100 protein-coding genes and 4 pseudogenes (2 of these 104 running past the window's edge) are annotated in these 113,534 nt (G+C 66.4%); 58 read left to right on the top strand and 46 right to left on the bottom strand.

The window, feature by feature from the left end; all coding sequences use genetic code 11:
• Positions 1 to 747 carry the 3' portion of an aldo/keto reductase gene (locus BAU06_RS10475; protein WP_066348338.1) on the top strand. 96 nt of this gene lie to the left of the window's left edge, so only the last 747 of its 843 coding nucleotides appear in the window; its start codon lies beyond the left edge, outside the window; the stop codon is at positions 745 to 747.
• An 81-nt stretch (positions 748 to 828) separates the two neighbouring features.
• On the opposite strand, the gene yddG is transcribed toward BAU06_RS10475, so the two are convergent.
• From yddG to BAU06_RS10460, 3 genes are all read right to left on the bottom strand, one after another.
• A complete protein-coding gene (gene yddG, locus BAU06_RS10470) occupies positions 829 to 1,731 on the bottom strand; it encodes an aromatic amino acid exporter YddG (protein ID WP_231934045.1) in 903 nt (300 codons plus the stop codon).
• A 275-nt stretch (positions 1,732 to 2,006) separates the two neighbouring features.
• Positions 2,007 to 3,170 (bottom strand): mandelate racemase/muconate lactonizing enzyme family protein, encoded by a 1,164-nt coding sequence (locus BAU06_RS10465; RefSeq protein ID WP_066348325.1) that lies wholly within the window; start codon positions 3,168 to 3,170, stop codon positions 2,007 to 2,009.
• A 46-nt stretch (positions 3,171 to 3,216) separates the two neighbouring features.
• A complete protein-coding gene (locus tag BAU06_RS10460; protein ID WP_066348322.1) occupies positions 3,217 to 4,224 on the bottom strand; it encodes a Bug family tripartite tricarboxylate transporter substrate binding protein in 1,008 nt (335 codons plus the stop codon).
• A gap of 139 nt (positions 4,225 to 4,363) precedes the next feature.
• Here BAU06_RS10460 and BAU06_RS10455 point away from each other — a divergent pair, with 139 nt between their 5' ends.
• The gene (locus tag BAU06_RS10455; RefSeq protein WP_066348320.1) at positions 4,364 to 5,290 is read left to right on the top strand and encodes a LysR family transcriptional regulator; all 927 of its coding nucleotides are present in this window, start codon (positions 4,364 to 4,366) and stop codon (positions 5,288 to 5,290) included.
• A gap of 76 nt (positions 5,291 to 5,366) precedes the next feature.
• Here BAU06_RS10455 and BAU06_RS10450 read toward each other — a convergent pair whose 3' ends face one another.
• The 4 genes from BAU06_RS10450 to BAU06_RS10435 all read right to left on the bottom strand — a co-directional run bounded on the left by BAU06_RS10450 (position 5,367) and on the right by BAU06_RS10435 (position 8,392).
• Positions 5,367 to 6,167 carry a transporter substrate-binding domain-containing protein gene (locus BAU06_RS10450; RefSeq protein WP_066348314.1) on the bottom strand — a complete coding sequence of 267 codons (801 nt, stop codon included), beginning with the start codon at positions 6,165 to 6,167 and terminating at the stop codon, positions 5,367 to 5,369.
• 113 nt (positions 6,168 to 6,280) lie between these two features.
• Complete coding sequence (locus BAU06_RS10445) at positions 6,281 to 7,009, bottom strand: amino acid ABC transporter ATP-binding protein (RefSeq protein WP_066348312.1); 729 nt, start codon at positions 7,007 to 7,009, stop codon at positions 6,281 to 6,283.
• Positions 6,993 to 7,643 (bottom strand): amino acid ABC transporter permease, encoded by a 651-nt coding sequence (locus BAU06_RS10440; RefSeq protein WP_066348309.1) that lies wholly within the window; start codon positions 7,641 to 7,643, stop codon positions 6,993 to 6,995. The genes BAU06_RS10445 and BAU06_RS10440 overlap by 17 nt, the downstream gene beginning before the upstream one ends.
• A complete protein-coding gene (locus BAU06_RS10435) occupies positions 7,643 to 8,392 on the bottom strand; it encodes an amino acid ABC transporter permease (RefSeq protein ID WP_066348299.1) in 750 nt (249 codons plus the stop codon). The genes BAU06_RS10440 and BAU06_RS10435 overlap by 1 nt, the downstream gene beginning before the upstream one ends.
• 220 nt (positions 8,393 to 8,612) lie before the next feature.
• On the opposite strand from BAU06_RS10435, the gene BAU06_RS10430 reads away from it, so the two are divergent.
• The 3 genes from BAU06_RS10430 (at position 8,613) to umoC (ending at position 10,608) form a co-directional block, all read left to right on the top strand.
• Positions 8,613 to 9,011 carry a nuclear transport factor 2 family protein gene (locus BAU06_RS10430; RefSeq protein ID WP_066348297.1) on the top strand — a complete coding sequence of 133 codons (399 nt, stop codon included), beginning with the start codon at positions 8,613 to 8,615 and terminating at the stop codon, positions 9,009 to 9,011.
• 102 nt (positions 9,012 to 9,113) lie between these two features.
• The gene (locus tag BAU06_RS10425) at positions 9,114 to 9,908 is read left to right on the top strand and encodes a 2OG-Fe(II) oxygenase (protein WP_231934044.1); all 795 of its coding nucleotides are present in this window, start codon (positions 9,114 to 9,116) and stop codon (positions 9,906 to 9,908) included.
• A 187-nt stretch (positions 9,909 to 10,095) separates the two neighbouring features.
• Positions 10,096 to 10,608, top strand: coding sequence for a lysozyme inhibitor LprI family protein (gene umoC / locus BAU06_RS26075; protein ID WP_197509485.1), 513 nt, complete (start codon positions 10,096 to 10,098; stop codon positions 10,606 to 10,608).
• Between the two features lie 56 nt (positions 10,609 to 10,664).
• Here the strand turns inward: umoC and BAU06_RS10415 are convergent, their stop codons facing one another.
• Complete coding sequence (locus BAU06_RS10415) at positions 10,665 to 11,561, bottom strand: LysR family transcriptional regulator (protein ID WP_066348294.1); 897 nt, start codon at positions 11,559 to 11,561, stop codon at positions 10,665 to 10,667.
• Positions 11,562 to 11,677: 116 nt separating this feature from the next.
• Between BAU06_RS10415 and BAU06_RS10410 the strand changes: the two genes are divergently transcribed.
• The 5 genes and pseudogenes from BAU06_RS10410 to BAU06_RS27030 all read left to right on the top strand — a co-directional run.
• Entirely contained in the window at positions 11,678 to 16,225 is a 4,548-nt protein-coding gene (locus tag BAU06_RS10410) for a DEAD/DEAH box helicase (protein ID WP_066348291.1), read from the top strand.
• 215 nt (positions 16,226 to 16,440) lie between these two features.
• On the top strand, positions 16,441 to 17,700 hold the full coding sequence (locus BAU06_RS10405) for an ABC transporter substrate-binding protein (protein ID WP_082993615.1): 1,260 nt from the start codon (positions 16,441 to 16,443) through the stop codon (positions 17,698 to 17,700).
• 217 nt (positions 17,701 to 17,917) lie between these two features.
• Positions 17,918 to 19,852 (top strand): ABC transporter permease, encoded by a 1,935-nt coding sequence (locus BAU06_RS10400; RefSeq protein WP_066358775.1) that lies wholly within the window; start codon positions 17,918 to 17,920, stop codon positions 19,850 to 19,852.
• Positions 19,849 to 20,598, top strand: a pseudogene (locus BAU06_RS27035) (ABC transporter ATP-binding protein); the annotation flags it as partial. The gene BAU06_RS10400 and the pseudogene BAU06_RS27035, both read left to right, overlap by 4 nt.
• A 9-nt stretch (positions 20,599 to 20,607) precedes the next feature.
• Positions 20,608 to 21,309 (top strand): annotated as a pseudogene (locus BAU06_RS27030) (ABC transporter ATP-binding protein); the annotation flags it as partial.
• 35 nt (positions 21,310 to 21,344) lie between these two features.
• On the opposite strand, the gene BAU06_RS10390 reads toward BAU06_RS27030, so the two are convergent.
• Positions 21,345 to 21,677, bottom strand: a complete 333-nt coding sequence (locus BAU06_RS10390; RefSeq protein WP_066348285.1) for a DUF3817 domain-containing protein — start codon at positions 21,675 to 21,677, stop codon at positions 21,345 to 21,347.
• A gap of 139 nt (positions 21,678 to 21,816) precedes the next feature.
• On the opposite strand from BAU06_RS10390, the gene BAU06_RS10385 reads away from it, so the two are divergent.
• Positions 21,817 to 22,815, top strand: coding sequence for a GlxA family transcriptional regulator (locus BAU06_RS10385; RefSeq protein ID WP_066348283.1), 999 nt, complete (start codon positions 21,817 to 21,819; stop codon positions 22,813 to 22,815).
• A gap of 51 nt (positions 22,816 to 22,866) precedes the next feature.
• Here BAU06_RS10385 and BAU06_RS10380 read toward each other — a convergent pair whose 3' ends face one another.
• The 7 genes from BAU06_RS10380 to BAU06_RS10350 are packed head-to-tail and all read right to left on the bottom strand — an operon-like array spanning position 22,867 to position 29,208.
• Positions 22,867 to 23,844, bottom strand: coding sequence for an SDR family NAD(P)-dependent oxidoreductase (locus BAU06_RS10380; protein ID WP_066348278.1), 978 nt, complete (start codon positions 23,842 to 23,844; stop codon positions 22,867 to 22,869).
• A gap of 7 nt (positions 23,845 to 23,851) precedes the next feature.
• The gene (locus tag BAU06_RS10375) at positions 23,852 to 24,925 is read right to left on the bottom strand and encodes an ABC transporter substrate-binding protein (RefSeq protein WP_066348276.1); all 1,074 of its coding nucleotides are present in this window, start codon (positions 24,923 to 24,925) and stop codon (positions 23,852 to 23,854) included.
• A 24-nt stretch (positions 24,926 to 24,949) separates the two neighbouring features.
• On the bottom strand, positions 24,950 to 25,798 hold the full coding sequence (locus BAU06_RS10370) for an ABC transporter permease (protein WP_066348274.1): 849 nt from the start codon (positions 25,796 to 25,798) through the stop codon (positions 24,950 to 24,952).
• On the bottom strand, positions 25,791 to 26,651 hold the full coding sequence (locus BAU06_RS10365; protein ID WP_231934043.1) for an ABC transporter ATP-binding protein: 861 nt from the start codon (positions 26,649 to 26,651) through the stop codon (positions 25,791 to 25,793). Before BAU06_RS10365 ends, BAU06_RS10370 begins: the two co-directional genes overlap by 8 nt.
• A gap of 39 nt (positions 26,652 to 26,690) precedes the next feature.
• Positions 26,691 to 27,368 carry an SDR family NAD(P)-dependent oxidoreductase gene (locus tag BAU06_RS10360; protein ID WP_066348271.1) on the bottom strand — a complete coding sequence of 226 codons (678 nt, stop codon included), beginning with the start codon at positions 27,366 to 27,368 and terminating at the stop codon, positions 26,691 to 26,693.
• Between the two features lie 4 nt (positions 27,369 to 27,372).
• Positions 27,373 to 28,314, bottom strand: a complete 942-nt coding sequence (locus tag BAU06_RS10355; RefSeq protein WP_066348268.1) for a dihydrodipicolinate synthase family protein — start codon at positions 28,312 to 28,314, stop codon at positions 27,373 to 27,375.
• 60 nt (positions 28,315 to 28,374) lie between these two features.
• The gene (locus tag BAU06_RS10350) at positions 28,375 to 29,208 is read right to left on the bottom strand and encodes an IclR family transcriptional regulator (RefSeq protein ID WP_231934042.1); all 834 of its coding nucleotides are present in this window, start codon (positions 29,206 to 29,208) and stop codon (positions 28,375 to 28,377) included.
• Positions 29,209 to 29,435: 227 nt separating this feature from the next.
• Between BAU06_RS10350 and BAU06_RS10345 the strand changes: the two are divergent.
• Positions 29,436 to 29,857 (top strand): annotated as a pseudogene (locus tag BAU06_RS10345) (cupin domain-containing protein).
• Positions 29,858 to 29,891: 34 nt separating this feature from the next.
• Here the strand turns inward: BAU06_RS10345 and BAU06_RS10340 are convergent.
• A complete protein-coding gene (locus BAU06_RS10340) occupies positions 29,892 to 30,785 on the bottom strand; it encodes a LysR family transcriptional regulator (RefSeq protein WP_231934041.1) in 894 nt (297 codons plus the stop codon).
• 119 nt (positions 30,786 to 30,904) lie between these two features.
• Here BAU06_RS10340 and BAU06_RS10335 point away from each other — a divergent pair, with 119 nt between their 5' ends.
• From BAU06_RS10335 to BAU06_RS10320, 4 genes are all read left to right on the top strand, one after another.
• Positions 30,905 to 31,870, top strand: a complete 966-nt coding sequence (locus BAU06_RS10335) for a tripartite tricarboxylate transporter substrate binding protein (protein ID WP_066348260.1) — start codon at positions 30,905 to 30,907, stop codon at positions 31,868 to 31,870.
• Between the two features lie 7 nt (positions 31,871 to 31,877).
• On the top strand, positions 31,878 to 33,122 hold the full coding sequence (locus tag BAU06_RS10330; RefSeq protein WP_066348256.1) for an NAD(P)/FAD-dependent oxidoreductase: 1,245 nt from the start codon (positions 31,878 to 31,880) through the stop codon (positions 33,120 to 33,122).
• 206 nt (positions 33,123 to 33,328) lie between these two features.
• On the top strand, positions 33,329 to 33,772 hold the full coding sequence (locus BAU06_RS10325) for a cupin domain-containing protein (protein WP_066348251.1): 444 nt from the start codon (positions 33,329 to 33,331) through the stop codon (positions 33,770 to 33,772).
• A gap of 553 nt (positions 33,773 to 34,325) precedes the next feature.
• Positions 34,326 to 35,441, top strand: coding sequence for a Bug family tripartite tricarboxylate transporter substrate binding protein (locus BAU06_RS10320; protein ID WP_082993612.1), 1,116 nt, complete (start codon positions 34,326 to 34,328; stop codon positions 35,439 to 35,441).
• Between the two features lie 217 nt (positions 35,442 to 35,658).
• Here BAU06_RS10320 and BAU06_RS10315 read toward each other — a convergent pair whose 3' ends face one another.
• Complete coding sequence (locus BAU06_RS10315; RefSeq protein WP_066348247.1) at positions 35,659 to 38,241, bottom strand: AAA family ATPase; 2,583 nt, start codon at positions 38,239 to 38,241, stop codon at positions 35,659 to 35,661.
• A 508-nt stretch (positions 38,242 to 38,749) separates the two neighbouring features.
• A complete protein-coding gene (locus tag BAU06_RS10310) occupies positions 38,750 to 39,148 on the bottom strand; it encodes a hypothetical protein (RefSeq protein WP_066348245.1) in 399 nt (132 codons plus the stop codon).
• A gap of 332 nt (positions 39,149 to 39,480) precedes the next feature.
• Here BAU06_RS10310 and BAU06_RS10305 point away from each other — a divergent pair, with 332 nt between their 5' ends.
• Positions 39,481 to 40,362 (top strand): alpha/beta fold hydrolase, encoded by an 882-nt coding sequence (locus BAU06_RS10305; protein WP_066348237.1) that lies wholly within the window; start codon positions 39,481 to 39,483, stop codon positions 40,360 to 40,362.
• 90 nt (positions 40,363 to 40,452) lie between these two features.
• Entirely contained in the window at positions 40,453 to 41,496 is a 1,044-nt protein-coding gene (locus tag BAU06_RS10300) for a 2,5-dihydroxypyridine 5,6-dioxygenase NicX family protein (protein ID WP_066348233.1), read from the top strand.
• Positions 41,497 to 41,569: 73 nt separating this feature from the next.
• Here the strand turns inward: BAU06_RS10300 and BAU06_RS10295 are convergent, their stop codons facing one another.
• Positions 41,570 to 42,337 carry an IclR family transcriptional regulator gene (locus tag BAU06_RS10295; protein ID WP_066348230.1) on the bottom strand — a complete coding sequence of 256 codons (768 nt, stop codon included), beginning with the start codon at positions 42,335 to 42,337 and terminating at the stop codon, positions 41,570 to 41,572.
• A 138-nt stretch (positions 42,338 to 42,475) separates the two neighbouring features.
• Here BAU06_RS10295 and BAU06_RS10290 point away from each other — a divergent pair, with 138 nt between their 5' ends.
• The 7 genes from BAU06_RS10290 to BAU06_RS10260 are packed head-to-tail and all read left to right on the top strand — an operon-like array spanning position 42,476 to position 49,898.
• Complete coding sequence (locus BAU06_RS10290; protein WP_066348227.1) at positions 42,476 to 43,450, top strand: Bug family tripartite tricarboxylate transporter substrate binding protein; 975 nt, start codon at positions 42,476 to 42,478, stop codon at positions 43,448 to 43,450.
• 15 nt (positions 43,451 to 43,465) lie between these two features.
• A complete protein-coding gene (locus tag BAU06_RS10285; protein ID WP_082993609.1) occupies positions 43,466 to 45,763 on the top strand; it encodes a xanthine dehydrogenase family protein molybdopterin-binding subunit in 2,298 nt (765 codons plus the stop codon).
• 10 nt (positions 45,764 to 45,773) lie between these two features.
• The gene (locus BAU06_RS10280) at positions 45,774 to 46,604 is read left to right on the top strand and encodes a CoxG family protein (RefSeq protein WP_066348215.1); all 831 of its coding nucleotides are present in this window, start codon (positions 45,774 to 45,776) and stop codon (positions 46,602 to 46,604) included.
• Positions 46,604 to 47,467, top strand: a complete 864-nt coding sequence (locus tag BAU06_RS10275; RefSeq protein WP_066348213.1) for an FAD binding domain-containing protein — start codon at positions 46,604 to 46,606, stop codon at positions 47,465 to 47,467. The genes BAU06_RS10280 and BAU06_RS10275 overlap by 1 nt, the downstream gene beginning before the upstream one ends.
• The gene (locus BAU06_RS10270) at positions 47,464 to 47,961 is read left to right on the top strand and encodes a (2Fe-2S)-binding protein (protein WP_082993608.1); all 498 of its coding nucleotides are present in this window, start codon (positions 47,464 to 47,466) and stop codon (positions 47,959 to 47,961) included. Before BAU06_RS10275 ends, BAU06_RS10270 begins: the two co-directional genes overlap by 4 nt.
• Positions 47,962 to 47,969: 8 nt before the next feature.
• A complete protein-coding gene (locus BAU06_RS10265) occupies positions 47,970 to 49,190 on the top strand; it encodes an FAD-dependent monooxygenase (RefSeq protein ID WP_066348211.1) in 1,221 nt (406 codons plus the stop codon).
• 3 nt (positions 49,191 to 49,193) lie between these two features.
• A complete protein-coding gene (locus BAU06_RS10260; protein ID WP_231934040.1) occupies positions 49,194 to 49,898 on the top strand; it encodes an isochorismatase family protein in 705 nt (234 codons plus the stop codon).
• Positions 49,899 to 50,115: 217 nt separating this feature from the next.
• Here BAU06_RS10260 and BAU06_RS10255 read toward each other — a convergent pair.
• The 10 genes and pseudogenes from BAU06_RS10255 to BAU06_RS10215 all read right to left on the bottom strand — a co-directional run.
• Positions 50,116 to 50,397 (bottom strand): annotated as a pseudogene (locus tag BAU06_RS10255) (ATP-binding cassette domain-containing protein); the annotation flags it as partial.
• A gap of 73 nt (positions 50,398 to 50,470) precedes the next feature.
• Complete coding sequence (locus tag BAU06_RS10250) at positions 50,471 to 51,718, bottom strand: IS256 family transposase (RefSeq protein WP_066348196.1); 1,248 nt, start codon at positions 51,716 to 51,718, stop codon at positions 50,471 to 50,473.
• Positions 51,719 to 51,746: 28 nt separating this feature from the next.
• Positions 51,747 to 53,510, bottom strand: coding sequence for a peptidase domain-containing ABC transporter (locus tag BAU06_RS10245; RefSeq protein WP_231934076.1), 1,764 nt, complete (start codon positions 53,508 to 53,510; stop codon positions 51,747 to 51,749).
• Between the two features lie 110 nt (positions 53,511 to 53,620).
• Positions 53,621 to 54,871: an HlyD family secretion protein gene (locus tag BAU06_RS10240; RefSeq protein ID WP_082988535.1), complete on the bottom strand. Its 1,251-nt coding sequence runs from the start codon at positions 54,869 to 54,871 to the stop codon at positions 53,621 to 53,623.
• A gap of 13 nt (positions 54,872 to 54,884) precedes the next feature.
• Entirely contained in the window at positions 54,885 to 55,730 is an 846-nt protein-coding gene (locus BAU06_RS26065) for a pepsin/retropepsin-like aspartic protease family protein (RefSeq protein WP_197509480.1), read from the bottom strand.
• A gap of 122 nt (positions 55,731 to 55,852) precedes the next feature.
• Entirely contained in the window at positions 55,853 to 57,028 is a 1,176-nt protein-coding gene (locus BAU06_RS10230) for a radical SAM protein (protein WP_082993604.1), read from the bottom strand.
• A 77-nt stretch (positions 57,029 to 57,105) separates the two neighbouring features.
• Positions 57,106 to 57,267 carry a hypothetical protein gene (locus BAU06_RS26595; RefSeq protein ID WP_156770205.1) on the bottom strand — a complete coding sequence of 54 codons (162 nt, stop codon included), beginning with the start codon at positions 57,265 to 57,267 and terminating at the stop codon, positions 57,106 to 57,108.
• A 470-nt stretch (positions 57,268 to 57,737) separates the two neighbouring features.
• Complete coding sequence (locus BAU06_RS10225; RefSeq protein ID WP_197509478.1) at positions 57,738 to 58,709, bottom strand: Bug family tripartite tricarboxylate transporter substrate binding protein; 972 nt, start codon at positions 58,707 to 58,709, stop codon at positions 57,738 to 57,740.
• Positions 58,710 to 58,765: 56 nt separating this feature from the next.
• Positions 58,766 to 59,518: a GntR family transcriptional regulator gene (locus tag BAU06_RS10220; RefSeq protein ID WP_066348184.1), complete on the bottom strand. Its 753-nt coding sequence runs from the start codon at positions 59,516 to 59,518 to the stop codon at positions 58,766 to 58,768.
• Entirely contained in the window at positions 59,515 to 61,056 is a 1,542-nt protein-coding gene (locus tag BAU06_RS10215) for a sulfatase (protein ID WP_066348182.1), read from the bottom strand. Before BAU06_RS10215 ends, BAU06_RS10220 begins: the two co-directional genes overlap by 4 nt.
• A 242-nt stretch (positions 61,057 to 61,298) precedes the next feature.
• Here BAU06_RS10215 and BAU06_RS10210 point away from each other — a divergent pair, with 242 nt between their 5' ends.
• Both BAU06_RS10210 and BAU06_RS10205 read left to right on the top strand, forming a co-directional pair.
• A complete protein-coding gene (locus BAU06_RS10210) occupies positions 61,299 to 62,687 on the top strand; it encodes an MFS transporter (RefSeq protein ID WP_066348178.1) in 1,389 nt (462 codons plus the stop codon).
• Positions 62,688 to 62,765: 78 nt separating this feature from the next.
• On the top strand, positions 62,766 to 63,044 hold the full coding sequence (locus BAU06_RS10205) for a BrnA antitoxin family protein (RefSeq protein WP_066348173.1): 279 nt from the start codon (positions 62,766 to 62,768) through the stop codon (positions 63,042 to 63,044).
• 44 nt (positions 63,045 to 63,088) lie between these two features.
• Here BAU06_RS10205 and BAU06_RS10200 read toward each other — a convergent pair whose 3' ends face one another.
• On the bottom strand, positions 63,089 to 63,784 hold the full coding sequence (locus tag BAU06_RS10200; protein WP_066348171.1) for a potassium channel family protein: 696 nt from the start codon (positions 63,782 to 63,784) through the stop codon (positions 63,089 to 63,091).
• Positions 63,785 to 63,841: 57 nt separating this feature from the next.
• A complete protein-coding gene (locus BAU06_RS10195; protein ID WP_066348168.1) occupies positions 63,842 to 64,174 on the bottom strand; it encodes a thioredoxin family protein in 333 nt (110 codons plus the stop codon).
• 265 nt (positions 64,175 to 64,439) lie between these two features.
• On the opposite strand from BAU06_RS10195, the gene BAU06_RS10190 reads away from it, so the two are divergent.
• A complete protein-coding gene (locus BAU06_RS10190; protein WP_082993603.1) occupies positions 64,440 to 65,441 on the top strand; it encodes a LysR family transcriptional regulator in 1,002 nt (333 codons plus the stop codon).
• On the opposite strand, the gene BAU06_RS10185 is transcribed toward BAU06_RS10190, so the two are convergent.
• The 3 genes from BAU06_RS10185 to BAU06_RS10175 form a co-directional block, all read right to left on the bottom strand.
• Positions 65,428 to 66,231: an SDR family NAD(P)-dependent oxidoreductase gene (locus BAU06_RS10185; RefSeq protein WP_066348162.1), complete on the bottom strand. Its 804-nt coding sequence runs from the start codon at positions 66,229 to 66,231 to the stop codon at positions 65,428 to 65,430. The two genes, BAU06_RS10190 and BAU06_RS10185, sit on opposite strands and share 14 nt — an antisense overlap.
• 160 nt (positions 66,232 to 66,391) lie before the next feature.
• Positions 66,392 to 67,378, bottom strand: coding sequence for a Bug family tripartite tricarboxylate transporter substrate binding protein (locus BAU06_RS10180; protein ID WP_066348155.1), 987 nt, complete (start codon positions 67,376 to 67,378; stop codon positions 66,392 to 66,394).
• Between the two features lie 111 nt (positions 67,379 to 67,489).
• Positions 67,490 to 69,571 (bottom strand): TonB-dependent siderophore receptor, encoded by a 2,082-nt coding sequence (locus BAU06_RS10175; RefSeq protein WP_066358743.1) that lies wholly within the window; start codon positions 69,569 to 69,571, stop codon positions 67,490 to 67,492.
• A gap of 343 nt (positions 69,572 to 69,914) precedes the next feature.
• Here BAU06_RS10175 and BAU06_RS10170 point away from each other — a divergent pair, with 343 nt between their 5' ends.
• Entirely contained in the window at positions 69,915 to 70,922 is a 1,008-nt protein-coding gene (locus BAU06_RS10170) for a Bug family tripartite tricarboxylate transporter substrate binding protein (RefSeq protein WP_197509477.1), read from the top strand.
• A 48-nt stretch (positions 70,923 to 70,970) separates the two neighbouring features.
• Here BAU06_RS10170 and BAU06_RS10165 read toward each other — a convergent pair whose 3' ends face one another.
• From BAU06_RS10165 to BAU06_RS10150, 4 genes are all read right to left on the bottom strand, one after another.
• The gene (locus tag BAU06_RS10165; RefSeq protein WP_066348154.1) at positions 70,971 to 71,699 is read right to left on the bottom strand and encodes a hypothetical protein; all 729 of its coding nucleotides are present in this window, start codon (positions 71,697 to 71,699) and stop codon (positions 70,971 to 70,973) included.
• A gap of 106 nt (positions 71,700 to 71,805) precedes the next feature.
• Positions 71,806 to 72,621: a siderophore-interacting protein gene (locus BAU06_RS10160; RefSeq protein WP_066348152.1), complete on the bottom strand. Its 816-nt coding sequence runs from the start codon at positions 72,619 to 72,621 to the stop codon at positions 71,806 to 71,808.
• A gap of 86 nt (positions 72,622 to 72,707) precedes the next feature.
• The gene (locus BAU06_RS10155; RefSeq protein WP_066358741.1) at positions 72,708 to 73,355 is read right to left on the bottom strand and encodes a PadR family transcriptional regulator; all 648 of its coding nucleotides are present in this window, start codon (positions 73,353 to 73,355) and stop codon (positions 72,708 to 72,710) included.
• A 312-nt stretch (positions 73,356 to 73,667) separates the two neighbouring features.
• Positions 73,668 to 74,630, bottom strand: a complete 963-nt coding sequence (locus tag BAU06_RS10150) for a tetratricopeptide repeat protein (protein ID WP_066348141.1) — start codon at positions 74,628 to 74,630, stop codon at positions 73,668 to 73,670.
• A 390-nt stretch (positions 74,631 to 75,020) separates the two neighbouring features.
• Between BAU06_RS10150 and imuA the strand changes: the two genes are divergently transcribed.
• The 3 genes from imuA to BAU06_RS10135 all read left to right on the top strand — a co-directional run bounded on the left by imuA (position 75,021) and on the right by BAU06_RS10135 (position 80,520).
• The gene (imuA, locus tag BAU06_RS10145) at positions 75,021 to 75,851 is read left to right on the top strand and encodes a translesion DNA synthesis-associated protein ImuA (RefSeq protein WP_066348139.1); all 831 of its coding nucleotides are present in this window, start codon (positions 75,021 to 75,023) and stop codon (positions 75,849 to 75,851) included.
• Positions 75,808 to 77,268, top strand: a complete 1,461-nt coding sequence (locus tag BAU06_RS10140) for a Y-family DNA polymerase (RefSeq protein ID WP_066358739.1) — start codon at positions 75,808 to 75,810, stop codon at positions 77,266 to 77,268. Before imuA ends, BAU06_RS10140 begins: the two co-directional genes overlap by 44 nt.
• Positions 77,269 to 77,400: 132 nt before the next feature.
• Positions 77,401 to 80,520: an error-prone DNA polymerase gene (locus BAU06_RS10135; protein WP_066358738.1), complete on the top strand. Its 3,120-nt coding sequence runs from the start codon at positions 77,401 to 77,403 to the stop codon at positions 80,518 to 80,520.
• A 139-nt stretch (positions 80,521 to 80,659) separates the two neighbouring features.
• Here BAU06_RS10135 and BAU06_RS10130 read toward each other — a convergent pair whose 3' ends face one another.
• Complete coding sequence (locus BAU06_RS10130) at positions 80,660 to 81,982, bottom strand: tetratricopeptide repeat protein (protein ID WP_066348138.1); 1,323 nt, start codon at positions 81,980 to 81,982, stop codon at positions 80,660 to 80,662.
• 270 nt (positions 81,983 to 82,252) lie between these two features.
• Here BAU06_RS10130 and BAU06_RS10125 point away from each other — a divergent pair, with 270 nt between their 5' ends.
• On the top strand, positions 82,253 to 82,453 hold the full coding sequence (locus tag BAU06_RS10125; protein ID WP_066348135.1) for a hypothetical protein: 201 nt from the start codon (positions 82,253 to 82,255) through the stop codon (positions 82,451 to 82,453).
• Between the two features lie 455 nt (positions 82,454 to 82,908).
• Here the strand turns inward: BAU06_RS10125 and BAU06_RS10120 are convergent, their stop codons facing one another.
• Positions 82,909 to 84,156 (bottom strand): D-amino acid dehydrogenase, encoded by a 1,248-nt coding sequence (locus BAU06_RS10120; RefSeq protein ID WP_066348132.1) that lies wholly within the window; start codon positions 84,154 to 84,156, stop codon positions 82,909 to 82,911.
• A gap of 268 nt (positions 84,157 to 84,424) precedes the next feature.
• Here BAU06_RS10120 and BAU06_RS10115 point away from each other — a divergent pair, with 268 nt between their 5' ends.
• Entirely contained in the window at positions 84,425 to 85,315 is an 891-nt protein-coding gene (locus tag BAU06_RS10115) for a LysR family transcriptional regulator (protein WP_066348130.1), read from the top strand.
• A gap of 38 nt (positions 85,316 to 85,353) precedes the next feature.
• Here the strand turns inward: BAU06_RS10115 and BAU06_RS10110 are convergent, their stop codons facing one another.
• Entirely contained in the window at positions 85,354 to 86,025 is a 672-nt protein-coding gene (locus BAU06_RS10110; RefSeq protein WP_066348113.1) for a 4'-phosphopantetheinyl transferase family protein, read from the bottom strand.
• 133 nt (positions 86,026 to 86,158) lie between these two features.
• Between BAU06_RS10110 and BAU06_RS10105 the strand changes: the two genes are divergently transcribed.
• The 19 genes from BAU06_RS10105 to BAU06_RS10015 all read left to right on the top strand — a co-directional run bounded on the left by BAU06_RS10105 (position 86,159) and on the right by BAU06_RS10015 (position 102,491).
• Complete coding sequence (locus tag BAU06_RS10105) at positions 86,159 to 86,980, top strand: beta-ketoacyl synthase chain length factor (protein WP_066348101.1); 822 nt, start codon at positions 86,159 to 86,161, stop codon at positions 86,978 to 86,980.
• The gene (locus BAU06_RS10100; RefSeq protein ID WP_231934039.1) at positions 86,929 to 87,786 is read left to right on the top strand and encodes a lysophospholipid acyltransferase family protein; all 858 of its coding nucleotides are present in this window, start codon (positions 86,929 to 86,931) and stop codon (positions 87,784 to 87,786) included. Before BAU06_RS10105 ends, BAU06_RS10100 begins: the two co-directional genes overlap by 52 nt.
• Positions 87,767 to 88,027 (top strand): phosphopantetheine-binding protein, encoded by a 261-nt coding sequence (locus tag BAU06_RS10095; RefSeq protein ID WP_066348091.1) that lies wholly within the window; start codon positions 87,767 to 87,769, stop codon positions 88,025 to 88,027. The genes BAU06_RS10100 and BAU06_RS10095 overlap by 20 nt, the downstream gene beginning before the upstream one ends.
• Before the next feature lie 18 nt (positions 88,028 to 88,045).
• Entirely contained in the window at positions 88,046 to 88,318 is a 273-nt protein-coding gene (locus tag BAU06_RS10090) for an acyl carrier protein (protein ID WP_066348088.1), read from the top strand.
• Complete coding sequence (locus BAU06_RS10085) at positions 88,315 to 88,986, top strand: COG4648 family protein (protein WP_066348083.1); 672 nt, start codon at positions 88,315 to 88,317, stop codon at positions 88,984 to 88,986. Before BAU06_RS10090 ends, BAU06_RS10085 begins: the two co-directional genes overlap by 4 nt.
• A gap of 11 nt (positions 88,987 to 88,997) precedes the next feature.
• Positions 88,998 to 90,728: an ApeI family dehydratase gene (locus BAU06_RS10080; protein ID WP_066348079.1), complete on the top strand. Its 1,731-nt coding sequence runs from the start codon at positions 88,998 to 89,000 to the stop codon at positions 90,726 to 90,728.
• Positions 90,725 to 91,474 (top strand): glycosyltransferase family 2 protein, encoded by a 750-nt coding sequence (locus BAU06_RS10075; RefSeq protein WP_066358728.1) that lies wholly within the window; start codon positions 90,725 to 90,727, stop codon positions 91,472 to 91,474. The genes BAU06_RS10080 and BAU06_RS10075 overlap by 4 nt, the downstream gene beginning before the upstream one ends.
• A complete protein-coding gene (locus BAU06_RS10070; protein ID WP_066348077.1) occupies positions 91,471 to 92,400 on the top strand; it encodes an LpxL/LpxP family acyltransferase in 930 nt (309 codons plus the stop codon). Before BAU06_RS10075 ends, BAU06_RS10070 begins: the two co-directional genes overlap by 4 nt.
• Entirely contained in the window at positions 92,393 to 92,818 is a 426-nt protein-coding gene (locus BAU06_RS10065; protein WP_066348075.1) for an acyl-CoA thioesterase, read from the top strand. Before BAU06_RS10070 ends, BAU06_RS10065 begins: the two co-directional genes overlap by 8 nt.
• On the top strand, positions 92,815 to 93,435 hold the full coding sequence (locus BAU06_RS10060; RefSeq protein ID WP_231934038.1) for a LolA family protein: 621 nt from the start codon (positions 92,815 to 92,817) through the stop codon (positions 93,433 to 93,435). Before BAU06_RS10065 ends, BAU06_RS10060 begins: the two co-directional genes overlap by 4 nt.
• Positions 93,419 to 95,788 (top strand): MMPL family transporter, encoded by a 2,370-nt coding sequence (locus BAU06_RS10055; protein WP_231934037.1) that lies wholly within the window; start codon positions 93,419 to 93,421, stop codon positions 95,786 to 95,788. The genes BAU06_RS10060 and BAU06_RS10055 overlap by 17 nt, the downstream gene beginning before the upstream one ends.
• Positions 95,789 to 95,798: 10 nt before the next feature.
• Positions 95,799 to 97,058, top strand: coding sequence for an NAD(P)/FAD-dependent oxidoreductase (locus BAU06_RS10050; RefSeq protein WP_066348055.1), 1,260 nt, complete (start codon positions 95,799 to 95,801; stop codon positions 97,056 to 97,058).
• Between the two features lie 86 nt (positions 97,059 to 97,144).
• On the top strand, positions 97,145 to 97,705 hold the full coding sequence (locus tag BAU06_RS10045; protein WP_231934036.1) for a hypothetical protein: 561 nt from the start codon (positions 97,145 to 97,147) through the stop codon (positions 97,703 to 97,705).
• Positions 97,702 to 98,901, top strand: a complete 1,200-nt coding sequence (locus tag BAU06_RS10040; RefSeq protein WP_066348053.1) for a beta-ketoacyl-ACP synthase — start codon at positions 97,702 to 97,704, stop codon at positions 98,899 to 98,901. Before BAU06_RS10045 ends, BAU06_RS10040 begins: the two co-directional genes overlap by 4 nt.
• On the top strand, positions 98,898 to 99,407 hold the full coding sequence (locus BAU06_RS10035) for a hotdog family protein (protein ID WP_066348052.1): 510 nt from the start codon (positions 98,898 to 98,900) through the stop codon (positions 99,405 to 99,407). Before BAU06_RS10040 ends, BAU06_RS10035 begins: the two co-directional genes overlap by 4 nt.
• Positions 99,404 to 100,183 carry a 3-oxoacyl-ACP reductase FabG gene (fabG, locus tag BAU06_RS10030; RefSeq protein WP_082993600.1) on the top strand — a complete coding sequence of 260 codons (780 nt, stop codon included), beginning with the start codon at positions 99,404 to 99,406 and terminating at the stop codon, positions 100,181 to 100,183. Before BAU06_RS10035 ends, fabG begins: the two co-directional genes overlap by 4 nt.
• Positions 100,183 to 101,409, top strand: a complete 1,227-nt coding sequence (locus BAU06_RS10025) for a beta-ketoacyl-ACP synthase (RefSeq protein ID WP_066358694.1) — start codon at positions 100,183 to 100,185, stop codon at positions 101,407 to 101,409. Before fabG ends, BAU06_RS10025 begins: the two co-directional genes overlap by 1 nt.
• Before the next feature lie 33 nt (positions 101,410 to 101,442).
• Complete coding sequence (locus BAU06_RS10020; RefSeq protein ID WP_066348050.1) at positions 101,443 to 101,883, top strand: excinuclease; 441 nt, start codon at positions 101,443 to 101,445, stop codon at positions 101,881 to 101,883.
• 146 nt (positions 101,884 to 102,029) lie between these two features.
• Entirely contained in the window at positions 102,030 to 102,491 is a 462-nt protein-coding gene (locus BAU06_RS10015; protein ID WP_066348034.1) for a GatB/YqeY domain-containing protein, read from the top strand.
• Between the two features lie 44 nt (positions 102,492 to 102,535).
• Here the strand turns inward: BAU06_RS10015 and dinB are convergent, their stop codons facing one another.
• Positions 102,536 to 103,612, bottom strand: a complete 1,077-nt coding sequence (dinB, locus tag BAU06_RS10010) for a DNA polymerase IV (protein WP_066358690.1) — start codon at positions 103,610 to 103,612, stop codon at positions 102,536 to 102,538.
• 77 nt (positions 103,613 to 103,689) lie between these two features.
• On the opposite strand from dinB, the gene BAU06_RS10005 reads away from it, so the two are divergent.
• A complete protein-coding gene (locus BAU06_RS10005) occupies positions 103,690 to 104,124 on the top strand; it encodes a PaaI family thioesterase (RefSeq protein WP_066358683.1) in 435 nt (144 codons plus the stop codon).
• A gap of 81 nt (positions 104,125 to 104,205) precedes the next feature.
• On the opposite strand, the gene BAU06_RS10000 is transcribed toward BAU06_RS10005, so the two are convergent.
• Positions 104,206 to 104,646: a BPTD_2524 family lipoprotein gene (locus BAU06_RS10000; protein ID WP_066348029.1), complete on the bottom strand. Its 441-nt coding sequence runs from the start codon at positions 104,644 to 104,646 to the stop codon at positions 104,206 to 104,208.
• 221 nt (positions 104,647 to 104,867) lie between these two features.
• Here BAU06_RS10000 and BAU06_RS09995 point away from each other — a divergent pair, with 221 nt between their 5' ends.
• A complete protein-coding gene (locus BAU06_RS09995; protein ID WP_415834925.1) occupies positions 104,868 to 106,769 on the top strand; it encodes an alpha/beta hydrolase family protein in 1,902 nt (633 codons plus the stop codon).
• Positions 106,770 to 107,503: 734 nt separating this feature from the next.
• On the opposite strand, the gene BAU06_RS09990 is transcribed toward BAU06_RS09995, so the two are convergent.
• Positions 107,504 to 108,790, bottom strand: a complete 1,287-nt coding sequence (locus BAU06_RS09990) for an MFS transporter (protein ID WP_066348011.1) — start codon at positions 108,788 to 108,790, stop codon at positions 107,504 to 107,506.
• 231 nt (positions 108,791 to 109,021) lie between these two features.
• Here BAU06_RS09990 and BAU06_RS09985 point away from each other — a divergent pair, with 231 nt between their 5' ends.
• Together BAU06_RS09985 and BAU06_RS09980 are read left to right on the top strand one after the other, a co-directional pair.
• Entirely contained in the window at positions 109,022 to 109,831 is an 810-nt protein-coding gene (locus BAU06_RS09985) for an AraC family transcriptional regulator (RefSeq protein ID WP_066358677.1), read from the top strand.
• A gap of 126 nt (positions 109,832 to 109,957) precedes the next feature.
• Positions 109,958 to 112,564 (top strand): PBP1A family penicillin-binding protein, encoded by a 2,607-nt coding sequence (locus tag BAU06_RS09980; protein ID WP_082993599.1) that lies wholly within the window; start codon positions 109,958 to 109,960, stop codon positions 112,562 to 112,564.
• A gap of 47 nt (positions 112,565 to 112,611) precedes the next feature.
• On the opposite strand, the gene BAU06_RS09975 is transcribed toward BAU06_RS09980, so the two are convergent.
• A complete protein-coding gene (locus BAU06_RS09975) occupies positions 112,612 to 113,325 on the bottom strand; it encodes a metallophosphoesterase (protein ID WP_066358665.1) in 714 nt (237 codons plus the stop codon).
• 177 nt (positions 113,326 to 113,502) lie between these two features.
• Here BAU06_RS09975 and BAU06_RS09970 point away from each other — a divergent pair, with 177 nt between their 5' ends.
• Positions 113,503 to 113,534, top strand: partial view of an NAD(P)-dependent oxidoreductase gene (locus BAU06_RS09970; RefSeq protein WP_066348000.1) — the 5' end (the start) only. It continues 853 nt past the right edge of the window; 32 of the gene's 885 nt are visible here — the first part of the coding sequence; it begins with the start codon at positions 113,503 to 113,505; its stop codon lies off the right edge, out of view.

Raw genomic sequence — 113,534 nt, 5'->3', positions numbered from 1 at the left:
GCGGCGGAAGTCCGCGCCCTGCAGGCCGGCATAGACGCCGGCCTGACCCTGGTCGACACGGCCGAGATGTACGCCAACGGCACTGCGGAAGAAATCGTCGGCCGCGCCATCCAGGGCCGGCGCGACCGGGTATTCCTGGTCAGCAAGGTCCTGCCGGGCAACGCGTCGCGGCGCGGCGTGGCGCGCGCCTGCGAAGCCAGCCTGCGCCGCCTGGGCGTGGACCGCATCGACCTGTACCTGCTGCATTGGCGCGGGCCGCATCCCCTGGCCGACACCATCGAGGCCTTCGAACAACTGGTCGACCAAGGCAAGATCGCCCGCTGGGGCGTCAGCAACCTGGACGCGAAGGAAATGCAGGAAGTGGCCGGCCTGCCCCATGGCGACCGCGTGCAGACCGATCAGGTACTGTACAACCTGGGCCGCCGCGGCATCGAATTCGACCTGCTGCCCTGGTGCCAGGAACGCGGCATTCCCATCATGGCCTACTCGCCCATCGAACAGGGCCGCCTGCTGCACGACCCCACGCTGAAGCAGATCGGCGAACGCCACGGGATCGCGCCGGCGGCGGTGGCGCTGGCCTGGGTGCTGCGCCAGCCGGGCGTCATCGCGATTCCCAAGACCGCCTCACCGGACCACTTGCGGCAGAACCTGGCCTGCCTGGACGTGCGCCTGGACGACCGGGACCTGGCCGAGCTGGACCAGGCGTTTCCCCCGCCCAAGCGGCGGCGGCCGCTGGAAATGCTTTGACGCCGGTTGGACGATAGGCGTCGCGCTCCAGCCTGCATCGCGGCCGGGTCCGCACCGCCTGGTGCGTCGCGCTCCCCGCCGTCAATCGCGCCGGCGGCGCGCGAAGGTCGCCACCACCGAGCCGCCGATGATCAGCAGCGCGGCCGCCAGCAGCGTCAGGCTGGCGGGGGTTTCCCCGGTCACGACCAGCAGCAGCGTCGACAACAGCGGAGCAAGATACGACAACGGTCCCAGCAAGGCCAGATGGCCGTGCTTGGTGGCGTAGTCCCACGCCAGGAAAGCCAGTCCGGTGGGCCCCAGGCCCAGCAGCACGATGGCGCCCCACTGTGCGCCGCTGACCGGCACGGTCGTTTCCAGCATGGCGTGGCACGCCGCGCCACCCAGCGCGACCAGGCCGCATACGCCCACCATCATGCTGCTGGGCGCGTTGGCGTACCGGCGGTTCAGCACCGAGTATCCCGACCAGATCAGCGCGCAGCCGAAGGCGGCGGCGATGCCGGCCACCGGCCAGGCCGCGTCGTCGCCGCCGGGACGGTCCATGGCGATCAAGGCGGTCCCGGCCAGGCCCAGCACCGCGCCCAGCACGTGGCGGGCATACAGGCGCCCGCCCGGCGCCATGGCCGAAAACAGCACGATGAACAGCGGCCACAAATAGGCGATCAGGCTGGCCTGCGCGGCCGGCGCGTGCGACAGCGCGTAGAAATACAGCGCGTGGTAGCAGAAGATGCCGCCCACGCTCAACAGCCAGGGCCGCAGCGGCTGGCGCATCTCGGCCAGCGCGGCGCGGCCGCGCGGCAACAGCACGCAAACGCCGCCCACGAAGGCCACGCCGAAACTCAGCGTCAGCAGCTGGAATGGCGGCAGGCCGCCCGCCCGCACGGTCAGCAAGGCCAGCGCGGCCCACAGCAGTATCGCGACCACGCCAAAGCTGGTGGCCCTGGCGGCACTGCCCGATCCCATCCCCGATCCCGTTATCGCAGGCACTGCGGCTCCTTTCCGGTTTCTGTTTGCGCGAGCGCCGCCCCACTACCGCATTCCCGGCAAAAGCCGGGCCTTCGGGTGGCGGTCCGAAGCGCCGCGCGTGGCGGCCCAAAACCGCCCAGCATAACGAAAAACCGGCGCGCACGTACAGGCGATGCCTGCCCGTGCGCGCCGGTCGCCCGGCACGTTGCACGCGGGTGTGCCGCGAACGGGAAGGGGCCGGCGTCGGCGTTCATCGACCCGACGAACGCCGCGCGGCCCCGCCCTGCTTGCCGGCTTTACTGGTCCACCACGAAGCCGTCGAAGTGCGGCCGCATGCTGATGGGCTTGGACAGCGGCGGCCGGATGCGTTGCGCGTCCGGCAACAGGCTCATGCCCAGGCCCGGCCGGGTCGGGATGGCGACGAAACCCTGGTCCGGCCGCGGCACTTCGTCGACGACGTTGCTGCCCAGGTGCTCCGGCCTGCTTTCGAAGATGCCCGCCTCGAAACCGGTGGCGTACTCCTGGATGGCGAAATTGGGAATCGCCGCCGCGAGTTGCAGGCAGGCCGCCAGCCCGATGGGCGACAGCGGATTGTGCGGCACCACCTGTACGTGATGGGCCTCGGCCATGGCCGCCACCTTGCGCCCGCCGGTAATGCCGCCGCACAGGCACAAGTCCACCCGCGCGAATTCCACCGCATTGCGCGCCAGCAGCGCCTGGAATTCGTAGAGGGTGGCAAAGCGCTCGCCGGTGGCGATGGGCACGCGCACCTTGTCGGCGACGCGCGCCATGGCGTCCGGGCCCTCTGGCCGGATGGGGTCTTCGACGAACATCGGGTGCGTGTGCTCGATGGCGTCGACAAAGGTGATCGCCTCGGCCGGCGTCAGGCGGCGGTGCAGCTCGATCAGCAGGTCCACGCGGTCGCCCACCACTTCGCGCATGCGCTCGACGTTGTCGATGGCGTCGCGCATCTTCTTGATATGGGTCTTGAACCACACCTGGTCGTTGCCTTCGTCCAGGAAGGGATTCAGGTGGCCGAAGGCATTGAAGCCGGCCTCCATCTTGGCCTGGCACTCCACCAGGATTTTGTCGATGGAGCTTTCGTAGACGTGGCCGTAGATGCGGGCCTTCTTGCGCACGGCGCCGCCCAGCAGCTCGTAGATCGGTACGCCCAGGGCCTGGCCCTTGATATCCCACAAGGCGATATCGATGGCCGAGATGGCGGCATTGATCGCCAGGCCCTGGAAATAGCTGAAGCGGTGCATCACGTTCCAGTGATGCTCGATATCGAAGGCCGGCTTGCCTTCCAGATACTCGGCGAAGCGCTTGATGGCGGCGCCGGCGGCCTCGATATGGCCCCAGGTCCCGGCCTCGCCGACACCGACCAGGCCGGAATCGGTTTCCACCCGGGCGTACATGAACTGCCCCACGTGCAGGGGCTGGACGTGCTTGATCTTCATAACTGTCCTCTGTGTGATGGTGGAATCGAAGCTTGGTGCATCGCGGTCATTGCTTGCTGGCCCGCGGGCCGCCGCTGGCATGCAGCATGGCGCTCCAGCGTTGCGTCTCGGCCCCCACGCGCTGGCGCGCCTGCGCCGACGTGCCGCCCAGCGGCACCCCGCCGGCCCCGTCCAGGCGGGCAAGAAACTCCGGATCCTTCAAGGCCTGGTTCACGCCCTTGGCAATGGCCTCGATGATGCCTTTCGGCGTGCCTTCCGGCGCCGCCAGGCCGAACCAGTTGCTGATTTCGAAGCCCGGCAGGCCGGCCTCGGTGGCGGTGGGCACCTGGGGCAAGGCGGGGATCCTTTCGTTGCGCGCCACGGCCAGGGCGCGCAGCCTGCCGTCCTTGATCATCGGCGCGACAGTGGGCGCGGCGGTGATCAGCATCTGTATCTGCCCACCCAGCAGGTCCTGCAAGGCGGGCCCGGATCCCCGATACGGCACGTGCAGGATCTCCGCGCCGGTCAGCTGACGGAACAATTCGCCCGCCAGGTGCGGCCCGCTGCCCACGCCGCCCGAGCCGTAGGTAATCTTGCCGGGATGGGACTGGGCGTAGGCGATGAATTCCTTCAGGTTCGTCGCCGGCACGTTGCTGTTGATCACCAGCACGAAGGGCGTCTCGGCCACCAGCACCGCCGGCTCCAGCGCCTGCACGGGATCGAAGGTCAAGCCGGGCACCAGTTCCTTCACCACCGTGGACGTGATCTCGTTCATGAACAGCATGTGTCCGTCCGGCCGGGCCCGCGCCACCGCCGACATGGCGATGGTGCCACTGGCGCCGGGCCGGTTCTCCACCACGAAGGTGCCACCCATGGTCTGCGCCAGCTTTACGCTGAGCAGCCGCGCCACCGCGTCGGTGGCGCCGCCCGGGGAATACGGCACTACGATGGATACGGGGCGGTCGCCCGGATAGGCGGCATCCGCGCGCGCCCCGAAAGGCGCCAGCGCCAGCCCCATGATGGCCAGGACGCGCAGCGCCCGCGCCGTCCCGCGTAAGAGTCGCTTCAATGACATGCCGGTCTCCTCGTTATTGCCATCGTCCTTGGCGCGGAGGGCCCGCGCGGCGATGGATGGTTTGAGGCATCGACTTTAGAGCGGCTAGAATCCGCGGGATCGCCGCGAAAGTTATTCCATTATTTCGTTTGAGTTAATGATGAGTTCGCCCGCCGTGCTTTCGGAAATGGCCTTCTTCAGCCAGGTCGCGCGCAGCCCCAGCCTGGCGGCCGCGGCGCGCGAAATGGGCCTGAGCGCGCCGGCCGTCACCAAGCGCCTGGCGCAGATGGAAGCCCGGCTGGAGGTCCAGCTGCTGACGCGCACCACGCGGCGCATGCAGCTAACCGAAGAAGGCGAGATCTACCTGATGCACGCGCGGCGCATCATGGCGGACATCGACGACATGGAACGCCATGTGTCCAATGCGCGCCGCATTCCCAAGGGCCTGCTGCGCGTGAACGCCACGCTGGGTTTCGGGCGCAACCACGTCGCCCCACTGCTGTCGGAATTCCGCAAGCGCTATCCGGGCGTGGACGTGCAGCTGCAGCTTACCGTCGCCCCGCCGCCCTTGACCGACGATTCCTACGACGTCTGCGTGCATTTCGGCGAACCGCCGGATGCGCGGGTCATCGCCCGCCCCATCGCGGGCAACCGCCGCATCCTGTGCGCCTCTCCCGGCTATCTGGACCGCCATGGAGAGCCTAAATCGCTGGCCGACCTGCCCGGGCATGCCTGCATCGACATCCGGCACGGCGACGAAACGCACGGGGTATGGCGGTTCCGGCAGGGCCGCAAGACCCTGACCGTCAAGGTAAACGTGCACATGAGCACCAACGACGGCGAGATCGCCGTGCACTGGGCGCTGGAAGGCCACGGCATCATCCTGCGGGCCGAGTGGGACGTCGCCAGGCACATCGCGGCCGGACGCCTGCGCCAGGTCCTGCCCAGGTATCGCACGTATCCGGCGGATATCTATGCGGTATATCCGCCGCGCCACCAGTATGCCGGTCGGGTCATCGCCTTCGTCGACTTCCTGCAGCAGGCTTTCGCCGGCCGGCTGCCGGGCGGGGCATGGCCGCCGGCGTGACCAAGAAAAACCGGCGTTGGCGCACATGGATCTGTACGCCAACGCCGGTGGCGGGCCATGGGCCCGATGCCCTCGATCAACCCTGCACTTGGGTGATGCGGGCCGGCAGGTCGCGGCCGTGATACTTCTTGTAGATCGCGTTCAGCTTGCCGTTCTTCAGGTTCTCGCGCACCCAGTTGTTGACCCAGTCCTTGAGCGCGGGCTGGCCCTGCTGCAGCGCGATACCCAGGTCGAAGTCCTTCTGCGCGAACTTCATCTCCACATTGCGCTGCGGCGCGCGTTTCTGGATTTCCGACAGGTTCGACGGCGTGCTGGAAAAGATATCGATCTGGCCGGTCACCATGGACGTGATCAGCGTGGCGTCGTCCTCGTAGCGCTTGATGTCGGCGCCCTTGGCCATTTCGGTCGTGATGCTGTCGTTGACCGTGGCGCGGGTCAGGCCGATGGTCTTGCCGTTCAGGTCCGGATATCCGCTGATCTTGATGTCCTTGGGCGCGCCCACGATCAGCGAGATCACCGCGTAGGGAATGGAAAAGTCCACCACCTTGGCACGTTCCGGCGTGATCGACAGGTCGGCCACGACCAGGTCCGCGCGCCTGGCCTGCAGCGTGGGGACGCGGGCGGCATTGGTTACCTGAACGATCTCCAGCTTCACGCCCAGGTCGTGGGCCAGCAGCGTGGCCGTATCCACGTCCGAGCCGGTCGGCTTCAGGTTGTCGTCCACATAGCTGTACAAGGGCGTGCCCATGGCGATGGCCACGCGGATCTTGCCGGCCTTCTTGATGTCGGCCAGTTCGTCGGCGGCCGCCACATGGGCGACGCCGGCCAGCAGCAGCGCGGCGGTGCAGCCGCGCAGGAACAGGTGTTTGAGTTTCAAGTGTGTCTCCTCGCTGAGAATGCGTTGACGGAACTGCGTTGGGATGAACCTTGGATACGTGTCGGCGTTATGCGCGAAAAGCCGGGCGCGCGGCGACGGGCGCCACCCTGCCCCTACAGCCCGTTGCTCAGGAAAGCGCGCAGTTCGGGGGTCCGTGGCGCGTCCAGCATGCCGCCATCGCCGACCTCCCAGACCTTGCCCTGGTGCATATAGATGATGCGGTCGGCCACGCGCTTGGCGAAGGCCATCTCATGGGTGACCAGGATCATGGTCATGCCGCCGGCGGCAAGGTCTTCCATGACGCGCAGCACTTCGCCGGTCAGCTGCGGGTCCAGGGCCGAGGTCACCTCGTCGAACAGCATGACCTTGGGCGACATGGCCAGCGAGCGCGCGATGGCCACGCGCTGCTGCTGGCCGCCGGAAAGCTGTTCGGGGTAGGCGCCGGCCTTCTGCGCCAGCCCCACCTGTTCCAGCACCGACAGCGCGATGCCGCGCGCTTCGCCGCGGGTTTTCTTCTTGACGTGCCGCAGCGCCAGCATGATGTTCTCTTCCACCGTCAGGTGGGCGAACAGGTTGTAGCTCTGGAACACGATGCCGACCTCCAGCCGCAGCTGGCGCAGGTCCACGGCGGGGCTGTCCACGCGTATCCCGCAGACCTCGATGCTGCCCTGGTCTATGGTTTCCAGGCGGTCGATGCAACGCAGCGCGGTGCTCTTGCCCGAACCGCTGGCGCCGATCACGGCGATCATCTCGCCCTTGGCGACCTCGAAGGAAACGCCCTGCAGTACCTGGTTCGAGCCGAAGCGCTTATAGACGTCGTCGAGCTTAACGATTGCCGACATTGAGCTTGTTCTCCATCGATTGGCTCCAGCGCGACAGCGGGTAGCACAGCACGAAATAGAAGGCGGCCACCAGGCCGAAAACCAGGAAAGGCTCGAAGATCGAGTTATTGATGATCTGGCCGGCGCGCGTCAGTTCGATGAAGCCGATCACCGATGCCAGCGACGTCATTTTGATCAGCTGTACCAGGAAGCCCACCGTCGACGGCAAGGCCAGGCGCACGGCCTGCGGGATGATCACCAGGCGCAGTGTCTGCCAGCGCGTCATCGCCAGGCATTCGGCAGCCTCCCATTGCGGCCTGGGCATGGCCTGCACGCAGCCGCGCCAGATATCGCCCAGGTAGGCGCTGGTGTAGACCATCAGGGCCAGGCCCGCCGCCACCAGCGACGGCACCTCGTAGCCATATACCGACAGGCCGAAATAGACGATGAACAGCAGGATCAGCAGCGGGATGCCCTGGATGATCTCGATATAGACCAGGGCTGCCGTGCGCAGCCAGCGGCGGGGCGAGATCCGCGCCAGCATCACGCCGAAACCGCCGATGCTGCCCAGCACGAAGGCCAGCGCCGACAGGGTCAGGGTCCAGCCGATGGACTGCACCAGGTACCACAGATGCGCCATGGAAAAGCCGTGCATCACGCCGCCCCCCGCTTGATGGCCGCCGCCACGCTGGCACGCTTGGGCGCCGCCTTGCCGGCCTGGGCGGCGGCGCGGCGGATGACGCGGCGACGCTTGAAGGCATACTCGCCCACGGCCCATGCCAGCAGCTTGATCATCAGCGACAGCAGCAGGTACAGCGCCGCGACGACGATATAGGTTTCCAGCGAGCGGAAGGTGTCGGACTGCACCGTGTTGGCAACGGCGGTCAACTCTTCCGCGGAGATCTGCGATGCCACCGCCGAGGCCTGCATCATCAGCAGGAACTGCCCGGTCAAGGAGGGATAAACCTTTTCGATGGACGGCTGCAGCATCACGTGCCAGCCGATGCGCCAGCGCGACAGCCCCAGGCACTCCGCGGCCTCGATCTGGCCGCGCGGCACCGACTCCAGCCCGGCGCGGATGATCTCCGCCGCATAGGCGCCGATGTTGACGATCATGGCCAGCACCGCGGCGGTGAAAGTAGGCAGGCGGATGCCCGCGCTGGCCAGGCCGAAGAACAGCAGGAAGATCTGCACCAGGAAAGGCGTATTGCGCACCGCTTCGATGTACACCGCGCAGGCGCGGGACAGCAGCCGGTAGCGGCTGCGCTTGGCGAAGGCCACCAGGGTGCCCAGGACCACGCCGAAGAAAATCGCCACGGCGGTCATCTTCAGGGTCAGCCACGCGCCTTTGAGAAACACCGGCCAGTACGGCCAGAGGCTGCTGAAATCCAGGGAAAAGCTCATCGCGCGCTCAGTCTCTATCTTTATGAGGGCCCGCTCTTGGCGTGGCCCTTTTTCTTGGAAGCGTGACGCCGGCGCTTGGATCCGGTGACCGCTTGCTGGCGCAGACTATATCATTGATGTACGACAACGTACATGGTAAAAGTACCTAGACAGCAGGGTGCTAGAGCTGTCATCCAGCTGAATCCATGGCAATCGTGCCCACCCACAGGAGACATGTCATATGACAACCGATGAGATTGCGCAGGACACGACCGCGCATGACGAGATCGCGGCTGCCGTGGAAAACCTGCGGCGCGCCATGCTCGATCCCACGCCGGCCGCGCTGGATGCGCTGGCCGCCGGCGCGCTCAGCTACGGGCATTCCAGCGGCATGGTCGAGGACAAAGCCGCCTTCATGGACGCGCTGGTGTCAGGGCGCTCCGACTTCCGCCGCATCGACCTGACGGACCAGGCCATCGCCGTCTCCGGCGACGTGGCGCTGGTGCGCCATACGCTGGACGCCGATACCTGCGACGGCGGGCGGCCGGGGCACGTCGCGCTGAAGATACTGCTGGTGTGGCAAAGGCAAGGGGACGGCTGGAAGTTGCTGGCTCGGCAGGCGGTGCGGACATCATCCTGAAGGCGGTTTCCCTGCGGCACGCAATATACGGAGTGCATCCGCACGGCCCCGGATCTAGACTGAAGGCGTCCATCCCCGATCGCGCCTGTACCTGGTCCGCCGATGATGCCTTCTCCTTCGCGCCAAGCCCCCCTGGATTTCGACGTCGCGGCCGGTGCCCCGACATCCGCTGCCGCCGCCGATGCGCTGCTGCAGCCGGCCGCCGGGCTGCACGATGCGCCATGGGAGTCCCTGGCAGCCGGCCTGGATGCCCAGGGCTGCGCCCTTCTCCCCCGACTGTTGTCCGATGCGCAATGCGACGCCCTGGCTGCCTGCTATGACGAGAGCGCGCGTTTCCGCAGCCGCATCGTGATGAGCCGCCACGGTTTCGGACGCGGCGAATACCAGTACTTCGCCTATCCCCTGCCGGCCATCATCCAGACGCTGCGCGAACAGGCCTATGCGCAGCTGGCCCCCATCGCCAACCGCTGGAATGCCGCCATGGGCAATCCCGTGCGCTATCCACCCACGCACGCGGGCTTCCTGCGCCGCTGCCACCAGGCGGGCCAGTCGCGGCCGACTCCCCTGCTGCTGCGATACGGGCCGGACGACTACAACTGCCTGCACCAGGACCTGTACGGCGAGCACGTCTTTCCCTTGCAGATCGCGATACTGCTTTCCCGCCCGGGCGTCGATTATGCCGGCGGCGAATTCGTCTTGACCGAACAGCGCCCGCGCATGCAGTCCCGCGTGGAAGTCGTGCACCTGGACAAGGGCGATGCCGTGGTGTTCGCGGTCAACGAGCGCCCGGTGCAAGGCACGCGTGGCGTCTATCGGGTCAAACTGCGCCATGGGGTAAGCCGCCTGCGGGAAGGACAGCGGCACGTGCTGGGCGTGATCTTCCACGACGCCGCATAGCCTTGTCCAATTTTCGACGCCGGTTGCCGCGATGCCTGCCGCGCCGGCGGTGTGGCGCGCATGCGCCGCTTTGTTTTGGAAGCGCGCCCTTGCAGGCGACATTCAACGCCCATTCATGCCCGCCGGGCATCCTGGCGGGATCATCCTGCCTACAATCGGCGCGGAGCATTCCACCAAGGAGCAGGCAATGAACCGTACCACCCCGCGCAATCGCATGGCGTGCATGTCCATCATGGCCGTCGCCATGTGGGCGCTGGCCGGCGGGACCGTGCTGGCGGCGGAACCCGCGCCGCCAAGGCCATCGATATCGACGCCGGACGTCCGGGCCGTGTCCCCCGGCGCCACGGTCTCCGCGCCGCGCACGGCGGCGGCAATCCTGGACCTTTGCCAGTCCGCCATCGGCGATAAGCCGCGCACCGCCATGCAAGCCTGCCTGAAGGCCGAACTGAAGAAGGCCAAGGACGTCATGCGGGCCGCATACGCGCAGGTGGAAGCCGGCCTCAAACAGATCGATTCCGCCGCCACGCCGGAGGCCCTGCACGCGCTGAAGCATTCCCAGGACAGCTTCAACAGTTTCCTGCACAAGGAATGCAAGCGGCAAGGCGCCGCCATGCTGGGCGGATCGGGCGCGGGCGATATGGACCTGGCCTGCCAGGTGGCGCTGACACAATGGCGCACCGCCCAATTGCGGCAGAACTGAGGCGCGCGGGTTTCAGGCTTCCCCGTTCACGGCCCGCGCCGCCACCGCCAGCGCCTTCAATCCCGCCCTTCGCGCATCCGTTCCGCTACATAGTCCAGGAAACATCCGATGCGCGAGGCCAGTTGCGTGTTGCGGTAGTACACGGCGTGCACGGGCTGGCGCACTTCCACGGTATCGCGCGCCAGGACCTGCACCAGGTCGCCGCGGCGGCGGTCCTCCCGCGTCATGAAATCCGCCAGGCACGCCAGGCCCTGCCCCGCCAGCGCCAGCTGGCGCAGCGTCTCGCCGCTGGACGCCGACAGCGTGGGCTCGATAGGCAGGCCATCCCCGGCCGCGTGCCGCAAGGGCCAGTTGTTCAGCGTCTCGGGCTGGGTAAAGCCCAGCAGGCTGTGGCGCGCCAGATCGTCCGGCGTGCGGGGCTTGCCGCGTTGCGCCAGATAGGCCGGGCTGGCCAATATGCGCAGCGCGTTGCTGCCCAGGGGCCGCGCATGCAGCGTCGAATCGCGCAGCGGCCCGATGCGGATGGCGATGTCGGTGCGCTGCTCCAGCAGATCGATGATCTGGTCGCTGGTATGCAGCTCCAGCGCGATCTCCGGATAGCGCTCGCGGAAGCCGCCCACCAGCGGCACGATGACGTGCAGCATGAAGGGCGACGCGGCGTTGACCCGCAGCAGGCCCGACGGCACGTGGCGCCGGACCGCCATCTGCTCTTCCATCGCATCCACCGACTCGACGATGCGGCGCGCGTCCGCCAGGAATAGCCTGCCCTCTTCGGTCAAGGCCAGGCGGCGGGTGGTCCGCTGCAGCAAGGTGGTGTCCAGCTTGCGCTCCAGGCGCGCCAGCGCGCGGCTGATGGCCGAAACGGTCTGGCCCAACTGCGCCGATGCCGCGGTGATGGAGCCGGTATCCACCACGGCGATGAAAGTCTGCATTTCGTCCAGGGTCGTTTTCATGGTCGCATCTTAGCCGGCCGCCCGGGCGCACGGTGGGCTGCGATCCGGCGGTCCGGCGGTCCGGCGGTCCGGCAGGCGCGGTTGACTTCGGCTCCTACGCCCCGATATAAGAAAGCATGACTTCCTCCCGCGCCGGCGCCGACGTGCTGGACGCCTTCCACCCCGCGGTCGCCGCCTGGTTCCGTCACGTTTTTCCCGCGCCCACGCCGGCGCAGGTCGCCGCGTGGCCCGTGATCCGGGAGCGCCGCCCTGTCCTGGTCGCCGCGCCCACCGGCTCCGGCAAGACCCTGACCGCTTTCCTGGCGGCCATCGACGACCTGGTACGCGACAGTATCGCCGCCGGCGGCGAGTTGCCCGACCGGACGACGGTGGTCTACGTATCGCCGCTCAAGGCCCTGTCCAATGACATCCAGGTCAACCTGGAAGCCCCGCTGGCCGGCATTGCCGACGAACTGCGCCGGCTGGGGCTGCCGCCGCACGGCATCCTTACGGCCGTGCGTACCGGCGACACCACGCAGCAGGACCGCGCGGCAATGCGCAAGCGCCCGCCGCATATCGTGGTGACCACGCCGGAATCGCTGTACGTGCTGCTGACATCCGCCAGCGGCCGCGCGATGCTGGCGACCACGCGTACCGTGATCGTCGACGAAATCCACGCGGTCGCCGGCACGAAGCGCGGCAGCCACCTGGCGTTGACGCTGGCCCGGCTGGACGCGCTGTGCGAGCGCCCTCCCGCCCGCATCGGCCTTTCGGCCACGCAAAAACCCCTGGATGCCGTGGCCCGCTTCCTGGCCGGCACGCCGCGCGCCGGGGAGTGCGCCATCGTGGACATCGGACACGGGCGCCAGCGCGACCTGGCGCTGGAACTGCCACCCGTGCCGCTGGAAGCGGTCATGGCCAACGACGTGTGGGAACTGCTCTACGACCGGATGGCAATGCTGGCGGCGCAACACCGCACCACCCTGGTCTTCGTCAACACGCGGCGCATGGCCGAACGGGCCGCGCGCCACCTGGCGGAGCGCCTGGGCGACGAAGCGGTCGCCGCGCACCACGGCAGCCTGTCCAAGGAACATCGCCTGCATGCCGAGCAGCGGCTCAAGCGCGGCGAACTGCAGGTCTTGGTGGCGACGGCGTCGCTGGAATTGGGCATCGACATCGGCGACGTGGACCTGGTGTGCCAGGTGGGATCGCCGCGCGGCATCTCGGCCCTGCTGCAGCGTGTCGGCCGCGCCGGCCACCACGTGGGCGGCATACCCAAGGGGCGCCTGTTCCCGACCTCGCGCGACGACCTGATCGAATGCGCGGCGCTGCTGGACTGCGTGCGCCGCGGCGAACTGGACCTGCTGCGCATCCCGCGCGCGCCGCTGGACGTCCTGGCGCAGCAGATCGCGGCCGACGTTTCCTGCCGCGAGTGGAACGAGGACGAACTGTACGCCATGGTGCGCCAGGCCGAGCCCTATGCCGACCTGCCGCGCGAGCGCTTCGACGCCGTGCTGCGCATGCTGGCCCAGGGCCACACCGGCCGCAACGGCCAGCGGGCCGCCTATGTGCACCGCGATGCGGTCGCCGGCACGGTGCGCGGCAAGCGCGGCAGCCTGCTCACGGCGGTGACATCCGGCGGCACCATCCCGGACAACGCGGATTACGCGGTCGTGCTGGAGCCGCAAGGTTTGAACATCGGCACGGTGAACGAGGACTTCGCCGTCGAGAGCCTGGCCGGCGATGTGTTCCAGCTGGGCAATACCTCGTACCGCATCCTGCGCGTGGAAACGGGACGGGTGCGCGTCGAGGACGCCCATGGCATGGCGCCGAATATTCCCTTCTGGCTGGGCGAAGCGCCCGGCCGCAGCGACGAGCTGTCCGCCGGGGTCGCGCGCTTGCGCGCGCGGGTGCATGCGCTGCTGGAGGTCGACGCGCGATCGGACGCGCTGGACCAGGCAAGGGAAAGGCTTGCGGAAGAGATCGGCATCGATGCCTCGGCCGCGCGCCAGATCGTCGACTATCTCGCCGGCGCGCGCGCGGCGCTCGGCGTCCTGCCCACCCAGGACACCCTGGTCCTGGAACGCTTCTTCGACGAATCGGGCGGCATGCAGCTGGTCCTGCACGCGCCCTTCGGCAGCCGGGTCAATCGCGCCTGGGGACTGGCGCTGCGCAAGCGCTTCTGCCGCCGTTTCAATTTCGAATTGCAGGCCGCCGCCACCGAGGACGCCATCGTCCTGTCGCTGACGGACGCGCACAGCTTCCCGCTGGAGGAAGTCTGGCGCTACCTGCGCCCGGCGACGGCGGAACAGGTATTGATCCAGGCCTTGCTGGACGCCCCGCTTTTCAATGTGCGGTGGCGCTGGAGCGCCGGCATCGCCCTGGCCTTGCCGCGCTTCTCCGGCGGGCGCAAGGTCGTGCCGCAGATCCAGCGCATGCGCAGCGACGACTTGCTGGCGGCGGTCTTCCCGGACCAGGCCGCCTGCCTGGAGAACATCCAGGGCGAACGCGACATCCCCGATCATCCCCTGGTCAGCCAGGCGCTGGACGACTGCCTGCATGAAGCCATGGACACCGTGCAATGGCTGGCCGTACTGCAACGCATCGAGCAAGGCCGATGCCGGCTCGTCGTGCGGGACCTGCCCACGCCCTCGCCGCTGGCCATGGAGATCCTGAGCGCCCAGCCCTACGCCTTCCTGGATGACGCGCCACTCGAAGAACGCCGCACGCGCGCCGTCATGGCTCGCCGCTGGACCGATCCCGCCAGCGCGGACGACCTGGGCGCGCTGGACGCGGACGCCATCGAGCGCGTGCGCCAGGAGGCCTGGCCCGATCCGCGCGACGCCGATGAAATGCACGAAGCGCTGAACGAACTGGCCTTCATTACCGAGGCCGAAGCCGATGCGCGTCCGGCCTGGAAGGCCTGGCTGCGGGACCTGGCGCAGTCGGGCCGCGCCTGCCGGCTGCGCGTGGATGCTTCGCAAGCCCCGTCGCCCCCATCGGCGCAGACAGCGCCAGTCCACGCAATAGCGGCCTCCGCGGCAAAGGCCACGGAGGCAGACGCATCGCGGGCATCGCCACAAGCCGCGGCCACCGCCACGATGCGGTTCTGGGTCGCCCTGGAACGCCTGGGTTGCGTGCAGGCCGCCTACCCCGGCGCCCGTCCGCCGGACAGCCGAGACCCCGCGCCCGCGCCGCTTCCCGGCGATACGGCCTGGGACACCGATAGTGCCCAGGCCGACATCCTGGGCGCGCGGCTGGCCGTCAGCGGCCCGGTCACGGACGAGGCCCTGGCAAGCCTGCTGGGCTGGCCCCTGTCCCGCGTCGCCATCCTGCTGGCGCGGCTGGAAAGCGAGGGCAGCGTCATGCGCGGCCGCTTCAGCCCCGGCGCCGCCCAGGAAGAATGGTGCGAACGCCATCTGCTGGCCCGCATCCATCGCTACACCATCAAGCGCCTGCGCGGCGAAGTCGAGCCGGTGTCGCGCCAGGACTTCATGCGCTTCCTGTTCGATTGGCAGCACCTGTCGCCGGACGCACGGCTGCGCGGTCCGCACGGCTTGCCCACCGTGCTGGACCAGCTGGAAGGCTATGAGGCCCCCGCCGGCGCCTGGGAAAGCGAACTGCTCGCCGCCCGCATCGCCGATTACGCCCCCGACTGGCTGGACGAGTTGTCGCGCGCCGGCAAGATCGCCTGGACGCGGCTATCCCATCCCGCGCGCGGGCCCGGTGCCCGTCCGGGCGCGGGGCCGGTGCGCGCCACGCCCATGGTCATCCTGCCGCGCCGCCACCTGCGCCTGTGGCACGCGCTGCCGCACCTGGAAAACCAGGCGGAGGTCTCCGGCCGCGCCCAGCTCGTGCTGGCGGCGCTGCTGGACGGCGGCGCCATGTTCTATGACGAACTGGCCGCGGAAACGCGGCTGCTGCCCGGGCAACTGGAAGAGGCGCTGGGGGAACTGGTGGCGGCGGGCCTGATCGCCGCGGACAGCTTCGCGGGACTGCGGGCCCTGCTGGTACCCGCCTCCAAGCGCACCGCGCACGCGGCGCGCCGGCGCCGGGGCGCCATGCCGGATCCGCTGGAGGCCGCCGGGCGCTGGGCGCCGGTGCGGCGTCCGCGGGAGTCGGCCACGGCCTCGATGAGCGCCGCGCTGGCGACGGCCGCCGGCCAGCGTCCCGCCGCCAAGCCAGTCCGCCGCCCGACCATTCCGCCGGAAACGCTGGAGCACATCGCGCGCGTGCTGCTGCGCCGCTATGGCGTGGTGTTCTGGCGCCTGCTGGACCGCGAACCCGCCTGGCTGCCGCCATGGCGCGAATGGCTGCCCGTCCTGCATCGCATGGAGGCCCGCGGCGAAGTCCGCGGCGGCCGCTTCGTGGCCGGCCTGGCGGGCGAACAGTTCGCCCTGCCCGAAGCCATCCCGCTCCTGCGCGAAGTCAGGCGCCGTCCCCACGACGGGTCGCTGGTGCGCATCTCCGCCGTCGATCCGCTGAATCTGTGCGGCACCCTCCTGCCCGGCGAAAAAGTCCCCGCCCTGGCCGGCAACCGCATCCTGTTCCGCGACGGCATCCCCATCGCCACCTGGATCGCCAGGAAGCCCCACTACGACCACACGCTGCAAGCCGCTGAACGGGAGCGCCTGCTACGGGTGCTGATCGCGGGGGAATCGCATCTGGCGGTCGAAGAGGGTTGACCCCTCGCGCCTGCCGGCGTGGTCCCATGGGAATTCCCCTTGCCGAAGTATCATCGATTCCCGTCAGTTTTTCCGGCGCCCCACCGGCTACGCCGACGCCTTCCGCATCAAAATCGATCAACTGGCACAATCCTGCACTCAGCCCGCCCGCGAAGCCGGCGGGCAAAGCCCTTTATATTGTTGGTCGTTACTCTGTATCGCTACGAGGGGAAGTCATGAACAATCAAAAGCCCGCGCGGACCTGCATCGCCGCCGGCCGCCTGGTACGCACCGTCGCGTTGGCCGGCGTCAGCGTCACGCTCGCTTGCCTGAGCCTGACCTTCCCCACCCACGCCGCCGCCCAGGGCACCATCAAGATCGGCGAGATCAACAGCTACAAATCCCAACCCGCCTTCCTGGAGCCCTACCGCAAGGGCATGGAATTGGCCGTGGAGCAGGTCAATGCCGCCGGCGGCATCGACGGCAAGAAGCTGGAGCTGATCACCCGCGACGACAACGCCAACCCGGGCGAGGCCGTGCGCGCCGCCGAAGAGCTGCTTTCGCGCGAACGCGTCGACGTGCTGATGGGTTCTTTCCTGTCCAATATCGGGCTGGCGCTGACCGACTTCGCGCGGCAGAAGAAAGTGTTTTTCCTGGCCAGCGAACCCCTGACCGACAAGATCGTCTGGCAGGATGGCAACCGCTACACCTTCCGCCTGCGCGTCTCCACCTATATGCAGACGGCCATGCTGGTCCCGCAGGCCGCCAAGCTCGATAAAAAGCGCTGGGCCATCGTCTACCCCAACTACGAATACGGCCAGTCGGCCGCCGCCACCTTCAAGGCCTTGATGAAAAAGGCCCAGCCCGACGTGGAGTTCGTTACCGAACAGGCCACGCCGCTGGGCAAGGTCGACGCCGGCAGCGTGGTCCAGGCCCTGGCCGACGCCAAGCCGGATGCCATTTTCAACGTCCTGTTCGCCGCCGACGTCGCCAAGCTGGTCCGCGAGGGCAATACCCGCGGCTTGTTCCCCAAGACGCCCGTGGTCAGCCTGCTGAGCGGCGAGCCGGAATACCTGGATCCCCTGAAGGACGAAACGCCCACCGGCTGGATCGTCACCGGCTATCCCTGGTATTCCATCCAGACGCCCGCGCACGTTGCCTTCCTGAAGGCCTACCAGGACCGCTACAAGGACTATCCGCGGCTGGGCTCCATCATCGGCTACAGCTCCGTCATGTCCATGGCGGCCGGCATGAAGAAAGCCGGCGGCGCCGATACGGAAAAACTCATCGCCGCCTTCGAGGGCCTGAAGGTCGACACGCCTTTCGGTCCCATCCAATATCGCGCCATCGACCACCAATCCACCATGGGCGCCTACGTCGGCAAGCTCGCGCTGAAAGACGGCAAGGGCGTGATGGTGGACTACCAATACATGGACGGCGCCGACTTCCTGCCCTCGGACGAGGAAGTACGCAAGCTGCGGCCGGCCGGGCGCTGAGCGCGGCCACCGGCCGGCGCGACTCCCGCGCGGGTCCACCCATCCTTCAACACAGGGACGCCCACCCGGGGCGGGAGCCGCGCACCGCCGATGCGGCTGCCACCGCAGGGCGCCCCCCCAGGCATGGCAAACCGCCATGGCGCAATACACCCTCGGTAATGCGGGAATACATGCAAGGCACCATTTGGACTGACCACATGTTCCCGGGATGCATGGCATGAGCTTGAACGCACTGATCGTCCAGCTGCTGAACGGCCTGGCGGAAGCTTCCACGCTGTTCCTGGTGGCCGCCGGCCTGTCGCTGATCTTCGGCGTGACGCGCATCGTCAATTTCGCGCATGGCTCGCTGTATATGGCGGGCCTGTATGTGGCCTATAGCCTGACGGAACGCTACGGATCGTCGGGCCTGGGCTTCTGGGGCTGCGTGTTGCTGACCGCCGTTGCGGTCGGCGTGCTCGGCGCGCTGATCGAGATCATCCTGCTGCGCCGCATTTACCGCGCGCCCGAACTGTTCCAGCTGCTGGCCACCTTCGCGCTGGTGCTCGTCATCAACGATGCGGTCCTGGCCGTTTGGGGCCCGGAAGACCTGCTGGGCCGGCGTGCCCCCGGACTGGCCGGGGCCGTCACCCTGCTGGGCCGGCAGTTTCCGGTCTACAGCCTGGTCCTGATCGCCATCGGCCCCATCGTGCTGGGCCTGCTCTGGCTGCTGCTGACGCGCACGCGCTGGGGCACGCTGGTGCGCGCCGCCACGCAGGACAGGGAAATGCTCGGCGCCCTGGGCGTGAACCAGGCATGGCTGTTCACCGGCGTATTCGCGCTGGGCGCGGCGCTGGCCGGCCTGGGCGGCGCCGTGCAGTTGCCGCGCGAACCCGCCAGCCTGGGCCTGGACCTGCGCACCATCGGCGATGCCTTCGTCGTGGTGGTCGTAGGCGGCATGGGCTCCATCCCCGGCGCCTATATCGCCGCCCTGCTCATCGCGGAAATCAAGGCGCTCTGCATCGCCATCGGGACCGTGAGCGTGGCGGGCCTGCAGTTCTCCCTGGCGCCGCTTACCCTGGTCGCCGAGTTCCTGGTCATGGCCATCGTGCTGGCGGTGCGCCCATGGGGCCTGCTGGGCCGCCCCGCCCCGGCCGTGCGCAGCGCCGCACCTGTCGAGGCGCCGCTGCGGCCGGCATCGCGCGGCCTGCGCTGGCTGGGCGCGGGCATACTGATCCTGCTCCTGCTGCTGCCCCTGGCAAGCGGGCGCTTTCCCTATGCCACCGTGCTGCTCACCGACATCCTTACGGCGGCGCTGTTCGCGGCCAGCCTGCACTTCATCATGGGTCCGGCGGGCATGCATTCCTTCGGTCATGCGGCGTACTTCGGGCTGGGCGCGTATGGCGCCGCCCTGCTCCTGAAAAGCCTGGCCCTGCCGATGGAGGCCGCCCTGCTGCTGGCGCCGGCGGTAGCGGCCCTGGGGGCGCTGGTCTTCGGCTGGTTCTGCGTACGGCTGTCCGGCGTCTACCTGGCCATGCTCACCCTGGCGTTCTCGCAGATCGTCTGGTCGGTCGTCTTCCAATGGGATGGGCTGACGGGGGGATCCAACGGCCTTACCGGCCTTTGGCCTTCCGCATGGCTGTCGGCGGGACAGACCTATTACTACCTGACGCTGGTCCTGGCCGTGGCGGGCGTACTGCTCCTGCGCCGCGTGCTGTTCTCGCCCTTCGGCCATGCCATGCGGGCCGGGCGGGATTCGGCGCTGCGCAGCGACGCCATCGGTATCGACGTGCGGCGCGTGCAATGGGCGGCGTTCGTCATCGCCGGCCTGTTCGCGGGTCTGGCAGGGGCCATGTACGCCTTTTCCAAGGGCAGCATCGCGCCCGACGTCATGTCGGTCGGCAAATCGGTGGACGGCCTGGTCATGGTGCTGCTGGGCGGCATCCAGACCCTGGCCGGCCCCGTCGTCGGCGCCGCCACCTTTACCTGGCTGCAGGACAACGTGATGCGCGCCACCGAGTACTGGCGCGCCATGCTGGGGGGCGTCATCCTGCTGCTGGTGCTGGCATTCCCGCAGGGCATCGCCGGCTTCATCCGCGATGTGGCGGACAGGCTGCACGCCCACCGCGCGGCATCCGGCGCACGGCATGCGGACTCGCCGGGGAGATCCGCATGAGCCTGCTGCAGGTCCGCAAGCTGAGCAAGCATTTCGGCGGCATCGCCGCCGTCGACGATGTCAGTTTCGACGTTGCGCCAGGCGAACTGGTCGCCCTGATCGGGCCCAACGGGGCCGGCAAGTCCACCACCTTCAACATGGTGGGCGGGCAGATCGAGCCCAGCGCCGGATCCGTGATCCTGGACGGCCGGGAGCTGACCGGCCTGCATCCGCGCGATATCTGGCGCCTGGGCGTCGGCCGTACCTTCCAGATCACCGAGACCTTCGCCTCCCTGTCGGTGGTGGAGAACGTGCAGATGACCTTGTTGTCGCATCATCGGCAGGTCTACTCGGCATGGCGGCCCGCCGCCACCCGGTACCGCTCCCAGGCGCTCGCACTGCTGGACCAGGTCGGCATGGCGGACCAGGCCCACCGCCCCTGCAGCGAACTCGCCTATGGCGACGTCAAGCGCGTGGAGCTGGCCATGGCGCTGGCCAATGCCCCCAAACTGCTGCTGATGGACGAACCGACGGCCGGCATGGCCAGCGGCGAACGCAACGAACTCATGTCGCTGACCAGGCGGCTGGTGACCGAACGCAAGATGGCCGTGCTGTTCACCGAACACAGCATGGACGTCGTCTTTGCCCATGCCGACCGCATCATCGTGCTGGGACGGGGAAAGATCATCGCGCAAGGCAGCGCCACGGAAGTCCGCGCCCACCCGGAAGTGCGGCAGGTGTACTTCGGATCGGGATCGACCTTCGAGGCAGACGCCATGCATGGCGGCCGCAAGCCCGCGATCGCCGGGCAGGCCGCGCAAAGCGATGTCCTGCTGCGTGTACGGAAGCTGAACGCCTGGTACGGCGCCGCCCACATCCTGTTCGACATCGACCTGGACGTCCGCCGCGGCGAGGTCGTCGCCCTGATGGGCCGCAATGGCGCCGGCAAATCCACGACCTTGAAAGCCATCATGGGGATGCTGGACAAGCGCCGCGGCCACGTGGAATTCATGGGCCAGGACATCTCGCACAAACGCCCGCACCAGATCGCCCGGATTGGCCTGGGCTTCGTGCCGGAGGACCGCCGCGTCTTCGCCGGCCTGACGGTCGAGGAAAACCTGCACGTCGGCCGCCAACCGCCGCGGCATTGGCCCGACGGCCGACCGGCGCCGCAATGGACCGCCGCGCAGCTCTACGCCCTATTCCCCAACCTGGCCACCATGCCAGGCCGCCCGGGCGGCCGCATGAGCGGCGGCGAACAGCAAATGCTGACCGTCGCGCGCACGCTGATGGGCAATCCCTATCTGGTGCTGCTGGACGAGCCCTCCGAAGGCGTCGCCCCGGTCATCGTCGAGCAAATGGCGCAAGCCATCATCGAATTGAAGAAGCAAGGTGCGAGCGTGCTCCTGTGCGAACAGAACGCGCGGTTCGCCGACATGGTCGCGGATCGCGAATATGTGCTTGAGAAAGGCGAGATGGCCGGGCGATAGACGCCCGGCCGGCGCCGCCATATTCATCCAGCCGCCTCCGGAAGGGTCTCGTTCAGCTTGCGGGCCATGAAGCGCGCATTGGCGAACGCGCCGAACGGAACAAAGGCAAGGGCAATCGCCCGGATCGCGTCTGCCCTGCGCCAGTTGGACTCGCTCGCCGTCTGCGCAACGATCCACACGTAGCACAGAAACGCCATGCCATGGACAGGCCCCATGACTTGCACGGCGTCGGGCCATCCAAAGGCATATTTCAGCGGCACGGCTATCGCCACGAGCAGGAGTAGCGTCGTGCCTTCGGCGAAGGATACGACTTTTATCGTTCGGATTTGGGTCGACAAGGCCGTTGTTTTGGACATCGCGGTAGGACTCCACTGAAACGGAAGGATTTATACCGCCGCCGACAACGCGGCCGTGAGTGGCAGAAACGACAAAGATCGATCTGATACTGCCATCCTTGGTAAGATCCACCGCGATGCATTGGAAACGGGCCAGGCAATGAAGAAATCCCCTCGCAAGAAAGTCGGTGTCCTGGCCCTGGATGGCGTGATCCCCTTCGATCTGGGGGTAGCCTGCGATGTGTTCTCGCGCACGCTGCTTGCGGACGGCCGGGCGGCGTATCAGGTACACGTCTGCGGAGAAGCCGCGCGTGTCAATGCCGGCGCGTTCACGCTGCAACCGCCCGCGCGCCTGGCGGCGCTCGACCGCGTCGACATCATCGTCGTTCCCGGCATCGAGGACATCGCCCAGCCGCCCTCTCGCGCCGTACAACGCGCCCTTCGATCCGCCCACGCACGGGGCGCGGCGATCGCGTCGATCTGTACCGGCGCCTTCGTGCTCGCGGCCTGCGGGCTTCTGGACGGCAAGCGCGCAACGACCCATTGGGCGGCGGCCGGCGAACTCGCGCGGCGATTCCCGCGCGTCACGGTCGACGCCAACGTCTTGTATGTCGACGAGGGGACCATCGTCACCTCCGCGGGTTCCTCCGCGGGCCTGGACATGTGCCTTTACCTGGTCGGCCGCGATCACGGCCAGGCCGTGGCGGCGCAATCGGCCCGGATGGCGGTCGCGCCGCTGCAACGGGACGGCGGCCAGGCTCCCTATATCCGGCAGGCGCCGCTCGCTTCCGCCGACAGCCTGTCCCCGCTGCTGGATTGGCTGTCGAAGAACCTCGACCAATCGGTGGATATCGACGCATTGGCGGCGCGGGCCGCGATGAGCCCCCGCACCTTCGCGCGCCGGTTCCGCGAGCAGACCGGAACGACGCCCATCCAATGGTTGATCGCCAACCGGGTGCGCCGCGCCCAGGAATTGCTGCAAAGCTGCGATCTGTCCGTGGACAGGATTGCGGCCGCCGCGGGCTTCGACTCGCCCGTCACGTTCCGCGCGCGCTTCCGGCGCCTGGTCGGTGTCACGCCTTCCGAATATCGCCGGCGCTTTGGGGGCCCGGGTTCAACCACGAGCGCAAGGTTTCATTCAGCACGCGCCCGGCGATAGACCTCCTGCGGGCCCCATGCCCCGCCACGACATATAGGACAGGCGCGGACATCAATCCGTGGATCCGGCTTTCACTCTACCGTTGAGCGTTGCGGGGCCTGTCATCACGGCACGAAGGCGATCGCCCGCATCGGACGCGTCCAGCGCCGACAGCCGCTCGTCGAACTCGCGGCGCACGTCGGGGACCGGCCCGGCCAAAGCCTGCTGGAAGGCACGCCGCATCCACGCGACCCCAGAGGTGCTCAGGCCGCCGTCGACGGCGACCTCCGTACCGGTCATGAATGTCGATAGCCTGGAAGCCAGGAACACGATGACCTGCGCGACCTCGCGGGCGGTCGCTTCCCGGCCCATGGGGATCGCATGGCGATTCGCCTCGATATGGCCGGGGGGCGCGGCGTCGGTCAAGGCGGTCGCGATCGTGGCGGGATGAACGGAATTCACCCGTATGCCGCGCGGGACCAATTCCAGGGAGACGGCTTTCGTCAAGCCGCGCAATGCCCATTTGCTGGTGGTATACGACGTGTCCGTATGGGATATCAGGCCCGCGGTCGACGACACGTTGACGATCGCACTGGTGCCACCGTCCGGCATCAGCGGCGACATGGCCTGGATGCCGAGAAACGCACCGGTCACATTGACCGCCATCACGCGATTCCAGGTGTCCAGGGGCGTCGCCAGACCGTCCCGCGCGATGATGCCGGCGTTGTTCACCAGCACATCCAGTTTCCCGTACAGCGACTTCACGCGGTCGGCCGCGGCCCGCCATTGCGCCACGCTGGACACGTCCAATCGCAGCGACACCGCGTCATGTCCCTGTTCCGACAAGGAACGGGCCTGCATGTCGAGCCCCGGCGCGATATCCGCCAGCAAGACACGCGCACCCTGTTCCGCGAAAAGCCGGGCCGTCGCGGCCCCAAGCCCCGAAGCCGCGCCGGTGACCAGCACGGCGCGGCCGCGCAAGCCGAAGATATCCGCATCGCAGTCCAAAGCCGGGGTGGTCCCGGCCTCTTTGTCGTCGCTCGCCATCATGCGCCTGTCATCCTTTATAGGCGCTTGCCATGGCCTTGATCTTGCCCACGTCGAAGTTGTTGATGTCGTCGATCAAGGCGTTCGTATAGAAGGCCTTGAAATCCTTGATATCCAGCTGGTTGAGCGCTGCCTCTTGCTGGAACTCGGTTTCGTTGATCGCGCCCATTTTAGTGTCGGGATACGGCGGGTTGTACAGCTTGATCCGGCGGCTGATGGCGTTCAGGATGGATTTGACGGCCTCCGCCTTGCCGCTGCCGCGCGGCGCCGTTTCCGGGTACATGGCCAGGAAGGCGCGCGCCCCGGCGTCCGGATCGGCCAGCACGAATTGCGACGCCTTGCACACCGACCGCCCATACCCGACCAGCATGTCGCGCTGCGACTGGAACGTTTCCTTGCGCGCCATCAGGAACTGCCCGCCCACCATGGGCAGTTTGTCGGGACGCGGCAGGAAGGATATGGCGATACCGGCCGCTTCGATCTGGCCGAAGCCCGTATCGTAATAAGACAGCGCGTCGATCGCGCCGCGTTCCAGCGCGACGCCCGCCGGCACGCCGTTGCCCACGGCAACGAACTTCACGTCTTTCTCCGGATCGATGCCCAGGCTTTTCAGCACATTCTTGGTCACCGGATAGTCCGTGGCCGCGAAATCCGACACGCCGATCTTCCTGCCTTTCAGGTCCTGGTAGGACTTGATCTCCGACCCCGGCTTGACGACGATGTCCCATTTGTACGGATAGGTGTACTCGTAGTAGTTCAGCGAGGAATTCCATTCCCCCTTGGCCAGCAAGGGCAGGCCGAAAGACGGCACGCCTATGCCGATGTCGACGTCCCCGCGGTCGACGGCTACCTGGACGTTGGAATTGCCGCCCAGCGCTTGGGGCCGCACGGTCAGGCCCTCTTGCTTGTTGAAGCCCAGCACCTCGCCGATGACGCAGTTGATGACATTGGGCGCCATCGCTTTCTGCCCGATGCCGAAGCGAACCGGCTTCAGGTCGGCGGCCAGCAGCCGCTTGGGCGCCAGGGCCAGGGCCGCGCCAAAGGCGCTCGTCGCCAGCATCCAGTCTCTACGTGATATCTGCATTTTTTGTCTCCTCCGTATGGATTCTTATCGACTGTTCCGGCGCGCCCAATGGACCACGCGACGCTCTATCCGGTTCACCGCGCCATGCAACAGCACGCCCGTCACCCCCAGGATGATCAGCAGGGCGAAGACGCCCGCCACATCCGATACCGATTGCGCCTGCGTGATCGCGACGCCCATGCCCTGCTGCGCGCCCAGGAACTCCGCCACGATCGCGCCCAGCAGCGCGTACACCACCGCCATGTCCAGGCCTGCGAAGATGAAGGGCGCGGCATTGGGCAGCTTGACGATGCGGTAGATCTCGAAGCGCGTCGCGGACAGCGAGCGCATCAGGTCGATACGTTCGGGTTCGGTGGCGCGCAGGCCGGTAAAGCTATTGATCAGCAGCGGAAAGAAAGCCAGCAGCGCCGCGATGGCGATCTTGCTGCTGTCGCCGAAGCCCAGCCAGATGACGATTAATGGCGCGATCGCCACCTTGGGCAGGCTTTGCAGCGCGAAGGCATAGGGCATTACCAGCTTCTCGACGACCTTGCTTTCCGCCATCAGGGAGCCCAGCACCAGGCCCAGCGCGGAGCCGATCGCGAACCCCAGGGCGGCATTGCTCAATGTGCTCCACAAGGGGCGGTAGAAACCCGTGCTGCTGGTCGGATCGACCGCGAGCCCCGCCCACAGCGCGTGCAGCACCTTCATCGGATCGGGCAGGATGTAGGACGGGATGTGCAGGAAACGCACGCTCAAGAACCATATCGCGATCAGCGCCACGAAGCCGGCCACCGCGATCGCCGATCCGTCCAGCGCACGCTTGCCGCGCCGGGCCGGCGACACGGCGCGCACCGCCTCCGCGGACACGGGTTGTAAGGCTGCATTACTCATGAGTGCTCTCCTGCTCGTTCAACAAGGCGCGGATCTCCCGCGCCAGCCGCGCGTACTCCGGATGGCTGACGATGGAGTCGAAGGTCCGCGGACGCGGGATGGGCACCTCGATCTCCCGCAAGACCCGGCCTGGCCGTGCCGACATCACCACCACGCGGTCGGCCAGGAAAATCGCCTCGGATATGCTGTGCGTGATCAGCACCACCGTCTTGGCATTGGCCTGCCAGATGCGCTGCAGCTCCGCGTTCATGCGTTCGCGGGTCAAGGCGTCCAAGGCGCCGAAGGGCTCGTCCATCAGCAGGATCTTCGGATCGCGCGCCAACGCACGGCAGATCCCGGCCCGCTGCTGCATCCCGCCCGACAGCTCATACGGATACCGGCCGCCGAAGTCCTTGAGCCCGGCCACCGCGAGCAGATCGGTGATGCGCTGTTCGGCCGACTCGCGCCTGCCGCCGACGCGCAAGGGCAAGGCGACGTTTTCCCGTACCGTGATCCAGGGCAGCAGATTGGCGGCCTGGAATACCACCCCCACTTCTCCCGAAGGTCCGGTCACCTCCACGCCGCCCAAGGTCAGCGTGCCGCCGTCGCAGGTATCCAGGCCGGCCAGCATGCGCAGCAAAGTGCTTTTGCCGCAGCCCGACGGACCGACGATGCACACGAACTCGCCGTCGCCGATGGACATATCCACGCTGTCGACGGCGTGCACCGTGTCGCCGGATGCGGTCACATAGGTCTTCGATACGTTCTGGATGCGGATCAGCTCGGTCCGCGGCACGGCGGCGCCGTCCACGACCTTCAGCGGCGGCGTGTCCGGTCCGGCCGTCGATGGCGCTATCGCCATTGCATTCCTCATGTCTGTACTCCTCCAAATTCCACCGTACCGGCGCCGGCGCTATAGCGAGGCGCCGGCGCACATCACGATGTTCTGACCTGTTATGGCGGCCGCCGCTGGCGAAAGCAGGAACGCCACCAGCCCCGCGACTTCCTCGGCCTGGATGAACCGGCCCATGGGCGGCCGGACCGGGGGCGCGGTCCCGCGCGCGGGATCGTCCAGCATGGCGGTCCGCGTCGCCGCGGGCGAAACGATATTGACGGCGATCCGCCGACTGACGACCTCCAGGGCCCAGGACCGCGCCATGCCCGTCATCGCGGACTTGCAGGCGGCATATTGGCTGCGTCCCGCGGCGCCACTGGCCGTGCGGCTGCCGATCAACACCACCCTGCCGCCATCCGGCATCCTGGGCATGAGCGCATCGGCCATGATCTGCGCAGCCAGGATGTGGACGCGCCACATCCCCAGGCCGTCTTCCGCGTCCAGGGCACCCAGCGGCGCGGTCTTCATATAGCCGGCGCAATGGATCATGGCGTCGGCGTCGTCCAGCGCCGCCACGGCCGCCTTCAATCGCGGCGCATCGCACAGGTCGCACGTGACGGCACGAAAGGCCGCGTGATCCAGCGCCGGCGGCGCCAGGTCCAGCCCCGTCACCGTCCAGCCATCGGCCAGCAAGCGACCGGCGGTCGCCAGGCCGATTCCCGAGCTCGTGCCGGAGACGACCGCATGCTTGCCCATGCGCTTACGCCGCCGACTTCTTCAGCAGGTTGGCGTGGCGCAAGGCGTCCTCGATCGCCTGCAATTCCTGTTTGCCGGGCGCGTGCGTCGGCGGGCGCACCGTACCGTCGGCGATGATGCCGGCCATGGCCATGGCCGCCTTCATCCGGCCGTGCGCCTCGCCGGTCGGCTCGCCGCTGCCATAGACGGCGTCCTTCAGCGGCGTAATCAGGCTCTGGACGTACATGGCTTCTTTCAGGTCGCCCTTCTTTACCGCCGTCAGCAGGTCATGGATCAAGCCGGGCACCAGCGACGCAAAGCCCACCAGCGCGCCATCGATGCCCTGCACCATGGAGGCCAGCAGGTACTCGTCGTGGCAGGTCAACAAGGCCTTGGTCGGATCGGCCTCGCGTATTGCCTTGATGTCGCGCGCGTACTTGTTCATCTCGCGCTCGCCCATTTTGAACGCGGCGACATGCGGCATGCGCGCCAGTTGTGCGAGCAGGTCGGTGGAATACGAGCCCCGCGTCCATGCGGGATAGATGTGCACGATCAGTGGCAGCCTGGTCGCTTCGCCGATGGCATTGAAGTAGTCCAGGCAATGCTCGGGCTTGAAGCCGAACCGCAGCCAGTGATGCGGCGGCATGATGTCCAGCGCGTCGGCGCCCGCCTCCTTCGCCCAGCCGGCCTGCTCGACCGCGTCGTTGATGCCCTCGCAGACCACCGACGAGACGACGGGGCAGATGCCTTTCACCGCTTCGGCGGTGATGCGCGTCACTTCCGCGCGTTCGCGCGGGGTCAGGGAAAACACCTCGCCGGTATGGCCGTTGGTCATCAATGCCGAGATGCCGGGCTGCCTGCCCAGCCACTGCGCGAACTGGCGCAGATTGGGCTCGTTGATGCTGTAGTCCTTGTTGAAAGGGACGGCAATGGCGGGAATGATGCCGTGATAGTCGATCGTTGCCAAAGTGCTCTCCTGCGGGGATAGGGCTGCGCCTGCGCGGCGCGGCGCCGAAGTGGTGAAGTCCTATTCGCCGGCCAGCCGGTGCGGCGCGAAACTTCCGGTGGTGGTCAGGGCTTTCGAGAGTTCGTTCGCAGCCTGTACGACGGGCTGCGCCGTGGACTGGACAAAATCCGCCAGCGTGGTGCGGATGGCCGGCGCCGCTACGCTCAGGGCCGCTACCGGCACGCCGTCCTGGTCGAACACGGGCGCGGCCACCACGTACAGGCCGGCCACGGTCTCCTGGTCCGAGACCGCGTACCCCAGTTCGCGGATCGCATCCAGGCGCGCGAGCAAGGTATCGATGTCGGTAATGGTGGTGGCGGTCAGCGCCTTCAGCGGGCGCGCCTGCAGGACCTCCATCCGCGTGTCGTCGTCCGACCATGCCAGGATGGCCTGCCCCACCGCGCTGGAATACGCCGGCACGCGGCTGCCGATACGGATCTCGACCGCCAGGCGCGTGAGACCCGCCTGTACCCGTTCGGCATACATCACGTCGGCGCCGTCGAGTACGCCGACCGATGCGGCTTCATTCACTTCACCGACCAGCCCGCGCAGGATGGGGCGCGCCCGTGCGCGCAGGTCGGATCGCGCGATGGCATGGAAACCCAGGTCCAGCACCTTCAAAGAAAGGCGGAACTTGCGCGTACCGGGAACCCGCTGCACGTAGCCGATGGCCACGAGGGTATTCAGAAAGCGAAAGGCCGTGGCGTTATCCACGCCCGCGCGCCTGGCCACGTCGGCCATGGTCAGCTCCGGCTCCTGGGAGGTAAACGCCTCCAGAATCCGGAAGCCTTTCGCCAGGGATTGCACGAGGTTCTTGGCCTCTGCGGGATCCGGCTTGTCCTGCGTCGCCATCATGTCTCCTGGATCGTGAGTTCGCGGTCCGTAGTTCGGAATACGAATTTTTATTTATTTCTGTCGCCATAAAAATCGAGCGGACGGCTCGACGGTTTCAGAAAATTCGGAATGCGAACTCTTATTTATATAGTTAAAAGTCTAGTGGGCAGGAATACGAGGCGACATAGGGACTAACCCCCGGTCGCCGGGAAAACACACGTCCCATTCCCTTAGCAACAGAAGTGACGATGAATCCGAATCCCCGACAGGCCACTGGCGCCCCGGCCTCCCGCGGCCAGGGCCGAACGATAGACCTTATCGAAAAGATCGCGCTGATCGACGGCCACTGGCAACCCCGTGTCGTCGCGGAGATGAACGACTACCAGTTCAAGGTCGTGAAACTCGCGGGCGACTTCATCTGGCACGCGCACGCCGATACCGACGAGACCTTCATCGTCTGGATGGCGAACTGCGGATCGAATTGCGTGGCGAATCCGGCCCTTCCCCCATCGTCTTGCGAGCCGGGCAGATGGCCGTCGTCCCCAAGGGCGTCGCACACAGGCCCCGCGCGATAGGCGAAGTGAAGCTGCTGATCGAGCCGCGCGGCGTGGTCAACACGGGCGATACGACGCCGAGCTCCTTGACCGTCGCCAACGACCAGTGGATCTAGCCGAACAGCAAGCCAACTGGATGCCTGCGTATCGTCAACGCCTGGCCTCTTGCCGCAATGCATCGGCGAACGCCTCGGCCAGCGACAGGCGTGCGCCCGGCGCCGGAAAGATAAGCGCGGCTTGCGAAGTCAGGGTTTCCTCCATGGGCTTCGCCACCACGCGCGGCCCGATAAAGGATTCGGCGGACCACTTCGAGACTATCGTCATGCCCGCCCCCGCCGCCACCAACGCGCAGGCCAGCAATGAGTTGGGCGTTTCCAGCACGACATGCGCCGCCGCGCCGCGCCTGGAGAACGCGTCATCGATCTGGAACCGCAGAAAACCATGCTGTGAAAGCAATATCAGCCGTTCGCCCACCAGATCCGCCACAGAGACCTTGCGCTTGCGCGCCAGCCTGTGTCCGACCGGCATAACCGCCATCGCGGGCGCCGGCGCCAGCGGCTCGATGGCAATCGCCGAGCGGGACAGCGGCTGCTCCACCAGCCCGACGTCATACTGGCGTGTGGCCACGGCCTCCGCCACCTGGCGGGACGGCATGCTCTGCACGAAGGCCGTCACGTGCGGACGCGGGGCCAGGAATGCGGCTATCGCCCGCGCGACCAGCCCATGGGACAGCGCCGGCATCGTCGCGATGCGGACAGCCCCGGCGCGCTGAAGCCGGATGTCTTCCGCGACCTCTGCGATCCGGTCCAGCCCGCCGTAGATCGGCTCGATCTCGCGATAGAGGACCTCCGCGTCCGGCGTCGGACTGAGCCGCCGGCCGTGGCGTTCGAAAAGCTTATAGCCCACCCGCATTTCGAGTAGCGCGATCGCCCGGCTCACCACAGGCTGGGTCACGTTCATCAAACGTGCCGCCGCGACGACCGTTCCCGTCTGCATGACCGAGTAGAACGCCTCGACCTGCCTTAAGTTCAGTGTGGCTCGCATATATAGCATTTGAACATAAGCAGGATGGCAAATTCGAATTGTCCGATCCCCGCGCTGCGCTCATGATCGCTGGAGGACGCCATCCGGCGCCGGGAAAATCCACGCACAAGGGGAATTCAATGATCAAAACCGCAATCGCGGCCTTAGGCATGTGCGCACTGGTCGGCAGCGCTAGCGCGCAAGCGCAGTCCTATCCCGACCGGCCGATAAAGCTTGTCGTCGGGTTTTCCCCAGGTGGGGGCTCCGACACCACCGCGCGCCTGCTCGCGACGGCCCTGGGCACCAGGCTGGGCCAGCCCATCGTGGTGGAGAACCGGCCCGGCGCCAACACCATCATCGCCACCCAATACGTCGCCAGCCAGCCGGCGGACGGCTACACCCTGCTGTTTACCTCCGCGTCCTTTGCCATCAATCCGTCCTTGCAGAAGCTCAGCTACGACTCCGACCGGGACTTCGCGCCCGTCGCCCTGGTCGACACCATCCCCTTGCTGCTGGTCTCCAACCTGGACGTGCCCGCCAAATCCGTCGGCGAACTCATCGACCTTGCCAAGAAGCAGCCGGGCAAACTCAGCTACGCCAGCTTCGGCCTGGGCAGCGCGGCACATCTGGCCTCGGAGCAGCTGCTTGCCATGACCGGCACCGAGATGGTCCACGTGCCGTACAAAGGCAGCGCCCCGGCCCTGGCCGATGTCATGGGCGGCCAGGTCACGATGATGATGCCGGGCATCGGCTCGGCCGCCAGCCTGGTCAAGGGCGGCAAGGTTCGCGCGCTGGCCGTATCGGGCAGCAAGCGGGCCACCGGCATGCCGGATGTCCCCACCATCGCCGAGGCCGGCGTGACCGGTTTCGACGTGGTGACCTGGGAAGCCATCCTGGCGCCCGCCGGCACGCCCGCGGCCATCGTGACCAAGCTGAATGGCGCGCTGCGCGAGGTCCTGGCGACCCCCGCCATACGCGACCAGATGATCCAGATGGGGATGGAGCCCGACGGCACCAAGTCGCCCAGCGAGGTCACGGCGTACATCAAGCGCGAGGAACAGAAGTTCTCCACGCTTATCCGCGAACGTCACATCGAGGCAAAGTGAGCAACGCATGACCTCCGGTCAGATCACCATCATTGGCGCGGGCATCGTCGGCGTCGCATCCGCGCTGTGGTTGCAGCGGTCAGGATTCTCCGTAACCCTGATCGACCGCGGCGCGGTCGGAGAGGGAGCGAGCTTCGGCAACGCCGGCAACATCAGCCCGGGGGCCGTCGTGCCCTACACCATCCCGGGCGTTATCCGGCAGGCGCCGGGCTGGCTGCTGGATCCGGAAGGCCCGCTCGTCGTGCGGGCCGGCTACTTTCCCAAAGTGGCGCCCTGGCTGATAAAGCTGGCGCGCCACAGCAGCACGGAAGAAGCACTGAAAACCTCGCGCGCCATGCGGGTGCTGCATGCAGGAACCTTCGAAGCCTACGACGCATTGACGCGCGGCACGCCGGCCGAAGGGCTGATCGAACGCTGTGGCCAGCTGTACGTCTCGGAACGGCCACACGGCGCTCAGGGATCTTTGCTGACCCAGTTCATGCGCGAGGCGGCAGGCGTCAAGACGGTCGTGCTAAGCAAGGACGAGATTCGCCAGGTGGAGCCGACGCTGGCGCCTATCTTCGCCAGCGGCATGCTCCTGCCCGACAACGGCCGCGTCCGTAATCCGCACCAGCTTGTACGGCTGCTGGCCGAGGAGGCCCAGCGCCACGGCGCGGTTATCGTGCGTGGCATGGTCACAGGATTCGAGCGAGACGCCGGGCGGGTCAGGGCCGTAATGGTCGACGGGCAGCCTCGCCCGGTGGAGCGCGTCCTGGTCGCCGCCGGCGCGACGTCCGGCCAGCTGGCGCGCATGTTGGACGCGCCGGTGCCGATCGAGCCCGAGCGCGGCTACCACATCACTATTTCAGAGCCGGAGAGCATGCCGCGCATCCCGGTGACGAACGTCGATGCCAAATTCGCCGTCGCGCCGATGAATATGGGCCTGCGATTGGCCGGCACCGTCGAATACGCCGGCTTCGATGCACCGCCCAACTGGAAGCGTACGGCGCTGCTTGAGAAACAGGCGCGCCGGATGTTTCCGACGTTGAGCATGGCGAGTGTCACCCGATGGGCTGGCGACCGCCCTACTTTGCCGGATGGCTTGCCGGTGCTGGGGCGGGCGCCGGGATACGGCAATGCGTATTTTGCGTTCGGGAACTCGCATTTCGGCATGACCGCCGGGCCGGTCATGGGGAAGACGATTGCCGAGATTATCCGGGGCGAAGCGCCGTCTATCGATATAGGCGGATTTTCGCCGACCCGCTTTTGCTGATCAGCGCGGGGCTATCCGGACCGGGCGGCCTTGTAATGCCGCCGCTCTGACGATGCCAGGGGGAGAATTCGCAAGATTCGGGGCGCCGACCGTCGTGGCGCTATGCATTCCCATGACGCTTGGCATATGCTCGCGGAAGGGATTTCGGCCGCTCGTCTCAAGCGTGACGGCCACTACTCTGTGCAGGCGAGTGCGGGGGATTCACCATGACTGATACCAACATGCCCACCGATGACGCGATCCACATCGGTCAATTGGCCATCCGATACCTGATCGACGGCACCGCCACCGGCGGCCTCGGCGTTTTCGAGCTGACCGTCGCGCCAGGCTCAAAAGTGCCGCCAGCCCACAGCCACACGCATAACGAAGAATGCGCGTATGTGCTGGAGGGCGTGCTCCGATACTCGGTAGATGGTGTCGAGCGCGATCTCAAACCAGGCGAATGGATGCATACGCCGCCCGGGTCGGTGCACCAGTTCAGCAACCCGCACGCCGAAACAGCGCGAGCATTGATCATATTGACACCCGACATCGGCCCCCAATACTTCCGCGATGTCCGCGACGTCGTGAGTGCCGGCGGCCCGCCGGATCGGGCGAAGCTGATGGAAGTGATGTCCCGATACGGACTAGTGCCGGCGGCGCCCAGGTGAGGGAAAGAAAACCGGCAATCCTCGTCGCGTGATCCCTTGGCGCCGGAATCATGTTTCGGCGCGGATGCCATCAGGGTCATATCCGTGGTAAGCCCCATCGGCGCATCGGAGCGGCCATCAGAAAAGTATTGGAACGCTTTCCCTTCTATTGCAAGCAATGCCGCGTGTGCGATTGCCACTTACCCGATCCTTTAGTCAGGCTCAGGAATAAAGAGGGCACCATGTCAGGATCCAAGCAAAGATGCGGTGAAGTGTGCGAAGAAAAGGACACGACAGGCGGTCCGCCTGCTGCAGTCGAACGGACGGGACAAGAAAGCGCCCCCGTGAATGGCCTGCCCCCATCCATATGGAATCGATCATCGGCAGAAATCATCACGCGCTGCCGCATCGAGGACAAACCTGTTCCCCTTGCGGTGAATAGCAGCGATGCGGCGGTTGCGCTCCGATTCCCACTCGGCAACCGGGTGCCGCGCCGCCCACGGCCAAGGTAGACGCCGATCCGGTCTGCCGAGGCGATTTCCATGGATCGTCGGGATATACATCTAGACGCTCCATGCCGCACGTCAGTATGCGAGGAACGGCTCCCATTGTTCCGCTACATAGCTCCGTTCTGTGTGCGCGTCATGTTACCGACTACGAGCATGACCCGCAGACGAAAATATCGAACGGAGGCAAGATGCAGTTCAGCAGGAAAAACATCGCGGCGCTCACCTTGGTCAGCGCTGCTTTGCCATGGGGTGCGACCGCATCCGACCAAGAGGCGGCATACCCGCAGCGCCCGGTTACGCTGGTGATCGGCTATCCACCCGGCGGCGGTGCCGATGCGCTGGCCCGCCTGCTCGCGCAATCCATGGGTGAATCCCTTGGGCAGAAAATGATTGTCCAGTACAAACCTGGTGCCGCTGGCAATATCGGTGCGGAGTATGTCGCGCGTACGCCGCCGGACGGCTACACGGTCTTCCTTGGCGGGCGACCAAACACCATTCACAAAACGATGTACGAACGCATGAAGTATGACTTCTCCCGCGACTTGGTTCCCGTGGGTTTGGTCGCAACGATGCCGTTCATCATGGTCTCTGGCACGCACGCCCCGATGGCAAGCGTACAGGATCTCGTGCGATTGGCCAAAACGTACCCAAGCGCTCTGACTTGCGCGTCCGATGGGGTGGGGACGACATCGCATCTGCTCTGCGAGTTGCTGCAACAGGACATGGACATCGACATGCAGCACGTCCCATATCATGGCGCCGCGTCCGCGTTAACCGACGTAATGGGCGGCCGGATAGACATAACCATCGTGGACGTTGCCTCGGCGGTATCGAACATCCAGGCTGGAAAACTCAGGCCGATCGCCGTTATGTCCGGTATGCGGGTACCGGAAGTGCCTTATGTACCGACCATGGAGGACGCGGGCATACCCGGGTTCGACCTTGGGGCTTGGTGCGGGCTTGTCGTGCCCGCCGGTACCCCGGCTCATGTAATCGTGAAACTGAACCAGGCGATCAACGAAGCGCTAGCGGATCCGGCGCTGCGCGATGCGATGGCGAAGATGTCCTTTGCTACACCGCCGCAACCCAACACGCCTACGGCATTCAAGGAATTGATTGCAGAAGAAACCGACCGGTGGACGGCAATATTACGTTCGCGGAATATCAAGCCGCTGCACTGAGCGCTATGTGGGTCTTGTCCGATTTGTCGGGGCGCGTGAGGGCGATATCAAGCTCGAGGCTCGCCGAAGAATGATCCATATGCCTGCCTTGAAGGACCTGCTCCCGCGGCTGGAGCCATCAATAGACAATCGCCGTACTCGTCACATAGTGGTCGTTCAGAGCGAACGTAAACAGAAAGTGCTTTCACGCGCAAAGCTACGCCATCGCGTGGCTGCTTTATCCGAGAGCAGCCTTGCGCCGCGCGAGGAAGTCCGTCCTCCACTGCACGAGGGTCTCAATGTCTGCCTTGAGCTCTGGCTCGTCAGGGATGAACGCCGGGGTCTCGGTCGACTGGCTGTGCTCGTAGCAAGAGTACTTGGTCATCAAGGTGTCGAGGTACACGCAGTCAGGAGCGGTGATTGCCGATAGTGCCTTCAACTTGCCGTCTGTCGTCACGCTCCGCCTATGCCGCTTAACGATAGTGTTCAGTAAGTCGTCTTCGACCGTACGCTCAAGGAGCTTGCGGAAGTCCGTGCAAATACCCTGGGCGTGGGCCTTATAAACGTGACTACCGCCTGCCTCACCAGCCTTCTTGGCTTCCCTTAACCGCTCGAGCAAGCTATTGCTGGCGGCATCCGTCTTCGAGTTCCATACCGCCTGGGCTACGGGGTGCCCGGCTGCGCCCAGGAATGTCTCAATGCAGCGTTGAACCAGATTGCTTTCTCGCCACTTATCACCGTTCTTGCGTGCCGTGTCTTCCAGGGCCCCGTAAAGGGACAGGCGGTGCGTGAACACCAGAACCTGGCGCGTCTTCGCCAGCTCCGCCAGCCTCCTGGCTACAGTCCACTCAAAGTCCTGGTCGAGCGACGAGATAGGGTCGTCGAACACGAAGGGAGCGATGTTGGGCTTGCCCGTAACGTCAGCGAGGAACGCCGCGAGGGAGATGATGCGACGCTCACCCTCGCTGAGGATCCCGGCCGGCTCTTCTTGCCCTCCCTTTACCCCGGTGAGTTTGACCTGATGCAGGGCTCGCCCTTTGTCGGTGCGGGTCTTGACTATCGCGACGCGGACTCGCTTGGCTCCGAGGGCCTCAAGCTCCGCATTGAAACGGTCCACGTAGCTCTCGGTAATGACCTTCTCGGCGACCTCGCTGGCCTTCATGGAAACTCGCCTTGGACTGGCAAGCCCCTTCCAAGTCTCAAAGTCGTTCCAGGCCTTGCGCCGTTCGACCTCTGTGATGACAGCGACCTTCTGCTGATAGACCCATAGCTGCGCTTCGAGCGCCAACTTGTCCTTGGCGGCCTTGGCGCGGTCGAAGAGCTTAGCGTCCTTGTCCAACTGCATCGCTTCCGCCTCAAGTGCCTGCGCACGTACCTCCAAGCGAGCAACGAGGTCGGTAACCGCGGGCGCGGGGAATGCAGGCCCGTTCACCTCCCTGACAACTAGCGCCTCACTGGCTAGACGAGCAGCGTGCCAGAAGGCTTTCAGACTCTCAAGCCACTCGGGTTCTTCGAGGGCAGCCGCTGCACATTGAGTCATCAACTGTTCCTCAGTGGGCACAACTGGCAACGCTGCGACAGCTTTTCTGTGTGTCTCTTCGGCAGCTTTCGCCTCCTCTTCGAGCTTGCTTCCAACAAACGCTTCGAAGTCTTGGAGGCGCTGCTGAGCATCAGGATGCAGCTCTTGATGGCAAAGGAGGCAGCGCGCGTTGTCGGTGACAGGGAATCTCCTCTCCGGGTAGGCCAGTTGCGAGTATTCGCGAGCGGCTCTCCACATCGCGTGCCAAGTCGGCTGGCCGACGCCGTCAAGGATCGCCGATTTGACCCTTGCGGCCTCCGTTGCTACGAGCCTCTTCTCCTTGGCAGCGGTCTGCAGCGCTCGAATGGCCTGAACTCCAGCCTCGCCCAGGGCAGCCTCTCCCTTACTCAGTGCAAAGGCAATCTGCTGAACCTGTGCCTTCCTGGCTCTGCGCTGGGTTGCCACGGCTGCAGGGTCGGCTACCTTGAGCCGCTCTGTCAGATCGTGCAATTGCTGGGCGTGCTCCTGCGTCCACGCAGTGAGCTGGTCGACATCCGCCGCCGTCATGTTGGGCTGTAGAGCGGCGTAGTGGCGAGCCGGCTCGGTGGCTGCGAACTCAGCAGGCATAGCCGGCAGGCCACTCACCAGCTTAGCTTGCTCGGTCTGGAGAGCTCCCTTGACGCTGTCACACGCTGCGGCAAGCTGCTCGAACATGAAGACAAGCGGCGGCACGTAGACCGCAGAGCTTTCCTTGGTCAGGTAATGCTGTGCCTCGTCGCTGTCAAAAATGTCTATCGCTCGAAGCGCGTCGAGCGCCTGGTCGTCAGCATTCCAGACCGACGCCATCGTGATCTGCCCATCTTTGAACTCAAGCTTGCACTGCCGGACCGCAGGCGCGTCCCCAAAGACATTCGCCTTCAGAGGCGCTGCCCGGGGCTTGCCGCCGGCTCTCTTTAGGATCCGTGTGTAGCCGGACTTGCCAGAACCGTTGTGCCCATAGACAACTACCAGATTGCCCGACCCAAAGTCGAGCGCCGCCTTGGGCGACAGGTTCTCGATGCCCTGCACATTCGAGATGCTAATCAATCGCAGCTCGCCCGGAATCGCGGGCGTCTTAATCAGCGAAGCGTAGGCTCGATGCTTGGTGACCGACTGGCCCTTGTCAGTTTTCAGCAGCGCTGCAACGGCAGCAATGTCCTCGTCATGCAACCGGCCCTGATTTAATAGCCTGTCTGCGGCCTCTTGTAGCCACTCTGGTTGCGTCAGCAGCCAAGCCTTTATCTCCTCGTGGACTTGACTCATTCTGTCTCCCTGGGTGCCTGATGTGAAAACAATGTCAGGAGTATGTCGTGAGCAGCCGCGTACCGCATACTCCATCGAAGCTTTCGGTCGGTGACTGGACAGCTCCACATCAACTACTCGTCATCTCCTGAGATAAGACTTCCTTCCGCTATCGGAATAACAAAAGGTCCCGCCTCGCGGACCGGTGCAGTATTGGCCGGAACGGCAACTGCATCCTCCATCGGAACTTGGTGCGAGCGATTTTGGCGCGACTGCGGCGCCGCTTTCGCCCGGTATAGAGCAAGTACGCTTTGACGCGCTGAACGAACCGTCCCGGCATAGAAACTTCCCATCCACGCAGTGGTCGACTCCGCCCTTGCTCCCGGAACAGGGGTAGTTCGATGAATATGCCGGTACCGCAAAGTACAGCGCCAGCAGTATCAGCAGAAGCGCACGCATCGTCATTTCCACACCAGATTGGCGAGGCGAGGGAAAGACGCCCAATGAACCGGACCTCGGTTTGCGCTCATTACTCGACTCTTCGCTGCTTCAAGAGCTTATTGATCTCATTGACCGCGTTACGCTCTTCGAGCTGGAAGGCATTGGGCTCGAACGTGAGCTTCAACGAGGACAATCCCAGATAGAGAGAACCGCCCCCCAGGAGAAACGATGCAAGGTCTGCCTTCCCGTTAAAGGTGGCCCAACCGGCGGCGGCGCAAAGTAGAAGGACGCTGAGCGTGTAGAAAGGCATCAGGCGCTTGACCTTTCTCGCTTGTTCCAGCTTTATGTTTTCCTGGCGAAACGGGCGATCGAGCAACAGGTGCTCACTTGAACAATGAATGAACAGTTTGTGATCGTTGGCGGCGTTGTCCGTGACGGTGAAGTCGCCCTGGACGGTGATGTGCCCGTCATTATTGAAATCGCGCAACAGTCGCCTCCTGCCTCTCTATGTGCGAGGATTCCTTCGCGGAGGAACGGGATTGGCGGCCCCTCTAGCCGATCCATCACCCCACCAAAGAGGAAATTGGTTACATCCTACGCACGAAGATACACAAGCTTCAATCCCGCGAACGCAGCCACGTGCGTTTTTCAAAACGAATCGCTGTACATGCGCAACGGCCATCCTGGCCGTTGACGCCGTCTTTCTGTCTGATAGAATTAAGTTCTGCTGAACGCACCAGCGGGGCCGCGCGCCGGCTCACATACGAATAAGGCTGGGGCGCCGTCTTCATCCACGACTTCTACGCCTCGGGAGGCAGCGTGAACCACGGCACCGGCGCACACATACGCGCCAACGGAATTCGCCAGCACTACCTGCACTTCCCGGGCGCCGGGCCGGCCATCCTGATCATCCCCGGCATCGTCAGTCCGGCCATCCTCTGGCGGCACGTCGGCGAATGGTTGTCCCGAACCCCAACCCAAACCCACACTCATACCCAAACCCCGGACTGCTACATCCTTGACGTCCGAGGCCGCGGCCTGAGCGAGGCTGGCCCGCATCTCGACTACGGCGTCGACGCCTGCGCCCAGGACGTAATCGCCTTCGCCAAGGCGAAGAACCTCCAGCATCCCATCCTGCTAGGCCACTCCATGGGCGGACGCATCGCCGTGCGCGCCGCGACGCTGGCGCCCAGTCTCTTCAGCCACCTGGTGCTCGTAGACCCACCCACCAGCGGCCCCGGAAGACGCCCCTACCCTGTCCCGAAAACCCGGACCGTCGACCTGCTACGCGCCGCCCACCGGGGCGAAGCGCTGGAAGCGATACGACGCAGTAGCGCCGCTCCCTGGCCCGAAGACCTGCAGCAGCTGCGCGCCGAATGGCTCTCCACCTGCGACGAGCGCGCCGTCCATGTCGCCTATGACGATTTCCACAATGAAGACATGTTCGCCGACCTCGCCCGGACCAAGGAGCCCATCTCCCTGCTATGCGCGGGCGAAGGCGGCGTCGTCTCCGACCACGACATCGCGGAAATGAAACAGCTGCGCGGCGATCTGCACGTCACGCGCCTTGCCGGCGTGGGCCATCAGATGCAGGCGGAGAATTTCGAAGCATTCAAACAGGCATTGGCCGGCATCCTCGAACCATCGCTGCCCGGGGTTCATGCCGCACATACAGACAGCTCCGGTGGCGTCTCCACCTGACATCCTGGCTCGGGTGGCGTATTCACCCGACATCCATAGACGCCGGGCGGCACGCCACCGGCACCGTCACACCATAAAGGGGAAGCGCGAGTGAAACTCGATGCGGAAGTACTGAATCTCTTCACCAAGGAACTGACGCTATGCCGAGTCCAGCCCGGCGAGACGGTCATCGTGTTGACCGCGGAGGACGAATGGCAGGAGAACGCCTACGCCTTCCTGGCGGCGGCGCAAAGCCTGGGCGCCAAGGCCTTCAACCTGAACGTCCGCCGCGAACAGCAGAACGCCGTGGGCGTGCAGGGCCGCCATCCATTGGTCGGCAACGAACTCGCCATGCGCACGCTGAAGTCCGCCGACATGGTGATCGACATGGTGGGCCTGCTGTTCTCCCGCGAACAGGCAGAGATCCAGGCCGCCGGCGTGCGCATTCTTCGCGTGATGGAGCCCTTCCACGTGCTGAAGCAGATGTTCCCCACCGAGGACCTGCGCCGCCGCGTGGAGTACGCGAAGGGCTTGCTGGAGCAGGCGAAGCAACTGCGCTTCACCTCCGCGGCCGGCACGGACGTGACCTATCAACTGGGCCAGTATCCGGTGATTTCCGAGTACGGCTACACCTACGAGCCGGGCCGCTGGGACCATTTCCCCTCGGGCTTCTCCTTTACGCAGGGCAACGATGGCGGCGTGAACGGCACCGTCGTGCTGCAGCCGGGCGACATCCTTTGCGCATTCAAGAAGTACGTGGAATCGCCGGTCACGCTGAGGATCGAGAATGGCTATGTCGTCGACATCTCCGGCTCGGGCATGGACGCGCATCTGATCGACAGCTACATCAAGAGCTTCCATGACGACCGCGCGTATGCGATCTCACACATCGGCTGGGGGCTGAACGAGAAAGCGCGCTGGTACCAGTTCGCGGTGACGCGCCAGCTGCCGACGGAGCATGTGATGAACGCCCTGTCCTTCTATGGCAACGTGCTTTTCTCGCTGGGGCCGAATCTGGAAGTCGGCGGGGACAACGATACCGCCTGCCACCTGGACCTGCCGATGCGGCTATGCAGCCTGTGGCTGGACGATACGCAGATCCTGAAGGATGGCGAGGTCATACACCCCGAAATGCGGGTCGACCGCCACGCTTGAGTGGAACCGCCAGCCTCTCTTGTAGAGGCTGGCGTAGGTCCGGCTGGCCTTGTGCCGGGCAACGGGCCCGTGCCTAACCCGCTGTCTCGCCCAACTCCGCCGACCGGCTCTTGGCGTGCCAGCTGTCGAATATCCCGGCATCGCCCCCCAGTCGCCGCGTCAAATCCGCCGCGGCGGCAAGCAGGCGCGTGGTCATGGAAGGCAGCAGCTCCGCCGAGAACCGGGCCGCGGGCCCGGACAGCGCCAGCGCGCCACGCAAATTCTTCTGCGGCCCGAACACAGGCGCCGCGATGGCCGCGATATCGGGCTCACGCTCGCCCACGGTGATGATGTAAGGCTGCTCCGGCGTACGCGACGGCGCCGTCATCGTCGGATCGAAGGCAGTCAGGACACGCCCCGCCGCCCCCTTGTCCAAGGGCACCAGGTCCCCCGTACGAATGTGGTCGCGTATCGACCGCGGCGAATCGACCCGGAAAAGACAGACCCGGTGATTCCCTTCGCGCGTGAAAAAGGACGCGCCCTCTTCCGTTTCCTGCACGAGCCGGCGCAGGATGGGCGGCACATGGTCGTCCAGCCGCAGGGCCGACTGATATAGCCCGCCCCAATGCAGCAGCATCGAGCCCAGCTGATAGCTGCCGTCGTCCAGGCGCACGATGCAGTGCTCCTGGACCAGCGTGGCCAGCAGACGAAGGATGGTGCTCTTGTACATCTTCGTCCGCCGCGCGAGCTCGTTCAGCGTGAGCGAGCTGTCGCCCGCGCGGAACGCGTTCAGGATCGCGATCGCACGCTCTACCGCGGCGACGCCACCGGCCTTGGTGTCGCTTTCCGGTTCTTCCGACATTTATTCGACTCGATTTAGTGCATGTCCTAGTTGACATTGTAGCGTACCGTTCCGCAGAATATGATTCTTCTAGACGGAACGAACCGGCAAAACCCGCCAGCGGGTACGCGGTCCGGCCACTTTCAAGGGGAGTTAACGATGCATAAGGCAGGTTGGAAAAAGGCTTTCGCGGCCCTGGCGTGCGGGCTGTGCGTGGTAAGCGCGGCACGCGCCGACACGTATCCCGGCAAACCCATTACCATCGTCGCGCCCTACCCGCCCGGCGGCGCCACGGATTTGTATGCGCGCTCGGTAGCGGGCGGGCTGCAGGAATTGGGGCAATCCGTCATCGTGGACAACCGGGCGGGCGCGTCCGGCATCATCGGCGCGGACTATGTTTCGCGCGCGGCTCCCGACGGCTACACCATGCTCATCGGTGCGTCGTCGATGTTCTCCGTGCTGCCACTGCTGAGCAAACGGATGGACAGCGTCTACCAGAAGATCGAGCCGATCTCCATCCTGGGCTTCAATCCCTCGTATGTGGTCGTGCCGGCCACGCTGCCGGTCAACACGATCCAGGAACTGGTCGCCTTCATCAAGCAGAACCCGGGCAAGTATGGCTACGGGTCCGCCGGCACCGGCACGTCGCAGCACGTGTTCATGGAGCTGTTCAAGCAGCGCGTGGGCCTGGACATCTTCCCGGTGCAGTACAAGGGCAGCGGCCCCATGGTCGTGGACCTGATCGCCGAGCGAGTCATCATGGCCATCGAGCAAGGCCCCGCGGTGCTGTCCAACATCAAGGCCGGCAAGCTGAAGGCGCTGGCCGTCACCACGACCAAGCGGTCGGAGGCCCTGCCCAACGTCCCCACCCTGGCCGAGACCGTGTCGCCGGGCTTCGAGGCGGTGACGTGGTTCGCGCTTTACGCGCCCAAGGGCGTGCCGAAGAACGTGATCGACAAGGTCGTGCCGCAGATCGCCAAGACGATGGCGTCGCCGGAGGTCAAGGAACGCCTGGGCGCCGTGGGCGTGGAGCCCGCCTCCAGCACGCCCGAGGCCGTCGTCAAGCGCCAGGCGGATGAAACCGCCCTGTGGAAGGACGTGATCGCGCGTTCCAAGATCTCGCTCGAAGACTAAGGCCCCGGACATTCCATGCACGCCAAGCCGTCGTTCTCTCTTGGTACCGAGCCGCGCTCCGACTATCTGGAAAAGGTCACGGGCACGGCGATCTACGCCAGCGATATCGCGCTGCCGGACATGCTGCACGGCAAGATACTGCGCAGCACGGTGCCGCATGCCCGCATCGCGAAGCTGGATGTCAGCGCGGCGCTGGCCATCCCCGGCGTGGTGGCCGTCCTGACGGGCGAGGACCTGAAGGACCTGCCCGGAACGGAGATCCGCTGGGGGCTGTCGCTGCGCGACCGTCCGATCATCGCGCTGGACAAGGTGCGCTACGTGGGCGATCCCGTGGCCGCGGTGGCCGCCATCGACGAGGCCACGGCGGAAGAAGCGCTCGACGCGATCTCGGTGGCCTACGAGACGCTGCCGCACGCGACGACGGCGCAAGAGGCCCTGGCGCAGGGCGCCCCGCTGGTCCACGACAGCATGGACGTGCTGCAGGACTATTACTTCCGCGGCTATTGCACACCGGTACCGGGGACCAACCAGTTCCAGCAGTGGTCCTATGAAAGCGGCGACGTGGACCGTGCCTTCCAGGGAGACGTCAAGGTGTTCGAGGACACCTTTACGTTTCCTATGGTGTTCCACTACGCCATGGAGCCCCACGTCTGCGTGGGCCATTGGAAGCCGAACTCGCTGGAACTATGGAGCGGCGGCCAGACGCCCACCGCCATCCAGCGCGTGTGTTCGGAGATCCTGGGCATCCCCCTGGCGTGCGTGCGCGTGCACTCGCCCTACGTCGGCGGCGGTTTCGGCGGCAAGGCATCGGTCAAGATCGATCCGCTGGTGGCGGCGCTTTCCTGGAAGGCGCGCGCGCCCGTGCGCGTGTGCCTGACCATCGCCGAATCCATGCTGACCTGCCGCCGCCTGGACGCCGAAGTCACGCTCAAGACGGCGGTCGATCCCCAGGGCAGGATCGTCGCCAAATCGGTACGCGCGCTGGTGAACGGCGGCGCCTATGCCGACACGGGCCCCGCCATCGCGGTCAAGGCGGCGATACGCGCGATCGGCCCGTATCACATCCCCAATCTGCGCCTCGAAGCGGTGGGCGTCTACACGAACACCGTGCCGGGCGCGGCCTTCCGTTCCATCGGTGGTCCGCAGGCCGTGTGGGCGACGGAGTCGCAGATGGACATCATCGCCCACGCCCTGGGCCGCGACCCGGTCGAGTTCCGCATGCTGAACCTGGCGGAGAAAGGCCAGACCATCAAGCACGACCTGCGGCCGCTGGACGTGGATATGCGGCGCTCGCTGCGCGCGGCGGTGGATACGCTGCGCAATCTGCCGGAGCCCGAACACAAGGGACGGCGCGGCGTCGGCGTGGCGGTGGGTGCGACCGACCCGGGCATCATGCCCATCGGCGGCGCCATTGTCAGGCTGCGCGCCGACGGCTCGGTGAATGTCTCGGCCAATACGGTGGAGATCGGCCAGGGCAGCCGCGGCGTGATGCGCATCATCGCCGCCAGGACGCTGAACCAGCCGCTACGCATGGTGGCCGTCGCGCAGCCGGACACCCTGCAGGCCCCGTATGACTGGGGCACGGGCGCCAGCCGCTCCACGGTGATCGTCGGCCTGGCCGTGCAGATGGCTTGCGAGGACATCGTGCGCCAGGTGCGCGAGATCGCCGCGCAAGTGCTGGGCGGCAACGTGGACGACTACCAGCTGGTGGAAGGCGCGATACAGGGACCGGACGGCGCCATCGCCTTCCTGGAGCTGCTGCGGCGCTTCAACGGCATGGCCGCGGGCGAATTCCTGGGCGTGGGCCGCGTGAACCCCAACACGAAAGACGGGGCGTTCAAGCTGCAGCCGCTGTTCTGGGAAACCGGCGCGGGCGCTTTCGAGATCGCGCTGGACGAAGGTACCGGCGCCATACGCATCCTGCGCGCGGGCGGTGCCGCCGACATGGGCCACGTCATCAATCCGAAGGCGGCAGAGGGCCAGGACGAAGGCGCCATGGTCATGGGCCTGGGGCATACGCTGTCCGAGGAATACATCTACGAAGACGGCCAGGTCGTGAACGGCACCTTGTTCGACTACAAGGTGCCGACCATCGACGAGGTCCCTCGCCACGTCGGCACGGCCCTGATAGAAAGCGGCGACGGCCCCGGCCCCTTCGGCGCCCGCGGCGGCGGCGAAGGCGCGATCCTGCCCGTGGCGCCTGCCGTGGCCAATGCCTTGTTCCAAGGCTGGGGCATCCGGCTGAAGGAGCTGCCGCTGACCCCGGAACGCGTCTGGCGCGCGTTGAAAGACAAGAACCCAACCGACAAATAACACCGACGCCATGGACTTCAGAATCGATGCACTCCTGCCCGCGACCGCCTCGCAATTGTGGGCCATCTTCTTCGACGTAAAGCGCGTCGCGACCCTGATCCCGGGCTGCGAGAACGTCGTGGAGGAAGAAGCACTGAAAACCTTCTCCGCCGTCATGCGGCAGAAGATCGGGCCGTTCAAGCTGGAAGTCCCCACCCGTATCGATATCGAGACCTACGAGATCGAGCGCCAGGTCGCCCTGAAGGCGGTCGGCACGGACAAGGCCACGGGCACGACCATCGATGTCAGGATGGTGGTCAACCTGGAAGAACAGCGCGACGACGGCCAGGCGCTGTGCAAACTGGATGTCGGCGCCAGCATGCAGGTCGCGGGCCGGCTGGCCTCGCTGGGTTATCCCATCGTGCGCAAGCGGTCGGAGCAGCTGTTCAGCGAGTTCGAGGCGCGCCTGCGCGCCGAGCTCGCCCATCTGGACGGCAGCCGGCCCGTGGCGTCGGATAGCGGCCCGGCCGTGGCGCCCGCGTCGCGGCCGACGGCGGATCGTGGCGCCAGCGCCGCCACGACGCGAGGTGCCGCCGGACTGTCCACGGCCACCGAAGCCCCGTCCGCACGCCCGTCCGTGGACCACGCCGGGCACGTACAGCCAGGACATGCCGCGCCGCCGCAAGCCGCGCCCGGGCGGCGGGAGATCGAACTCGTATTCCTGTGGCCCCGCCTGGGCATCAACGTTGCCGTGGCCCTTGGCGTGGCGCATGGCGCGGTGGCATTGGGACAATCTCCCTGGTGGTGGCTCGCAGCCCCCTTGCTGGGTGTCGCCGCCAGCCTGGGCAGGCGGGGTGGCTGATGCGCGCCAAGAGATTCTTCCTGCATCGGCCCAAGACCCTGGACGAGGCGATCGCGCTGAAGGCCAGGCATGGCGATGCGGCCACCTTCCACGCCGGCGGCACCGAGCTGCTGGTGGCGCTGAAAGCCCACGTCCTGCGCTACGAGCACGTGATCGACCTGAAGCAGATCGCGCCGCTGAAGGGTGTGCGGCTGCGGGACGACGGCACGATATCCATCGGGTCGCTGACCAGCCACGACACCATCGCCAACGACCCCATCGTCCGCGCGTCGCTGCCCGGCTACGCCGAGCTTAGCGAGCACGTGGCCAACATCCGTGTGCGGATCGCGGGCACGCTGGGCGGCGTGCTGTGCTTTGCCGAGCCGCATGCGGATGCCCCCACCATGCTCTGTGCCCTGGACGCCTGGGTGGTGCTGCGCGGGCCGCAGGGCGAGCGCGAAGTCCCCTCCCGCGACTTCCACCTGGGCGAGTTCGCGACCGCGCGCGAGGACGACGAGATCCTGGCCTCGATAGAAATCGCCCCGCAGTCGGCAGGCACGCGCTCCGCCTACCGGTCTTTCGGCCATACCGAGCGGCCCGCGGTGGGCGTGGCCGCCGTCTGGTCCACGGACAATCCGCAGCGCCTGGGCCTGTGGGCCGGCGCCCTGTCGCCCCGCCCTGTCCGCCTGGCGCGCGCGGAAGAAGCCGCGGCAGGCCTGGCCGGCGATCTGCCCGCCGACCAGGTATGGGATCGCCTGCGCGATGCCGTCGCGGCCGATGCACAGGCGGTGGAAGCCCATGACGACCTGCATGGCGGCGCCGACTACAAGCGCCACCTCGTATCCGTTCTTGCCGAACGAGCCATCAAGGCCTGCCTGCCATGAGCCAGACGAACGAATTTCCCATGATGCGCGTGGACTTCAAGCTGAACGGCGCGCGGACCTCCGTGGAGGTCGAGCCCTGCGAGATGCTGATCGACGTGCTGCGCGACCGCTTGCAGCTCAAGGGCACCAAGCGCTCGTGCGACGTGCAGGTGTGCGGCGCGTGCACCGTGCTGGTGGATGGCAATCCGACCTCCAGCTGCACGACGCTGTGCGCCGATGCCCATGAGCGCGAAGTCACCACCATAGAAGGCCTGGCCGAAGGCAAGCGCCTGGATCCCGTCCAGCGGGCGTTTATCGCCCACGGCGCGCTGCAATGCGGCTTCTGCACGCCGGGGATGATCCTGGCGGTCAAGGCCATGCTGGCGCGCCACGCGCAGCCCTCGGAGGAGACCGTGCGCCACTACCTGCGCGGCAACATCTGCCGATGCACGGGCTACGTCAAGATTCTCGAGGCCGTCATGGACCTTATCCAACACCCATCCCATTACCAATAGGAGAACCAATGTCTGACTTCAAGAACACTCGCCCTCGACCGCATGTGATCGTCGCGGGCGCCGGGATGGGCGGATTGACGCTGGCGCTCGCGCTCCTGCAAAAAGGCTATGACGTCGACATCTACGAGCAATCGCCGGAGCTGCGCGAAGTCGGCGCGGGATTGTGGATCTCGGCCAATGGCGCGCGCGTCATGGCGGCGCTGGGCCTGAAGGAAAAGCTGGAGGCCATCAATCTTCCGCCCCAGGACCGCCTGATCCGGTACTGGAAGACCGGCGAAGGAAAGTCCGTCTACAACCGCGGCGATACGCCATCCAAGGCGGACCATACGCTGATCCAGGTGCTGCGCGCGGAACTGCAGCGCGTGCTGTACGAAGCGGTGATCGCGCTCAAGCCGGACGCCGTGCACTTCGGGGTGCGGTCCATGGGCGCCGAGACGGTCGACGGCCGCGCCCGCCTGTTGCTCGATGGCGGCCGGCATGTGGAAGGCGACGTGGTCGTCGGCTGCGATGGCGCGCACTCCCGGGTGCGCCAGTCGATGTTCGGGCCCGCGCCGGCGCGCTACACCGGCGCGCTGGCATGGCGCGGCCTGGCGCCGATGCACAAGCTGAAACCGCAGCATCGCGAACCTTTGGCGTCGACATGGGTGGGGCCCACCGCGCACGTAACGACGTATCCGGTCCAGCGCAATGGCGAACTGTTCGTCAGCTTCTCCGCCCAGGTCGACAGCGATACCTGGCATACGGAATCCTGGTCCGAGAAAGGCGACCTGGCCGATGCGCTGAAGGATTTCGAGGGCTGGCACCAGGACATCATCGACCTGTTCGTGGGCTCGGAGAATCTGTTCCGCTGGGGCCTGTTCGTGCGCGATCCGCTGCCGGCCTGGTCCCAGGGCCAGGTCACGCTGGTGGGGGACGCCTGCCACTCCATGACGCCGTACCTGGGCATGGGCGTGAACCTGACCATGGAAGACGCCTATGTGCTGGCGCGCTGCCTGGACCGCGATGCCGGCAACATTCCCGCGGCGCTGCAGCGCTACGACCGCGCGCGCGTGGAACGCGCGAACCGAACCAAGGCGGAATCCCTGAACATGTTCGGCATCTTCCACAGCCCCGACCTGCGCGACAGCGAGACGGCGTGGCCCTATATCAACAAGAACTGGTCGGCCGAGGCCGTACGCGAACGCTACGACTGGCTGCTTCAGTACGACGCGACCACTGTGGAGATCTGAATAATGACCGAGGTTATGGAACAACGTGCGCGGCCCTGGGACGGGATCATCCCCGAGCGGGAACTGGCCATTTACCGCAAGGCCGGCTGGGGCGCGCCCACGGGAATCGGCCGGCGGCCCGCCTTGCTGGTGATCGACGTGCAGTACCGGTCCATGGGCTACGAGCCCATGCCCATCGAGCAGGCCATCGAGACCATGCCCACCAGTTGCGGCGAGTACGGCTGGCGCGCGGTGCCGCACATTGCCCGCCTGCTGGAAGTCTTCCGCAAGATAGGCGCCCCGGTCCTGTATCCGCACGTCGCCCCCAAGCGGTCGCATGACCGCGGCCAGTTCGAGGCCAAGGTTCCGGGCGTCATGGACGTTTCCGCGCCGGATTACGACTTCGTCAAGGAAGTGCGGCCGCGCGAAGGCGATATCGAGATTCCCAAGCACCAGGCCAGTGCCTTCCACGGCACCGCGCTGGCGAGCTATCTGGTGGGGCTGGGGGTCGACACGGTGGTGGTCACCGGGTGCACGACGAGCGGCTGCGTAAGGGCCACCGTGGTCGATGCCTGCGCGCTGAACTACAAGGTCGTCGTGCCGCAGGATGCCGTCTACGACCGGTCGCAGGTCTCCCACGCGGTGAACCTGTTCGACATGGCCAGCAAGTATGCGGATGTGATGCCCGCGGCGGAGCTGGCGCAGCTTTTGCAGGCGCTGCGCGCGTAGCGTTCAAGGGATTGGCTCTGTGCCGGCAAGGTTTGGCACAGAGCGGGGTCGTTCGCCAGATTCCGCGACGTCGCTTTCAACCTATTGTTGACCGGACACGCGTACCATCATTCGCTGAATCGTGGCCCCTTGCATGTCGAGCACGGGCTCTGGCTTTTGGCGCCGGCCTTGCGACATCAATCCATTTCCTTTGGTGTTTACGGTGCTTCGAAATCAGTCAGGAGATTGTGCCGCGTTCGAGGCAAAGCACGCGGTTCGCACTGGCTATCGTTTCAGGTCTATGAGCAATGATGATTCGTGTCATCGGCAGAGCTCGCACGGCGGCGTTCACCTGTCGCTCGCAGGCGATATCCAAGTTGCTCGTTGCCTCATCAAGCAGCAGGAAGGCGGGCCGCTTATAGAGGGCCCGCGCCAACAGGATGCGTTGCTTCTGGCCCCCGGACAGCGCGCTTCCCATATCGCCAACGAGCGTGTGGTAACGCATCGGCATTGCATTGATGGGGTGTGTCAGTATTTTTGTGCTTGAGGCATTAAAGGCCGGTCTATAAGAGCCCCAGCCCAGTGATGATATTTCAGCGATATGGATTGGTGAAGCGCTCTGCGTAGATGATCGCAAACTGGTTCATGGCTGCCTTCCACTCGTGAGTGGAACTGCCCCAGGTGCCGGTGATATTACGTAGCACCAGCCACAGCAGCTTGGTGGCCGCCTCGTCGGAGGGGAAGTGCCCGCGCGTTTTGACCGCCCGGCGCAGCTGGGCGTTGATGCTCTCGATGGCGTTGGTGGTATAGATGATCTTGCGGATCGCCGGCGGGAAGGTAAAAAACGGGATCACGCGGTCCCAGGCGCTGCGCCAAGCCTGCGCGATCGGCGCGTAGCGCTGTCCCCACAGGCCCTGTTCGAAGCGTGCCAGCTCGGCTTGCGCGGCCTCCACCGTTGGCGCACTGTAGATGGGCCTGAGCGCAGCAGCCACGGCACGGCGCTCCTTCCAGCTGGCATAGTCCAGGCTTGAGCGCATCAAATGCACGATGCAGGTCTGCAACGTCGTGGCAGGGAATACGGCGTTTAAGGCCTGCTCCATGCCCTTCAGGCCGTCGGTGACTGCAATCAGGATGTCCTGCGTGCCACGAGTCTTGAGCTCGTTGAAGACCTTCATCCAGAATTTGGCGCCTTCGGTCTGCTCGATCCATAAGCCCAACACGTCGCGTGTGCCGTCGGCCAGGATGGCCAGGGCCAGATACACGGCCTTGTTTCTGACCACGCCGTCCTCGCGGATCTTCACCCGCAGCGCATCGAAGAACACCACCGGGTACATCGTCTCCAGCGGGCGGGTTTGCCAGGCTGTAACCTCCTCGACCACCGCATCGGTCACCGAGCTGATGAACTCTGGCGATACCTCAGTGCCGTACTGCTCCAGAAGAAACGCCTGTATCTCGCGCACTGTCATGCCGCGCGCGTACATCGCGATGATCTTGTCATCGAACCCCGTGAAGCGCCGCTCATGCTTGGGAATCAGGATCGGGGCGAAGCTGCCGTCGCGATCGCGCGGCACATCTACCGAGATGGCCCCGTCGTCGGTCAGCACGGTCTTCGAGCTCGTGCCATTGCGTCGGTTCGTTGCCGTTTCAGACCGTTGGCCCGGTGCGTAACCTAGGTGATGACCCAGCTCCGCGCCCAGTGCCCGCTCGATTAACGCCTTCTTGAACGCCATCGACAGGTCCTGCACCGCCTCGGCCGTCATCGGTCCTTTGACCAATTGCTCGACCAACTCGGCAGGAATCGCCGGCAGCTCTCTAGGGGGATTCTTCTTTCGGGTTGCCATACATGCTCCGTTTTCGACATGTTAGGCCTCAAGCACAAAATTCCTGACACTCCCCATTGATGTCATCATGGATGCACGCCATCCTCGCACAGGCCACAACCCACTCCGGGTCGGCGGTGGCGTCAAAGAAACTGATGTTCTCGAACAGCGAGCCGGCCAGGAGGATGTCGTCCTGCATGACGGTACCGAATGCTCGACGCAGCGCACCAGCATCCGTGTGTCGTCTTGCCGCACTGCGCAAGACGACCGAACCACCCGTAGGAGTCAGAACGCCCAGCAGTAAGTGCGCCAGCGTGGACTTCCCGCTACCGGATGCTCCGGTTATAGCCAAGGACTCCCCAGGATAAACGGTGAAGGTTACATTCTCCAAAATAAGCGGTTCGTCGTCTCCATACCGGAAACTCAGCTGCGACACTTCCAACTGCAAGGCGTCCGCTTCGCCCATGGCGAGATCACAGCTAAACGATGTACGCGCGGGCTCTTCCGTCTGCGCCAACGCAATGTCCGACAGACGTTCCGCCTGCACAGAGAGCATTCGATACTCGGCGACCCTGTCTATGAGTGCACCCATCCGGCTCTGAAAGAGCGTTTTGTATGCAATAAACGCCATGAGCGCACCAACCGTCAAGTTGCCTTCGACCACGGAACACGCGCCCAACCATACGACCAGAATGTTCTCGAAGCCGGACAGGAGCGCATGGGAATGCTTATAAACGATCGTCAGCCGCTGCACACGAACGTCGGCGTTTATCTGATCAGCCATTAATGACAGCCAAGCCGCTTGGCGAACGGCTTCACCGGAAAATAGTTTAATCGCTCGTATGCCACGCAGCGTCTCCAGGAGATGGCTCTGTTGTTTAGCTACGTGGATTAGATGCGTTTGTACTGCAACACGCGTCGGACCAAGCAACGACACGCGGATTACGGCATAGGTCACGGCGCTCAGGAACGCGATGAATGCTAGTCTCGGGCTATACAAAAACAAAAGTGCGAGGGTCAGTAACGTCATCAGGCCATCGATGGTGCCTTCCAAGTAGGAAGCTGTCACAGATCGCTGAATCTCGTCCGCCGCTCCGACCTTGGACAGCAGATCTCCCAGGTGACGTTTGCTGAAGAAGTCTAGTGGCAGTTGAGTGAGGTGTGAAAATATTCTGGCACGCCAGCGGATATTCCAGACCGCTCCAAGATGCATCAAGAGCCAGGACCGCGTTAGACTTGTCACGCTCTGGCATATCACCAGCGCGGAGAACCCGACCGCCAATAGTGCCATAAGGTCGAAATCGGCGGAAGGGACGGCATGATCGACGGTCCACTGTACGTAGAAAGGCGCGGCAAGCACGAAAACTTCCAGCGCGGCTGACAACACCAACAGTTGCAAGAAGGTTCCCCGTAAACCTCTGAGAGAACCGATCAAGCGAGATACGCGGATGCCGTTGTTTTCGTTGACCTCTTCAAAGCCCTCGGCTGGCCAGATCTCCAACGCTACACCAGTGAACTTGCGCGATACCGCATCCATGGTGACCTTTACGAAGCCGTGCGCGGGATCATGAATATGTGCCATGCCCGACTTAATACGTTCGAGCACCACGAAGTGATTGAACTCCCAGTGCAGAATGCATGGCATTCTCAGGCCTCCTAGAGACGGGAGTTCGGCCCGCACAGCTCGGCTGGCTAGCCGCACCTGGCTCGCGATTTGGACAAGTCCCGCGAGACTGCTGCCTTTCCGAGAAATCGCGTACCGCCTGCGCAGTTCTGGCAGTCCGACACGATGTCCATAAAATTCGGCGATCATAGCCAGGCAGGCCAGACCACACTCGGTTGCTTCCACCTGAAGGATGGTCCGTATGCTGCGATGCTGACGGAACGAGAATAGCGCTCGCGCAGCGCCACGTGACCTGCGCGTCATAGTTTGTGCCTTAGTCGATATAGCGGGACGAATGCCCATTCGTACAAACGCCGCGTCTCACGAGCGATGGTCGCGTCCAGCAGCATTCCGGCGCGCAGAGGATGAACTGCTCCAAGCGGATCCTCCACCGATTGCCGCTCCAGACGAACCTTTACGAGATAGAAAGGCTCTTCGTCGCTGTGGTGGTACAGGTCAATATCGGAAATCTCCCTGAGCGGCGAAGATACTCGTGAAACGGATACGACATGCCCTAGAGGCATACCGTAGAGCTGATAGGGAAAAGCGTGGTAGCGCAACCGGACCGGCGCACCAGTCTTCAGGTGGCCCACTGCGTGACTTCGCACATACAGATGTGCTTCCATAACCTCATCATGCGGGATGACCGAAACGAGAGGATTTTTGTCACTCACATGTTGTCCGATATGTGCGACGACCGCCGTGGCGGTCCCACTGACCGGGGCGACGATGGCGAACTCGCGTGCCGCTTCGATCTCCGCCAACTCCTGCAACACCTCCGATAGAGCCCGTCTTAACCGCGAGCGTTCCTGGTGTTGCTTATATGGCATCGACACTAATGCAGCCTCGGTATCTTCGCGCGCGCGGCCAGCGATGAGTCGATCCAGCTCCAAGGTGTACAGCCTGCTCTGCTTCTCATGGAAATCCGCTTGCGCTTTATCTGCCTGTTCTGCGGAAACTGCCCTCATTCCTGCAAGCTCCCGATATCGGCTCGCATTTGCACGCGCCAGCGAAACCAGCTTTCGTTGGGCGACCACCAAGTCGTCCAACTTCGAAACCTCCCGGACTTGGCTTGCCAGGCGCTGCCGGCATTGCCCCAATTCAATGAGCTGAGACTTCTCCAGAACGGAAAGTTCATGCACAATCTGATTCCGCCGTACGGAAATATGCTCAATGACAGCCGCTAATGTTGGATTGCCATCGCGATTGGCCCGCTCACCTGAGATGACGTAAAGCACGTCCCCGGCCCTTACCGCTTGGCCATCCACAACACGCTTTTCTTTTATGGTTCCGGCAAAGGGGGATGAAAGTTTGGCGATCCCCCCTTGTGGCATGAGGCGACCGACCACGGGCGCCTGCTGTGTATAGCTTCCCACCGTAAAGATCACGAGCAGAGCCGCTGCGATGCAAGCAGAAGATACTGTGAGAGTCCCTGGGGAAGGAGGCGTCGCGATAATGACATCGCCCAACGCCCGTACTCGGTTCGCCTCTAGCGCGGCCTTTCTGAACATGGCCGTCTAAAGGTTATTTTGCGCGGCTTTCGCGCTCGCTTAAGGCGCTAACTACGGCGCGTCGCGTCAAAACATTGAACTCTCGGCGCGCGCCGTCGTAATAGATAACTTGTTCCTTCAACACGTCCATGCCGAGATATCCCACATTCTCTATGCCTTTATTGCTTACCGAGGGGGCTGGGATAACCGGGTGCGCCGTGAAAGGCCGCCCGTTCACCTTCAGGTCTACAAGGCGCATACGTCCGGCTTCCGGCAATTCCGCGCCAAACAAGTCCTTCATTCTTGGGCTTTCCGGTCCTTTCGGACTGAACGAGATCAGTGAGGAAAGGATGGTCGTATGGGTCGCACCAGAATCGACAAGAAGCGGCATATCGCGGCCGTTGATTTCCACTCGAATCGCCATCACATCATACGGATTCTGAATGGTCGTTCCTCGACGTATCTGTGCTTCTTTAACCGAACCGATGTCAAAAGGCGCACTTGTGAAGATACAATCCCTGTCGAAGTCCAAAACCACCGCGTGGTGAGCAGCTACGGCTTGCGGACTAAGAACACCTGAGTAACCGGCCGCCGCGAGCACAGAGTTACTAACGAGATAGAATTCTGTACGTTCCGAATTCCCATGATCATCCGTCAACGTTGCATTGACAATCCTTGCGTCGGCGGAGGCGACATGCGAATCAACACTTTCAGCCAGCGCACCGGGCTCTTCGTCCAGCAAAGCATCGTCCCATAGCAAGTTCTTGTTCGTGCCGGTGTCTAACATCATCTTCGACCGCTTACCATTGACCAGAACATATACAGTTGGATTCGCCTTGCTCTGTATGTCGTCGTACTGAATTTCGGTTTCGAATCGCACGACGTTAGTCGTGAGTCCTCCGGCACAATCACGCGAGCCCGCGCCGGCTTGTGGGGACGCACCGAGCCCTACCGAAATCAAGAAATAGGCGGGTATCTTGCAAACTTTCATTGCGCCTGTCGCTAATAGTCCGGGTTTAGATTCTTTGAAATTTCGCGGATTGGGAGGCCCCGCTTTGCCAGATACTCTGCACCGTTCCGGTAAGCGGTCTTCAAAGCCTCGCAATACACAGAGGGTTGATCGACACGCCCGTCTTTCATTCGGTGAAGAGGCGTATATGAACGCGTGACATGTTCACAGATATTGTTCCAGGCGCATGAGGCACACGGAGGGGCAAGGTCGCGAGGAAATAGTATCTTCGACACCCGGTTATGCCAGACGATAAATTCGGCGTAGTTGGCGTCCGAGACGTTCATGCCGGACTTGAACAATTCCGGCGCGACGTTGCGAAGCGTGTCGTCGTGGCCGATGTCTCCTGCGCTTGATACGGTAAAGACTACCCGCCCGACAGCCGGACTAATCCGACGACCGCCATCGATATACTGCTTATCCTGCAGAAAACCAAGGAGTGTCTGGTCGATGAGTTTTATATGGATATTGTCGTTCCCGTCACTTTGCCAAGACGCAAACAAGTCCTCAACGAACTTCGCGAACCCCTCCGCGAGGGCCGGATTAGTGGAGTCGTGCGTGTCATCCGGAAAGAGAAACTGCAGGTGAGCGAAGTGCAATTCTTTTGTCAGGCATATGTAGGTTGCCCGCCCATCGAGTGCTGGACTTACTACACTGATGGAGCCGAAACCGGGGATTCGCCGTTCAAGAGCTGCCTGCTTCAATGCCGCAATCTTCGGTACCATGCTGTCAAATGTCCCGCGGCCGCGCCGATCAATCCGGTTCGCATCGTGTTGGCCTTTGGGCCCATCCACGCTCACCCCCACAAATATCTTATGTTGTGCAAACACGTCGATCCACGCTTCGTTTATCAACACCGCATTGGTTTGCACGGTGAAGCGGACTTCCTTTGCGTCGCTCAAGCCGTTTTCGATGATCGACACGATTTCGGAGAAACGTTTCGGCCCCAACAATAGTGGCTCCCCTCCGTGTATATCGACTTGGAACACGGTCTCTGAGATTTGATGGGGCGATGTTCGGAGGAATCGGACCAGGTGACGAACAGTGTTTGGCGAGATAAGAGCGGGGTGGCCCTCGAAGTCCCTATTTTCTTTGTTAAAGAAATAGCAATACGTGCAGTTTAGATTACATCGCTCAGATACCTTCAGGATGATTTCGACGTAATGCATTCTTGCGCTCTCCCCCTTGAGGTAGCCATGGGTCTCGCCGGACCCATGGATCGCATCAAAGGATTATCAATGGACGATTAAAAGGACTTCGACCAAGTCGCATTGGCGAACCCTCCCACACCTCCCGCACCGCATATCTTTTCTAGTTCTTCCTGAGAAATTTCTTCCATCTGCTTTTCCTCTTGTGCTGCATTGCGCTGGACTTGCTCCAAGTGCTGAATGATCTCTTTGGTCGTCATAGCTGAGGCTCTTTATCCCGCGTTGAACCGTATCTCCGCAGCTGCGGGTCTCTGCGGGGCCTGGAGAAGGGTCGTTTATTTGCGACGCAACTGCACGGTAAGAACTGGAAGGGGGGCCTTCCGGAGGACGCTCCGCCGATGTAGGAATAGTTTGCGACGGCAGGGACCGATTCTGCGTTACGCGACAGAACCGCTGTGGGTCGCATGATCGTTATCAGACTGTTTTACGATGGTGGCCTTGCGAGCCACGTCAGGTGCAGGAGCCATCCCTCACCTCGCTCAGGAGGCCCATCTGGGCCTTACCAGCACTTATGCGGAGAGGACATGAAGACCGCTGACGACCGCATGCCGCCTCACGCGGTTACTACAGGCTGATATAAGAGCGCTGCCGGAGAGTGATCACGGCTGTAGGCATCGCCATTGTCAAGATGGTTATGCCGCTCATGGCGATACGCCGACGCACTCGTGGCCTATTCCACCTTGATATTCGCCGTCTGTATCACCTTCCCCCAACGTTCCTGTTCGGCGGCGATGTACTTCTGGAAATCCGCCGCGTTCTGGAACGCCGGGTCGGTGCCCTGGTCGGCCAGCCGCTTCGAGAGCGCGGGATCCTTCAGGGCTTTGTCGACCTCGTCGGTGAGGCGGTCCACGATGGGTTGCGGGGTGCCCGCCGGGACGAAAAGTCCCTGCCACCCGTAGATCGTCATGCCTGGATAGCCCGCCTCTTTCATGGTCGGGACATCCGGCAGGGACGGTGCGCGTTTTTCCCCGGTGACCGCCAGTGCCCGCGCCATGCCGCCCTTTACCTGGGGCAGCACGATATTGAACCCGTCGATGACCAATTGCACTTCATTCGCGACCAGCGCCGTCAAGGCCGGGGCGCTGCCTTTGTAAGGCACGTGGGTGATCTGCGCGCCGGTCTGCAGTTTCAGCAGTTCGACGGCAAGGTGGTTGATGTTGCCCGTCCCGCCCGAGCCGAAGAACATCTTTCCCGGCTCCTGCTTTGCCAGGGCCACAAACTGCTTCATGTCGGTGGCCGGCAGCCTCGCGGGCACCGCGGCCAGCAGCGGCGTCACGACCAGGCGCGCGACGGGCGCGAAGCTCTTCGACACATTGAAGTTCAGGTTGGGATACAGCAGCGGATTCGCGCTCAGCATGCCCAGGTTGCCCATCATCAAGGTGTAGCCATCCGGACGCGAGCGGGCGACGTAGTCCATGGCGATGTTGCCCGCCGCGCCGCCACGGTTTTCGACGATGACGGGCTGGCCCAGCTGCTTGGACAGGCGCTCCGCCAGAGGCCGCGCCACCAGATCGACACCCCCGCCGGGCGGGAAACCGACGACCAGCGTAATGGGGTGATCCGGATAGGCTTGCGCCATGGCCGGGGACATCGCGGCCATGACGCAAGCCAGGCCGGACAACATGGATTTCAGTCGGTACATGTCTCTCATCCCTCGTTTTCATGGCCGCTTGCCACCGCGGCTTGGTTGGTCCTGCCCTAGTCCTTATCGGCGGCGCCCAAGTCGTCCAAGGGCGGCTCGCCGCGCAGCGCGCGCCGGATGGAGCCCGATAGATGGGATAGCCGCGCGTCGCGTTCCAGGCTATCGACGATATGGTCGCGCAAGGCATCGGCCGCGGCGCGGCGGTCTCCGCGGCGCAGTCCCGCCAGCACGCGCTCGTGCTCCGCCACGACTTCCGCCTGGTTCGCTACCCCGCGCCCCAGGAAAATCCGCGAGAACTGCGGGGACGCGTAGAGACGCGCGTGCACCTCGGTAAGCATGTCGTTGCGGGCCAGTCCGATCAGGGCGGCATGAAAGCGCCAGTTCAGTTCGCTGAATTTCCGGATGCCGGCCGCCGTGGTGCCGAAGTCGGACGAGCGGATCTGCTCATTGATCCGCTGCGCCTCGTCCAGCAGCCGCGTGTCGATGGGGCCGAGGATGTACAGCAGCGCGTTGGACTCGACCACGACGCGCGCCACGGCCCAGTCGGTGTACTGCTTCATCGTGGGCGCTTCGGGCAGCCGGTAGCCGATATTGCGGGTGAAGACCAACTGCCCTTCCGCCGCCAGCCGTGCCAGGGCTTCGCGCACCGGTGTCTGGCTGACGCCGCAGCGCCGCGCCAGTTCCGCGATGCCGATGGACGTGCCGGGCTGGAAGGCGCCCGCCGCGATCAGCCGCTGGACTTCCGCGTGGATCTGGTCGGCCAGGCTTTTGGGCTGGACGATATTCAGTTCGGATCGGCGGCTGTTCACGGCTGCATATCCGTCAGGCCGTAGCGGCGAAACATTTCCGCGGGCGCATTGTTGGCGCGCAGTTGCGCGGCGACCGCCGCGCGCATGCGCTGTTCGATTTCGGGCGCGTCCAGCGGCCGTCGTTGCTCGGGATCGTTATCCAGGTCGTACAAGGCGGTCTTGGCTTCCAGCAGCGGATAGCGTCGCGTCATGTTCGCCTTGGCGTCGGCGCGCATGGGCAGTCTCATCACCGGATACCCCTGGGTGAACGGCAAGGGATCCACCAGCTGCGCGCCCTCGAATTCCTTGGCTTCGAAGAAGGTACGCATATGCGCCGGCATCAGCGTGTACTGGAACAGGTCGGTCTCGAAAGGAACGGCCGGGTACAGGAAGTAGGTATAGCGGCCATCGGTGTAGTTGATGGCGGCTCCGAATTGACCGTAGATCGCGCCGGGCACCGCGCCATCGGCGGGGCGCACCGCCCTGCCGTCGCGCATCAGCGGCAGCAGGCTATGGCCGGTGACTTCGGCCGGGATGGGCCGTCGGAAGATGTCCAGCATGGTGGGCATCAGGTCTATGGTCTGAGTCAGGGCCGCCTCGTGGCGCGGCTGGATGCCCGATGAAGGAGGCGCCGCGATCGTCAGCGGGATATGCGCCACCTCGTTGAAGAACGGCGGGCGATTCTTGCCCAGGTATTCCTTCTCGCCCAGCAGCAGGCCATGGTCGGTGGACATGACCAGCCACGTGTCCTTCCACATATCCAGGCGATCGAAGGTGTCCAGCAAGGTACCCAGGTAATGGTCGCAGGCCTGCACCAGCGCGTGGTAGTTGGCGCGCAGCGTCTTCAACAGCGCGGGATCGATATCGACGCGGCCGTAGGCGGGCCAGTCGAACACCTTGCCGCCCAGCGCCTCCGGAAAGTCCCGCAGGAACTGCTCCGGGGCGAAGAAAGGCTCGTGCGGATCGAAGCATTCCAGATGCAGCAGCCATGCGTCCTGCGCGTGATGCGCCTGCAGGAATTCGTTGGCCGAATCGAAGCACTGCGCCATCGGGAAGTCGCCCCGCGACTCCAGGTATTCCCGGTTCACGAAATACGGCAGCTTGGAATTGATGTCGTCCGAGAAGTCCTGCATGCGCTCGTGATAGCGCTCCGCGTAGGCCGCGGTGTTCGGGTTCAAGGCGGGCCGCCATTTGTCTTTTTCCTGGCCCCGGATGAATTCCCAGGACGAGTAGCGGCCATGAAAGCCCGCGCCGCCGTCCTCGAAATAGTGATAGTGGTCGGTGATCAGGTGGGTATAGACGCCGCTGTCGCGCAGCATGCCGGCCAGGGAATGGTCGAAGGGCTCCAGCGGCCCCCAGCCCCGGTGCAGGAAGTTGAGCCGGCCGGTCTGGATGTCGCGCCGCGCGGGCAGGCAAGGAAGGCTGCCGACGAAGTGCGAATCGAACGTGACGGAACGAGCGGCCAGGCGGTCGAAATTGGGCGTGGGGACGCCGGTCTTGCCGTAACAGGACAGGGCGTGGCGGTTAAGCGAGTCGAACAGCAGAAAAACGACCTTCATGCGACCTGCCTTATACACTATCGATCATATACGATATAGTATGGACTCGCGGCAGGCCGGTCAACCGCCGGGGGTGTCGGCACGTGGCCCTGGCCCGGCCGGTCGCACAGGCTAGATTCAGGAGCGCCGAATTAAGATCGATACCGTTCCACTTCCCTTCCACGGATGAGTACAGGGCCGCCGCTCGATGGCCGAGCGCGCGGCCCTTCCGCCGTGCCTTCCCTTCCCAGCCTAGAGACGCAATGCCACGATCCAACGCCCACGCCCCTTTACTCTGGATCGTTGCCTCCGGTTTTTTCATGCAGACGCTGGACACCACCATCGTCAACACCGCCTTGCCGGCCATCGCCAGGGACCTGGGGGTTCCCCCGCTGACGCTGAAGCCAGTGGTGGTCGCCTACATGATCACCATGGCGATGATCATGCCGGCCTCGGGCTGGCTGGCGGATCGCTATGGCAGCCGCAAGGTTTACTTCACCGCCATCCTGGCCTTCGTGCTGGGGTCCTTTCTTTGCGCCTGCTCCGCCACACCCACGCAACTTGTGATGGCGCGCGTGGTCCAGGGCGCGGGGGCATCCATGCTGCTGCCCGTCGGGCGGCTGACGGTGCTGCGTACGGTATCGCCTTCGGAGTTCATATCGGCCCTGGCGTTCATCGCCATAGGCGGGCAGATCGGGCCCATCTTCGGGCCCGTGCTGGGCGGCGTGTTCGTGGAAACGCTGAGCTGGCACTGGATCTTCCTGATCAACGTGCCGGTGGGACTGATCGGGATGTGGGCCGTCCGGCACCATATGCCGGCGGGTGTGCGGGAAGACACGCCGCCTTTCGACTTTGTCGGCTGTGTGCTGCTGGCGGCCTGCCTGGTGGCTTTCTCGACGGCGCTGGACCTTCCGGCCGAATCGCACAGGGGCGCCTGGGCGACTGCCCTGCTCGCGCTCAGCGCACTGTCGGCGCTGGGCTACTACCTGCACGCGCGCGGCCGCAGCAACCCGCTGTTCCCCTTGAGCCTGTTCCGCGAAACGAACTACGCCGTCGGCATCGCGGGCAACCTGGTCTGCCGGATCGGCGCGGCCGCGGTGCCGTTCCTGCTGCCGTTGATGATGCAGCTGGGCATGGGGTATACCCCCCTGCACTCGGGCTTGATGCTGGTCCCCGTGGCCGCCGCCGGCGCGGTCTCCAAATCCTGGGTAGCGCCCATGATCAAGCGCTATGGCTACCCGCGCTTTCTTATCTTCAATACCTTGTTCGTCGGCTTCTGGATCATTTCTTTCGCGCTGTTCTCGCGCGACTGGCCCCTGTGGCTGCAGATCGTCCAGCTGGCCGCCTTCGGCCTGGGCAACTCCATGCAGTACTCGGCCATGAACAGCGTCGCGCTGACGTCATTGACCCCGCAGCAGGCGGGCGCCGGCAACAGCCTTTTCGCGATGTTCCAGATGGTGGCGATGGGGCTGGGCGTAACCGTGGGCGGCGCGCTGGTCACGCTGCTGGCGGGGCCCGAACGGCACCTGGAGCCGGCCTTCGCATGGTCTTTCGTGTGCGTGGGGCTGATCACCTGGCTGTCGGCGCTGGTGTGGCGGCGGTTGGATGGGACGCGGCTGGCCGCCGTCCGGCAAGGCCCGAAGGCGGCTTGATGCCCCAGGACGCGAAGTGGCAGTATTCGTCACCACGAGAAGTCGCCGCGCCGAGCGAACTCCAGGAAGTGAAACGCTATGCCGAAACTTAAACCAGGGACCATTCTGCCCACCCCCGATGAAGACGCAACTATCCAGAGGGGAATCGACGCCGATCCGGACACGATGGAATTCGGTTCGGCCGAAGCGAAGCGGGCCAAGCGTATGGGACGCCCGCCATTGGAAACGGCGAAGATCTCAGTGACGATTCGCTATGACCAGGACATCGTGGATGCCTTCCGCAAAACCGGTGACGGCTGGCAGACACGAATGAACGCTGCTCTGCGTGAATGGCTACATGAACATGAGGCGGCATAGTTGCGGTGAACTATGCCGCGTCCGTGGCATCCTGTTGGCCCGCATCACGCATCATCCGACTTCGTGTCCTCCTCCTGCAAGGATACGAGCCGCGCCAGCACGATGGCGGGATACAGTTGGCCGATCAGCGCTTCCAGGTTGGACAGCGACCGCGCCACGCGCGCGACAGGACTGATATCGCCATACCCGACGGTGGTCAAGGTGGAGAAGCTGAAGTAGATCCATACCCACGGGTATCCCATGGCGCCCTGCTCGTCCATGCCCGCGAACGCGTGCGGCACGAGCAGGCCGACGATCTCGTATGCGGCGGCCCAGATCACGCCCAGCAGCATGTACAGGGCGATCGCGCCAAAAAGACGGTCGCGCACCTTCGCGCCCTTGCCGAACACCTTGACGCCGATGATGCACGCCAGCATCAGCAGCGCGAACAGCAAGGCGATGGCGCGCATTTCCGGGGTGAATCCGGCCGGCAGGAACCACCCCGCCCAGCGCACGGCGATGACGACCAGCGCCACCAGCACCAGCGGCACGAAGGCCAGCCGCCGGTCCGATACCGCGATGGCGCCGCTGATCAGAATCAGGGAAATGAGGATGTCCTCCACGATCTGGCCGATGCCCGAATCCGGCGGCACGGCGACCGGCGCGATGAACACGCTCAGCACCAGGACGAACAGCAATGTGGCCATACTGCCCAGGCGCACCATGGCGGCGCCTTCCAGCCATCGTCTCGAACGTGGCATGTTCTCCTCCCGCCCCGGCCCGGCGCGTAGTGTTCGATTCCCGGATGGCCGGGTCCCTCAGCCGCCGGCGTGCAGGCCGGAGACGGCGTCTTCGATGGCCCGCAGATTGTCCGGCCGCACCAGCCGCGCGATCTCCTGTCCATCCCGCAAAAAGATCAATGTGGGCCACAGCTTGACCTTGTAGGAACGGCCCAATGGCTTGCCCTTGCCGTCTTCCACCTTGATGTGCCGGACGTCGGCGTGCCGGGCCAGCGCTTGTTTGATGATGGGCTGCGCGCCTTGGCAGATGGGGCACCAGTTGGCGCCGAATTCGAGCACCGCGGCCCCCTTCATGGCGTCCACGGCGTCGCGGCTGGGTTCGGGACGGTCGGGATCGAAGTCCTGGAACATGGCGATATACCTCCGGCGGTGAGCGGGCCGCATCTTCCGCATCATGGCGACGGACGCGAAGCGGCCTGGTGTCCATCCATTATGGACCACTTTGCGACGGCCTTCCGCCGGGCGAGGACAAGGACATCGGGATCGGCGCCGGGCACCCGCCCGGCGATGCCCTGTCCTTACAATAGCGGCGCCGGGCATGCGCCGGAATCGGCCAATCGGCCATCGTGGCGGGCCGGCGCCACCCTCTTCCATCCTTCAGCGCTGTAGGCACGCCGTGGATATCCCCCTGCTCGAAATGTTCGTCGCCGCTGTCGAAGCCGGCAGCCTGTCGCGCGCCGCGGAAAGCGGCAACCTGGTTATCTCGGCCGTCAGCAAGCGCATCAGCGAGCTGGAACGCCAGACGGGCACGGTGCTGCTGCGCCGGCACGGCCGCGGCGTCGAGCCCACACCGGCCGGCGCGATGCTGTACCAGCGGGCCAAGGCCATCCTGCGCGGCGTGGCGCAGGCCCACGACGCCCTGGCGGCCTATTCCCGGCACGGCGTTCCCAAGATACGCCTGGCCGCCAACCCGTCGACCACGGTGCAATTCCTGCCCGGCGATATCAGCGCCTTTCTGCGGCGCCACCCGGATTCCCACGTGGATTTGATCGAGGCATACAGTCCGGATATCCCGCGGATGGTTTCCAACGGCGAGGCGGAGGTCGGCATCTATCACGCGGAAGCGCCCTCGCCCGGCCTGCATTCCGTCAAGTACCGCAGCGACCGCGTGGGACTGGTGGTGCCGCGCGGCCATCCGCTGGAGAAGAGGAAAACCCTGGCCCTGGAGGACGCACTGGACTATCAGTTCCTGGGCTACTTCCCGCGCCATGCGCTGGAGCGCTTCCTGGAGCTGGCGGGCAGCACGCTGTCGCGGCCGCCCATCGTGCGCAGCCAGGTTTCCAGTTACGAGGCGCGCTGCCGCATGGTGGCGGAAGGCCTGGGACTGGGTATCGTGCCGGAGATCATCGCCCGCAGTCATGTGGCGCAACTGAGCATCAGCTGGCTGCCGCTGTCCGATGCCTGGGCGAGCCGCGACATGTATATGTGCGTGCGCGACCTGAACGCGATGGAAGCCGGCGCCCGCGATCTGTTCGACCATCTGGCGCGCTGCGCCGCCAACCAGGCAGGCGATGCGCGCAAGGGACGCCCGGCGGGGAAAGGATCGCGGGGCCCGCTGCCGGCCGGGAAAGCCCCCGGTCCTTCTCGCAAGGTCTCCAGCCGCATCAGCCCCGCTTGACCAGCAGGCCGCCATCCACCGGCAGCAGCACGCCGGTGATATAGCTGGCCTCGTCCGACGCTAAAAACACGGCGGCGTTCGCCACGTCCCACGCCGAGCCCATATGTCCCAGCGGCACCAGCGCATCGCGCTCGGCCCGGACCTGTTCGCGCGGGACGCCGCGTTCGCGGGCGCGCCGCTCGATGGCCATGGGCGTGTCGATCAGGCCGGGCAGGATGGCGTTGGCGCGTATGCCATGCGCGGCGTTCTCCATGGCCAGGTGCTGGGTCATGGTGTTGACCGCGCCCTTGCTGGTCTTGTAGGTCAGCGTCGGACGCGCCGCCAGCGAGGAAGTCGACGAGATATTGATGATGCAGCCCGACTTGCGTTCGATCATGTGGGGAAGCACGTGCTTGCAGGTCATGAACATGCCCTTCAGGTTCATGGCCATGATGGAATCCCAGGTGTCCGCGTCCAGGTCCGTCGTCTTGCGGTCCCCGGTGGAGCGGCCGACGTTGTTGTGCAGGACGTCGATGCGGCCGTAGCGGTCGACGCAGGTACGGGCGATCGCCTGGCATTGGTCTTCCCGCGTGATGTCGGCCTGCAGCAGGGAAGCCTCTCCGCCGAATTTGCGCACGGCGTCCAGCGTGTCCCGCGCCCACTCGGAATTGATGTCCACCACCAGCAAGGTGGCGCCTTCCTCCGCGAAGCGCTCCGCCGTGGCGCGCCCATTGCCTATGGTGCCGCCGGGCTGCTGGCCGCCGCCCACGATGATGCAAACCTTGCCGTCCAGCCGTTTTTTCCTGTCCATACCTGTACCCATATCGTTCGACTCCGGAGTGTTCCGGCGGTGTTTCCCTGCGCTTGTCCTTTGCCGCGACGGCTTGCCGTGTCGCCGTGCGCGTCTTCCTTGCGCGGCTCCTGGCCCGCGGCGTGCCGCACCGCCCGGGAAGCGTGCGCCGCGAATGCCGTCAGCCGGCCGTGATGTGCCCGTCCTGGATGACCTTGCGCCAACGCAGGACCTCCTGGTGCACGTAGGCATCCAGCTGCGCCGGCGTGCTGGGCGGGCTGTCCAGTCCTTCGCTCGCCATGCGCTGTTTGTACAGGTCGGAGCGCACCGCCGCGTTCACGGCCTGGTTCAGTTTCTCGATGATGGGCGCCGGCGTGCCGGCGGCGGCGAACAAGCCGTACCAGACGTCGGCGACATAGCCGGGATAGCCCGATTCCGCGATGGTGGGGATGCCGGGCCATGCCGGCGAGGGCTTGGCGCTGGTCACCGCGATGGCGCGCAGCTTGCCGGCCTTGACCAGCGGCGACACGGCCCCGGACGTACCGAAGAACATATCGATCTGCCCGCCCAGCAGGTCCGTCATGGCGGGATTGGCGCCCTTGTACGGCACGTGGGTCAGGTCGATGTGCGCCGTGCTCTTGAACAGCTCCGCGGCCAGGTGCACGGCGGTGCCGGTGCCGGAAGACCCATAGGTCAGCTTGCCGGGATGCGCCTTGGCGTAGGCGACGATGTCCTGCACGGTCTTGAAGCGGCTATCCGGCCGCACGACCAGCACATTGGGCGCCTGGCCCACCAGCGCGATGGAGGCGAAGTTCTTCTCCACCGCATAGGGAAGCTTGGGAACCAGCGTCTGGTTGATCGCGTGCGCCGAAGTGGTCAGCAGCACCGTATAGCCGTCGGGATTGCTGCGCGCGACATAGTCGGAACCGACCACCGTGCCCGCGCCCGGCCGGTTTTCGGTGATGACGGTGGCGTGCAGGGACTCGCCCATCTGCTGCGCCAGCACGCGCGCCAGCGTATCGGTGCCGCCGCCAGGCGTAAACGGCACGATCAAATGGATGGGACGGGAGGGATAGGCATCGGCCCCCTGCGCGATCGCGGGGACCAGCCATTGCGCCGCGGACATCGCCGCGACGGCCAACACGGACTTCCAACGCAAAGCCAGCATATTTGTCTCCTGGGAAATGCTCCGGCCGCGGGATCGCGTCCCGCGGCCTTTATTCACGAGCATTCTAGGAAACCGTGGCTCCCGTGGTTTGAAAGTTGGGAAAACCTTCGTTCAAAAGCGCACGCTGGCGCTGACCAGGAAGCTGCGCGGGTCGCCGGCCTTTACGTAGTCCGAGGACTGGAACAGCCAGTACTTCTTGTTGGCGACGTTATTGATGCCCGCCCGGAAGGTCGTGTCGTAGCCGTTGATGCGGGTGTCGTAGATCGCGCCGATGTTGGCGATGGTGTAGTCGTCCACCTTGACGTCGTTGGACGCGCCCAGCATGGTGGCGCCCGTGTACTTGGCATCCGCGCGCAGCTTCAGGCCCGGCACCGCGGGGACGTTGTAGGTCACCTGCGCCGCGGCGACGAACTTGGGCGCGCCGGCGACGCGATTGCCGATGTAGGCGGAGCCCTTGCGGTATTCCGATTCCAGGAACATCAGGCTGGTGCCAATGTTCCAGTCACGCGCCACGCGCGCCGAACCGGCCAGCTCCACGCCCTGGAAGATCGACTTGCCGTTCTGCACGAGTTCGTTCTCGGCGTTGGCGTATTCCGCTTTCTTCTCGATGCGGAAGACGGCCGCGGTGGCGGCCCAGTCTTCTTGCTGGGTCTTGATGCCGACCTCGTACTGCTTGCTCTTCAGCGGGTCCAGCAGGTCGCCGAAATTGGTGTAGGTCGCGCCCACGGAGGAGCCCGGCTCCAGCGACTCCATATAGCTGGCATAGGCCATGGTCTGCGGCGCGAGCTTGTACATCAGGGCCACGGTGGGCGTGGGAACGCCGTTCTTGTCGTAGTTCGAGGCGCGCGTGCCGTCCGGGTTGAAGCCGGTCTGGCTGTAGTCGGTGTAGCGGATGCCGCCCAGCACCGACCAGCCGTGGGTCAGGTCTATGGTGTCGCTGACGAACACGGCTTTCTGCGTGATTTCCGCCGCGCGGTACAGGTCGAGCGAGCCTTCGCTGTAATAGGCATTGGTGTTCTGCCTGTACAGATTGCCCGGACCGATCAGGCCGTAGAAGCCGTTGGCGCTGTAGTCGTTCTTCTGCTTCTGCCACGAGGCGCCCAACACCACCTGGTGCTGCAAGGGCCCGGTGGCGAACTTGCCCTGCACCATGCCTTGCCACTGATTGTAGGCATAGGCCTCGCCGTAGTCGGAATGATAGTCGTCGTAATTGCCGTAGGAATCCAGCAGGTACAGCACCGATTCGTTGCGGCGCGTGCGCGTGCTGCTGTAGCTGTAGTTGGTGCTGACGGTCCAATCGGAGTTCAGCTTGTAGGTCAGTCCCGTCGAATAGAAACGGAACTTGTTCTTGGCATAGGTGCCCTTGCCCACCAGGGTATCGTCGTCGTTGCGCACCGGGCTGGGCAGGCGGTCTCCCACCATCTGGCCCGCGTAGATCGTGGGCTCCTGGTCCCAGGCGTTGCGGTTCTGCACGATGGACTGGAAATCCCAGGTCAGCTTTTCGGTCAGCCGCGCGTCCAGCGCCAGCGACAGGGAATTACGGTTCAAGGACCCGTCGTTGTAGGTGGTGCCGCCCTGGTGCGTGGCGTTCAGGCGATAGCCGAAGGCGCCGCCGGGGCCGGCGCGGCCGCCGATATCGACGTGTTCGCTGAAGACACCCGGCGAGATATAGCCCAGGTCCAGTTGGCGTACCGGCTCGTCCGTCGGCTTCTTGGTGACGTAGTTGACCAGCCCGCCCGGCGTGCCGAAGCCATACATGAAGCCGGACGCGCCCTTCAGCAGCTCGATGCGTTCGAAGTGCTCGTACGGCAGCACGGTGACGTAGCTCAGGAAAGGCTTGCCGTCGATGCGATAGGAATTCTGCCAGTCCAGCGGCAGGCCGCGTACGGTCAGGTAGCTGGCCCAGGCGCCATAGGCGGCGCTGTTGTCGGAAACCGATGCGTCCAGCGCGAAGACGTCGCCCAGCTTGTTGACCTGGCGGTCTTCGATGTCCTGCGCCGTCACGACCGTGGTGGAGAACGGCGTCTCCAGCTGGGTGCGATTACCCAGTGCGCCGGTGTTCACGGGCGTCTGCAGATGCACCAGGGTGTCATCGTCCACGGCGGTCGCCTGGATGCTGACGGTGGGCATCTGCGCGACTTGCGATGAAGCGCTATCGCTGCTCGCGCCCTGCGCGCGGGCCTGGCCGGACATGCCGACGCCTATGGCGGCGGCGAGCACGGTCAGGGCGGTGGCGGGGGAACGGCGATGGCGCGCACGCGCGCGTGGAGCGGCGGAAAAGGCCACTTTCGAGTCTCCTGGCTGACAAGACGTTGAACAATTTCAAAATGAGACGCGATATTATCCGCAATTGATATCCATTCGCAATTAGATCGAATATTCGGCCTTGACCGGCGCCCATATTCATGCGCCGGACGCAACAAAGCTTCGACTCTTTGCGCTTTACGCGGGACGCCAGTGTTGCGCATCATGCGCCCTGCCGTCCTGAAAGCGGCGCATCGTTAGTCCCAGGAAACCTATAAGAGGAGACAGACCTATGTCCCGTACCGCCCGCATCGGCGGCCGGCATGGCGCCCGCATGCTTGTTCTGGCCGCGACCGCGCTGCTCGCGCTGGCCGCCCTGCGTCCCGCCGCCGCGGAAGATTGGACGCCTACCCGCCCCATCCGCCTGCTGGTGCCCTACGGCCCTGGCGGCAGCTCGGACGTGATCGCCCGCGCGGTCGCCGTGGAGATGTCGCGCGATCTGGGACAACAGGTCGTGGTGGAGAACAAGGGCGGCGGCCAGGGCACGATCGCGACCGTGGAGGCCGCGCGGGCCCGGCCCGACGGCTATACCTTGGTGCTGGGCCACGTGGGCACGCTGGCGGTGAATCCGGCGATGATGCCCAAGCTGCCCTACAGCCCCACCAAGGACTTCGCGCCCATCATCCTGCTGGCGAAACTGCCCATGGTGTTCGCCTTGAACGCCCGCGTGCCGGCGAACGACCTGGCGAGCTTTGTGGCGCTGGCGAAGAAAGAGCCGGGCAAGCTGAACTATGGTTCCGCGGGCAACGGCAGCGCCGGCCACCTGGCCTTCGAGATGCTGAAAACCGCCACCGGCATCGATGTCGTGCACGTCCCCTACAAAGGAACCGGCGCACAGCTGCAGGACCTGCTGGCCGGCAATATCGATGCGGCATCCGCCGGTTTGCCGGGACTGTTGCCGCAGGCGGAGTCCGGCCGCGTGAAGATCATCGCGGTGGGTTCATCCCGCCGGCTGGATGCCATTCCCGATGTGCCGACCGTGGCGGAATCGGGCTATCCGGGATTCGAGAGCTCGCAATGGTTCGGCTTGCTGGCGCCAGCCGGCACGCCGGCGTCCGCCATCGCGCGCCTGAACAAGGCGGCGCATGCGGCCCTGGCGTCGGAATCGGTGCGGCTAAGGCTGGCGCAGGACTCCAGCGAAGTGTCGGGCGCCGGTCCGGCGGACTTCGCCGCTTTCATCGTGGCCGAGGAAAAGCGCTGGGGAGAGGTGGTGCGGCGGGCCAATCTGCACGCCGAATAGCCACCGCGACAGGCCGCCGCCAACCGCGCGGCGGCCGAAGGACCATGGCTATAAGGCGTGGAACGCGTAGAAATCCTGCACCGGTGCGTGGACCGCCAGCGCCCGCAAGGGAAAGCAACGCCGCAGGCCGTCCAGGGAGGTCCGCATCGCGATCCGGGCCTTGAAGGCATTGGCGGGCGCCGGCCGGATTTCCCCGCCGCGGCCGATGAATTGGCCCCACAAGGACATATTGCGGAACTTGCCGTCCACGTCGACGGCGGAAGCGATGTAGCGCGTGGGGAAGAGGCGCCGATAGGCGGGCAGGTTGTATAGCCAGGACGTGCCGTGCACCTGGGTGGAGGGATCCTCGCGTTCCCGGATCCGCGCGAAGAGCAGCCGCAGTTCCCCCATGCGGCATTGGTAGCGCCCGGCCTTCAAGGGCGAGACGCCATCCTCTTCCGCATTGCCGAAATGGATGTGGATCGCGCCGGACCGCAGCCGTGCGTAGGAGAAGCAGCCCACGCGGTCGACGATATCGGGTACGCCGGTTTCCGGCAGCCGGGATTGGTAGAAGGCGTATGTCCATGCATCCAGGTCGCCGGTATCGCGGAGGCCTTCAAGGTATTCCCGCCATACGGGGTGGCCGGGATCGAAGTCCCGCCCCAGGCCGAAGCGGATATACAGATTGGTGTATTCCATCAAGGCCTGGGCCAGGGGCATGCCGGAACAACGGCTGGCCGCGCGCGCGAACAGGAGTTGCAGATCGAAGAATTCGCGGCGGTAAGAGGTCTGCTGCATGGCTTGCCGGACTTTGCGTATCCAGGATGACGGATGCGCGAAGTTTTAGCGGACGTGTTTTAAGAGCCGTTTAATGGCATCGCTTCCAATGGCGGCGGGACATGGCTCAGTCCTCGAGCGTTTCGTGCACCGCGGCGGCTCCGCGCTTCCAATAGCTGGAGGCACGGATGCGCGTCTTGGCTACGCCGCGCTCTTCCACCATGACGCGGCGTACCGCCTTGGCGGCGGCGGATTCGGCGGCCGCCCAGACGTAGCCCTCACCGGCGGGCAATTCCACCTGTCGCGCCGCCTGTTCCAGCAGCGTGGGGTCGCCCGCCGGCGCGTGATTGCGATGCAGCCATTGAACGGACAATCCCTCGCGCCGCGGCAACGCGACTTCGGCCGCGGCCTGGGCGACCTCGATGATGGCGATGACGCGCGTGGAGGCCGGCAACTCCTCTATGCGGCGCGCGATGGCCGGCAAGGCGGTTTCGTCGCCGATCAGCAAGTGCCAGTCGAAGCCCATCGGCACGATGAAAGAGCCGCGCGGCCCGCCCACGCCCAGGAATTTGCCGGGCCGCGCCTGCGCCGCCCAGCTGGAAGCGGGGCCATCGCCGTGCAGGACGAATTCGATATCGAGCTCGCCGGCAATGGGGTCATGGCGACGCGGCGTGTAGTCGCGCGCCGCCGGACGCGGCACACCGGGCGGCATGGAGATGCCCTGCGGGCCGACGATGGGCAGCACGGGCTTGTCCTGGTCGGGCTCGGGAAAGAACACCTTGACGTGATCGTCGAAGGAAGCGGAGCGGAAGCCTTCCATGTCGGGGCCTGACAAGGTGACGCACAGCAATTGGGGCGAGACCAGCCGGGTGCGCACGACCTGCAGCAATCGCATTTTCAGTTCGTGGCGCACACGCTGGACGGAAAGATCTGGTTGGGTCATGAGAAGAAAACCTTTGAATGAGCGAGGGTGCGCGGGCGCATCGCGGCGTGCCCCGCGATGCGCCACGCTAAGGACTTCCCCGGCGATCAGGCCTTGCCGTCGATTTCCTGGACGGCTCGCATCAGGATGGCGGCGATGCGGCGCTGTTCCGCGGGATCCGCATCGTCGCGGCGGAACAATGCCTGCTTAAGCGCCTGGCGTGCCTGGACCAGTTCGGGCACCCACCCCGTGACGGTGTCCTGCCCTTCCGGGCCGGCTTCCATGGGCTGGCCGGTCCATGCGCGGCGCATCCATTCCATCCTGCGGGCCACGTGCTTGAGCTTGCCGAACAGCAGGGCCAGCCGATCCCGGTTCTGGTCCAGATACGCGCGGCCGGCATCGGCGACGTGGTAGCGCTTCTTGCTGCCTTCGAGCTCGACCGTGGCATAGCCGATTTCCTCGAGATAGGTCAGCGCGGGATAGATCATGCCGGGGCTGGGGGTGTAGAAACCGCTGCTCATCGCGCCCAGGGCCTTGATGAGTTCGTAGCCGTGGCTGGGCTTGTTTTCCAGGATGCCGAGCAGCATCAGCTGCAGGTCTTCCGCGCCGAATTTGCGGCCGCGGACCCAGCCTTGCTCGTCACCGGCATCGTCCGCCGGATCGCCGTGGTGGTGATGGCCATGGCGGCCACCGTGGCCGGGCCCGCCACGATGCCCGCCCCCGCCGTGGCGGCCCACCATGGCGTGATGATGCATGGCCCAAGCGGCGAAGCCGCGCCGGAAGAAGAAATGATGCAAGGGAAAGTGCATGGCGTCCTCTATATCGTAAGACATATATCGTACGATATAGAAGAGGATGCGCGGTGTCAATATCGCTGACGTCGGAGGCCGACAGCAGGAGGGGACGGTAGCCCCGCGCTTCTCCCAGGGCAGACATCCAGCGAGATCCAAGCGCCTCACCGGCGGGCGCGCTACGGCAGTCCAGCGTAAGTCTGGACTGGAGTCATGGTGAAAAAAAACCGGCGCATGCGCCGGCTTCCAAACCATTCAATCCCCGGTCAGGCGGGCTCAGGTCCAGTCGTCGTCGGACCCGCCGCTGTTGTCATCCCAGGAGCCGCCGCCATCGCTGGAGGCATCGTCGTCATTCCAGGGATTGCCGATATTCCAGGTGTCGGCACCGCCGCCGTCGTTGCTGCTGCCCAGCTTGCGGGCAGGGTCATCGTCCCAGGAGCCGGCGTCGCGCAAACCGAAGTCGTTGCCGCCCATGTCATATCCGGGCTCCGCGGAATTGCCGGCCCCCGTATCGTTGACCGCATTCGGATTGCCGGCATTGCCCGCTGCGTGAGCGGAGCCACCACCATTGAGTACGCGGTTCATCAGGGCTTCCCCCGCCACCACGCCGGCACCGACCGCGGCGCCCGTGGCCAGGCCGCCCATGATGCCGGACCCCATGCCGCCCGTCGCCGGAGCCGCGGGCCCCGCGCCGCCCGGATAGCCGTATCCGCCTTGCGGGCCTTGCGGACCTTGCGGACCTTGCGGACCATACGGCGGGGCGTTGCGCGTGGCGCCATATCCGTAACCGTAAGGTCCGGGGCCGCCGGAGGGAACGTTGGCGCGGCGCCGCGCGCGCATCATCAGCGACACGACGATCAACAGCGCGGCGATGCCCAGCACCATGCCCCACGGAATGCCGCCGAACGTACCCTGCGCGCGCGAGGCGGCGCCGCTGCCCGAGGCAATCAGCGTACGCAACTCATCCACCGCGCCGGGACGGGCGAAATTCTGGCTGGGATCCAGGCGCAAGGCGGTGTTGAGTTCCGCCTGGGCTTGCTGGAGCTTGCCTTGCTTGCCCAGGAGTTCGGCTTCCACGAAATGCGCCTTGGCGCTGTTCGGGTGGTCGCGCAGGATCTGGTCCATCATCGCCTGGGCTTCGCGATAGTTGCCGGCCTGCGCGGCCTGGTACACCTGGTCGGGCGTGGCTTCCGCCGCCATGGCGCTGCCGCCAAAAAGCAGGCAGCCGGCCAGGAGCATGGAGCCGGCGAATGATCTTGAGTATCTGGAGTACATAAGGGAACCCTCCCGTCACTGCGTGTGAGATGGCGGCGAAACGTGGAAGTTCAATATAGCCATCGCAGAAGCCGCAACGTCAGCTCAGGCGCTTCTCGTCAAGCTGGAGTCGATGGACGTCAATTGTTGCGGCAACTCCGGTAGTGCCGTCCTGACCGTTTCCCGGACAACCTCTTATCGGAATAACCATGTGCAATCCGGTTGCGCATGCCGCGCATGCCGCGCCATTGCCCTGCCGTCGGCAACGGTGGATCGACAACGAATGCGAGCCAATTTTTTACTGTATATTTGTACAGTGAAAACTTAACGCCCGGCCCTGCACACGCCGGGCGTTTCCGCCCCTGCTCTACCGTCATGCCGACGCTTGCCGCACCGTCACCCGAACAGATCCATCCCGCCTTGTGGCGGGGGACCCAGCTTGCGCAGGCGGCGCGCGCGGCGGTGCCCACGGGCCATGCCGCGCTGGGGCGGGAACTGCCGGGCGGCGGCTGGCCGACGGGGGTGTTGAATGAACTCTTGCTGCCGCATCCCGGCCTGGGAGAACTGCGGCTTCTGCAACCCGCGCTGCGGGCGCTGGACCGGGAAGGCAGCATCGTACTCGTGCAGCCGCCCTTCGTGCCGCATATCGCGGCCTGGCGCAGCGGCGGGCTGGACCCCGCGCGGCTGCTGTGGGTGAATCCCGGCCGGCCGGCTGACGCGCTGTGGGCCGCGGAACAAGTGTTGAAAAACGGCAGTTGCGCCGCGCTGCTGTGCTGGCTGCCGCAGGCGCGGCCGGAAGCCCTGCGACGGCTGCATCTGGCGGCGCAGGCCGGCGCCACGCTTTTCTTCTGCCTGCGACCGGCACGCGCGGCGGCGCAGGCCTCGCCGGCCCCCTTGCGGCTGGCGCTGGCGCCCGCCGGCGACGGGCTGCGGGTGGACATCGTCAAGCGCCGGGGGCCGGTATGCAGCCATTCCTTGTATATCGCGCTGGAAAGACCCCGCACCGCGGCACGGGAAATCCCTCCTTTGCCTGCAAGGACGGAAACGCATCAAGCCGCTCCCCAGGCGATTGCGCCGGCCGAGCCCCCGGAAACCTTCCAGCCCATCCCACAGGAAACCGCCCGCACCGATCGCCAGGAAACCCTGCCCTTCTTCGATGACCATGCAACTCTGGATCGCCATCTACCTGCCGAGGCTGGCGCTTGATGCCCTGCATCCGCCGTGGCCGCTGGAGACCACGGCATGCGCGGTGATCGAGCACGAATGCGTCATGGCCTTGACGCCGGCCGCGGCCAGCCATGGCATCAGCCTGGGCATGCGCCGCGCCGGTGCCGGCGTGCTGGCTCCGCACGCCATCATGCTGGATCGCGACCGCGCGGCCGAAAGCGCGGCATTGGAAGGCGCGGCGCTGGCCCTGCTGCAATACACGCCGGAGGTCGCGCTGGGCGAACAGGACAGCCTGCTGTTGAACGTAGGCGCCAGCCTGCGCGTGTTCGGCGGCCCGCGCGCGCTGGCGCGCCGCGTGGCCGGCACCCTGCGCACGCTGGGCCTGCAAGCCCGCCTGGGCATGGCGCCCACCGCCGGCGGCGCGTGGCTGCTGGCCCGCCGCGCCGATGCCGGGCCGCGCCATGCGCTGCTGCTGTCCAGGCTGAAGCGCCGCCTGGATGCGCTGCCCTGTGCCCTGCTGCCGCAGGCACAGCCTTATCTGGAATGGCTGCATGGCATCGGCTGCCGCCGCTTCGATTTCCTGCGCCGCCTGCCCCGCGCGGGGCTGCAGCGCCGCTGCGGAACGGCGCTATTGAAAGCGCTGGATGCCGCCTACGGCGATGCGCCGCAAGCCCATGCCTGGGTTTCCCCGCCGGCCGCCTTCAAGCGCCGTTATGAATTGATCGAGCGCATCGAGCACACCGATGCCGTGCTGGCGGTGGCCCGCATCCTGGTGGAGCAAATGAGCGGCTGGCTGGTGGCGCGCCAGCGCGCCGTGCCGGGCCTGGCATTGGCGCTGGAACACGAACGCGGGCGTCATGCCCGGCCGCCCACCCTGCTGGAATTGACGCTGGCCGAGCCGGCCTGGCAGCCCCACCATTTGCTGGGCCTGCTGCGCGAACGCCTGGGCCGCATGACCTTGCAGGCGCCGGTGGTCGCCGTCGTGCTGGACGCCCCGCACACCGTGCCGCAGCCCGCGGCCAACACCGCGCTGTTTCCCGAGCCGGCGCAGGCCGCCAGCGAACGCGCGCGCCTGCTGGATATGCTGACGGCCCGGCTGGGCGCCGACCGTGTCCTGCGCCCCAGCCCCGTCGCCGATCACCGGCCCGAAGTCGCCAACCGCTGGACCAGCGCCCACGATGCCCGCGACGCGGCCACGGATGCCCCAGTGCTGGACCGTCCTTTCTGGCTGGTCGATCCGCCGCAACCCTTGCAGGTCCGGGGCAATCGTCCCGTGCACGGCACGCCGCTGACCTTGCTGCGCGGCCCGGAACGCATCGAAAGCGGCTGGTGGGACGAAGGGGTGGCCGTGCGCGACTATTTCGTGGCCGAGGACGCGCACGCCGCCCGTTATTGGATCTACCGCGAGCGCGGCGTGGCCGATGCCCGCTGGTTCCTGCATGGGCTGTACGCCTGAATCGCCATGCACGATGACGCTTCGATCCCGCGCGACGATCCCCTGCCCGGCGATATCCCCGCGGACGCCGCGTCCGCCGCGTCCGCCCGATACGCTTCCAACGCCCTGCCCGGCTATGCCGAACTGGGCTGCATGACCAACTTCAGTTTCCTGCGCGGCGCCTCGCACGCGGAAGAACTGGTCAGCCGCGCCGCGGAACTGGGCTATGCCGCCCTGGCCATTACCGACGAATGCTCGGTGGCGGGGGTGGTGCGCGCGCACACCGAGGCCAAGGAACACAAGCTGCCGCTGATCATCGGCAGCTATTTCGAACTGGTCGACGACACCGGGCCGGCCGGCGGCGAACCCATACGCCTTATCCTGCTGGCCCAGACGCGCGAAGGCTATGGCAATCTTTCCGAACTGATCACGCTGGCGCGCACCGGCGCCGTGAAAAAAGGTTCGTACCGCCTTGCCGCGTCCCAGCTGGAGCAGCCTCCCGCCCCTTACGCGCACCTGGCCCATCTGCCCGAATGCCTTGCCATCCTGGCGCCAGCGCATGGCATCGCGGCCGACCGCCTGGCCACCCAGGCGCGCTGGCTGGCGCGGGTTTTTTCCGGCCGCGCATGGATGGGCCTGATGGCCAGGCACCAGTCCCGCGACGACCTGCATCGCGCCACCGTGGAAGATGCCGCGCGCGCCAGCGGACTGCCGATCACCGCCCTGGGCCTGGCGGAAATGCATGTCCGTTCACGCAAACCGCTGCATGACACGCTGACAGCCATCCGCCTGGGCAAGCCGGTCCGGGAATGCGGCTACGCACTGGCCGCCAATGCCGAACGCCATTTGCGGTCGCGCCTGCAGCTGGCGCGGCTCTATCCGGCCGAGGCGCTGCGCCAGACGCTGGAAATCGCCCGCCGCTGCACCTTCAACCTGGATGAATTGCGCTACGAGTATCCCGACGAAATCGTCCCGGCCGGCGCCACGCCCGCGTCCTACCTGCGCGCCGAAACCTATGCCGGCGCGCGCCGCCGCTTCGGCGAACACATCCCCGACAACGTGGCCGAACAGATCGAAAAGGAACTGACCCTGATCCAGGAACTGCGCTACGAAGCCTATTTCCTGACGGTCTACGACATCGTCAAGTTCGCGCGCTCGAAAGACATCCTGTGCCAGGGACGCGGCTCGGCGGCCAATTCCGCGGTGTGCTATTGCCTGGGCATCACCGAAGTCGATCCCGCGCGCGGCAATTCCCTGTTCGAACGCTTCATCAGCAGGGAACGCAACGAACCGCCCGATATCGACGTCGATTTCGAACACCAGCGGCGCGAAGAGGTCATCCAGTACATCTACGACAAATACGGCCGTGCGCGCGCCGCCCTGACGGCGGTGGTGATCACCTACCGGCCACGCAGCGTGCTGCGCGACACCGGCAAGGCCCTGGGCGTGGATCCGGCCATCGTGGACGCGGTCGCCAAGGCGCATCAATGGTGGGACAGCCGCGAAGGCCTGTTGAACGGCTTCCAGGGTTGCGGCCTGGATCCGGAATCCATCGTGGCCAGGCAATGGGCGGCGCTGGCCACCTTGCTGATGGGCTTTCCCCGGCACTTGTCGCAGCATCCGGGCGGCTTCGTCATCTCGCGCGGCAAGCTGTCGCGCCTGGTGCCTATCGAGAACGCCGCCATGGAAGGCCGCAGCGTCGTGCAGTGGGACAAGGACGACCTGGACGCGATGCATCTGCTCAAGGTGGATGTCCTGGCCCTGGGCATGCTGTCGGTGATCCGCCGCGCGCTGGAACTGGTGTCGCTGCGGCGCGGCCATGCCTTCGCCATGCAGGACATTCCGCCGGCCGACAAGCCCACCTACGACATGATCAGCGAGGCCGATACGATAGGCGTGTTCCAGATCGAATCGCGCGCGCAGATGACCATGCTGCCGCGCCTGCGTCCGCAAGCGTTCTACGACCTGGTGATCGAAGTGGCCATCGTGCGGCCCGGCCCCATCCAGGGTGGCATGGTCCATCCCTACCTGCGCCGGCGCCAGGGCCTGGAAGAGATCACCTATCCCAGCGAGAAAGTGCGCACCGTGCTGGAACGCACCATGGGCGTGCCCATTTTCCAGGAGCAGGTGATGCAGATCGCCATGGTGGCGGCGGGCTTCACGGGGGGCGAGGCCGATGAACTGCGCCGTTCCATGGCGGCCTGGCGGCGCAAGGGCGGCGTGGACAAGTTCCGCGCCAAGCTGGTGGGCGGCATGCTGGCCCATGGTTATACGAAGGACTTCGCCGACGCCATCTTCCGGCAGGTCGAAGGCTTCGGCGAATACGGCTTTCCGGAAAGCCACGCCGCCAGCTTCGCCTTGCTGGCCTATGCCAGCTCGTGGATCAAGCGCCACGAACCCGAAGCCTTCCTGGCGGCGCTGCTGAATTCCCAACCCATGGGGTTCTATGCGCCGGCGCAGCTGATCCAGGACGCGCGCCGCCACAGCGTGCGCGTGCTGCCGGTGGATGTATGCGCCAGCGATTGGGACAGCAGGCTGGATTTCGGTGCCGATAACGGCGGACGTCCCGCCGTGCGCCTGGGATTGAGCCTGGTCAAGGGCATGTCCGAAGCGGCCGCCACCCGCATCGCCGCCGCCCGGGGGCAGCATCCTTTCGCGCATACCGCCGACCTGGCGCGGCGCGCCGACCTCAACCGCCACGACCTGGATGCGCTGGCCGCGGCCGATGCCTTGCTGACCCTGGCCGGCCACCGCCGACAGGCGCGCTGGGAAGCCGCGGCGGGACCGCCCGCCAAGGGATTGCTGCGCGATGCCGCCATCGTGGAAAACCACATCCCCCAGCTACCCATGCCCACCGAAGGACAGACCATCGCCGACGATTACCGGTCGCTGCGCTTCACGCTGCATCGCCATCCCCTGGCCCTGCTGCGCGACAAGCTCAAGGCACGCCGCTTCGAAACCGCCGAAACGCTGAACGGCTATCCCGACAAGCGCCTGGCGCGCGCCTGCGGGCTGGTCACGGTGCGGCAGCGGCCCGGCACCGCCAAGGGCACCATCTTCGTTTCCATCGAGGATGAAACCGGGCCGGTCAACGTGGTGGTGCGGCCCGAGCTGATCGAGCGGCAGCGCAGGGAATTGCTGGGATCCACCCTGATGGGGGTGTACGGGGTCTGGCAGAACGTCAACAATGTGCGCCACCTGATCGCGCACCGCCTGGTGGACATGACGCCCCTGCTGGGCGACCTGTCCGTCAGCAGCCGCGATTTTCATTGAAGACCGGCCGCAAGGTCGCCATCGCCATCGGCGCGCTGGCGGGCGCCGGCCGGACACCTTCTTCCCGGTCACCTGGGTGCCGGCGCGGGCGGCGCCGCCCACTGGAATGCGTACAACGCCGCGGGAGCCTCCCGCCGCCCTACAAGGCCGCGGCGCGCGCCGCCAGGCGCTGGTTGCCCAGGCTGGCCGGCTTCAAGGCCAACCGCTCGGCGGCCAGGACCTTGGCCAGGCTGCGCGCGCCATCGCGCAGCGCGGCCTCGATCAGCGTCAGGGCCAATACGTCCCGCTGTGCATGGCTGCCGCCGAATCGATGCGCGATCAGCCGCAGGTCGCGCAGCAGTTCGACGGTCCGGGAATAGTCTTCCCTGGCGAAGGCCACCAGCGCATGCGCCGCCGGCAAGCCGACGTCGCGCGTCATCATCGCATTGGTGCCGCTGCCGGCGGCGGCCGCCTCCATGACCTGGATCAGCGCCTGGGCCGCCGGGCCGTCGCCAGCCCCCAGATACGCCATCAAGGCATGGACGTCATTGAAGGCGTAATAGCCGGCACCGCCGCGTGCCTGCCACAGGTCGGCCAGGTCGCGCCAGCGCCGCGACACGTCCACGCCCCGCAGCCACAGGCGCCACAGCATGGCCGAGCCATCGACCAGGTCCAGCACCTGCCCGGAGAACTGCTCGCGTATCCGCTCGTCGTACAGCGCCAGCACGCCGTCCGTGTCGCCCTGGTCCAGGCGGAAGAGCGCCAGGTGCCACCAATTGTGAACCGCCAGCATGTTGTCGGCGCTCCAGTCCTCGCGCCGGTTTTCCAGCCAGGCGATGCCTTCCTCGACGCGTCCCTGCATTTCCATGACATGCGCGACGGCGTGCACGGCCCAGGGATCGCGCCGGTTCATATCCAGCGCGCGGCGCCCCTGGGCCTCGGCCTCGTCGTACAGATTGGTTTCTTCCAGCCCGAAGGCGTACATGCCCAGGACGTAGCCGAATTCCGGCATGTGCGTGTCCCAGGCGGGCAGGATGCCCGCCACCCGGTCGCGCAGCATGGTGGAACGCCCCAGCAGGAAATCGCCGATGTGGCCCACCTGCAATGCCAGCGTGTCGCGCGGATAGTCGGCCAGGATATCGGCGTAGCGCGCCAGGGATTCCTCCAGCCGGCCGTCCAGCCAGGCCCGCGCGGCGGCCGTATGTCGGCGTTCGCGGTCGTTGGCCAGGGCATGCAGGCCCTCTGCCGCCTGGACGCTTTCGCGCAGCATGGATTCCACGCACTGGTCGCTGGCCGTGATCATCATGCCGGCGCGCAGCAGGTGCCCCATGACGAACTCGGGATCCCGCGCCAGGGCCTGGTCGATCACGCCGACCGGATCGCCGTAATAACCGTGGAAAAGCGCTTGCGCGGCCTCGTAGCGTTCCAGCGCCTCGTCGTTCTGGGTGGATACGGGATTGCCCCGCAGATCGGTGTGTGCCATGGCGGTCCCCCCGAGCACGGCCCGCTGCTTCGCCGGGCGGCGAGCAGGTCTTTTTTCGCGATCTGACCATGAACATGACGACGCGGCAATCGGCAAAAATCTTAGGACGGCCAGCGCGGACGGGCTTCGCGCGGGCGGGGTCCGCCGCCCGCGCGGATTAAGCCATCGAGGCACACCGTTTGCTGCCCAACCGGCGCGGATCCGTTCCGCGTTTTCCGGCACTCCACGCCGGCGCGAGCCGGGTGGACCGTCCATGCACAGGAGCCAACGATGAAGCAGCAATCGAACCAGCAACCGAACCAGCAGGGGCAGCGCCAACAAAGCCAACAAGGCCAGCAAGGCCAGCAACAGAACCAGAACCAGCAACGCTCGCAGCAACAGCAGCAACAGGATCGCGGCGGCCAGCAGCACGGCCAGCAACATGGTACGCAGCGGTCCGGCCACGGCTCGGGCTCCGACCAGAAACGCTGATCCGACCCTGCACGGGAAGGCCCTGCACGCGGGGGCTTTCCCGCGGGGCTTCGCGGCGGGGGCTTCCCGCTGGAAGTCGTCCCGGCGTCCGACCAAGGGCTTGCCCGCCCGAAGCCTTCCCGCCTTCCGACCGAGATCTTTTCTCCGAAGCGTTCCCGCCGGCGGCCCGGGCACCCAGGGCCTTCCTGGCGGGACGCTGCCGATCGGCGCCTTGCCAGGCATACCGGCCGCCGGTTTTACATCCCCTGTAGATTTTGCCGCGCCACCCCGCCCGCTCCGGCGGGAAGGGCTGATGGCGCGATCGTCATCCCGGCAGGAGGGGACGCGGCGCGAGCGTCATTCCCGCAGGAAGGACCCGGCTGGATCCCTGGGGTGGGACGCGGCCCGATCGTCATGCAGGCAGGAAGGGACGTGGCTAGATCGTCATGCCGGCAGGAAGGGACGCGGCTCGATCGTCATGCCGGCAGGAAGGGACGCGGCTCGATCGGCGCCTGGATGCCCGCCATTTGCGCCGTCAGCAAGGCCGCGCTGCCGCAGGCCAGCGTGAAGCCCAGGGCGCCCTGCCCCAGGTTCATCCATAGATTGCATGCCGCGCGGCTGGGCCCGATCCAGGGCTTGCCCGAGGGCATGGCCGGCCGCTGGCCGGCCCAGGGCCGCGCGGTGTCCAGCCGCAGCGACGGAAACGTGTCGCCGACCTGGCGCTTGAGCAGCGCGATGCGCCGTTCGTCGATGCCGGCATCGCCGCCGATATCCACCATGGCCGCCATGCGCAGCATGGCGCCGATGCGCGCGTAGACGATGCGCCGCTCGTAGTCCGTCACGCTGATCGACGGTGCCGCGGCATCGTCGTCCCCCAAAGGCACGCTAAGGCTGTAGCCCTTCAAGGCATACAGCGGCACGTCCTGGCCCAGCGGCCGCAACAGGGCCCGGCTGCCCATGCCGGCGGCCACGACGTAGGCATCCGCCTCCACGTCCTCGGCCGGCGTGCGGGCGGCGACGATACGCGCGCCGCTGCGCCGCAGGCCGGAGACCGGCGCGTTCATCAGGATGCGCACATTCGGCCGGCGCGACAGGCGCTCGAACAGTCCCTCGGTAAAGCGCAGGCAATCGCCGACTTCTTCGCCAGGGGTGAAAACGGCGCCGGCCAGGTGTGACCGCATGCCGGCCAGCGCCGGCTCCATTTCCACCGTGCGCGCCGCGCTCAAGACCTGCTGCTCGGCGCCGTGGCCGGCCTGGTATTCGACCAGCGCGCGCGCCTTTTCCAGCAGCGCGGGGCTGCGGTAGACAATCAACTTGCCGTTGCGCAGGTGGCTGAAGGACAGGGGCTCCTGTTCGAGCAGCGCGTGCAGGACGTCGCGGCTCAGATACGACAGCGTGAGCATTTCCGCGGTGACGCGCCGCGACACGGAGGCACGGCAGGCCAGCGCGAATTGCAGGCACCACCGCCATTGATGAGGATCCAGGCGCGGACGGAAGCGCAGGGGAGAATCGTCGCGCAACAGCCAGGCCGGCACGCTGGGCAGCACGCCCGGACCGGCCAGCGGCGCGACATAGCTGTAGCTGAGCTGGCCGCCATTGGCATAGCTGGTTTCCTCGCCGGGACGGGCGCGCCCGTCGACCAGCGTTACTTCGTATCCCTGGCGCGCAAGGAAATAGGCGGACGTCACGCCGACCACGCCCGCGCCGATTACGCACACGCGCATGGCAGCACCCTGTAGTCATTCACAGCAGCGATTCTGGCGAAGCCGGCGGTCCCGGGCCAATGCCAAAGCCGCCAGAATACATAACCTTTGGCTATATCCAGGCCTGGTCGGGCGTTACAAGCGGGCGCCGTCGCGGCGGTCGCGCCATTCTGCTCGCAGGGCAAGTCCAGCTATTGGACCGTCGCGCCGGCACGTGGCGTTACATCGTGCACGGGGCGCCATTCCGATATAACCTTTTGCTATTCATCCTTTCTGCCGATCCCGCCCGATGCGCCTGCGCCACATCGAACTGTTCGAAGCCATCCGCGCCACCGGCTCCCTGAGCCGGGCGGCCCAGGCCCTGCACATCTCCCAGCCGGCCGCCAGCAAGATGCTGGCGCATGCGGAAGCCCAGGTGGGCTTCAAGCTGTTCGAACGCGTCAAGGGGCGGCTGCGCGCCACACGAGAGGCGGAAATCCTTGCCCCGGATATCGCCCGCCTGTCGCGCGACCTGGAAAGCGTGCGCAAGCTGGCGGCCAATCTGCGCCACCATCCGCGCGGGCACCTGCGCATCGGCTGCGCGCCCAGCCTGGGCCTGGGCGTCGTCCCGCGCGCCGTGGCGATCAGCCGCGCCCGCCAGCCCGATATCACCTTCCGGCTGCAGACCCACCATACCGGTGAACTGATCGCCGGCCTGCTGGCCCGCGAGATCGACCTGGCGGTCACCTACGAGCCCCCTGCTCATCCGGGCATCGCCCGCATCGACCTGGACCGCTCGGAGATGGTCTACGTCAGCCGCGAACCGGACGGGCCCGCGGTGCCGCTGGCCGGCGTACGTCCCGACCGCCTGATCGCGATGGATCCGCACGACCCGCTGGGCAGCCTGCTGCAGGCCGCGCTGGCGGAACGCGGGGTCAGCATGAATACCGCCCTGCTGGTGCAGACTCACTACATGGCCTGCGCCATGGTCGAGGCCGGCTGCGGCGACGCCATCGTGGACGCCTATAGCGCCCATGGCATTTCGCGTCCCGGACTTTCCATCCGCCGCCTGGATCCCGCGGTGCATTTCCATATCGGCGCACTGGTGCACGCGGACGATCCCATGTCGGCGCTGCATCACGGCTTCGTGCAAAGCCTACGGCTGGCCTGCGCGGAAGTGGCGCAAGCCCTTACGCCCTAAGCTGGCCCGCGCGGAAACCGCGTGGGCCTTCCGCCCGATCAGCACCACCGGCCGGCGTTGAACACCTCGGGGGCCACGATGCCCCGCGCCGCCCACAAGGCCGGGATGGCTTGCCCTTCCGCGGCGTCCCCTGTCCACCACACCGCCGAAACGGCCCATGCGTCGTCCACGCGAGCGGACCACGCCCGCCAACCGGGACCGGGCGCGCGCAGCCGCGCATGCGCCAAGGCGGTTTCCGGCGCATCCCAGGCCAGCCCCACCGACCGCATGTCGGCGGGAAAGTCCAGGTTCGCCGCCTTGATGAAGGCTTCCTTCAGCGTCCACAAGGCATAAAAGGCCTGGAGCCGCCGGCGCTCATCCCGCATGCCCGCCAGCACGGCCTGCTCATCCGGGCCGCAGCACCATCGCGCCAGCTCATCCACGCGGCGCGGCCGGATCCGCTCCAGGTCCACGCCGATGCGCCAGCCCGCCGGCGCCGCGCCGACCACGGCATGGCCATGTGAATGGCTCAACGACAAGGCCGGTGGCGGCTCGTCCTGCCAGGCAGCGCGAGCCTGTGCCAACAGCACCCGGCTGACCCGCCAGTCCCGTTCCGCGCGAGGCGAGCGCGCATGCGCGGCGCGCGCCCTGTCGGCGCCATGCAACACTTCGGCGCGATATCGCGGCGCGAGTTCGGGACTGCCCCACCACAGGGCCGGTACGCGGCTCACCCGGGCCCTCCTGGGCGCAAGCTGACAAACCGCTGAAAAAGTGTTGGAAGCGGGCGAATAAGGGGGAAGAACATGGTTTGAACGATAACAACAAAGCTCCTATCGGGTCCGGTGGACCGGTACACTTCCGCGCATGTTCAACTTCGCAATATCCGCATGGCAAGCCTGGGCGCCAGGCATCGAGGAACCCCCCGCCTGGGAGGCATGGGCACGCCAGCCATACTGCCCCGACATCGCGCCCGAATTGCCCCGGCTGGCCTTCCTGCCTGCGCTGCAACGCCGCCGCCTGAGCCCCTTGGCCCGGATGGCCGTGGCCTGTGCCTGGCCCCTGGCCGAGGGACGCCCGGCCATGCCTGTGGTCTACGCCTCGCACCACGGCGAGACCACGCGCAGCTTCGAGCTCCTGCAATGCCTGGCGCGCGACGAGGCCCTGTCGCCGACCTCGTTCAGCTTGTCCGTGCACAACGCCACCGCCGGCATGTGGGCCATCCTGCGCAAGGAAACCGTCGAGTCCGTCGCCTTGTCGGCCCAGGGCGATGGCCTGGAAAGCGCGGTCGCGGAAGCCTGCCTGATGCTGGATGCCGGCCACCCCGACGCGCTGGTGATCCTGGCGGAAGAGACGCCGCCCGCCCCGTACCGTCCCTGGATCGACGACGTTCCTTTTTCCTATGCGATGGCGCTGCGTATCAGCCCGGGACAAGAGTTCGAGCTTTCCCTGCAGGCCCTCGACGCGGACGAACATGACGACCGCGCCGGGGCGCGCGGCGGCGGCATGCCGGAAGCCACGCCCGGCGACGCGGGGGCAGGCATGACGCACGCGGCCGGCGCGGCCACGTCCGGTTCGACGGACGGGTTGCCCCACCCGCTGAGCCTGCTGCGGCATCTGCTGCGGGGCACGCGCGAATGGCGCCATCCGGCCCGCGCCGCGCATTGGCGATGGCGGCGGGCGGCATGAACGGCGTGTCGGCCGCAACGCACGCGCCGCGCCAGGACGCCTGGCTGCTGCGCCTGATCGCCACGGCGCTGGCCTTCGGCCTGTTCGGCCTGGGCGGCCTGTTCCTGCGCCTGGTGGTGTTTCCCGCGCAACGGCTCCTGATCGCCAACCCCGCGCGGCGCCACCGGCGCTCGCGCGCGGTGATCACGTGGACCTTCTACCGCTTCGTGCGCCTGCTGGTGCGCATGGGCGTGCTGACCTACGAATTCCGCGGTGTCGAACGCCTGGGACGGCCGCACCAGATGATCGTCGCCAACCATCCCTCGCTGCTGGACGTGGTGTTCCTGGTCGCGCATGTGCCGCACGCCAACTGCGTGGTCAAGCACAGCCTGGTAAAGAACCCCTTCACCGCGGGGCCGATACGGAATGCCGGCTACATCAGCAACGACGAAAGCATGGATATGCTGGAACGCGCCGCGCAGGTACTGCGCGACGGCGAAACGCTGATCGTCTTCCCGGAAGGCACGCGCACGCCGGTCGACGCGCCGCCGCGATTCCACCGCGGCGCCTGCGCCATCGCCATACGCGGCGCGCGGGTGGTCACCCCGGTGGTCATCACCATGAATACCCGCAGCCTGACCAAGGGCGAGCCCTGGTACCGCATTCCGCATCGCCGCATGCATTACGTATTCGAAGTCGGCGCGGACATCGATCCCGAACAGTGGACCCGCCGGCACCCGGCGCCCATCGCGGGCCGGCGCATGAACGATCACCTACATCACTATTACAGAACGGAGCTAGGCCTGGATGGAACAGCTGGAAAGTGAAATCAAGCAACTGATCATCGAGGCCCTGGGCCTGGAGGACATTGCGCCCGAAGACATCGCCAGCGATGCGGACCTGTTCGGCGACGGCCTGGGGCTGGATTCGGTGGACGCGCTGGAGCTTGGCCTGGCCCTGCAGAAGCGCTACGGCATCGCCATCGATCCGGAAACGCGTAATATGCGCGACCACTTCGCCACGGTGGCCAATCTGAGCAAATTCGTCCACGCCCAGCGGGGCGCCTGAGCAACTGGAGCTAGTGTTATGCAAACCCGGGAAGACATCTTCAGCGTCTTGCGCGAAGCCCTGGTGGAATTATTCGAAATCCCGGCGGAACGCGTCGTGCCCTCCGCGCATCTGTACACCGACCTGGAAATCGACAGTATCGACGCCATAGACCTGCTGGACCACATCAAGCGCGAGACCGGCTACAAGCTGGCGGCGGAGAACTTCCGTGCCGTGCGCACCGTGCAGGACGTGGTCGACGCCGTGTGGGAACAACAAAAGCAATTGCAGCAGCGGGAATCGGCCGCATGACGCGGGCCGTCCTTGCGATTGCCCTGCTCCTGGCCGGCGTGGCCTATCCCTTCGCGGCGCATGCCAGCCTGCAGAACGGCAGCGCGCGGTGGATCCTGTTGCCGCTGGCCGGATTGTGGCTGGCGCGCGCTTTGTTCGACGCGACGGCCGGAGCGGCTCGCAAGGGTACGGCGGGGGGCTGGCTGCTGCCGGCCATCGTCACCGCGTTCTGCGCCGCGACCGCCTATGTCGACGACCCCCGCTGGCTGCGCGCCTACCCGGTGCTGGTCAACGGCGCCATGTTCGCTGTTTTCGCCGCCAGCCTGTGGCGCGGCATGCCCGTGGTGGAGCGTTTCGCGCGCCTGCGCCATCCCGACCTGCCGCCGCGCGCCGTGGCCTATACCCGCAAAGTGACGCAGGTATGGGCGGGGTTTTTCGCCTTCAACGGCCTGACCGCGGCGGCGCTGTCCCTGTGGGCGCCGTGGCGGTGGTGGACCTTGTACAACGGCGCCATCAGCTATGTCCTGATCGGGCTCCTGATGGCGGGCGAGTGGCTGGTGCGGCCGGCCCAGGGCAAGCGTGGCGATCCGGCCGCCGCGACGCGCGGTGTGGCGACGCACGGCGCCGGGACGCCCGGCCCGGCCAGGCCTGGGGTGGCCCCGCGCGCCATGGCGCGCGACGGCGGTTGAAAGGGCGTCCCATGGCCTGGATGGACCTTGCCCAGTTGCTGGCGGGCGGGCAACGCGACGCGAACTACGCGCACGAGGCCGGCCTGCCCCACGAGGAATTCGCGCGCCGGGCGCTGTCGGTCGCGGGCGCGCTGCACGCGCGCGGCGTGCGCGAGGCCGGCCTGTGGTTCGAGGATGCCGCGCTGCTCGCCGTGGCCCTGTTCGCCTGCTGGCGCGCGGGCGTGGTGGCCGTCCTGCCCGGCGATGCGCGGCCGGCCTCATGCCAGGCCATCGACCCCAGGGTCGGGCTGTGGCTGACCGACCAGCCCGCCTTGCCGGTTCCCGCCGCCCGCCGCCATGCGCTGGATACGCTGGACGGCCAGGCGGCGGCCCTGTCGCCCTGCGTCCTGGATCCGCGCGACGGCGGCATCGTCCTGTGTACATCGGGATCCAGCGGCCAGCCCAAGCAGATACGCAAGCAATGGGCGCAGCTGATCGCCGAGATCGCCGCATTCGAGCAGGTATGGGCATGGTCGGACAGGCCCGCCTGCGTATTGGGCAGCGTCAGCGCGCAGCATATGTACGGACTGCCTTTCCGGGTCCTGTGGCCGCTGGCCGCGGGCCGCGCCATCGGCCGCGGGCAACTGGCTTTTCCGGAAGCCCTGCAGCAGGCCAGCCTGGCGCACGGCCCCTGCGTGTGGATCGCCAGCCCGGCATTGCTCAAGCGCCTGGGCACCCAGCTGGACTGGCCGGCGCTGGCCCGTGGCATCGAACAGATATTTTCGGCCGGCGGGCCGCTGCCGGCGGAAGTCTCCGACATGCTGGCCGCGCGCCTGGGCCGCCGCCCCACCGAAATCTACGGCAGCTCGGAAACCGGCGCGGTGGCCTGGCGCCGCGGCGGCGACGCCTGGCAGCCCCTGCCCGGCGTGACCGCGGGCATCGAGGACGGCGCGCTGTGGGTGCGTTCCGGCTGGGTGGACGGCGGCGACCGCTACCTGACGGCGGACGCCGCCACGATGGACGGCGCGGGATTCCGCCTGCAAGGCCGGCTGGACCGCATCGTCAAGCTAGAGGAAAAGCGCATCGCCCTGCCCGCGCTGGAAGAATGCCTGATGCGGCATCCCCATGTCCGCGAGGCCCGCCTGGGCGTGGCCGGCACGCCGCGCCTGACCGCGCTGGTGGCGCTGACGCCCGGCGGCATCCATGCCTTGCGCAACCGCGGCCGCAAGGCGGTGATCGAAGCCTTGCGGGCGCACATGGCCGCGGCGGTGGAACCGCTGGGCGTGCCGCGCCATTGGCGCCTGATGCGCGAGCTGCCCTGGAACGCGCAAGGCAAGCTTCCGCAGGACAGCTTTGCCGCCGCCGCGGCGCGGCCGCGCGCACCGGTGGCGTCCATGCAGTCCGCCACCGCGGCCGCCGACGGCGTGCGCGAATTGCGGCTGTCCATGGAAGTACCGCTGGACCTGGTGCATTTCAGCGGCCACTTCGCCGACACGCCCGTGGTGCCGGGGGTGGCCCAGATCGAATGGGCCATGGACCTGGCGCGCCGCCATCTGGACGCGGACCTGGGATTCCACGGCATGGAAGCCCTTAAATTCCAGCGCCTGGCGCGGCCGGGCGATCCGCTGGATCTCACCCTGACCTGGCATCCGCGGCGCGCCAAGCTCTACTTCGAATTCAAGTCGGCGGGCCAGCCATGTTCGTCGGGCCGGATCCTGACCGCCGCCATGCAGCCGGCCGCCATGCCGGGACGCGCGCCATGACCGCGCACCGGCTGTGCGCCGTCATCCCCGTCTACAACCATGGCGACACGGTAGGCGCCGTGGTGGACCGCGTGCGCGCCCACGGCATTCCCTGCGTGCTGGTGGACGACGGATCGGCCCCGCCCTGCGCGGCGCGGCTGGACGAACTGGCAGCGGCGGGCAAGGCCCAGCTGCTGCGGCGCGCGCGCAACGGCGGCAAGGGGCGCGCCGTGCAGGATGGCCTGCGCCACGCCGCCAGCCTGGGCTATACGCATGCCTTGCAGGTCGATGCCGACGGCCAGCACGCCCTGGACGATATTCCCGCGATGGCACGCGCGTCGCGCGAGCATCCACTGGCCCTGGTGGGCGGCGCGCCCGCCTACGGCGCCGACGCACCGCGCAGCCGGCTGTACGGACGCTGGCTGACCCGGCTGTGGGTCTGGATCAACACTTTGTCCACCGCGATTCCGGACGCGATGTGCGGCTTCCGCGTGTATCCGCTGGCCGCGACGCTGGCGCTGCTGGAACGCCGCGATCCGGGGGCTCGCATGGACTTCGACATCGCGGTGCTGGTGCTGCTGCACTGGCGCGGCGTGCCCATGGTGTGGCGTCCGACCCGCGTCATCTATCCCGCCGGCGGAATCTCGCACTTCCAGGGGCTGCGCGACAATGTGCGCATCAGCGCCATGCACGCCCGCCTGTTTTTTGGCATGCTGCCACGTGCGCCGGGCCTGCTGGCCCGCAAATTCAAACGACGCAAGGCATGACTCCTCCCCCGCACGCCCGCCACTGGGCCGCCCAACGCGAACGCGGCGCGCCCTTCCTGATGCGCCTGACGGCGTGGGCCGCGCGCGCGTTCGGCCGGCGCGCCATCCGGCCGGTGGTCGGGGCGGTCGTGTTCTATTTCTATTGCTTCAGTCCGCGCGCGCGCCGCAGCATCGCCGAATACCAGCAGCGCCTGCGCCAGGCCGGCGCCGCCGCGGCCCTGCCCCGCCGCGGCGCGGTGTACGGCCAGTTCCGCGCCTTCGCGGACGCCATCCTGGACAAGCTCGATGTGTGGCAGGGGCGCCTGACCCTGCGCGACGTCGACATCCACGACCCCGACGGCCTGCATGCGCAGATGCGCGCCGGCCGCGGGCAGATCCTGGTGGGCTCGCATCTGGGCAACCTGGAGGTCTGCCGCGCCCTGGTCGAGCGGGGCGGCCAATTGACGCTGAACGTGCTGGTACACACGCGGCACGCCGAGTCCTTCAACCGCTTGCTGGCGCAGGCGGGCGCCAGCCGCCTGCGGCTGATCCAGGTCACCGAACTGGATCCCGCCATCATGCTGCAGCTGAACGAACGCATCGAGCGCGGCGAATGGCTGGCCATTGCCGGCGATCGCGTGCCCGTGCGCGGCAGCCGCATCGTGCAGGCGGATTTCCTGGGCGCGCCCGCCGCGTTTCCGCAAGGCCCGTGGCTGCTGGGCGCCTTGCTCAAATGCCCGGTGAACCTGCTGTTCTGCACCAGGATCGGCGGACGCTACCGCGTCACGCTGGAACGCCTGGCCGATCGCATCGAGCTGCCGCGCGGCCGGCGCACAGAGGCCGTGGGCCACTGGGCGCAGCGCTACGCCGACCGCCTGGCGCGCGAATGCCGCGACGCCCCGCAGCAGTGGTTCAATTTCTACCCATTCTGGAGCCGTCATGCGTAAGCGCGGTGTGTACGCCGTGGAAACGGCCGTGACGGTGCCCTTCTTCGATGTGGATACGATGAACGTGGTCTGGCATGGCCACTACGTCAAATACCTGGAGCTCGCCCGCTGCGCCCTGCTGGACGCCATGGGCTACGGGTACGACGCCATGCTGGCCTCCGGCTATGCCTGGCCGGTCATCGATCTGCAATTGCGTTATATGAACCCCGCCGTTTTCGGCCAGCGCCTGACCGTGCGCGCCGAACTGGTGGAGTGGGAGAATCGCTTGAAAATCCATTACCTGATTACCGACGCCGCCAGCGGCACGCGCCTGACGCGTGCCAGCTCCGTGCAGGTGGCGGTACGCATCGATACCCGCGAAATGCAGCTGGCGTCGCCGGCGCCGCTGCTGGATGCCGTGCGCAGGGTGCTCGCATGATGGCACGCCGGCAGTCCCCCCGATACCGCCTGGCGGCCGCCGCCTTGCTGGCGGCCTGCGCCGCGCCCGCCTGGGCTTTCAATGTGAACGATCTGCAGGCGCAGCTGCGCGAGGCCCCCATCGTGCGCGGCCAGTTCGTGCAGCAGAAATACCTGCGTTCGCTGCCGCAGCCGCTGACCAGCACCGGGCTGTTCACCCTGTCGTCCCAGGACGGCCTGCTATGGGAGCTGCGCGCCCCGCTGCACCAGGACCTGTTGCTGACGCCTACCGCCATCTTCCGCCGCGACGATGGCGGCAAGTGGCAGGCGCTGCCCCAGGCCGCGGGCGCCGGCCGCGAGACCCGCATGTTCCTGACGGTGCTCAGCGGCGATACGCAGTCGCTGCAGGACAACTTCGACATCGCCCTGAGCGGGTCGGCCGCCGACTGGCAATTGGTCATGACGCCGAAGTCGCCGCTGCTCAAGCAGATCTTCACCGACATACGGATTTCCGGCGGCAAGCTGGTCCAGCGCATCGAGCTGCGCGAAACCCAGGGCGACAAGACCGTCATGGAAATGAAAAACGCGCGGGCGGACACCAGGCTGAACGACGATGAGCGCCGTGATTTCAACCCCTGACCGACGCCTGGCGCGGGAACGGCGCCTGACCCTTCTCTTTCGTATCGCGCTGGCCCTGGTTGTCTGCCTGGGCCTGTGGCAATGCCGGCACGGCTGGCCCGTATCCGCCAGCCTGCTGGACCTGGTGCCCGCCGCCCAGGGCGACGCGCTGCGCCAGCATGCCGACGCGCGCATCCAGGAACCGCTGCAGCGGCAGGTCGTCGCCCTGGTCAGCGCCGGCGATCGCGAACGCGCCGCCGAACTGGCGCGCGGCATGGGCCACGTGTGGCGCCACAGCGGGCTCTTCGCCGACGTGCAGGTGGACGTCGACGTCGATATCGAAGCCGTACGCAAGCAGTTGCTGTCGCAGCCCCTGGCCCTGCTGCCGCCGCGCGAGCGGGCCACGCTGATCGACGATCCCGCCGCCTATGCCGCGCGGCGCGTGCGCGAACTGGCCAACCCGTTCGCCGCCACCGGGCTGGTGCCGGCCAACGACGATCTGCTGGGCGTGGCGCATGCCGCCGAACGGGCCCTGCGCGTGCCGGGTGCGGTACAGCTGGATCCGGTCAGCGGCACCTTGATGGCCCATGATCGCGGCAAGGACTGGGTGCTGGTGCGGGCCCAAACCAGTGGCGATGCCTTCGACGGCGCCTCCCCCGGCCAGGTGGCCAGGGTGGTGGACGAAACGCGCGCGGCCGTGGCCAAGGACGGCGGCCAGGTGCTGGTGACGGGCGGGCCGCTGTACGCCGCCGAAGGCCGTGCCCGCGCCGCCGGCGAAAGCAGCTGGATCAGCGCCATGTCGGTACTGGGCATCATCGCGCTGCTGCTGCTGGCGATGCGGGGCTGGCGTTCGCTGCTGGCCTTCGTGCCCGTGGCCGTGGGGCTGCTTTGCGGCGCCGTCGCCTGCGTGGCCCTGTTCGGCACCATCCACGTGCTGACGCTGGTGATCGGCGCCAGCCTGATCGGCATCGCCATCGACTTCCCCATGCACCTGCTGGCCAAGCGCTACGGCATGCCGGACTGGCAGGCCTGGCCCGCGCTGCACCGCGTGCTGCCGGGACTGACCATCAGCCTGGCCGTCACGCTGGTGGGCTACCTGGCCCTGGTCTTCACGCCCTTTCCGGCCTTGACGCAGACGGCGGTCTTTTCCGCCGCCGGCCTGCTGGGCGCCTACGCCTGCACGGTCTGCGAACTGCCGAACTGGCTGCGCGGCTGGCAGCCGCGGCCTTTCACGCCGCTGCTGCATCTGGCGCACGCCCTGCTGGGCCGCCTGGCGCGCTGGAGCGGCCGGCGCATGACGCTGCCCTGGCTGGCGGCGGGCCTCCTGCTGGTCTGCCTGGGCGGCGTCCTGCACCTGCGCGTCCAGGACGATCTGCGCCAATGGCTGTCGCTGCCGCCGTCCCTCCTGCAGCAGGCCCAGGAAGTGGGCCGCATCACCGGCATCCAGCCCACCAGCCAGTACTACCTGGTGCGGGCGGCGGACGCCAATGCGCTGTGGGAGCGGCAGAACGCGCTGGACCGCCGGCTGGACGATCTGGTCAAGTCCAAGGCGCTGGACGGCTATCTGTCGCTGAACCAGCTGGTGGCGCCGGAAGGCGCGCAGCGCGCCCTGCTCGAGGCCCTGCGCGACGCCAACTGGCGCGCCCGCCTGACGCCCTCGTTCGAGGCGGTGGGCATCCCCGCCCAGGCCGTGCTGCAGCAGGTCGACGCCCTGGCCCGGCAGGAGCCGGTCACGGTCGAGGACGTGCTGAAGGGCCCGCTGGGGCAGACGCGCCGCATGCTCTGGCTGGGCCGCGACCACGGACAGATCGCCGCCATGGTCGTGCTGCAGGGACTCCATGACACCGCCGCCGCGGCCGCCGCCACGCAGGGCCTGGAAGGCGTGTCCTTCGTGGACCGCAGCGGCCAGTTGAACGACGCCTTCGCGCAGACGCGCCTGCGCGCGGCCGAACTGAAGGCGCTCTCCTACCTGGTCGCCGGCGTGCTGCTGTGGCTGACGCTGGGGCGCTCGGCTACCTGGCGCCTGCTGGCCGTCCCGCTGGCCGCCACGGCATGCACCCTGTCCGCGCTGGGCCTGCTGGGGCAGCCGCTGACGCTGTTCAGCCTGTTCGGCTTGCTGCTGGTCTCGGCCATCGGCCTGGACTACGCCATCGTCATGTACGAGCGCGTGGCCGGCGCGGCGGCCAGCTTCGTGGGCATCCTGCTGGCGGCCGCCACCACCGTGCTTTCCTTCGGCCTGCTGGCCTTCAGCAGCACACCGGCCATTTCCAACTTCGGCATGTCCGTCGGCATAGGCGTCGCGTTCTGCGTGCTATGGGCGCCCTGGGTCCGCCCGGCCGCCGACGGCGCCATGCCCCGTCCCTCTCCCAGATAACACGAAGAACATGAAGACCTTGGAAAGCCGCGAAGTCGTCATCATCGGCGCCGGACCCGCCGGCGCGGTGGCCGCGGGCCTGCTGCACCGCCGGGGCCACGAAGTCCTGATACTGGAACGGCAGCGTTTCCCGCGCTTTTCCATCGGCGAAAGCCTGCTGGCGCATTGCATCGAGTTCATCGACGAAGCCGGCATGCTGCCCGCGGTGCGGGCGGCCGGGTTCCAAGAGAAGAACGGCGCGGCCTTCGCGTGGGGCGACCGCTACACGGCCTTCGATTTCCGCGACAAGTTCTCGCCCGGACCGGGCACGACCTTCCAGGTGCTGCGCTCGCGTTTCGACCAGATCCTGGCCGACGAAGCCGCGCGCCAGGGCGCGGAGGTCCGCTACGAACAGGAAGTCGTGGCGGCGGATTTCTCCAGCGACCGGCCGGTGCTGGCGGTACGCGCCGCCGGAATGCCGGACGCCCCCGTACAAAAGATCGCCGCGCGTTTCGTCCTGGACGCCAGCGGCTACGGCAGGGTACTGGCGCGGCTGCTGGACCTGGAGCGCCCCAGCGGCCTGCCGCCCCGCAAGGCCTTGTTCACGCACATCGAGGACCGCATCCAGGACGCCTCTTTCGACCGCGGCAAGATCCTGATCAGCGTGCACCCGGAACAACCCAGCGTGTGGTTCTGGACCATTCCCTTCTCCGGCGGCCGCTGCTCGCTGGGCGTGGTGGGCGGCGAGGACCTGATCGGCGCCGCCGCCGACCCCATGGCGCGCCTGCGCGAACTGGTGGACGGCACGCCCAACCTGAAGCGCCTGCTGGCCAATGCGGTGTGGGACACGCCCGCCAACACCATAGGCGGCTATTCCGCCAGCGTGACCTCGCTGCACGGGCCCGGCTACGCCTTGCTGGGCAACGCGGCGGAATTCCTGGACCCGGTGTTTTCCTCCGGCGTCACCATCGCCCTGCATTCCTCCAAGCTTGCCGCCGACGCGCTGCACCGCCAGTTGGACGGACAGGCCGTGGACTGGCAACGCGAGTTCGCCGATCCGCTGATGGTGGGCGTCGAGACCTTCCGCACCTATGTGGAAGGCTGGTACACCGGCGCTTTCCGCGATGTCGTGTTCTATGAACGCGCGCAACCGGAGATCCGCCGCATGATCTCGTCCATCCTGGCGGGCTATGCCTGGGATACGAAGAATCCCTTCGTCGCCGAGCATGCCCGCCGCCTGCGCATGCTGGCCGAGATCTGCGCCATGCCCGTGCCGGCGGCCACCGCCTGACGCCACCTGCCCGGAACCCGCCGGCGGTTTTTGGAAACCCGCACCGTTACCCCAGCCCTTTTATCCGTACCTGCCCTGCTTCACCGATGATGTCTTTTGCCTCGACCCCGCGCCGCCGCCTGATTGCCACGCTGCCCCTGCTGGCCGCCGTCTTGCTGGCCGGCTGCGCCAGCGTGCCGCCCACCCCGGTGGCGCCAGCCGACCTGGGGCTGCCCCGCCGCGTGCACGTCGCACTGCAATCGCCAGACCAGCCGCGCCAGGATGCCCTGCTGGTCGTGCAGGCCGAGGGCGCCGGCGCGACGCGCTGGTCGATGTTCGATCCGCTGGGAATGCCCATGGCCAGGCAAATCCTGCAGGACGGGAAATGGCGCAACGACGGCTTCATGCGGCCGAACGGCCAGGCCAGCGATATGTTCTCGGCCATCCTGTTCGCCTGGACACCGGCGGCCTCGCTGCCGTCGGCCTACGCCGGCCAGGATTGGCACCAGGGCGCCACGGCCGGCGGCGGCCGCGAGCGCGTCATGAACGACGATTGCAATCCGCGCTGGCGGGTGGTCTGGCAAGCCGGCGCCCCGGCGGACACCTTCACCATCACCACCGGGGGCGGCACCACCTGGCGCGTCGAACCGCTGAAGGAGGCCCCATGACGGCCTGGCTCGGCACGCCGGGCATCGTCTGCGCCCTGGGCCGCGGGATCGGCGCCGTGGCCGGCGCGGCGCTGCGCGCCGATACCGGCGGCATGCAGGCGCGCGACGGCTGGATCAAGGACCGCAGCATCGTACTGGGGGTCGCCCCGGACGACGTGCCGCCCATGCCGCCCGGCCTGCCTTCCCACTACGACAGCCGCAACAACCGCCTGCTGCGCGATGCCGCGGCGCAGATCGAAACCGCGCTGCGCGAGGCCATAGCCCGCTACGGCAAGCTGCGCGTCGGCATCGTCCTGGGCACCAGTACCTCCGGCGTGAACGAAAACGCCCAGGCCTATCGCGTCCTGGACCGGCAGGGCGCCTGGCCGCCTGAATACGACTATCGCCGCCAGGCCCTGGCCTCGCCGGCGGCCTTCCTGGCCGACTGGCTGGGCGTGGCGGGGCCGGCCTATACCTTGTCCACCGCGTGCACGTCGGGCGCCCGCGCCCTGATGACCGCCAGGCGCCTGCTCGCCCGCGGCGCCTGCGATGCCGTCATCTGCGGCGGCGTCGATACGCTATGCCCCTTGACGATCAACGGCTTCGCCGCGCTGGAAGCCTTGTCCGGCGGACTGTGCAATCCCTTTTCCGCGCGGCGCGACGGCATCAACATCGGCGAAGGCGCGGCCCTGTTCCTGATGCAGCGCGAACGTCCCGAAGGCCCCGCGGTGGCCCTGCTCGGCGCCGGGGCCAGCACCGACGCCTGGCATATGTCGGCCCCCGACCCCACCGGCGCCGGCGCGGCGCAGGCCATGCGCGCCGCCCTGGCCGATGCCGGCCTGTCCGCCGCGGACATCGGCTGGCTGAACCTGCACGGCACCGCCACGCACCACAACGACGCGATGGAAAGCCACGCCGTGCATGCCGTCTTTCCGGCCGGCGTGCCCTGCGCCTCCACCAAGCCCCTGACCGGCCACACGCTGGCCGCGGCCGGGGCCATCGAGGCCGCGCTGTGCTGGGCGGTGATCGACGATGCCTGCCTGGCCGGGCGGCTGCCGCCGCATCGCTGGGACGGCGCGGCCGACCCCGCCCTGCCCGGCCTGGACCTGAACGGGCCCGGCCGAAGCCTGCCCGCCGGCGCGCGGCGCGTGGTCATGAGCAACTCCTTTGCGTTCGGCGGCAGCAATGCCAGCCTGATCCTGGGAGAGCGGCCATGAAGCCCTGCCCCTGGCCCGTGGCGCAGCTGCTGCCCCACTCCGGCGACGCCATCCTGATCGATGGGGTGGACGGCTGGGACGCCGAAACCCTCACGGCCACGGCAACGGTCCGGCCGGGCGGCCTGTACAGCAGCCCGGATGGCAGCCTGCCGCCCTGGATGGGCCTGGAAATCATGGCCCAGGCGGTGGGCGCGTGGGCCGGCTGCCAGGCAAAAGACCAGGGCCGCGAGGTCGGCCTGGGTTTCCTCCTGGGCACACGCCGCTACGAATGCCACGTCGAGCGCTTCGCGCCCGGCACGCGGCTGTCCGTGCGCGCCGCGCAATCGCTGCAGGATGCCGCCGGCATGGGCGTCTTCGAATGCGAACTGCGGTCCGGCGACGCGCTGCTCGCCCTGGCGCGGCTGAACGTCTACCGCCCCGCCGACGCCAGTACGTTCACGCGCGAACCCGAGCCGGACGATGCCGGCGCCGCACCCTTATCCGAACCGCCTTCTTCCGTCCCATGACCGAACCCGTCCATACAGAAGCCACCCGCGCGGGACCCGACGCCGGGACCCCTCTTCCGGTCCTCGTCACCGGGTCCAGCCGCGGCATCGGCCGCGCCATCGTCCTGGCGCTGGCGCGCGCCGGCTATGCCCCCGTCATCCACTGCCGCGCCCGCCGCGAGGAAGCCGACGCCGTCGCCGACGCCGTGCGGGAACTGGGCGCGCCCGCGCGCGTCCTGCAGTTCGACGTGCGCGACCGCGCCGCGGCCGCTCAAGTCCTGAACGCCGACATGGACGCGCACGGCGCCTATTACGGCGTGGTCCTGAATGCCGGCCTGACCCGCGATGGCGCCTTTCCGGCCTTGGGCGGCAGCGATTGGGACGACGTGCTGCGCACCAACCTGGACGGCTTCTACAACGTCCTGCATCCCGTGGTCATGCCCATGATCCGCCGCCGCGCGCCCGGCCGCATCGTCTGCCTGACCTCCGTGTCGGGCATCGTCGGCAACCGTGGCCAAGTCAACTACAGCGCCTCCAAGGCGGGCCTGATCGGCGCCTCCAAGGCGCTGGCGGTGGAACTGGCCAAGCGGCGCATTACCGTCAACTGCGTGGCGCCGGGCCTGATCGACACCGACATGATCGGCGACAACGTGCCCGTGGAGGAAATCCTCAAGGCCGTGCCAGCCGCCCGCATGGGCACGCCCGACGAGGTCGCCGCCGCGGTGGCGTTCCTGCTGTCGCCGGCGGCCGCGTACATCACCCGCCAGGTGCTGGGCGTGAATGGGGGGCTGTGCTGATGAAACGGGTCGTCGTCACCGGCATGGCCGGCATCTGCGCGCTGGGCCAGGACTGGGCCACCGTGCGCGCCGCCTTCGAGGCCGGACGCAATGCCATCCAGTACATGCCCGAATGGGAACGCTACGCCGAAATGGGCACGCGCCTGGCCGGGCCCGTGCACGATTTCGCGCCGCCCCAGCACTGGACGCGCAAGCAGTTGCGCAGCATGGGCCGGGTATCGCAATTGTCCGTGCGCAGCGCCGAAATGGCGCTGGAAGATGCCGGCCTGCTGGGCGATCCCGCCATCGCCGACGGCCGCATGGGCGTGGCCTGCGGCTCGTCCACCGGCAGCACGGCGGAAATCAAGGCATTCGGCAATATGCTGCTGAACGGGGTCACCGACGATCTCAGCGCGAATTCCTACGTGCGCATGATGCCGCATACCACGGCGGCGAATATCGGTATCTTCTTCGGCCTGAAGGGCCGCATCATCCCGACCTCCAGCGCGTGCACGTCCGGCAGCCAGGGCATCGGCTATGCCTACGAGGCCATCCGCTACGGCCGCCAGACGCTCATGCTGGCGGGCGGCGCCGAGGAACTCTGCCCCAGCGAAGCGCTGGTCTTCGACGCCCTGTACGCCACCAGCCAGCAGAACCACGCGCCGGAGCGCTCGCCCCGTCCCTACGACAGCGCGCGCGACGGACTGGTGGTGGGCGAAGGAGCCGGCATGCTGGTGCTGGAAGACCTGGATCACGCCCTGGCGCGCGGCGCCCGCATCCACGCGGAGGTGGTCGGTTTCGGCTGCAATTCCGACGGCACCCATATCACGCGCCCGGAGGCCGCCACCATGCAGGTCGCCATGGAGATGGCCCTGCGCGACGCCGGCCTGCCGGCGTCGGCGATCGGCTACGTCAACGGGCATGGCACGGCCACGGAACAAGGCGATATTGCCGAGACCCGGGCCACCGAAGCGGTTTTCGGCCAGGACATGGCCATCAGCTCGCAAAAGAGCTATCTGGGACACACGCTGGGCGCCTGCGGCGCGCTGGAATCCTGGTTCAGCATCGAAATGCTGAACAGCGACTGGTACGCCCCCACGCTCAACCTGCAAGACGTCGACCCGCGTTGCGGCCAGCTGGACTACCTGCGCGACGAAGGGCGGACTTTGGTCAACGAATACGTCATGAATAACAATTTCGCCTTCGGCGGCATCAATACCTCATTGATCTTCCGCCGCTGGCGCTGACCTTTTTCCCTCAACCGCAAAGGAGCTTTGCCGATGTCCCGCAGCCTGAAATCCCTGGCCTTCCTGGTCCTGGCGGCCGCCTGCGCCCCCGCCGCGCACGCCGCCGACCGCACCGTTATGCAATCCTTCCAGGAAGCCGTCAAGAACGCCACCGACGCAGGCAAACTGGATGGCAGCGTGAAGTTCTACCTGGCCGGCACCGGTCCCTCCGGCAAGGTGCTGGAGGCCAATGTCGTCACCAACCGCAAGACCAACGCCTTCGGCAAGAGCGACGAAAAGGCCTGCGACTGGGCCGCGCAATCCGCGCTGATTTCGCTGCAGGAAGCCGCCAAGAAGGCCGGCGCCAACGCGGTGATCAACATCGTCAGCTACTACAAGAAGAACGAAACCCGCGATCCCGCCAAGTATGAGTGCCATGCCGGCGCCGTCATCGCCGGCGTGGCGCTGAAGGGCGACCTTGCCACGGTGAAGTAATCGCTGCAACCGGCATCCGGCAACGCGGCGCCGGCCGCGCCCCGCCGGAAGGCCCGCGCCGCGCGGGGCGGCACGGCGTTTACCGTGGGGATGGCGTTTACACTAGCGCCATCCCTTTGCATTTACAGTCAAGCACGAGGTTCCCCATGAGCAATCCCTCGCTCAAAGACACCCTGGCGGCGGCCGTCAAGGACGCCATGCGCGCCAAGGCCATGGCGCGCCTGACCACGCTGCGCTTCCTGTCGGCGGCGGTCAAGCAGAAAGAAGTGGACGAGCGCCGCGAACTCAGCGACGCCGAAATCACCGCCATTATCGAGAAGCAGGTCAAGCAGCGGCGCGAGTCCATCGCCGCCTTCGAACAGGCCGGCCGCACCGAAACCGCCGAACAGGAAAAGGCGGAACTCGCGGTGCTGCAGGAATTCCTGCCGCAGGCCGCCTCGCCGGCGGAAATCGATGCCGCCATCGCCGCCGCCATCGAGGAAGTGAACAAGCAGGGCGTGACCGGCCCGGCCGCCATGGGCAAGATCATGGCCATCCTGAAACCCGCCCTGGCCGGCAAGGCCGACATGTCGGCGGTCTCGCAGCAGGTCAAAAGCCGGCTGCAATAGCCCCCCAGGCGCCATGAGTCCGGCTTCGGCGCGGCGTATCGCGTTCAGTACGGTACGTCGGCGCCGAACAGCTCCACCTGGCGCGCGATGTCCTCGCCGTCCGGGAAGTTGCTCATCCCCACCCCCACCAGCCGATAACGGGTCGTCGATGGCAGGTCGACGCGGGTGCGGAGCTGGCGCGCCATCTCGGCCAGGGCTTGCGCCGACGCCGGCGCGGCCACCAGAGTATGGCTACGGGTCAACAGGCGGAAGCGGTCCGTCTTCAGCTTCAGGGTGATCGTGCGGCCGATGCCGCGCTTGCGGGTAGCCTGCTCCCAGACCCGTTCGGCCAGGCGGCCGATGGCCTCGCCCAGCTCGTCCAGCCGCAAGTCGGTTTCGAACGTTGTTTCGGCACTGACCTGCTGCGCCACCTGGTCGGCCTCCACGGCGCGGTCGTCGATGCCGTGCGCCAGTTCATGCAGGCGGCGTCCGTAGCGGCCGAAGTGCCGCTCCAGTTCCTCCACCGGCCGCAGTTCCAGGTCGCCCACCGTCAGGATGCCCAGTTCTTCCAGGCGCGCCTGCGTCACCTTGCCCACGCCCGGCACCTTGCGCACCGGCAGCGGGCGCAGGAAAGCCATGACGTCGCGCGGCCGCACCACGAACATGCCGTCGGGCTTGTTCCAGTCCGAGGCGATCTTGGCCAGGAATTTATTGGGGGCCACGCCGGCCGAGGCCGTCAGCCCGGTTTCCTCGCGGATTTGCTCGCGTATGGTCTGCGCCACCTGGGTGGCCGAGGGCAGCGCCATTTTGTTGGCGGTGACGTCCAGGTAGGCTTCGTCCAGCGACAGGGGCTCGACGATGTCCGTGTGGCGGACAAAGATCTGCCGCACCTGCCGGGATACTTCCCGATAACGCGTAAAATCCGGCGCCACGTAGATCGCGTCGGGGCACAGCCGCAAGGCCCGCGCCACCGACATCGCCGAATGCACCCCGTAGCGGCGCGCCTCGTACGATGCCGCGCACACGACGGAGCGCGGTCCCTTCCAGGCCACCACCACGGGCAGGCCACGCAGGCTGGGATCGTCGCGCTGCTCGACGGACGCGTAAAAGGCGTCCATGTCGATGTGTACGATTTTGCGCATGATGATGAACAACGCGGCAACCGCCGCCGGATGAACGAAAAGGGGCTTGCGCCGCAACCCTACCGCTTATGGACACGATGCACCACGATACCCCGGCACTCACGACGGATTACTTCGGCGCCCACATCCCCCTGATGGAATACCTGGGCCTGGTCCCGGACCATATCGAACCCGGCTTGGCGCGCACGCGCCTGCCCTGGCGCGTGCAGCTTACCAATAGCCGGGGCGACGTGCATGGCGGGACGCTGATGAGCGTGCTGGACTTCACGCTGAGCGCCTCCGCCCGCGCGGACCTGGACCCCGGCATCAGCATGGCCACCATAGATATGACGACCAGTTTCTTTTCCCCCGCCAACGGCGACCTGGTCATCGAGGCCCGCTGCCTGAAACGCGGCCGCTCCATCGCGTTCTGCGAGGGCGAAATCCGCAACGCCGACGGCGAGGTGGTGTGCAAGGCATCCGGCACTTTCCGCATCGTCCGGCCCAAGCCCGCCGCCGGCGCCGCGCAATAGCGGCGCGGCGGGCGTCCCGGCGCGGCGGCACGCTGCCGGCGCGCGTCCGGCGGGCGGCCGGTCCCGGCGCATACCGGCGTCCTAGCGCGACCGCTTGGTCTTCACGCTGGAATCCGTGGGCATGTACGACACGCAGGCCGGAATCTGGAACTGGATGGCGTCGCGCATGGCGATGACGGCGTCGGCGTTCCAGATGCCTTCGCCCCACATTTCGATGTGCACATCGGTATTGCCGTCGTCGATGGCCTTGAGATCGACCAGCGCGATATTGTTGTCCGTGAAGGGCGCCAGCACCTTCACCTGTCCCGTGCGGCTGGCCGCATCCAGGTTGCCCACGACGCGGTAGGCCGACTTGCCGGTCAGGCATTGCTCGGCCTGCGCCCGGGCCACGTTGTAGGCCGACTGGTAGTTGACCGCGATTTTGTAGTCGCCGGACGGCGAGTCGCGGCCCGGCGCGATACCGAACGTGCAGCCTGCCAGGCCGAAAGCCAGCGCGGCGGCCGCGGCGAATATCCTGTACATAGATCCTCCGATCAGGGAGGCGCAATTATCCCCCATCCGGCCGGTCAGGGGCGACTCCCCGCCATCGCCCCGCCGCGGCGGGCCTTGCGCCGCTCATGCGCGGTGCCCCGGGCACCGGTTCGACATGGCCCGCACCGCGTGGCATTATCGAAAGCACCGCGCGCACACCGCGCGACCGCATCGAAACGGTGACTCAAAAGGAGACCGCATTGTTCAAGCTCATGACGCGTACCCTGTTGGCGGCGACCCTGATCGGCGCGGCGCCGGGCGCGCCGGCCGCCACGCCGCGCCAATACCCGCTGAAGGACTTTTTCCGCAATCCCGAGCGCGGTTTCTTCCGTCTTTCGGATGATGGCAACATGATCGCCTTCATGCGGCCCGTCAGCGTGGACGGCCAGCCGCCCCGCATGAATATCTATGTGCAGTCGCTGCAGGGCGCCACGCCGGTGGGCGAGCCGCGCAAGATCACCAATGAAAGCGCCCGGGATATCAGCAGCTATGTCTGGAAGGGCTCGGACACGATCCTGTACGCCAAGGATTTCGGCGGCGACGAGAACTACCACGTGGTCGCCGTGAATGTGCATAGCGGCAAGGTGCTGGACCTGACGCCCTACGACCAGGTGCGCGCCGGCATCGAGGACGATCTGGAAGACGACCCCGACCACATCCTCGTGGGCCACAACCAGCGGGATCCGCAGGTGTTCGATGTGTACCGCGTCAACGTGCGCACCGGCGATTCGGTGCGGGTGGCGGAAAATCCGGGCAATGTGGTGGGCTGGCAGACGGACCATGCCGGCAAGGTGCGCGCGGCCATCACCAGCGACGGGCTGAATACGACGCTGCTGTACCGCGACGACGAAGAGCAGCCCTTCCGTCCGCTGATCACCACGGACTACCGGACGCACGTCAGTCCCATCCTGTTCACTTTCGACGATAAGCAGCTGTACGCGCTGAGCAACCGCGGTCGCGATACGCTGGCGCTGGTCCGCATCGATCCGTCGCAACCCGACGCCGAGGAAATGCTGTTCGACCCGCGCCGGGCCGATCTGGGCGGGGTGGGTTATTCGCGCCGCCGCAAGGTGCTGACGGTCGCCACCTACGAAACCGACAAGCCGCAGCGCAAGTTCTTCGATATGCAGATCGAGGGCATTTACCGCAAGCTTGCCGATCGCCTGCAGGGCTACGAGTTCGCGCTGCAGGGCCAGACGCGTGACGAGGACAAGTTCATCGTGGCGGCGTACAACGATCGCACGCCGGGGTCGCGCTATTTGTACGACGTCAAGAGCGATACGCTGGTGAAGCTGGCGGATATCAATCCGGCGCTGCCGGAACAGGATATGGCGCCGGTGCAAGCGATCTCTTTCCAGAGCCGCGACGGGTTGACGCTGCATGGGTATCTGACGCTGCCGCTGGGGCGGGAGCCGCGCAATCTGCCGATTATCGTGAACCCGCATGGCGGGCCGTGGGCGCGCGATAGCTGGGGCTATAACGCGGAAGCGCAATTCCTGGCGAATCGTGGCTTCGGGGTGCTGCAGATCAATTTCCGCGGGTCGACGGGGTATGGGCGCAAGTTCTGGGAGGCCAGTTTCGGCCAATGGGGCCTGGCCATGCAGGACGACATCACGGACGGCGTGCAGTGGCTGATCGCGCAGGGGATCGCGGATCCGAAGCGGATCGGGATTTACGGCGGAAGCTACGGTGGGTATGCGACGCTCGCGGGGATTACGTTTACGCCGGATCTTTATGCGGCGGCGGTGGATTATGTGGGGGTGTCCAATCTGTTCACCTTCATGAATACGATTCCGCCTTATTGGAAGCCGCTGCTGGAGAAGATGTACGACATGGTGGGACATCCGGAGAAGGACAAGGAACGGCTGGCGGCGACGTCGCCGGCCTTGCACGTGGACCGGATCAAGACGCCGCTATTGATCGCGCAGGGGGCGAAGGATCCGCGGGTGAACAAGGCGGAAAGCGACCAGGTGGTGGAGGCCTTGCGGGCGCGCGGGGTAGAGGTCGAGTACATGGTCAAGGACAACGAGGGCCACGGGTTTCATAACGACGAGAACAAGTTCGAGTTTTATGAGGCGATGGAGAGGTTTTTCTCCGAGCATCTCAAGCCTTGAATCTGGAAGGTGGGTCTGATCGGGCTGTTGCGCGTCGGGTTGTTGTTGTCGCGGCCTTGTACGGCGTGGGGGCATGGGGTGCTTGTCCAGGGGGATGCAGCGCGGTGCGTATGCAGGGCTGCGTCGTTTTCGGACTCTGATCGCACTGTGGGCGTTGACCGTCCGCCGGGGTAGTGGCCAGCCGGGAGCGGCGCGATCAGCCGGTCCAGGGCCTTCGCCCTGGACTCCCGCTTCGTCATCCTCCTACGGCGGCCGAACAGACAGCGCAGTTCTTGCGGCGGTTTTGCCCGGCCGTCCTTCGTTCGGATTCCCTCGCGCGGCTTCAACGCGCCGCTCCCGGCTGGCCACTACCCCGGCGGACTGCGCTGTCTATACGTGACGATTGCTGGGGCGGGTGGGGTGCTATTGCTTCGCTTGGGGAGTGTGCGCCGCATTGGAAGGTCTTGCGGGGCCCGTCGCTTCATGGCCGCCCTGCGCGGCCATGAAGCGCCTACGCTGTGCGGTGCGGCGTGCGGCCTTTGGAGATTGGGGGTGTCTGCGTTGTGTGTTTTGTCGGATGCGGTCCTGCGCTATCTGACTTGGCCTGCGCTATCTGACTTGGCCTGCGCTATCTGACTTGGCCTGCGTTATCTGATGTGGCCTGGGCTTTGTTTGTGGGCGGCGCGGTGTGATGTTGTGGTGCCCGGGACGGCTGGTGGGTCGCCCGGGCGTTTTGTTTTTATGTGGTGGGTGGCTCAGGCCTTGGCGGTGCGATTGCGGCTTTCCATGTCGGGCAGGAAGATGGCCATCATGCCCAGGAAGGGCAGGAAGGAGCACAGCTTGTAGACGTAGGCGATGCTGGTCAGGTCGGCGATGTGGCCCAGGACGGCGGCGCCGACGCCGCCCATGCCGAAGGCGAAGCCGAAGAACAGGCCGGCGATGGTGCCGACCTTGCCGGGGACCAGTTCCTGGGCGTAGACCACGATGGCGGCGAAGGCCGATGCCAGGACCAGGCCGATGATGGCGACCAGGATGGCGGTCCAGAACAGGTTGGCATAGGGCAGGATCAGCGTGAAGGGGGTGACGCCCAGGATGGAAGCCCAGATGACGGCTTTGCGGCCGACGCGGTCTCCGACGGGGCCGCCCACCACCGTGCCGACCGCGACGGCGGCCAGGAAGATGAACAGGTAGAGCTGCGCGGAACGGACGGGCAGGTCGAACTTGTCCATCAGGTAGAACGTGAAATAGCTGTTCAGGCTGGCCAGGTAGAAGTACTTGGAGAAAATCAGCACCGCCAGTACGCCCAGGGTGGCGGCGACGCGCTTGCGGCTCAGGGGGGGCGGGCCGCCGGCGGCGCGGGCCTTGGGCTTCAGGCGCCAGCGGTTGCCGGCGTACCAGCGGCCCACGCCGATAAGGACCAGCATGCCGAACAGGGCCGCCAGGGAGAACCAGGCGACGCTGCCCTGCCCGTGCGGGATGATGACGAGCGCCGCCAGCAGCGGGCCCAGCGCGGAGCCGACGTTGCCGCCGACCTGGAAGAGGGACTGCGCCAGGCCGTGCCGGCCGCCGGAGGCCATGCGGGCGACACGGGAGGACTCGGGATGGAACACGGACGAGCCCGTCCCGACCAGGATGGCGGCGAGCAGGATGAAGGGATACGAGGGCGCCATGGACAGGAGCAGCAGGCCGACCAGGGTGAAGCCCATGCCGACCGGCAGGGAATACGGCAGCGGGCGCTTGTCGGTGTAGAGGCCCACGCAGGGTTGCAGCAGCGAGGCGGCGATCTGGTAGGTCAGGGTAATGAAGCCGATCTGGCTGAAGCTCAGCGCGAACGAATCCTTGAGCATGGGATAGATGGCCAACAGGATCGACTGGATCATGTCGTTCATCAAGTGCGCCACGCTGATGGCGCCCAGCACCTTGAAGGCGGTGGAATTGGACCCGGCCGCGTTGGCGGCGGTCCCGGAGGGCGTGGCGGCGGATGCGGCCGGGGCGGCCGCCGAAGCGGTCGCCGGGGCGGTGTTCGGCAAGGGAGCGTTCATGGCCTGTAAAGAAGTAGACGAAAAAGGAAATCCCGTGGAATAAGCGGAAGTGTAATTAGTCATGCACACGCTGGAGTGACAATCTTCGTCGAATAAGTGACACTGGCGATCCGTGGGATGGCCCCGCGCGGCTGGCCTTGCGCCGCCCGGGGCGATCCTCCGTGCACGCGGTCCTTGCCCTTGCATGCCCGGTCCGCCGATTTGTCGCTTTTCTTCTTCCAGCCCAGCCCCATGCCTGCCCGTCCCCCCGCCGCTTATCCCTCGCGCAGTATCGACGCCGACGATTACCAGGGCGTGCCGCGCGCCGTGACGGCGATGGCGAAGGAATTCACGGAGGGAGCGACGACGGGGCCGCACAGCCATCCCCGGGGGCAGCTGCTGTACGCGGTGGAAGGCGTGATGCGGGTGACGACGGCGCAGGGCATGTGGGCCCTGCCCTCCCTGCGCGCGTTCTGGGTGCCGGCCGGCATCGAGCACCAGGTGGAGATGGTCGGCCCCGTGTCCATGCGCACGCTGTATGTCGCCGCCGACGCCGCCCGGGCGCTGTGGCGGGAGTGCTGCGTGATCGAGGTGAACGGGCTGTTGCGCGAGTTGATCCTGGCGCTGATGGACCTGCCCATCGAATATCCGCTGAACGGCCGCGCGGGGCAGATCGCCGCCCTGACGCTGTCCGAGCTGGCCCAGGCCAAGGTCTTGCCCATCCACATACCGTGGCCCAGCGACAGGCGCCTGCAGTCGGTGTGCCGCGCCATCCTGGCCCAGCCGGGGCTGGAGCGGACGGTGGACGACTGGGGCGCACAGGTGGGCGCCAGCGGCCGTACGCTGATCCGGCTGTTCCAGGCGGAGCTGGGGCTGAACTACCGGCAGTGGGTGCAGCAGGTCCGCCTGGCCGAGGCGGTCGGGCGGCTGTCCTTGGGACAGCCGGTGGCGCGCATCGCGGCCGAACTGGGCTATCGCAGTCCCAGCGCCTTCGCGGCGATGTTCCGCCGGGCGATGGGGGCGGCCCCGAACGCCTATCTGAACCAGCCCGGTTCAGATTGATGTCAGTCAGGGGCCGATCCGTCCCCCGTATACATCGCCGACGCGCCGGCCTGCGATAATGCGTGTTGTTGAAACCTTCATCCACGAGGCCGGGTCTATGCAGCTCTGCCCCAGATTCGCCTGCGAATGACCAATCACCCGCAATCCAAGCAGCCACAGCCCCGCGACAAATCCGGCTTCAGCCTGTCCCGACTCGCCATCAAGGCCGCCATCATCGCCGGCGGCCTGGGCGCGTGCGGGCTGATCGCCCTGTGCCTGGCCATCGCGCTTGCCTGGCCCAGCCTGCCGGATCTGCACGCCATGACGGACTACCGTCCGCGCATTCCCCTGCGCGTGTATACGTCGGACAATGTCCTGATCGGCGAATTCGGCGAAGAGCACCGCAACGTGCTGCGTTTCGACGAGATCCCGGACGTGATGAAGCACGCGGTGCTGGCGGCCGAGGACGACCGCTTCTACCAGCACGGCGGCGTGGATTGGACGGGGGTATTCCGGGCGATGCTGACCAATGCGCTCAGCATGTCGAAGTCGCAGGGCGCCAGCACGATCACCATGCAGGTGGCGCGCAACTTCTATCTGTCGTCCGAGAAGACCTACACGCGCAAGCTGTACGAACTGCTGCTCACCTTCAAGATCGAATCCGCGCTGACCAAGGACCAAATCCTGGAGCTCTATATGAACCAGATCTATCTGGGTCACCGGGCCTACGGTTTCGCGGCCGCCGCGCGCACGTATTTCGGCAAGCCCCTGGCGGACGTCACGCCGGCGGAAGCGGCCATCCTGGCCGGCATCCCCAAGGCGCCTTCCCGCTACAACCCCATCACGAATCTGCAGCGCGCGCAGATCCGCCAGCACTACGTGCTGGGCCGCATGCGTGTGCTGAACTACCTGAACGAAGAGCAATACCAGGCGGCCCTGGCGCAACCGCTGACCATACGCGGCATGGCCGACAGCGGCGGCAACACCTTCCGCGTCCATGGCGAGTATCCGGCGGAACTGGCGCGGCAGCTGATGTACGGCATGTTCGGCGACACCACGTATACGCGCGGCCTGAACGTCTACACCACGATCAATTCCAAGGACCAGGAGGCCGCCTACCAGGCGGTGCGCGCCAGCATCCTGGACTACACGCGCCGCGCGCGCTACCCCGGCCCGGAAGACCAGATCGACCTGCCCGACGATATCGAGAAAGACCCCCAGGCGCTGGATGACCTGATCGACGGCCTGCAGGACAAATACCCCGACAGCGGCGACATGTACCTGGGCGTGGTGCTGGCAGCCAGCCCCAACGCCATCACCGTGGCGCGCGGCTCGCACGACATCATCACCATCGACGATAAAAAAGCGCTGTCCGTGGTCGCCCGGGCGCTCAATCCCAAGGCCAAGGACGACGAACGCCTGCGCCGCGGCTCGGTGGTCTACGTGCACAAGAACGGCGACAGCTGGGAAGTGCTCAACATGCCCACGCTGCAAGGGGCGCTGGTTTCCGAAACGCCGGAAGACGGCGCTATCCGCGCGATGATAGGCGGGTTCGACTTCTATCGCGGCAACTTCAATCGGGCCGTGCAGGCCTGGCGCCAGCCCGGCTCCAATATCAAGCCCTTCATCTATGCCGCCGGGCTGGAACGGGGCTTGACGCCGGCCACGCAGATTTCCGACATGCCGTTCTCGCTGACCGCCGAGCAAACGGGATCCAAGGCCTGGAATCCCAAGAACGACGGCAACGCCTACGAGCCCATGCTGACCCTGCGGCAGGCGCTGTACAAGTCCAAGAACATGGTGTCGATCCGCATCCTGCAGGCCATCACGCCCGCGTTCGGGCAGGACTTCCTGACGCGTTTCGGTTTCGAGAAGAACCGGTGGCCGGCCGTGCTGCCCATTGCGCTGGGCGCCGGCTCGGCCACGCCGCTGCAGGTGGCGAACGCGTATTCGGTGTGGGCCAATGGCGGTTATCGCGTCACGCCTTTTCTCATCGACAAGGTCACCGACAGCAACGGCAAGGTGCTGATGCAGGCCCAGCCGCAGCGCGCCGGCGACGAGGCCAACCGGGTCGTGGATCCGCGCGTGGCCTGGATCATGGACGACATGCTGCGCGGCGTGGCTACCTACGGCACGGCCGCGCGCGCCCACGCGGTGCTCAAGCGCGACGACGTCGCGGGCAAGACCGGCACCACGAACGATTCGGTGGATGTCTGGTTCTCCGGCTATACGCCCGCCCTGACGACCACCGTGTGGATGGGCTTCGACCAGCCCAAGTCGCTGGGTTCCAATGAATTCGGCGCCGGCCTGACGCTATCGGCCTGGCTGCAGTACATGCAGACGGCGCTGAAGGGCGTTCCCGTGGCGCCCAAGCGTCCCCTGCCCTCCGACATCCTGGTCGCCAACGGCGAATACTATCTGTCGGAATTCCCGCCGGGCCAGGCGGTGGCGTCGCTGGACCTGCCCACGGACGATCCGCTCGGCGATTTCCTGAATCGTGGCGGCACGGGGGGCGTGCCCATGATGAACGCGCCCGCGCCGGGCGCCAGCCCGCAGCCCGTCACGCCGCCGCAAGGCAATCCGCCGTCCGGTTCGGCCTTCCCGCCCATCCCGGTGCCGCAGGCGGATGAAGGCCGCCCGCCGCGGCCGGCGCCTGCGCTGGGCGGCTCGTCCGGCAATCTGCCGGCCATCCCGCCCATCCCCGTGCCGCGCGCGGATGCGTCGGGCGCCACCGCGATCGCCGTCCGGCCCTGACGCCGCCGCGCGCGCGGCCGCCCTATCCGCCCTGCCCGCCCGGGCCCTTAGCTGAACGCCATCCCGCGCATCGCCGGCCTCGGCGCGGGCCGTAGCGTCTCCAGGTCCAGCAGGGTGAAATGGCCGCCCGGCATCCAGCCGCCGGTATCGATGTGATAGACATTGCCCAGCAAGGCGGGCGATTCCAGCGGCGTGTGCCCCACCACCACGGCGCGCACGCCTCGCACGCCGGATTCATCGGCGCGCGCCAGCCGTTCGCGCGACCATTGGCAGATGCCTCGCGCGCGCTTGTAGCGGTCGCGCAGGTAACGCTCCAGCTTGTCCCAGTCGCGCACCGGGCAGTCGGCGTGCACGATGCCGACCACGCCGCCTTGCGTTTCCACCTCTATCACCAGCGGCATGCGGGCGTAGGCCTCGGCGTGCGTGCGCTGGTCCTCCGGCGACATTTCCAGGAACCATCCCCCGCCGTTGGCGCGCCAGTTCTCGGTATCGACCAGGCCGGTGCGCACGTAGCGCACCGCATAGTCCTCGTGATTGCCCTGCACGGCATGGAACCAGGGCTGCGCCAGCCAGCGCGGCGCTTCGCGGCACTCCGGTCCGCGGTCGGTCAGGTCGCCCACGGAAAACAGGCGGTCGCGCTCCGGATCGAAGCGGATCGCGTCCAGGGCGGCGCGCAGGCGCGAAAAGTGGCCGTGGATATCCCCCACCGCCCAATCCCGGCCCTGGGTATTCCGCGGAAAACGCAAGACATCGATAGGCATGACGGCTTCCCAGCTGCGAATGCCACGGCGCCGTGCCATCCGGTTATCCATCTTAGCGCGGGCGGCGGGCGGCAACGGCCTGTTGCAAGGCCGACGAGCCCGCCATGCCCGTGGCGACCGGCGTGCTCGTGTACATTGGTGCGGATCACGCGCCTTTCCCGCTACAGGAGACCCGATATGAAGCCACGCGTCGCAATCGTCGCGCCCGG

Source organism: Bordetella bronchialis, from assembly GCF_001676705.1.
GTDB classification, from domain to species: Bacteria; Pseudomonadota; Gammaproteobacteria; order Burkholderiales; family Burkholderiaceae_B; genus Bordetella_C; species Bordetella_C bronchialis.
The sequence above is the reverse complement of the archived record's forward strand: the minus strand, read 5'-3'. Positions and strand labels throughout refer to the sequence as shown.

Excerpts from the sequence above, each read along its gene's own strand:
- BAU06_RS10135 (WP_066358738.1), top strand. The coding sequence starts at position 77,401 with ATGACCAACTTCAGTTTCCTGCGCGGCGCCTCGCACGCGGAAGAACTG.
- BAU06_RS10465 (WP_066348325.1), bottom strand. The coding sequence starts at position 3,170 with ATGAAGATCAAGCACGTCCAGCCCCTGCACGTGGGGCAGTTCATGTAC.
- BAU06_RS10325 (WP_066348251.1), top strand. The coding sequence starts at position 33,329 with ATGACTGATACCAACATGCCCACCGATGACGCGATCCACATCGGTCAA.
- BAU06_RS10080 (WP_066348079.1), top strand. The coding sequence starts at position 88,998 with ATGGCCTGGATGGACCTTGCCCAGTTGCTGGCGGGCGGGCAACGCGAC.
- BAU06_RS10170 (WP_197509477.1), top strand. The coding sequence starts at position 69,915 with ATGTCCCGTACCGCCCGCATCGGCGGCCGGCATGGCGCCCGCATGCTT.
- BAU06_RS10045 (WP_231934036.1), top strand. The coding sequence starts at position 97,145 with ATGATGTCTTTTGCCTCGACCCCGCGCCGCCGCCTGATTGCCACGCTG.
- BAU06_RS10005 (WP_066358683.1), top strand. The coding sequence starts at position 103,690 with ATGCACCACGATACCCCGGCACTCACGACGGATTACTTCGGCGCCCAC.
- BAU06_RS10275 (WP_066348213.1), top strand. The coding sequence starts at position 46,604 with ATGCGCGCCAAGAGATTCTTCCTGCATCGGCCCAAGACCCTGGACGAG.
- BAU06_RS10390 (WP_066348285.1), bottom strand. The coding sequence starts at position 21,677 with ATGTCCAAAACAACGGCCTTGTCGACCCAAATCCGAACGATAAAAGTC.
- BAU06_RS10260 (WP_231934040.1), top strand. The coding sequence starts at position 49,194 with ATGACCGAGGTTATGGAACAACGTGCGCGGCCCTGGGACGGGATCATC.
- BAU06_RS10095 (WP_066348091.1), top strand. The coding sequence starts at position 87,767 with ATGGAACAGCTGGAAAGTGAAATCAAGCAACTGATCATCGAGGCCCTG.
- BAU06_RS10085 (WP_066348083.1), top strand. The coding sequence starts at position 88,315 with ATGACGCGGGCCGTCCTTGCGATTGCCCTGCTCCTGGCCGGCGTGGCC.
- BAU06_RS10370 (WP_066348274.1), bottom strand. The coding sequence starts at position 25,798 with ATGAGTAATGCAGCCTTACAACCCGTGTCCGCGGAGGCGGTGCGCGCC.
- BAU06_RS26595 (WP_156770205.1), bottom strand. The coding sequence starts at position 57,267 with ATGACGACCAAAGAGATCATTCAGCACTTGGAGCAAGTCCAGCGCAAT.
- BAU06_RS09995 (WP_415834925.1), top strand. The coding sequence starts at position 104,868 with ATGACGCGTACCCTGTTGGCGGCGACCCTGATCGGCGCGGCGCCGGGC.
- BAU06_RS10035 (WP_066348052.1), top strand. The coding sequence starts at position 98,898 with ATGAAGCCCTGCCCCTGGCCCGTGGCGCAGCTGCTGCCCCACTCCGGC.
- BAU06_RS10225 (WP_197509478.1), bottom strand. The coding sequence starts at position 58,709 with ATGTACCGACTGAAATCCATGTTGTCCGGCCTGGCTTGCGTCATGGCC.
- BAU06_RS10460 (WP_066348322.1), bottom strand. The coding sequence starts at position 4,224 with ATGTCATTGAAGCGACTCTTACGCGGGACGGCGCGGGCGCTGCGCGTC.
- BAU06_RS10290 (WP_066348227.1), top strand. The coding sequence starts at position 42,476 with ATGCATAAGGCAGGTTGGAAAAAGGCTTTCGCGGCCCTGGCGTGCGGG.
- BAU06_RS10320 (WP_082993612.1), top strand. The coding sequence starts at position 34,326 with ATGCCGCACGTCAGTATGCGAGGAACGGCTCCCATTGTTCCGCTACAT.
- BAU06_RS10195 (WP_066348168.1), bottom strand. The coding sequence starts at position 64,174 with ATGTTCCAGGACTTCGATCCCGACCGTCCCGAACCCAGCCGCGACGCC.
- BAU06_RS10075 (WP_066358728.1), top strand. The coding sequence starts at position 90,725 with ATGACCGCGCACCGGCTGTGCGCCGTCATCCCCGTCTACAACCATGGC.
- umoC (WP_197509485.1), top strand. The coding sequence starts at position 10,096 with ATGAACCGTACCACCCCGCGCAATCGCATGGCGTGCATGTCCATCATG.
- BAU06_RS10405 (WP_082993615.1), top strand. The coding sequence starts at position 16,441 with ATGAACAATCAAAAGCCCGCGCGGACCTGCATCGCCGCCGGCCGCCTG.
- BAU06_RS10210 (WP_066348178.1), top strand. The coding sequence starts at position 61,299 with ATGCCACGATCCAACGCCCACGCCCCTTTACTCTGGATCGTTGCCTCC.
- BAU06_RS10205 (WP_066348173.1), top strand. The coding sequence starts at position 62,766 with ATGCCGAAACTTAAACCAGGGACCATTCTGCCCACCCCCGATGAAGAC.
- BAU06_RS10240 (WP_082988535.1), bottom strand. The coding sequence starts at position 54,871 with ATGTTCAGAAAGGCCGCGCTAGAGGCGAACCGAGTACGGGCGTTGGGC.
- dinB (WP_066358690.1), bottom strand. The coding sequence starts at position 103,612 with ATGCGCAAAATCGTACACATCGACATGGACGCCTTTTACGCGTCCGTC.
- BAU06_RS10430 (WP_066348297.1), top strand. The coding sequence starts at position 8,613 with ATGACAACCGATGAGATTGCGCAGGACACGACCGCGCATGACGAGATC.
- BAU06_RS10050 (WP_066348055.1), top strand. The coding sequence starts at position 95,799 with ATGAAGACCTTGGAAAGCCGCGAAGTCGTCATCATCGGCGCCGGACCC.
- BAU06_RS10295 (WP_066348230.1), bottom strand. The coding sequence starts at position 42,337 with ATGTCGGAAGAACCGGAAAGCGACACCAAGGCCGGTGGCGTCGCCGCG.
- BAU06_RS10380 (WP_066348278.1), bottom strand. The coding sequence starts at position 23,844 with ATGATGGCGAGCGACGACAAAGAGGCCGGGACCACCCCGGCTTTGGAC.
- BAU06_RS10160 (WP_066348152.1), bottom strand. The coding sequence starts at position 72,621 with ATGACCCAACCAGATCTTTCCGTCCAGCGTGTGCGCCACGAACTGAAA.
- BAU06_RS10415 (WP_066348294.1), bottom strand. The coding sequence starts at position 11,561 with ATGAAAACGACCCTGGACGAAATGCAGACTTTCATCGCCGTGGTGGAT.
- BAU06_RS09980 (WP_082993599.1), top strand. The coding sequence starts at position 109,958 with ATGACCAATCACCCGCAATCCAAGCAGCCACAGCCCCGCGACAAATCC.
- BAU06_RS10000 (WP_066348029.1), bottom strand. The coding sequence starts at position 104,646 with ATGTACAGGATATTCGCCGCGGCCGCCGCGCTGGCTTTCGGCCTGGCA.
- BAU06_RS10435 (WP_066348299.1), bottom strand. The coding sequence starts at position 8,392 with ATGAGCTTTTCCCTGGATTTCAGCAGCCTCTGGCCGTACTGGCCGGTG.
- BAU06_RS10105 (WP_066348101.1), top strand. The coding sequence starts at position 86,159 with ATGTTCAACTTCGCAATATCCGCATGGCAAGCCTGGGCGCCAGGCATC.
- BAU06_RS10060 (WP_231934038.1), top strand. The coding sequence starts at position 92,815 with ATGATGGCACGCCGGCAGTCCCCCCGATACCGCCTGGCGGCCGCCGCC.
- BAU06_RS10445 (WP_066348312.1), bottom strand. The coding sequence starts at position 7,009 with ATGTCGGCAATCGTTAAGCTCGACGACGTCTATAAGCGCTTCGGCTCG.
- BAU06_RS10040 (WP_066348053.1), top strand. The coding sequence starts at position 97,702 with ATGACGGCCTGGCTCGGCACGCCGGGCATCGTCTGCGCCCTGGGCCGC.
- BAU06_RS10230 (WP_082993604.1), bottom strand. The coding sequence starts at position 57,028 with ATGCATTACGTCGAAATCATCCTGAAGGTATCTGAGCGATGTAATCTA.
- BAU06_RS10125 (WP_066348135.1), top strand. The coding sequence starts at position 82,253 with ATGAAGCAGCAATCGAACCAGCAACCGAACCAGCAGGGGCAGCGCCAA.
- BAU06_RS10410 (WP_066348291.1), top strand. The coding sequence starts at position 11,678 with ATGACTTCCTCCCGCGCCGGCGCCGACGTGCTGGACGCCTTCCACCCC.
- BAU06_RS10130 (WP_066348138.1), bottom strand. The coding sequence starts at position 81,982 with ATGGCACACACCGATCTGCGGGGCAATCCCGTATCCACCCAGAACGAC.
- BAU06_RS10245 (WP_231934076.1), bottom strand. The coding sequence starts at position 53,510 with ATGATCGCCGAATTTTATGGACATCGTGTCGGACTGCCAGAACTGCGC.
- BAU06_RS10025 (WP_066358694.1), top strand. The coding sequence starts at position 100,183 with ATGAAACGGGTCGTCGTCACCGGCATGGCCGGCATCTGCGCGCTGGGC.
- BAU06_RS10455 (WP_066348320.1), top strand. The coding sequence starts at position 4,364 with ATGAGTTCGCCCGCCGTGCTTTCGGAAATGGCCTTCTTCAGCCAGGTC.
- BAU06_RS10150 (WP_066348141.1), bottom strand. The coding sequence starts at position 74,630 with ATGCTCCTGGCCGGCTGCCTGCTTTTTGGCGGCAGCGCCATGGCGGCG.
- BAU06_RS10115 (WP_066348130.1), top strand. The coding sequence starts at position 84,425 with ATGCGCCTGCGCCACATCGAACTGTTCGAAGCCATCCGCGCCACCGGC.
- BAU06_RS10165 (WP_066348154.1), bottom strand. The coding sequence starts at position 71,699 with ATGCAGCAGACCTCTTACCGCCGCGAATTCTTCGATCTGCAACTCCTG.
- BAU06_RS10440 (WP_066348309.1), bottom strand. The coding sequence starts at position 7,643 with ATGCACGGCTTTTCCATGGCGCATCTGTGGTACCTGGTGCAGTCCATC.
- BAU06_RS10250 (WP_066348196.1), bottom strand. The coding sequence starts at position 51,718 with ATGGCAACCCGAAAGAAGAATCCCCCTAGAGAGCTGCCGGCGATTCCT.
- BAU06_RS10280 (WP_066348215.1), top strand. The coding sequence starts at position 45,774 with ATGGACTTCAGAATCGATGCACTCCTGCCCGCGACCGCCTCGCAATTG.
- BAU06_RS10015 (WP_066348034.1), top strand. The coding sequence starts at position 102,030 with ATGAGCAATCCCTCGCTCAAAGACACCCTGGCGGCGGCCGTCAAGGAC.
- BAU06_RS09985 (WP_066358677.1), top strand. The coding sequence starts at position 109,022 with ATGCCTGCCCGTCCCCCCGCCGCTTATCCCTCGCGCAGTATCGACGCC.
- BAU06_RS10270 (WP_082993608.1), top strand. The coding sequence starts at position 47,464 with ATGAGCCAGACGAACGAATTTCCCATGATGCGCGTGGACTTCAAGCTG.
- imuA (WP_066348139.1), top strand. The coding sequence starts at position 75,021 with ATGCCGACGCTTGCCGCACCGTCACCCGAACAGATCCATCCCGCCTTG.
- BAU06_RS10100 (WP_231934039.1), top strand. The coding sequence starts at position 86,929 with ATGGCGCCATCCGGCCCGCGCCGCGCATTGGCGATGGCGGCGGGCGGC.
- BAU06_RS10425 (WP_231934044.1), top strand. The coding sequence starts at position 9,114 with ATGATGCCTTCTCCTTCGCGCCAAGCCCCCCTGGATTTCGACGTCGCG.
- BAU06_RS10180 (WP_066348155.1), bottom strand. The coding sequence starts at position 67,378 with ATGCTGGCTTTGCGTTGGAAGTCCGTGTTGGCCGTCGCGGCGATGTCC.
- BAU06_RS10155 (WP_066358741.1), bottom strand. The coding sequence starts at position 73,355 with ATGCATCATCACGCCATGGTGGGCCGCCACGGCGGGGGCGGGCATCGT.
- BAU06_RS10265 (WP_066348211.1), top strand. The coding sequence starts at position 47,970 with ATGTCTGACTTCAAGAACACTCGCCCTCGACCGCATGTGATCGTCGCG.
- BAU06_RS10385 (WP_066348283.1), top strand. The coding sequence starts at position 21,817 with ATGAAGAAATCCCCTCGCAAGAAAGTCGGTGTCCTGGCCCTGGATGGC.
- BAU06_RS10020 (WP_066348050.1), top strand. The coding sequence starts at position 101,443 with ATGTCCCGCAGCCTGAAATCCCTGGCCTTCCTGGTCCTGGCGGCCGCC.
- BAU06_RS10185 (WP_066348162.1), bottom strand. The coding sequence starts at position 66,231 with ATGGACAGGAAAAAACGGCTGGACGGCAAGGTTTGCATCATCGTGGGC.
- BAU06_RS10175 (WP_066358743.1), bottom strand. The coding sequence starts at position 69,571 with ATGTCCGGCCAGGCCCGCGCGCAGGGCGCGAGCAGCGATAGCGCTTCA.
- BAU06_RS09990 (WP_066348011.1), bottom strand. The coding sequence starts at position 108,790 with ATGAACGCTCCCTTGCCGAACACCGCCCCGGCGACCGCTTCGGCGGCC.
- BAU06_RS10365 (WP_231934043.1), bottom strand. The coding sequence starts at position 26,651 with ATGAGGAATGCAATGGCGATAGCGCCATCGACGGCCGGACCGGACACG.
- BAU06_RS10090 (WP_066348088.1), top strand. The coding sequence starts at position 88,046 with ATGCAAACCCGGGAAGACATCTTCAGCGTCTTGCGCGAAGCCCTGGTG.
- BAU06_RS10330 (WP_066348256.1), top strand. The coding sequence starts at position 31,878 with ATGACCTCCGGTCAGATCACCATCATTGGCGCGGGCATCGTCGGCGTC.
- BAU06_RS10315 (WP_066348247.1), bottom strand. The coding sequence starts at position 38,241 with ATGAGTCAAGTCCACGAGGAGATAAAGGCTTGGCTGCTGACGCAACCA.
- BAU06_RS10070 (WP_066348077.1), top strand. The coding sequence starts at position 91,471 with ATGACTCCTCCCCCGCACGCCCGCCACTGGGCCGCCCAACGCGAACGC.
- BAU06_RS10340 (WP_231934041.1), bottom strand. The coding sequence starts at position 30,785 with ATGCGAGCCACACTGAACTTAAGGCAGGTCGAGGCGTTCTACTCGGTC.
- BAU06_RS10215 (WP_066348182.1), bottom strand. The coding sequence starts at position 61,056 with ATGAAGGTCGTTTTTCTGCTGTTCGACTCGCTTAACCGCCACGCCCTG.
- BAU06_RS10400 (WP_066358775.1), top strand. The coding sequence starts at position 17,918 with ATGAGCTTGAACGCACTGATCGTCCAGCTGCTGAACGGCCTGGCGGAA.
- BAU06_RS10140 (WP_066358739.1), top strand. The coding sequence starts at position 75,808 with ATGCAACTCTGGATCGCCATCTACCTGCCGAGGCTGGCGCTTGATGCC.
- BAU06_RS10375 (WP_066348276.1), bottom strand. The coding sequence starts at position 24,925 with ATGCAGATATCACGTAGAGACTGGATGCTGGCGACGAGCGCCTTTGGC.
- fabG (WP_082993600.1), top strand. The coding sequence starts at position 99,404 with ATGACCGAACCCGTCCATACAGAAGCCACCCGCGCGGGACCCGACGCC.
- BAU06_RS10285 (WP_082993609.1), top strand. The coding sequence starts at position 43,466 with ATGCACGCCAAGCCGTCGTTCTCTCTTGGTACCGAGCCGCGCTCCGAC.
- BAU06_RS10065 (WP_066348075.1), top strand. The coding sequence starts at position 92,393 with ATGCGTAAGCGCGGTGTGTACGCCGTGGAAACGGCCGTGACGGTGCCC.
- BAU06_RS10360 (WP_066348271.1), bottom strand. The coding sequence starts at position 27,368 with ATGGGCAAGCATGCGGTCGTCTCCGGCACGAGCTCGGGAATCGGCCTG.
- BAU06_RS10200 (WP_066348171.1), bottom strand. The coding sequence starts at position 63,784 with ATGCCACGTTCGAGACGATGGCTGGAAGGCGCCGCCATGGTGCGCCTG.
- BAU06_RS10120 (WP_066348132.1), bottom strand. The coding sequence starts at position 84,156 with ATGCGCGTGTGCGTAATCGGCGCGGGCGTGGTCGGCGTGACGTCCGCC.
- BAU06_RS10335 (WP_066348260.1), top strand. The coding sequence starts at position 30,905 with ATGATCAAAACCGCAATCGCGGCCTTAGGCATGTGCGCACTGGTCGGC.
- BAU06_RS09975 (WP_066358665.1), bottom strand. The coding sequence starts at position 113,325 with ATGCCTATCGATGTCTTGCGTTTTCCGCGGAATACCCAGGGCCGGGAT.
- BAU06_RS10350 (WP_231934042.1), bottom strand. The coding sequence starts at position 29,208 with ATGATGGCGACGCAGGACAAGCCGGATCCCGCAGAGGCCAAGAACCTC.